84 protein-coding genes, 2 tRNA genes, 1 rRNA gene and 2 other annotated features (1 of these 89 only partly in view) are annotated in these 93,184 nt (G+C 54.2%); of the genes, 74 read left to right on the top strand and 13 right to left on the bottom strand.

Going from position 1 to position 93,184, the window contains the following annotated elements; translation table 11 throughout:
- Nucleotides 1–86: the beginning of an asparagine synthase (glutamine-hydrolyzing) gene (gene asnB / locus KI379_RS31495; protein ID WP_212986009.1), read on the bottom strand. Its footprint begins 1,759 nt before the window's first position; only the first 86 of its 1,845 coding nucleotides appear in the window; its start codon is at nt 84–86; its stop codon lies off the left edge, out of view.
- 267 nt (nt 87–353) lie between these two features.
- Between asnB and KI379_RS31500 the strand changes: the two genes are divergently transcribed.
- On the top strand, nt 354–668 hold the full coding sequence (locus tag KI379_RS31500; protein WP_076174234.1) for a hypothetical protein: 315 nt from the start codon (nt 354–356) through the stop codon (nt 666–668).
- A gap of 36 nt (nt 669–704) precedes the next feature.
- Nucleotides 705–1,052 (top strand): hypothetical protein, encoded by a 348-nt coding sequence (locus KI379_RS31505; RefSeq protein ID WP_212986010.1) that lies wholly within the window; start codon nt 705–707, stop codon nt 1,050–1,052.
- A gap of 280 nt (nt 1,053–1,332) precedes the next feature.
- On the opposite strand, the gene KI379_RS31510 is transcribed toward KI379_RS31505, so the two are convergent.
- Nucleotides 1,333–1,626: a DUF4870 domain-containing protein gene (locus tag KI379_RS31510; RefSeq protein WP_076174239.1), complete on the bottom strand. Its 294-nt coding sequence runs from the start codon at nt 1,624–1,626 to the stop codon at nt 1,333–1,335.
- Nucleotides 1,627–1,766: 140 nt separating this feature from the next.
- Here KI379_RS31510 and KI379_RS31515 point away from each other — a divergent pair.
- Both KI379_RS31515 and KI379_RS31520 read left to right on the top strand, forming a co-directional pair.
- Nucleotides 1,767–1,840, top strand: a tRNA-Arg gene (locus tag KI379_RS31515).
- A gap of 73 nt (nt 1,841–1,913) precedes the next feature.
- Entirely contained in the window at nt 1,914–2,378 is a 465-nt protein-coding gene (locus KI379_RS31520; protein WP_212986011.1) for a hypothetical protein, read from the top strand.
- A gap of 166 nt (nt 2,379–2,544) precedes the next feature.
- Here KI379_RS31520 and KI379_RS31525 read toward each other — a convergent pair whose 3' ends face one another.
- Nucleotides 2,545–3,537: an MraY family glycosyltransferase gene (locus KI379_RS31525; RefSeq protein WP_212986012.1), complete on the bottom strand. Its 993-nt coding sequence runs from the start codon at nt 3,535–3,537 to the stop codon at nt 2,545–2,547.
- Between the two features lie 273 nt (nt 3,538–3,810).
- Here KI379_RS31525 and KI379_RS31530 point away from each other — a divergent pair, with 273 nt between their 5' ends.
- The 4 genes from KI379_RS31530 to pstA all read left to right on the top strand — a co-directional run bounded on the left by KI379_RS31530 (nt 3,811) and on the right by pstA (nt 8,080).
- Nucleotides 3,811–5,262 carry a stalk domain-containing protein gene (locus tag KI379_RS31530; RefSeq protein WP_212986013.1) on the top strand — a complete coding sequence of 484 codons (1,452 nt, stop codon included), beginning with the start codon at nt 3,811–3,813 and terminating at the stop codon, nt 5,260–5,262.
- 32 nt (nt 5,263–5,294) lie between these two features.
- The gene (locus tag KI379_RS31535) at nt 5,295–6,149 is read left to right on the top strand and encodes a phosphate ABC transporter substrate-binding protein (protein ID WP_076174249.1); all 855 of its coding nucleotides are present in this window, start codon (nt 5,295–5,297) and stop codon (nt 6,147–6,149) included.
- A gap of 99 nt (nt 6,150–6,248) precedes the next feature.
- Nucleotides 6,249–7,202 carry a phosphate ABC transporter permease subunit PstC gene (gene pstC / locus KI379_RS31540; protein WP_373309636.1) on the top strand — a complete coding sequence of 318 codons (954 nt, stop codon included), beginning with the start codon at nt 6,249–6,251 and terminating at the stop codon, nt 7,200–7,202.
- A complete protein-coding gene (gene pstA, locus KI379_RS31545) occupies nt 7,199–8,080 on the top strand; it encodes a phosphate ABC transporter permease PstA (protein ID WP_089548403.1) in 882 nt (293 codons plus the stop codon). The genes pstC and pstA overlap by 4 nt, the downstream gene beginning before the upstream one ends.
- A 486-nt stretch (nt 8,081–8,566) precedes the next feature.
- Here pstA and KI379_RS31550 read toward each other — a convergent pair whose 3' ends face one another.
- The 6 genes from KI379_RS31550 to KI379_RS31575 form a co-directional block, all read right to left on the bottom strand.
- Entirely contained in the window at nt 8,567–9,385 is an 819-nt protein-coding gene (locus KI379_RS31550) for a sugar phosphate isomerase/epimerase family protein (protein WP_076174256.1), read from the bottom strand.
- 31 nt (nt 9,386–9,416) lie between these two features.
- Nucleotides 9,417–10,400 carry a Gfo/Idh/MocA family protein gene (locus tag KI379_RS31555; protein ID WP_212986014.1) on the bottom strand — a complete coding sequence of 328 codons (984 nt, stop codon included), beginning with the start codon at nt 10,398–10,400 and terminating at the stop codon, nt 9,417–9,419.
- A complete protein-coding gene (locus KI379_RS31560; protein WP_212986015.1) occupies nt 10,397–11,431 on the bottom strand; it encodes a Gfo/Idh/MocA family protein in 1,035 nt (344 codons plus the stop codon). The genes KI379_RS31555 and KI379_RS31560 overlap by 4 nt, the downstream gene beginning before the upstream one ends.
- A 61-nt stretch (nt 11,432–11,492) precedes the next feature.
- The gene (locus KI379_RS31565; RefSeq protein WP_076174262.1) at nt 11,493–12,326 is read right to left on the bottom strand and encodes a carbohydrate ABC transporter permease; all 834 of its coding nucleotides are present in this window, start codon (nt 12,324–12,326) and stop codon (nt 11,493–11,495) included.
- A gap of 24 nt (nt 12,327–12,350) precedes the next feature.
- Nucleotides 12,351–13,298, bottom strand: a complete 948-nt coding sequence (locus tag KI379_RS31570; RefSeq protein WP_076174475.1) for a carbohydrate ABC transporter permease — start codon at nt 13,296–13,298, stop codon at nt 12,351–12,353.
- A gap of 54 nt (nt 13,299–13,352) precedes the next feature.
- The gene (locus tag KI379_RS31575) at nt 13,353–14,612 is read right to left on the bottom strand and encodes an ABC transporter substrate-binding protein (protein ID WP_076174264.1); all 1,260 of its coding nucleotides are present in this window, start codon (nt 14,610–14,612) and stop codon (nt 13,353–13,355) included.
- 424 nt (nt 14,613–15,036) lie between these two features.
- Between KI379_RS31575 and KI379_RS31580 the strand changes: the two genes are divergently transcribed.
- The 4 genes from KI379_RS31580 (at nt 15,037) to KI379_RS31595 (ending at nt 19,166) form a co-directional block, all read left to right on the top strand.
- Nucleotides 15,037–16,239, top strand: coding sequence for an ROK family transcriptional regulator (locus KI379_RS31580; protein WP_089550341.1), 1,203 nt, complete (start codon nt 15,037–15,039; stop codon nt 16,237–16,239).
- A 163-nt stretch (nt 16,240–16,402) separates the two neighbouring features.
- The gene (locus KI379_RS31585; RefSeq protein WP_084204113.1) at nt 16,403–17,074 is read left to right on the top strand and encodes a phosphatase PAP2 family protein; all 672 of its coding nucleotides are present in this window, start codon (nt 16,403–16,405) and stop codon (nt 17,072–17,074) included.
- 168 nt (nt 17,075–17,242) lie between these two features.
- Nucleotides 17,243–17,956 carry a FadR/GntR family transcriptional regulator gene (locus KI379_RS31590; RefSeq protein WP_076174266.1) on the top strand — a complete coding sequence of 238 codons (714 nt, stop codon included), beginning with the start codon at nt 17,243–17,245 and terminating at the stop codon, nt 17,954–17,956.
- Nucleotides 17,949–19,166 (top strand): CynX/NimT family MFS transporter, encoded by a 1,218-nt coding sequence (locus tag KI379_RS31595; RefSeq protein WP_212986016.1) that lies wholly within the window; start codon nt 17,949–17,951, stop codon nt 19,164–19,166. The genes KI379_RS31590 and KI379_RS31595 overlap by 8 nt, the downstream gene beginning before the upstream one ends.
- A 55-nt stretch (nt 19,167–19,221) precedes the next feature.
- Here the strand turns inward: KI379_RS31595 and KI379_RS31600 are convergent, their stop codons facing one another.
- Nucleotides 19,222–20,304, bottom strand: coding sequence for a glycosyltransferase family 8 protein (locus KI379_RS31600; RefSeq protein ID WP_116234206.1), 1,083 nt, complete (start codon nt 20,302–20,304; stop codon nt 19,222–19,224).
- Between the two features lie 79 nt (nt 20,305–20,383).
- Nucleotides 20,384–21,292, bottom strand: coding sequence for a UTP--glucose-1-phosphate uridylyltransferase GalU (gene galU / locus KI379_RS31605; RefSeq protein ID WP_076174272.1), 909 nt, complete (start codon nt 21,290–21,292; stop codon nt 20,384–20,386).
- A 285-nt stretch (nt 21,293–21,577) separates the two neighbouring features.
- On the opposite strand from galU, the gene KI379_RS31610 reads away from it, so the two are divergent.
- The 7 genes from KI379_RS31610 (at nt 21,578) to KI379_RS31640 (ending at nt 32,135) form a co-directional block, all read left to right on the top strand.
- Nucleotides 21,578–23,332: an ABC transporter ATP-binding protein gene (locus tag KI379_RS31610; protein WP_244879509.1), complete on the top strand. Its 1,755-nt coding sequence runs from the start codon at nt 21,578–21,580 to the stop codon at nt 23,330–23,332.
- Nucleotides 23,325–25,145: an ABC transporter ATP-binding protein gene (locus KI379_RS31615; protein WP_089548393.1), complete on the top strand. Its 1,821-nt coding sequence runs from the start codon at nt 23,325–23,327 to the stop codon at nt 25,143–25,145. The genes KI379_RS31610 and KI379_RS31615 overlap by 8 nt, the downstream gene beginning before the upstream one ends.
- 386 nt (nt 25,146–25,531) lie before the next feature.
- The gene (locus tag KI379_RS31620; RefSeq protein WP_212986018.1) at nt 25,532–27,361 is read left to right on the top strand and encodes a sensor histidine kinase; all 1,830 of its coding nucleotides are present in this window, start codon (nt 25,532–25,534) and stop codon (nt 27,359–27,361) included.
- Nucleotides 27,342–28,916, top strand: coding sequence for a response regulator transcription factor (locus tag KI379_RS31625; RefSeq protein ID WP_212986019.1), 1,575 nt, complete (start codon nt 27,342–27,344; stop codon nt 28,914–28,916). The genes KI379_RS31620 and KI379_RS31625 overlap by 20 nt, the downstream gene beginning before the upstream one ends.
- A 97-nt stretch (nt 28,917–29,013) precedes the next feature.
- The gene (locus tag KI379_RS31630; RefSeq protein ID WP_163881438.1) at nt 29,014–30,339 is read left to right on the top strand and encodes an extracellular solute-binding protein; all 1,326 of its coding nucleotides are present in this window, start codon (nt 29,014–29,016) and stop codon (nt 30,337–30,339) included.
- Between the two features lie 30 nt (nt 30,340–30,369).
- Nucleotides 30,370–31,245, top strand: coding sequence for a carbohydrate ABC transporter permease (locus KI379_RS31635; protein ID WP_089548390.1), 876 nt, complete (start codon nt 30,370–30,372; stop codon nt 31,243–31,245).
- A gap of 17 nt (nt 31,246–31,262) precedes the next feature.
- Nucleotides 31,263–32,135 (top strand): carbohydrate ABC transporter permease, encoded by an 873-nt coding sequence (locus KI379_RS31640; protein ID WP_076174289.1) that lies wholly within the window; start codon nt 31,263–31,265, stop codon nt 32,133–32,135.
- A gap of 95 nt (nt 32,136–32,230) precedes the next feature.
- On the opposite strand, the gene KI379_RS31645 is transcribed toward KI379_RS31640, so the two are convergent.
- Entirely contained in the window at nt 32,231–33,049 is an 819-nt protein-coding gene (locus KI379_RS31645) for a helix-turn-helix domain-containing protein (RefSeq protein WP_076174292.1), read from the bottom strand.
- A 138-nt stretch (nt 33,050–33,187) separates the two neighbouring features.
- Between KI379_RS31645 and KI379_RS31650 the strand changes: the two genes are divergently transcribed.
- Nucleotides 33,188–33,961: a sugar phosphate isomerase/epimerase family protein gene (locus KI379_RS31650; RefSeq protein WP_212986020.1), complete on the top strand. Its 774-nt coding sequence runs from the start codon at nt 33,188–33,190 to the stop codon at nt 33,959–33,961.
- Nucleotides 33,962–34,002: 41 nt separating this feature from the next.
- Nucleotides 34,003–35,022 carry a Gfo/Idh/MocA family protein gene (locus KI379_RS31655; protein ID WP_212986021.1) on the top strand — a complete coding sequence of 340 codons (1,020 nt, stop codon included), beginning with the start codon at nt 34,003–34,005 and terminating at the stop codon, nt 35,020–35,022.
- 600 nt (nt 35,023–35,622) lie between these two features.
- Here KI379_RS31655 and KI379_RS31660 read toward each other — a convergent pair.
- Nucleotides 35,623–35,696, bottom strand: a tRNA-Arg gene (locus KI379_RS31660).
- A gap of 260 nt (nt 35,697–35,956) precedes the next feature.
- On the opposite strand from KI379_RS31660, the gene KI379_RS31665 reads away from it, so the two are divergent.
- The 53 genes from KI379_RS31665 to KI379_RS31925 form a co-directional block, all read left to right on the top strand.
- On the top strand, nt 35,957–36,898 hold the full coding sequence (locus KI379_RS31665) for a hypothetical protein (protein ID WP_208629382.1): 942 nt from the start codon (nt 35,957–35,959) through the stop codon (nt 36,896–36,898).
- Between the two features lie 141 nt (nt 36,899–37,039).
- A complete protein-coding gene (gene tig, locus KI379_RS31670) occupies nt 37,040–38,377 on the top strand; it encodes a trigger factor (RefSeq protein WP_212986022.1) in 1,338 nt (445 codons plus the stop codon).
- Nucleotides 38,378–38,711: 334 nt separating this feature from the next.
- Nucleotides 38,712–39,302 carry an ATP-dependent Clp endopeptidase proteolytic subunit ClpP gene (gene clpP / locus KI379_RS31675; RefSeq protein ID WP_076174335.1) on the top strand — a complete coding sequence of 197 codons (591 nt, stop codon included), beginning with the start codon at nt 38,712–38,714 and terminating at the stop codon, nt 39,300–39,302.
- A 12-nt stretch (nt 39,303–39,314) separates the two neighbouring features.
- The gene (gene clpX, locus KI379_RS31680) at nt 39,315–40,571 is read left to right on the top strand and encodes an ATP-dependent protease ATP-binding subunit ClpX (RefSeq protein ID WP_076174338.1); all 1,257 of its coding nucleotides are present in this window, start codon (nt 39,315–39,317) and stop codon (nt 40,569–40,571) included.
- Between the two features lie 118 nt (nt 40,572–40,689).
- The gene (gene ispG, locus KI379_RS31685) at nt 40,690–41,787 is read left to right on the top strand and encodes a flavodoxin-dependent (E)-4-hydroxy-3-methylbut-2-enyl-diphosphate synthase (protein WP_076174340.1); all 1,098 of its coding nucleotides are present in this window, start codon (nt 40,690–40,692) and stop codon (nt 41,785–41,787) included.
- A 236-nt stretch (nt 41,788–42,023) separates the two neighbouring features.
- Nucleotides 42,024–43,778, top strand: a complete 1,755-nt coding sequence (lonB, locus tag KI379_RS31690) for an ATP-dependent protease LonB (RefSeq protein WP_145029139.1) — start codon at nt 42,024–42,026, stop codon at nt 43,776–43,778.
- Between the two features lie 90 nt (nt 43,779–43,868).
- Nucleotides 43,869–46,205: an endopeptidase La gene (gene lon, locus KI379_RS31695; RefSeq protein ID WP_163881424.1), complete on the top strand. Its 2,337-nt coding sequence runs from the start codon at nt 43,869–43,871 to the stop codon at nt 46,203–46,205.
- A 17-nt stretch (nt 46,206–46,222) separates the two neighbouring features.
- Complete coding sequence (gene yihA / locus KI379_RS31700; protein ID WP_089548383.1) at nt 46,223–46,867, top strand: ribosome biogenesis GTP-binding protein YihA/YsxC; 645 nt, start codon at nt 46,223–46,225, stop codon at nt 46,865–46,867.
- A gap of 334 nt (nt 46,868–47,201) precedes the next feature.
- Nucleotides 47,202–47,789, top strand: coding sequence for a non-ribosomal peptide synthetase module (locus KI379_RS31705; RefSeq protein ID WP_089548382.1), 588 nt, complete (start codon nt 47,202–47,204; stop codon nt 47,787–47,789).
- Between the two features lie 308 nt (nt 47,790–48,097).
- Nucleotides 48,098–48,496: an adenosylmethionine decarboxylase gene (speD, locus tag KI379_RS31710; protein ID WP_076174352.1), complete on the top strand. Its 399-nt coding sequence runs from the start codon at nt 48,098–48,100 to the stop codon at nt 48,494–48,496.
- A gap of 118 nt (nt 48,497–48,614) precedes the next feature.
- Entirely contained in the window at nt 48,615–49,142 is a 528-nt protein-coding gene (locus tag KI379_RS31715; RefSeq protein ID WP_212986023.1) for a hypothetical protein, read from the top strand.
- 191 nt (nt 49,143–49,333) lie between these two features.
- Entirely contained in the window at nt 49,334–50,722 is a 1,389-nt protein-coding gene (hemA, locus tag KI379_RS31720) for a glutamyl-tRNA reductase (protein WP_076174358.1), read from the top strand.
- Nucleotides 50,723–50,841: 119 nt separating this feature from the next.
- Nucleotides 50,842–51,564, top strand: a complete 723-nt coding sequence (gene ccsA, locus KI379_RS31725; protein WP_145141996.1) for a cytochrome c biogenesis protein CcsA — start codon at nt 50,842–50,844, stop codon at nt 51,562–51,564.
- Nucleotides 51,565–51,569: 5 nt separating this feature from the next.
- Complete coding sequence (locus KI379_RS31730; RefSeq protein WP_373309638.1) at nt 51,570–52,220, top strand: precorrin-2 dehydrogenase/sirohydrochlorin ferrochelatase family protein; 651 nt, start codon at nt 51,570–51,572, stop codon at nt 52,218–52,220.
- Nucleotides 52,220–53,176 carry a hydroxymethylbilane synthase gene (hemC, locus tag KI379_RS31735; RefSeq protein ID WP_145142000.1) on the top strand — a complete coding sequence of 319 codons (957 nt, stop codon included), beginning with the start codon at nt 52,220–52,222 and terminating at the stop codon, nt 53,174–53,176. Before KI379_RS31730 ends, hemC begins: the two co-directional genes overlap by 1 nt.
- An 11-nt stretch (nt 53,177–53,187) precedes the next feature.
- Nucleotides 53,188–54,741 (top strand): uroporphyrinogen-III C-methyltransferase, encoded by a 1,554-nt coding sequence (cobA, locus tag KI379_RS31740; protein ID WP_212986024.1) that lies wholly within the window; start codon nt 53,188–53,190, stop codon nt 54,739–54,741.
- 56 nt (nt 54,742–54,797) lie between these two features.
- On the top strand, nt 54,798–55,796 hold the full coding sequence (gene hemB / locus KI379_RS31745; RefSeq protein WP_212986025.1) for a porphobilinogen synthase: 999 nt from the start codon (nt 54,798–54,800) through the stop codon (nt 55,794–55,796).
- Between the two features lie 66 nt (nt 55,797–55,862).
- Nucleotides 55,863–57,164 carry a glutamate-1-semialdehyde 2,1-aminomutase gene (hemL, locus tag KI379_RS31750; protein ID WP_212986026.1) on the top strand — a complete coding sequence of 434 codons (1,302 nt, stop codon included), beginning with the start codon at nt 55,863–55,865 and terminating at the stop codon, nt 57,162–57,164.
- The gene (locus KI379_RS31755; RefSeq protein ID WP_212986027.1) at nt 57,161–58,057 is read left to right on the top strand and encodes an RluA family pseudouridine synthase; all 897 of its coding nucleotides are present in this window, start codon (nt 57,161–57,163) and stop codon (nt 58,055–58,057) included. Before hemL ends, KI379_RS31755 begins: the two co-directional genes overlap by 4 nt.
- Nucleotides 58,058–58,186: 129 nt before the next feature.
- A complete protein-coding gene (locus tag KI379_RS31760) occupies nt 58,187–59,635 on the top strand; it encodes a LysM peptidoglycan-binding domain-containing protein (protein WP_212986028.1) in 1,449 nt (482 codons plus the stop codon).
- Between the two features lie 273 nt (nt 59,636–59,908).
- Nucleotides 59,909–60,165: a binding site (T-box leader), on the top strand.
- Between the two features lie 58 nt (nt 60,166–60,223).
- The gene (locus tag KI379_RS31765) at nt 60,224–62,890 is read left to right on the top strand and encodes a valine--tRNA ligase (protein WP_212986029.1); all 2,667 of its coding nucleotides are present in this window, start codon (nt 60,224–60,226) and stop codon (nt 62,888–62,890) included.
- A gap of 45 nt (nt 62,891–62,935) precedes the next feature.
- Nucleotides 62,936–64,312, top strand: a complete 1,377-nt coding sequence (locus tag KI379_RS31770; RefSeq protein ID WP_212986030.1) for a bifunctional folylpolyglutamate synthase/dihydrofolate synthase — start codon at nt 62,936–62,938, stop codon at nt 64,310–64,312.
- Between the two features lie 4 nt (nt 64,313–64,316).
- The gene (gene murC / locus KI379_RS31775) at nt 64,317–65,681 is read left to right on the top strand and encodes a UDP-N-acetylmuramate--L-alanine ligase (RefSeq protein ID WP_089550337.1); all 1,365 of its coding nucleotides are present in this window, start codon (nt 64,317–64,319) and stop codon (nt 65,679–65,681) included.
- A 185-nt stretch (nt 65,682–65,866) separates the two neighbouring features.
- A complete protein-coding gene (locus KI379_RS31780; protein ID WP_212986031.1) occupies nt 65,867–67,168 on the top strand; it encodes an SPOR domain-containing protein in 1,302 nt (433 codons plus the stop codon).
- Between the two features lie 118 nt (nt 67,169–67,286).
- A complete protein-coding gene (locus KI379_RS31785) occupies nt 67,287–67,529 on the top strand; it encodes a DUF4321 domain-containing protein (RefSeq protein ID WP_076174380.1) in 243 nt (80 codons plus the stop codon).
- 25 nt (nt 67,530–67,554) lie between these two features.
- Nucleotides 67,555–68,157, top strand: a complete 603-nt coding sequence (locus tag KI379_RS31790; RefSeq protein ID WP_105446166.1) for a Maf family protein — start codon at nt 67,555–67,557, stop codon at nt 68,155–68,157.
- Between the two features lie 43 nt (nt 68,158–68,200).
- The gene (gene radC, locus KI379_RS31795) at nt 68,201–68,890 is read left to right on the top strand and encodes a RadC family protein (protein ID WP_076174385.1); all 690 of its coding nucleotides are present in this window, start codon (nt 68,201–68,203) and stop codon (nt 68,888–68,890) included.
- Between the two features lie 39 nt (nt 68,891–68,929).
- Nucleotides 68,930–69,964: a rod shape-determining protein gene (locus tag KI379_RS31800; protein WP_076174388.1), complete on the top strand. Its 1,035-nt coding sequence runs from the start codon at nt 68,930–68,932 to the stop codon at nt 69,962–69,964.
- A 54-nt stretch (nt 69,965–70,018) separates the two neighbouring features.
- A complete protein-coding gene (gene mreC, locus KI379_RS31805; RefSeq protein WP_212986032.1) occupies nt 70,019–70,891 on the top strand; it encodes a rod shape-determining protein MreC in 873 nt (290 codons plus the stop codon).
- Nucleotides 70,888–71,418, top strand: a complete 531-nt coding sequence (gene mreD, locus KI379_RS31810; RefSeq protein ID WP_373309642.1) for a rod shape-determining protein MreD — start codon at nt 70,888–70,890, stop codon at nt 71,416–71,418. Before mreC ends, mreD begins: the two co-directional genes overlap by 4 nt.
- Before the next feature lie 78 nt (nt 71,419–71,496).
- Entirely contained in the window at nt 71,497–72,159 is a 663-nt protein-coding gene (minC, locus tag KI379_RS31815; RefSeq protein ID WP_076174394.1) for a septum site-determining protein MinC, read from the top strand.
- 3 nt (nt 72,160–72,162) lie between these two features.
- On the top strand, nt 72,163–72,957 hold the full coding sequence (gene minD / locus KI379_RS31820) for a septum site-determining protein MinD (protein ID WP_076174396.1): 795 nt from the start codon (nt 72,163–72,165) through the stop codon (nt 72,955–72,957).
- Nucleotides 72,958–73,176: 219 nt separating this feature from the next.
- Nucleotides 73,177–73,692 (top strand): DUF2179 domain-containing protein, encoded by a 516-nt coding sequence (locus tag KI379_RS31825; RefSeq protein ID WP_212986034.1) that lies wholly within the window; start codon nt 73,177–73,179, stop codon nt 73,690–73,692.
- Between the two features lie 544 nt (nt 73,693–74,236).
- Nucleotides 74,237–75,406 (top strand): ABC transporter ATP-binding protein, encoded by a 1,170-nt coding sequence (locus KI379_RS31830; protein WP_212986035.1) that lies wholly within the window; start codon nt 74,237–74,239, stop codon nt 75,404–75,406.
- The gene (locus KI379_RS31835) at nt 75,403–76,062 is read left to right on the top strand and encodes an ABC transporter permease (protein ID WP_116234231.1); all 660 of its coding nucleotides are present in this window, start codon (nt 75,403–75,405) and stop codon (nt 76,060–76,062) included. The genes KI379_RS31830 and KI379_RS31835 overlap by 4 nt, the downstream gene beginning before the upstream one ends.
- 41 nt (nt 76,063–76,103) lie before the next feature.
- Complete coding sequence (locus tag KI379_RS31840; protein WP_089548369.1) at nt 76,104–77,006, top strand: osmoprotectant ABC transporter substrate-binding protein; 903 nt, start codon at nt 76,104–76,106, stop codon at nt 77,004–77,006.
- Nucleotides 77,007–77,018: 12 nt separating this feature from the next.
- Nucleotides 77,019–77,717 carry an ABC transporter permease gene (locus KI379_RS31845; protein WP_212986036.1) on the top strand — a complete coding sequence of 233 codons (699 nt, stop codon included), beginning with the start codon at nt 77,019–77,021 and terminating at the stop codon, nt 77,715–77,717.
- A gap of 214 nt (nt 77,718–77,931) precedes the next feature.
- The gene (locus KI379_RS31850) at nt 77,932–78,795 is read left to right on the top strand and encodes a M23 family metallopeptidase (RefSeq protein WP_244879520.1); all 864 of its coding nucleotides are present in this window, start codon (nt 77,932–77,934) and stop codon (nt 78,793–78,795) included.
- A complete protein-coding gene (locus tag KI379_RS31855; RefSeq protein ID WP_145163062.1) occupies nt 78,788–79,651 on the top strand; it encodes a M50 family metallopeptidase in 864 nt (287 codons plus the stop codon). Before KI379_RS31850 ends, KI379_RS31855 begins: the two co-directional genes overlap by 8 nt.
- A 127-nt stretch (nt 79,652–79,778) precedes the next feature.
- Nucleotides 79,779–81,023, top strand: a complete 1,245-nt coding sequence (locus KI379_RS31860) for an Rne/Rng family ribonuclease (protein ID WP_076174413.1) — start codon at nt 79,779–79,781, stop codon at nt 81,021–81,023.
- Between the two features lie 58 nt (nt 81,024–81,081).
- Nucleotides 81,082–81,168: a sequence feature (ribosomal protein L21 leader region), on the top strand.
- A gap of 13 nt (nt 81,169–81,181) precedes the next feature.
- Nucleotides 81,182–81,493 carry a 50S ribosomal protein L21 gene (rplU, locus tag KI379_RS31865; protein ID WP_076174416.1) on the top strand — a complete coding sequence of 104 codons (312 nt, stop codon included), beginning with the start codon at nt 81,182–81,184 and terminating at the stop codon, nt 81,491–81,493.
- Nucleotides 81,494–81,506: 13 nt separating this feature from the next.
- Complete coding sequence (locus KI379_RS31870) at nt 81,507–81,839, top strand: ribosomal-processing cysteine protease Prp (RefSeq protein ID WP_076174419.1); 333 nt, start codon at nt 81,507–81,509, stop codon at nt 81,837–81,839.
- A 17-nt stretch (nt 81,840–81,856) separates the two neighbouring features.
- Nucleotides 81,857–82,168: a 50S ribosomal protein L27 gene (rpmA, locus tag KI379_RS31875; RefSeq protein WP_076174421.1), complete on the top strand. Its 312-nt coding sequence runs from the start codon at nt 81,857–81,859 to the stop codon at nt 82,166–82,168.
- Between the two features lie 242 nt (nt 82,169–82,410).
- Nucleotides 82,411–83,151 carry a Spo0B domain-containing protein gene (locus KI379_RS31880; protein WP_076174423.1) on the top strand — a complete coding sequence of 247 codons (741 nt, stop codon included), beginning with the start codon at nt 82,411–82,413 and terminating at the stop codon, nt 83,149–83,151.
- Nucleotides 83,152–83,164: 13 nt separating this feature from the next.
- Entirely contained in the window at nt 83,165–84,475 is a 1,311-nt protein-coding gene (gene obgE, locus KI379_RS31885) for a GTPase ObgE (RefSeq protein ID WP_145142027.1), read from the top strand.
- A gap of 207 nt (nt 84,476–84,682) precedes the next feature.
- Entirely contained in the window at nt 84,683–85,120 is a 438-nt protein-coding gene (locus KI379_RS31890) for an ACT domain-containing protein (RefSeq protein WP_076174428.1), read from the top strand.
- Nucleotides 85,121–85,182: 62 nt separating this feature from the next.
- Complete coding sequence (locus tag KI379_RS31895; protein WP_076174430.1) at nt 85,183–86,469, top strand: homoserine dehydrogenase; 1,287 nt, start codon at nt 85,183–85,185, stop codon at nt 86,467–86,469.
- A 48-nt stretch (nt 86,470–86,517) separates the two neighbouring features.
- Entirely contained in the window at nt 86,518–87,588 is a 1,071-nt protein-coding gene (gene thrC / locus KI379_RS31900) for a threonine synthase (protein WP_116234237.1), read from the top strand.
- Entirely contained in the window at nt 87,585–88,544 is a 960-nt protein-coding gene (gene thrB, locus KI379_RS31905) for a homoserine kinase (RefSeq protein ID WP_212986038.1), read from the top strand. The genes thrC and thrB overlap by 4 nt, the downstream gene beginning before the upstream one ends.
- A 4-nt stretch (nt 88,545–88,548) precedes the next feature.
- Entirely contained in the window at nt 88,549–89,445 is an 897-nt protein-coding gene (gene pheA, locus KI379_RS31910) for a prephenate dehydratase (protein ID WP_212986039.1), read from the top strand.
- Between the two features lie 3 nt (nt 89,446–89,448).
- Nucleotides 89,449–90,333: a branched-chain-amino-acid transaminase gene (gene ilvE, locus KI379_RS31915; protein WP_076174439.1), complete on the top strand. Its 885-nt coding sequence runs from the start codon at nt 89,449–89,451 to the stop codon at nt 90,331–90,333.
- A 169-nt stretch (nt 90,334–90,502) separates the two neighbouring features.
- A complete protein-coding gene (locus tag KI379_RS31920) occupies nt 90,503–92,509 on the top strand; it encodes a LysM peptidoglycan-binding domain-containing protein (protein WP_212986040.1) in 2,007 nt (668 codons plus the stop codon).
- Nucleotides 92,510–93,098: 589 nt separating this feature from the next.
- A 16S ribosomal RNA gene (locus KI379_RS31925) occupies nt 93,099–93,184 on the top strand; the annotation flags it as partial.

A 93,184-nucleotide genomic window follows, 5' to 3' on the forward strand; every position in this document is an offset into this window, starting at 1 on the left:
GACATCGTTTCTGTCATTTTGACAAGGATCTGCGAATCCTGGGTTAAGTCGCCGCTCCATTGTATAAAACCGGTTATTCCGCACATGATGGGTCATCCTCTCTTTGTCGTTTGTCCACTCGCTGTCCTTTCTGTTTGCCAAAGTGATACAGTTATATGCCGAATCGGGGCATAAAATGTCTGTCCTTTAACGAAAACTATAGGAAAGGCAGTGTAAGAAAAACGTGTCTGTCGACGTACTTCTACAGCAGGCAGGCCGCATTTAGCGGATGTTTTTCTTGCGATCATGGAATGGTTCAGCTCCGCTGAAAACTTATAAATTTCTATGATCTTTACAAAGGAGAGTAATGTGACATGGATAAGCAGCATTTTTATGTATCGGTACACGGCAGAAGCGTTCTCGCCGAACAAGGCGCCGCTCCTTATGAGCTGGTGATGTACTGCACAGTGGGGCAGGCCAGGGAAGTGCAGCAGATGATGGAGGATATGCAGGAGCATGCCGAAGACTCCTTCCTGGCCTATACGTTTCCATGGCCGGATACGCCGGAGGATGATGTCAATTCGCAGTACACGGAGAGCCTGAACAAGCTGTACCGGAAAATATACGAATACGGCACGGCAGAAACGCGCCAGCATCTGACGGAGAACAAAATGCTGGGTTATACTTGATTTCTGAATTCAAGCTGACCGGGAGAGGGGGAAAGCATGTATTATATTAAGGATGCCAAGGTGCGGCGGATGACGGAACTGGACGGGATCCGCTGCGCCGAAATCGGCGTGCTGCCAGGGGCGGTCGACGATCCCGCGCTTTTGGCTTATGTGGCCGAGCAGACGCCGGGCTGCTACGACCTGATCCGGCTGATCCGCAACGATTCCGACACAGAGCTAGACTGGTACGACAACAGTATGCATCAGGCGTATACCGATGTGACGATGCAGGCGTTCGAAGGCAGCTTTTTTCTGACGGCCGACGAGGAGCGGGATCTGTTCCTGCGCGATCTGATCTCTTTTGGGAACGTAGAGGAGGATCTGCGGAGCAGGTTCGCAAAGTAAACGCAGCCATAATTTAAGAAACATAGCCGGCAGACTCCCGCCCCATACTATGGTTTAGGGGAGGTGAGCTAAATGGCGGACTTCACGAACAAAAAAGGCAAGAGAAGCAAGTACGCCCGACAAAACGCTTTTGCGGGTGGAGTGACGAGCAGAAATTCGAGAAATTTGGCTGTGCCCCATAACCCAAGACGTTTTGGCAACCAGTAACCTCCTTGAATCATGAACAAACCTCCGGGGATATCCCCGGAGGTTTGTTCAGCTGTTCTTAGCTGTTCACGCTTCACGCATATTCGCGAAGCACCTGAATGCCTTTAACGATGTTGTAGACGAACGTGCCGAAGTAAATAACGCAGAACAGCAGGATATATCCCAGGATCGAGCCGGCATGGTGGGCTGCCAAAGTAAAAAACAGCAGCGGTACGGCCGCAATGAATGGCAGCAGATGCGAGAGCAGCGCTCGCTTGGCATGCCTGGCGACGTATTCGTCCCGGACGGCGATCCATACGATCACCGGCAGGATAAACGGGGCGAAAAATATGCTGAAGTAGGAAAGTGAAGATAACAACTGTCGCATGGAAATGCTCCTTTACAACTTATTTTGTTAAGTTATTACCCATAGTATTTCCCGCCAATCGGCCTTCTCATTTTCCTCTTGAAAAATTGGCTAAATGCGGTATAATAAATAACGCATTCGCTTTTTTTATTACATAACAAGTCCCAGTAGCTCAGCTGGATAGAGCAACGGCCTTCTAAGCCGTCGGTCGGGGGTTCGAATCCCTCCTGGGACGTACAAGGAAAGCCCTCACTTGAGGGCTTTTTCTTTAGATATAAGCAAGTGGAGCGAGAAGGGAGAGAGACCGGATGAATCAGGATATTAAAGTATCACAGTGGACCGCAATTCTGATCGAGCAGGCGAAGCGGGCCGGACTGTCTGCGGCCGCCATCGCTGAAGCTGTCCATAAAAAGGACGCTGAGCCGTTTATCCAAGCAGGGCTCGAGGGCGAGCGTTATGCCAACCTGTTCGGCTACTCGGAGGAACACGGGGAGCCGCTGGCCCAGGCGGCAACGGAAGGCTACCGCATGACGTTTAACACGCGGAACGGGCTGAAAAACTGGCTGGTGCAGCGTTTTGGCCTGGACGAGGAAAAGGACTTTGAGGTTGGCGAGGGCGTGATTCACGGGCTGCGGCTCAGCTTGGAGCAGCTGGCTGCATTGCAAAAAGCACTGGCCGTAAATTGGGTAATTGCCGGATCCCGCGACCTTCCGGGCGGCATGGTGGAGCTGGATTTGTCCATTCGTGCCCTTCAATCCGCTTCTCAAGCCTAATTCGATCTAAATAGGGTATGCCGGTTAGCCATAATAAAAGGGGCTGTCCCATGCTGTCGTGTCATGCACGACGGTGGGCAGCCCCTTTGTCATTGAGTTTCAATCGCTCCCATCGAACGATTCCTGCTTACTTCCTTGTTAACCACGCCTAGCCGGAAGGTCCACGCTAACTGATCAACATCAGGATGATCGAGGACAATGACAGGCAGGCACTGATCAAATAGATGAACACGACCGCCTGCTTCGGGCTCAGCCCCCAGGACAGCAGCCGATAATGGAGCTGGCTTCGGTCGGCCTTGTACACCGGCTTGCCGTCACGATACCGTTTGATTACAACGTAAATGTTATCGAAGATCGGCACGCCAAGCGCCAGCACAGGCACGAGAATGGAAATGACGGTCACCTGTTTAAAGGCTCCGTCCAGGGCGATGATACCGAGCATGAACCCGATAAACGTCGCGCCTGCATCCCCCATGTAAATTTTGGCGGGCGGCTTGTTGTATCTCAAATAACCGAGCGTCACCCCGACCAGCAGCACCGCCATGATCGCGGAATGGGACTGGCCTTTGGCAATAGCAACGATAAACAGCGTCAAGGCCGAAATGGCGGCCACGCCTCCGGACAGCCCGTCCAGCCCGTCCATAAAATTAATGACCGTCGTGACGCCGAAGATCCACAGAATCGTCAGAATAAACTGCAGCCACTCCGGAAACACGACCATATGGCCGGCGAACGGAACGGTGATCCCTTCGAATGAGATCCCTGAATAATAGACGATCACCGCAGCGCCTACCTGCACGAGCGTTTTGGGCAGAGCGGCAAAATCCTTGCCTTTCGTCTTGTACCAGTCATCGATCATGCCGATACCGAGGATGAGCAGCGAGCCGGCCACAATGCCAGCCATTTCCTTGTCCCAGTGTCCGGTGAGAACGATGTAGGGAACCATGAAGCCGAGAAAGATGGCGATGCTTGCCAGATGCGGTACGGGTTCCTTATGTATTTTGCGATGGGTGGGCCGGTCGACGAAATCAACCCGGATCGCGAGCTTCCTTAAAGGAGGGATCAAAGCCAAAACGATAACAAGCGACACAATAAATCCAATTACATACACAATGGTCAGGCCTCCAATACTTAGCTTTGCAATTTGCTGTCGTTTCATTCAAAGTCTCTGGTTGGTTTTCGGTTAGGGTTAAATAGATTGAACTAAAGTTTTTATCGAAATTGTCGGTAAAGCGGCTCAATTAGGCGTTTATTTCTTTAGTTCATTTTACATAGATGTAGCATTTGTATTTTTAACTAGAATAATCGCTATTTTTGCAAAATACAACGATAAAATATTTAATATTTCCATAACATTCCAATCAACCGCTTTTTACAATTCTAGTAGAAAATAGGTCTATAGCACTTATGCTAATAGAAGAAGGGTGAGCCGATGTTGAAGAAAAATAAAATGTTTCAGGTACTGATGGCCTCTGCGGTTGTAACTTCCGTACTGGCCGGAGGAACGGCAGAAGCTGCTTCCGCTGCAAAATCATCATCTGCGGGTCAGGCTGCAAAGATGACGTCGTCAAAACTGAAAGCGGCCAAGGTGGAACTCAGCGTGAACGGCGCGAGCGTCTCCGTCAATGCGGTCCAGCTCAGCCAGGCGTACCTGGTAGCCGTGTCAGACATCGTCAAGGCTTTCGGGGCAAGCGCAAGCGCCGCCAAAGGGATCGTCACGATAAAGGATGCGACCGGTTCACGCGTCGTTCAGCTGCAGGCGGGAGCAAAGTCCTATAAGGTGAATGGAGAGGCCGCAGCCTTTACGAACGCTCCTCTGCTTCAAGATGGCAAAACCTATGTAGAGCTTCAATCGCTCGTGGAAGCACTGGGCGGGGAATGGATCGCGGGCAGCGGGCAGACGCAGCAGGTATTGACGGTTCAAAGGCCGGAAGGAAGCTATTCTTCGGTACGCTGGAACGCCCAAGGGCAAATCATTGCCAGCCGTGACGACGCGGAGTCCGCCCAAATCGTTAAACTGGACCCGGCAAGCTATGGCAGCACGGTGATCTCGACGGACGAATATGCTGCGGAATTGGCGGTGTCCCCGAACGGGCAGTGGGGAGCTTATACCGATAACGCCGGCCAGCTCTACCTGATGAACCTTGCCAGCGGGCTGTCGCAAAAACTTGGCTCCGACACTTCCGTCAAGACAGATTTGACCTGGTCGGCGGATAACAGCCGGATTTATTTCATCCAGGGCGACAAGCAGGAAAAAATATCTTACATGAATGTCGGCGACGGCAAGGTGACCGAAGTGCTGGCCGACAAAGTGGAGAACAAATCCGATGTCAGCCTGTCCGCGGACGGCAAACGATTGGTCTATATCGTCAATGTGACCGGCGTGGCCAGCAGCGATAAGGACAGCACGGAAGAATCGCTCAGCATCGACTATTCGGGCGCGGGCCAGCAGCTGTATTCCCTGGACCTCACGAATAAAGAAGCTAAACCGGTTCAGCTAACAACGGGTAAAGACAATAAATTGTATCCTGTCGCACTGGATGGCGGCAAAGCGGCGTATTTGAGCGCCGATCCGGATAGCGTCACTGCCAAGGACGTCATCAAGGTGATCGGCCCAGGCAGCAGTGTCCAGGACCTGTCAAGCATCATCGATGTGACGGTCATCGCTGCCGGGCCATCCGGGACGCTTGCTGCAGCGGGCATCGCTGCCGACGGCAGCACGAAAGTGCTGAAGATCGACAGCGGCAGCCAGGCGGAGCTTTACAGCACGTCCGGAACCGTCAGCGAGCTGGCGGTGTCTGCGGACGGCAGCCGGATCGCCCTGATCGAAGACGGCAGGATTGTAGTCATAACAGGCGGAAAGACCATTCAGCTTACCAAATAATAGCGGTTCTTAACCGAAAAGGAGAATAAACGATGAAACTGTTCAAAAAATTAACGCTGGCTGCCGTCACTTCCCTGGTAGCGGTAACCACCCTGGTCGGCTCCGCTAGCGCCGCCTCCGGCATCTCCGGCAAAATTACGATTAACGGGTCTACTGCCCTGCTTCCGCTCACGCTTCAGGCAGCCAAGGAATTTCAGAAAATCAATCCGAAAGTCAGAATTTCCGCTTCCGGCAAAGGTTCGGTAACCGGGCCGCAGGCTGTGAAGAAGGGCATTGCCGACATCGGGGCGTGCGACTGGGACGCCAGCATGGACGTACCGGGCTTCAAGGCCTTTGAAGGCCAGGTAGCGAACAAGGTGGCCGTCATTCCTTTTGCGACAGTCACCAACAAAAACGTGAAGGTGAACAACCTGACCACCGAACAGCTGAAAGGGATTTTCTCCGGCAAAATCACGAACTGGAAAGAAGTCGGCGGTGACAACGCGGACATCGTCGTCATCACGCGCGCCTTCGGCTCCGGCACCCGCGTCAACTATCAGGCCAAAGCGCTGGCTGGCGGCGACATCGTCAAAAAGGCCAAAAACTACAAGGAAGTCGGCTCCAGCGGCGACATGAAAACCGCCGTAGCCACAACGCCGAACGCCATCGGATACATCGACCTGGTGTACGTAAACAGCGACATCAAGGCGCTGAGCTATAACGGCGTGCAGCCGACGACGGATAACGTCATCAACGGCAGCTACAAAATTTGGGCATACGGATATTACATGACCAAAGGCCAGCCAACCGGCGCTACCAAAGCGTTTATCGAGTATGTTCAAAGCGCGAAATTCCAGCAGGGTTCCCTGAAAAAACTGAAATTCATTCCGATTTCCGCCATGCGTTAAGGCAAGTGGATTGAGTCAATCCAAGCCAAGCCATATTCATGATCGCGGCCAGCCCTCAAATAACGATGGGGCTGGCCGCTTTATAGGAGGAGAGCCAGTTTGAGCACCCCCGTGCAGCAGTACGTGCCCGAGGAACGTCAGGTGCTGACCCCGCCCGCGAAGCGTCGCAGGTTCAGCCGCAGCGCCAGGGTCCGTTTCACCAACCGCCTGTTTACGTATTATTTCTGGTTCAGCATATTGGCGCTGTGCCTGGTGCTGGGCCTGGTGATCTTTTTTATCGGCAAAACCGCGCTTCTGACCTTCCGCGACATCTCTTTTGCGGATTTCTTCCTTTCCTTTAACTGGACTCCGGAGGAGGAGCATTACGGTGCAGCCGCGTTTATCATCAACACCCTGTCCCTGACGGCGCTTACGCTTGCGCTGGCCGTGCCGGTATCCATCGGGCTGGCGGTGCTGATCGCCGAAATCGCGCCCCGCTGGCTGAAAAACGCCATGCGGCCGATTCTGGACCTGCTGGTCGGGGTTCCTTCCATTGTCTACGGTTACCTCGGCCTGACGGTGCTGATTCCGTTTTTGCGCCGGCTGAGCGGGGAGAATCTGGGCGACGGGCTGCTGGCGGCGGCCCTCGTGCTCGCCCTGATGGTGCTGCCGACGATTTGCCGGATCAGCGACGACGCGATTTCCGCCGTGCCGAAAAAATACCGCGAAGCTGCGTATGCCATGGGCTCCACGCGCCTGCAGGTCATGATGCGGGTTGTCCTTCCCGCCGCCGGCAGAGGCATCATTGCGGCGGTGATTATGGGAATGACCCGGGCGATCGGGGAGACGATGGCGGTGGTGATGGTCATCGGCAACACGGCGCAGCTCGCCAAGTCCCTGTTTACGCCGGCTTCAGTGCTGACCAGCAACATCGTGATGCAGATTTCCAACGTGGAGTTTGACTCCACCTGGAATTACGCGCTGCACATGATGGCCTTCCTGCTGCTCATCATCTCGTTTGTCCTGATTTTGTTTATCCGCTATTTGGGACGCAAAGGGAGGGAGCAGGCATGAGCGAATGGACGCGCACCCGCAAAATGCAAAGATCGCTTGTGTACGACCGGCTGGCAACGTACGGGTTCTACGGGCTCGGCATCCTGGTTCTGCTGCTGATCTTCTGGCTGCTGCTGACCATCCTGGGCAAAGGGCTGCCCGGGCTGAGCCTCGAGTTTTTGATGAAGCTGCCCGAGGACATGGACCCCGGCGGCGGCATCGGGCCGGTGCTGTTCAACTCGTTTTATATTTTGATTCTGTCGCTGCTTATTTCTGTTCCGATTGGGGTCGGAGCAGGGATCTACATGGCGGAGTACGCCCCGCCGAATAAATTTACAGAGGTGCTGCGGATTTGCGTCGAGAGCCTCTCCTCCGTCCCGTCGATCGTATTCGGGATGCTGGGCTTGGCCATTTTTGCCGAGTATTTTCAAATTGGCCTGACCATTCTCGGCGGAGCGGTTTCCCTGGCCTTCCTCAACCTGCCGATGCTGGCCCGGGTGACGGAGGAAGCGGTGCGCGCGGTGCAAAATGACGTAAAGAACGCATCCTATGCCCTCGGGATGACCAAATTTCAATGCATCCGGACCGTCGTTATCCCGATGGCCATGCAGGGGATAGTGACGGGCATCTGCCTCGTAGCGGGCCGGGCCTTCGGGGAATCGGCCGTCATCCTCCTGACCGCTGGGCTCAGCACCTCCGGGGAGATGTGGGACTTCAATCTGTTCTCACCGGGTGAGACGCTGGCGGTACACCTCTGGTACGTGCAGTCGGAAGCGATTGTGGAGGATGCCCGCCAGATCGCCGACAAGTCGGCCGCGGTGCTGGTCATCGTCGTCCTCCTGATGAACCTGCTGTTCCGCATTCCGCTGTGGATCAGCAACCGGCGCCTGAAGAAATAGGGCCTTCTAGAGGTTGTTCAAAAAGTCCGCTTTTGATAAGAAAACCAATCGAGGCCAATCAGGGATGAGTGACCGCGATTAAAATGTTGGTTTTCTTGCGATATCGAATTTCATCAGCTCTGCTGATAACGAATAAATTCTATATCTAGCACGAAGTAAATCGGGAAGCTGATTCGGCATCGAATCTTGAATTCAGCCGGGTCTTCCGGTGCTCACGTACCCACTACGTACGCTCTGCTCCTCAGCCCCTAGCTTCATCCAATCTTCTCGGTGCTGAAAACCGACCTTTTTGAACATGCATTTATATGTATTCATACCGAAATAAGCTTTGATCTAGGAAAAAAAGGGCTGTCTTCCGGCAGAATGACTCTGCCGGCGAGACAGCCCTTTAAGGTTGACTGATTGATCAGCTTATTCAGCGAAGCTGAATGCTTGGGATTGCTACAAGCGATTAACTTTCGGCTGAAGGTGGTCAGCATTGTGCCTTCAACGACCCGTAATAATATCCAGCTGTGCGGAAGTATCATATACCATCTGGTAAGGGTCGGAACTGTACGGAGTGAGCTCGGCCGTGACGGTATCCGTGTAGCCGATCTCGTTCAACGCCCGCCGCACTTCGTTCCAGTTGACGCTGCCCGACAGCAGCGGGACGAAGCCGTTCGGTCCGGCTGCCGGATTAAAGTCCTTCACGTGGACTTTGCGGATCCGCTCGCCCAGCGTCCGGATCCAATGCTCAGGATAGCCGAAGAGGAGGACGTTTCCGATGTCAAAATAGGCTCCGGCCCAGGGCGAATCGAGCTCGTCGATATACCGGGCCATCTCCATCGGGGAGAGCAGAAATTTGTTCCAGACGTTCTCGATGCCGATATGAACGCCGTGCTGTTCGGCCAGCGGAATGAGTTCCCGCAGTTCTTCCTGGCTGCGGCTATAACATTCCTCATAGGTGACGGAAGGCGTCACCGCCCCGGGAACGACCAGCACGGTGTCCATCCCGAGCAGGGATGCAAGCTCCAGCTGCCGGGTGACGATCTCCCGTCCGCCGGCGCGGACATCCGGATCCGCCGCGGACAGAGGGGATTTCCACAGCATGCCGGTCGACAGACTGCGCAGCTGAATGCTGTGACGGGAAGCCAGGGCCAGTACGGCCTCCGCCTCCTGGGCGGTGGTGTCCATGGTCAGCCCGGTTCCGCCGGACGGATACAGGTTCAGCTCGACGGCATCGTAACCCGCCTGCTCCGCATGAAGAAATATCGTCTCGAGCGGGGTTCCCTCCGGAAATCCCCATTGATTTATCGACTTCAGCATCGCTTCATACACCCCTTTGTCAGGTTTAGGTTCAGAGCTCTGCAGGCGAAACGGCGGCCAATCGCTCCGCTGAGCGGTATGCAGCCAGGGCCACTTCGAGCGCCTTGAGCCCGTCGACGCCTGTCACGTTCGCCTCGGTCTTGCCTTCCGCGATCGAGGCTACAAAATCCCGGACCAGGCCGTAGTCCATATCGTCGCCCCAGAAATGGTGCCGGTAACCGTGCTCCTCGCTGAATACGTTCAGCTTCTGTCCGAAGGCGTCGATCGTCAGGGTGCCGGCCGTCCCGACGATTTCCAGCGTCACGTCGCCCCAGGTCGGGAAGGAAGGATTCCTGGACCAGCTGCAGTCCAGCGTGGCAAAGACGCCGTTGTCAAATTCGATCGACAGAATTCCGCAGTCATCGATGGGGGCAGCGGACATGAGCTGCCCGATTTCCGCGTACACCTCTTTGACCTCCGCGCCGGTGAACCAGCGCATAATATCGGCGACATGAACGGTGTGGTCAATGACCGCTCCGCCGCCGGACAGGGCGGGGTCGACAAACCATCCGCCCGGATTTTGCCCGCGGTTGGTCCCCTTCATGGCGAGGATCCGGCCGAGCTTGCCTTCATCGATCATTTGCTTGGCCCGGATGACGGACCGATTGTAGCGGACCGGGAAGGCCGTCTGCAGCATGACGCCGGCGGCTTTGCAGGCTTCGATCATGTCCCGGGCGTCCGCGGCATTGGTCGATATGGGCTTTTCGCACAGCACATGAACTCCCGCCTTGGCGGCCGCAAGGACATGCTCCTTATGGTTTGCGTTCTCCGACGTAACGATGATCCCGCTGAGGCCTTGCGACAGAAGCTCCGCATAATCGCCGTAATAGCTGGTGCCAAGGATGCCGGCGAACTTTTGGCCCCGCTGCTCATCGGGATCGTAAATGCCGGCGAGCTCCACTCCTTCCAATTGGATCAGCGCTTTCGCATAACTGTAAGCGTGCATATGAGCAAAACTGGCGATGCCGATTTTCATGAACCGATCACTCCTTTGCTGCTCGGGTCGGCTGAACCGGTCCCCAGATGAACCGGCCGCCCGGTCTCCATCGATTTCAGTGCCGAGAGCGCAATCTGAAGCGCCTTATAGGCGTCTTCCGCGGTTACGATCGGCTCTTCATCCTGCTCGATGCAATTCAGGAAATGGCGAAGCTCCTGGAAATACGGGTTTTCCTCGACCGGGCTTTCCGGAACGGGGACGCCGCCGCCTCCGCCTGCATGACCGCCGCGCTGAAAAGACAGCAGCGGCTGATCCCGGGCGCTGTCATAGCCGATGATCCCCTGCGTGCCGGCCATCTCCAGGTTCATGGAGAAGCCTTCATGCGACCAGGTTCCCTCGACGTGGGCGATGGCGCCGCTTTGAAAGCGGAGGGTCACGAGCGAATAGTCCAGCTGGGCGTGAACTCTCCCATGGAGCCCCTTGGCATACACACGTTCCACTTCGCCGAAGCACCAGCGAAGAAAATCGAAATCGTGGATCATGGCGTCCAGCGTAATGCCGCCGCTGGCGCCGAAATCGCTGTACCAATGCTGCCAGCCGATCGGATACCCTCCACCGCGGCCCGCGCGGATGACGGCCGGCTTGCCGATGACGCCATCATCCAGCAGCTGCTTGGCATGCGCATATTCGTGGAAGAAGCGGAGAACATGCCCGACAAACAGCCGGACGCCATGCGAACGGCAGTGGTCGATCATTTCCCTGGCGTCGGCCAGACTTCGCGCCAGCGGTTTCTCGCAGATGACGTGCTTGCCGTCGTCGGCCGCTTGAAGAACAAACTTCTTGTGGAGCGGCGTCGGCAGGCAAACATCGACGACATCGACGCGGTCAAGCGCTTCCATCGCCTCCGCGTAGGAAGTGAACGAGGAAGTGCCGCATGCCTCGGCAACCCGCGCTCCCTTGCCGGCGTCGGTGTCGACGATACCGGCCAAGTGCGCATTCGGCATATCGGCATAGGCTGCGGCATGGGTGCTCCCCATCGCCCCTGCGCCTATAACGAGTACGTGAATCATAACGGTTTTCAGCTCCTTTTATGATGGACCGGTTACACTTGTAAAAGGTCTATTCGTTTCCTTATCCTTTGATGCCATTCATAGCAATTCCTTCTATAAAATAGCGCTGCAGGAAAATGAACAGGATGATGATCGGCAGCGTAGCCATTACGGCACCCGCCATCAGCAGCGGATAATCGGTCGAATGCTGCCCCTGGAAGGAGGAGATGCCGATCGACAGCACGCGCATATCCTCCGAGCTGGTCATGATGAGCGGCCACAGCAGGTCGTTCCATGCCGCCAGAATCGTAAAAATGGCCAAAGAGACGAGAGCGGATTTGGACAGCGGCAGGTAGATGTTCCAATAAATCCGGAAATAGCTGCAGCCGTCGATTTTGGCCGCCTCCTCCAGATCCTTCGGCAGCGTCATGAAAAATTGCCTCAGCAAAAAGGTGCCGAATGCGCTGAAGATGCCGGGGATAATCAGGACATAGAAGGTATCCAGCCAGTTCAGCTGCCGCATGATGACAAAGCTCGGGATCATGACGACCTGGGATGGCACCATGAGCACGGCCAGCAGGGCGAGAAAAATGACGTTTTTCCCCGGGAATTTCAGGCAGGCGAAGGAGTATGCGGCCAGGGAACACAGCAGCAGCTGTCCGGCTGTCCGGCCTAGCGTCACCAGAATCGTATTGAGGTAGTAAGTGCCGAAATCGATGGTGGTCAGCACCTTGGCGTAATTTTCAAAATGCCATTCCGACGGCAGCAGCGTAGGGGGCACCTTCATGGAGTCCGCAAAGGACTTAAACGATGTGGACAGCATCCAGACAAAAGGGGTCACCATCAGGACGGCTCCCGCGATCAGCAGAATATGAACGGCCAGCCGTCTTCCGCGGTCGGAAGTTCGGGTTATCATGACAGCCTCTCCTCCTCATGAAGGTTATTGATAATGAACCCAGCGTTTTTGGAAATACATCTGAAACGCGGTGATGATCAGGATGACGATAAACAGGATGAACGCCTCCGCCGAAGCGTAGCCCATGTTGAAGTACTTGAAGCCGTCCTCCCAAATGCTGTACACGACGGTGCGCGTGGAATCGAGCAGGGAGGTTTGCTGTCCCATCATGATGAAGACGAGGTCGAATACCTGGAAAGAGTTGATGAAGGACATGACGAGCACGAAAAACAAGCTCGGCGTCAGCAGCGGCAGCGTTATCCGGAAAAAGCGGTAGACCGTGCCGGCGCCGTCCAGCGACGCTGCTTCGTAATAGCTCGACGGAATTCCCTGCAGCCCCGACAGCAGGATGACGGCGTTGTAACCGACGCTGGTCCAGACGCTGACAATGACGATCGACATGAGCGCAAACTTTTCGTCGAACAGCCAGTTCGGCTGGGGCAGATGCATCGCCCCGAGCACGTAATTGATCAGGCCGAACTCGGAGTTATACAGCCATTTCCACACCATGCCGACCGCGATCGGCATGGTGATGACCGGGATGAAATAGAACGTGCGGTACACGACCATCCCTTTGATATGCTGATTGAGCAGCACGGCGAGCAGCGTGGCAAAGACGATGGACAGCGGGACGGTCGCAACGGTATAGAGCAGCGTATTCAGGAGGGAATGCGTAAACTTCTCGTCCTGCATCAGCTGGGTAAAATTGTCGATCCCGTTGAACGCCGGAGCGGACATGCCGTCCCAGTTCGTAAAGGACAGAATCAGGGAAGCGGCGGAAGGCACCATATAAAAGAGGGCCAGACCCAGTGCGACGGGGAGGATAAATACGTACCCCCAGACCGCCTCCTGGATGGCCAGCTTGGAAGTTTTCCGCTTCCGGGCTGCAGGCAGGTTCGGGTCTTTCGACTTGACGGCCAGCGGCGTATTCACCGGCAGCACCATCCTTTCTCTCGAAGTTAAGTGGATACAAGCGTAGACTCTTCTTTAATCCTTCTTCTCTTCCGCGAGAATCTCGTTCATTTTATCGGCTATCGTTTTCAGTGCTTCCTCAAACGACTTTTTCCCGAGGTAGGCGTCCTGAAGCTCCTTGGTCTCCACGTCCTGCCACTCGGCCGTCCGCTCGGACACCGGATACGGCACAGCAAAGTCCAGACTATCTACGAATACCTTCAGGTCAAGGGAAGGGATCGACTTCAGCCAGCCTTCCTCCGTTCCTTTATAAGCGGGAATGCTGAAGCCCGATTCGGCCAGGTACTGCTCGCCTTCTTTGCCGGAAAGCACCTGGATCAGATCCCATGCTTCCTGCTGATGCTTCGTTTTTTCGTTCATCGCCCAGCTCAGGCCGTGAACGATCGTCGCTTTCTGCTTGCCTGCGGGCAGCGGGGCAACCCCTAGCTTGTCTCCCAGCAATTTGTACAGCTCGGGCGCGCTGACGGAAATGGCGGGGAACATGGCGGCTTTGCCGGATCCGAACAGCTGGAGCGGCTTGGTCTCAAGCTGCTGCTGGGCGTTCGGGGAATAGCCCTGGTCCATCAGCTTTTTCTCCCATTGAAAAGCGGACAGCGCTTCGGGCGAATCGAAGCCGGATTTCGTTTTATCTTCGGAGATGATGTAGCCGCCGGCCTGGTGGATCAGATCGTAATATCCGGACTGGCTGTCAATCAAAGCGGTGTAGCCGTACACACCGTTCTGCTTGTCCGTCAGCTTGGCGGCATTCTGCTCGATCGTATCCCAGGTCCAGCTGCCGTCCGGGTAAGACACGCCGGCTTTGTCGAAAAGTTCTTTATTGTAGTAGAGTCCAACCGCATCGAGGAAATAAGGAAGTCCATAAAGATGATCGTTGTAGGTGTACAGATTGACGAGGGCGTCAGTGTAAACGGAGGTATCGAGCTTGCTTTCATCAATAAGCGGCTGCAGATCCTTGATCCAGCCTTTGGAGGCATAAGCGTAGAAGTTGGGGCCGTTCATCCAGAAGACATCGGGCCCACTATTGCCGGCGAGACTTGTTTTCAATTTGGTCCAGTAGTCGGCCCAAGGGGTGTAAGTTACTTTGACTTCCACGTCGGGGTGGTTTTTCTTGTACAGCTCAATCGATTTGTTGACGGTGTCCTTCACGTTCTCATCCCATAGAGCCACGTTGATTACTTTTTTGCCGCCGGCTTCTCCGGAAGAGCCGCCGCAGCCCGTCATTACAGCAGTGAACAGAAACAGGAACACGAGGATGATCGACATTTTTCTAGCCATTCCAATAACCTCCTCTAAATATGGTTCTTGCACTCATTCTTGATCTGCCGCAGTTCCAATGATGTACGAATTCTCCCCCCTTATCTTGCGAAAATCCATCGCCATACTTATTCCAATAATCAAAATAAGTAGATGCCAACTGACCATTCAATGTGAGGTATCAGGAAAAGAATGGCATCTATTTGCGTAAGATTATATATTTGGTGATTCTTATTTTCAATAGTTTGATAAATATTTGCATAAAAACTTTTGGAAGGCAGGAAAACGAAGATTTCAAGTGGAAAGTATCGGTTTCCGCATATTTTGGTTATTGGAATATGTTACATGGAATGGAGCATTGGGAACTATATTTTACTGCAAATATGGAATAAGATGGAATATATTGATGCATTTTGCCGAAGAAAGGGGAAGATGGTTGAAAACGATGAGAAAAGGCGATTGGAAACTGATTCAGGAGCTGAACCGGTCGATCATTTTAAATAAAATCCGTCTGGACGGCCCGATCTCCCGGATCGAGCTGGCCAAAGGAAACCGGATTAGCCCCTCCACCGTGGCTGCGGCGGTTCAGGAGCTGATCCGGGAAGGCTATGTGACTGAAATCGGCAGAGGAGAGTCCAGCGGCGGGCGCAAGCCCATTTTGCTGCGATTTGCGCCGGATAACCATTTTTTGTTTGCCGCATCGATCTCAAACACGGTCATCGAGGTTGCCCAATTAAACCTGGAGGCGAACATCCTGCGCAAAGAATCCGCCCCTGTCGGAACGCGGCAGGGAGAAGGCGTCATCGAGCTGATGCTCGGCATGATCGACCGCTTCGTCACCGAAACCGGCAGCCTGGACGCTTGCATCGGCATAGCCGTCACGACACCGGGCGTGGTTAATGTTGAGCAGGGGGTCGTCTACTATAATTCCAAGCTCCGCCTGAATGACGTTCCGGTCAAGCAACTCGTGGAAAGCCGCTATGGGATTAAAACCTGGGTCGAGAACGATACCAACTCGCTCGTGCTTGCGGAACGGCGGTTCGGGAGCTACAGCTCTTTTGCCAATCTGATCTATATTATGGTCGGCAATGGGATTGGGGCGGGCATCCTTGTCAACGACATGATCCTCCGGGGAAAGCTGGGGGGAGCGGGCGAATTCGGCCATACGAGCGTCAACCGGAGCGGAATCCGCTGCGAATGCGGAAACGTCGGCTGCCTGGAGAACTCGGTAAGCTGGCCTGCCGTGCACTCCCGAATGATGGCGGCGATGGCCTCGGGCCGGCAGACGCTTATCCACGATTTAACAGGCGGCGACTTCAGCCGGATCGAGCCTGCGGTGTATAAAGAGGCACTGTCCAGAGAGGATCGGCTGGCCATGGACATCACCGAGGAGATCGCCGAGCATCTGGGCGCAGGCATCGTCAACCTGGTGAACCTGTTTAATCCGGGAGCGATCGTGTTAGGCGGGAACGTGGCTCAGGACAATCCTATTCTGCTCCATAAGGTTGAGGAGCATATTTCAAGGTATGCCATGCGTATTTTGAAGGACGATTTGGTTGTTGGGCAGTCTTCGCTTGGCGATGACGGCAAATTAATCGGTGCGGCCGCTGTCGTACTGCAGGATCTGTTTCAGTTTTCGTTAACATAGCCGTCATCCTTCGGTGAGGAGACTGTGGGGAAATGAAAAAGAAACTGGAAAAGGCTTCATACATAAATATGGTTGATGGAAACCGGTTCTAGCAGTACAATAAGGCAGCGGTTCTCGAAGGAATCCCTTAACATCTTTTGCAACCGGCAGAGAAAGGTTTGATATGGTGACGAAGGTAAATGCAATGATGCAGAGGCTGCGTCCTCTCGCCCCATTAGTACTGATGCTCGTTTTTCCCGTTCTGGGGTCGATTTACCAGCTGGTGAACCACCCGAATGACCGCGTGTATTCCCTTGTCACGCAAGCGGATCTGGCTATTCCATTTATAAAATATTTTGCGCTCCCTTACGGCGTATGGATCTTCTATATCTATGCCTGCCTGGTCTACCTTTTCTTTAAGGACCGGAATTTGTATTATCGGGGCATTATACTGTACACGGTATGCGCAATGACATGCTACGGCATTTATCTTGTGTTTCAAACGACGGTGCCAAGGCCGGTCGTGACCGGCAGCGATCCGTTCAGTGAGCTTGTCCGATTTATTTATAAACGGGATCAGCCCTACAACTGTTTTCCGAGCATTCACTGCTTCTCGAGTTACATGGTTATGAGACTCTTTCTGACAAGCAAGTCCCGGAGCCGCGTGATCATGATTCTCGTCAGCACGATGTCGATTCTCATCATCGCTTCGACACAGTTCGTGAAACAGCATGTCCTCTGGGACGCTGTTGCGGCGATTGCGATGGTTGAAATCTACCACTTCGTGATCTATGTCCTGCCCGGGGCACACCGCAGCCGGGAGAAAGTACGGCAGCAGAAGGAACTTCAAGCATAAGGCAGCATGCTCTAACAGAGCCCGGCTGCACCAGATCGGCAGCCTTCCGAGTGAAGGCTGCCGTTGCTGCGTTTCAGGGCCGAAGATGGTGCAAAAACGAAAAAAATGTGCAGGAAACCGAAGTTCATGCTACAATGAACCAAACATCCTATGTTTGGAGGTATTCAAATGAACTTGCAGCGTCCAACGCGTTCAACGCTTGTCGAGCAGGTCGCATCCCAGCTGGAGAAGCTGATTGAAGAAGGGCAGTGGCCCGTTGGGGAACGCATTCCTCCGGAACCGGAGCTGGTGGAGAAGCTGGGCGTCAGCCGAAACACGATCCGTGAAGCGATCCGTGCCCTGATTCATGCGGGACTGCTCCGCACACGGCAGGGGGACGGGACATACGTCGTCGCGTCGAGCAGCCTCGGTCCCGTCCTTCAGCGGCGGATGGAGCGCTCCAAGCTGAGCGAGACGCTGGAGGTTCGCGCTGCGCTGGAGCAGGAGGCCGCCCGGCTCGCCGCCCAGCGGAGCACGGCGGATGATATCAAGCAGATCCGGCTTACGCTTGCGGCCTGCAGCGCCGCAGAACAGTCCGGAGATATAGAAGCTTACCTCATCGCCGATTTGGCCTTTCACAAGCAGGTGATCGCCGCTGCGTATAACCGGCTGCTCAGCGAATTGTATGACAGCATTAGCGAATCCGTGACGAGTTCCCTCTCGCTGGGCAGCCTGAGCTGGGATCTGGTGCTTGTGCACGGCCGGCTCAATGAGCGTCTGCTTGAAGCCATCATCCGCCGGGACGCGGCGGAGGCGGGTGAAATTGTCCGGTCTTATATCCAGGCATCCCAAGATGCCTTGCTTGATTTGTCTGAAGGAGGAAATACAGAACATCATGAATAAAACATACGAAATATCTACGCAGCCGGCGGAGAATCCCCAGGTTTCCACAGGGATGAAGGCGCTGCTGCTGGTTCTTGGAATTATCCTGATCGCGACGACGCTGCGGGCGCCGATCACTTCGGTGGGGCCGCTCATTGAAACGATCCGGCTCGATACGGGAATGTCGCATACCCTTGCGGGGCTGCTGACGACGTTCCCGCTGCTAGCCTTTGCCGTCGTCTCCCCGATTGCTCCGAAGCTGGCCCGGAGATGGGGCATGGAGAAGACGCTGTTTAGCGGCGTGGCCGCTGTAACGCTGGGCATTGCCCTGCGGTTCGTTCCTTCGGTCGCCGCTTTATTTGCCGGCACGATTCTGCTCGGCCTCGGCATCGCGGTCAGCAATGTGCTGCTGCCGAGCCTGATTAAGCGGGATTTTCCGCTGCGGGTGGGTGTCATGACGGGAATCTATTCCGTTTCGATGAACATCTTTGCGGCTATCGCCTCCGGCGTCAGCCTCCCGGTGTCGAATCATCTCGCTTCCGGCTGGCGGGGATCCCTGCTCATCTGGGGAATCCTGTCGTTGATCGCCCTCATCGTCTGGCTGCCGCAGCTCCGGTACCGGCATCGGACCGGCGGGGTGCGGATTTCGTCGAAAAGCAGCATCTGGCGCTCGAAACTGGCGTGGCAGGTCACGATTGTTATGGGTTTGCAATCCTTCGTATTTTACTCGGTCGTGTCCTGGCTGCCTGAAATTTTGACCGATCGGGGCATGAGCGGATCGACGGCAGGCTGGATGCTGTCGCTGATGCAGTTTTTCAGCGTGCCGGTCACGTTCTTCGTGCCGATTCTGGCGGGACGCTTTCAGAATCAGCGCGGCCTGGTCGTCGGGACGTTCCTCTGCTTTGTTCTGGGCTTTGTACTGCTGCTTAGCGGATGGAATGCGATTGTTCCGGTCGCGGTCGTATTGGTCGGAATCGGCACCGGTGCGGCCTTCGGCCTCGTAACGATGTTCTTCATGCTCCGCACCCGCCGGACCGAACAGGCTGCGGAATTGTCCGGTATGGCCCAGTCGGTCGGGTACCTGCTGGCCGCTGTCGGACCTCTGCTGATTGGACTTGTCCATGACCTGAGCGGCAGCTGGACGACCGCGACCTCGGTCCTGCTGATCGTGGCGATCGTCTATATGCTGGCCGGATGGGGCGCTGGAAACAACACTTACATTGAAGAATAAAGCACAACCTCCGCCGGAAGGGCGGAGGTTGTTTGCATTTTTCTTGAGACGGCCGTTACAAATAGATGCCGCTGCTGAAGCCCTGAATGTACATGGCATGCTTTCTGCGGGAGCTGCGGCGCATCGTAAGGATGCGGGACTTGCTGCCGCTGCCGGTTGCAGATTTGTGCCGGGAGTACCTGGAGTGTCGGGAGGCTTTTCTCCGCTTCCTCATGACGACCCTTTCACTCTGTTCCCTTTCGCTTCGGTGGCGGGAGGATGGTTTTCTAGGCGAGTGTTTGCGGGTTTTGCGTTTCATAAGCAGATGCCGGGCTTTTCTGTCCGTGCTTCTTTTGATGGGCGCCGGGAGTACCGGCTCCTTGCTCCATGGCGTTAATCTCAGATTATCCTGATAGAGGACATATCCTGGGGAAAGCGGGTCCCAGCACTTCATGTCACCGGCAAAGTGAACGATTTTCTGCTGGAGGTCCATTTCTGCACCCGGGACGTAAAACCAGTTGAACCGTTGGTCCAGCAGCAGGCAGTTTCCCCCGAATACATGGTTCAGGCAGTCCTGATCCGGCATCGAGGTGCCGGGAAAGGCGCGGAAAAAGTTCAGCATTTCTTCAAACCACGTCACGTGCTGCCGAATGGCATTGAGGTCAAATAAAAGGACCCCGGAGTTAAAATAGGTTTCGGGGTTTAAACCCTGGACGGCCACAACTTCTGCGATGCCGTGGATGCCTTGGTCGTGGATAGCCCCAAGGTAGCCCCCGTTCAGGTTGATCTCCCACAGCTCGGTGATGTCCATATTGACCATCACGTCGCAGTCGAGATAGATTACCCGTTCAGCAGGTACCACGGCTGGCAGCAGCAGCCGATAAAGACTGCCCCATGTCCATCGGTCGATGGAGCCGGTTCCCGAGAGAACGTCCATCATCTCGACCGGCAGGGTCACAGGATAGAAGTGGATCGGATGCTTGAAATCCGCCGCCAGCTGGGCGAGCTTGTTCCTGTTTTCTTCCAGGAGCGAATCGTCATGGAGGATGTGAACCTGAAGCTCGGAGGAAGTATTACGGAACACCGAAGCCAACGCGGCGGCAGCGTGCTCGGAATAGCTTCCGTCCTTATCCGTAAAAGCTAAAGCCAATTCAATCATTTGCAGGGACACCTCTCTTTAGAATTGGTTTTCCGTTACATACCTGCATCACGAGAAGGCAGGCGGATGAAGCATGGGCTTACGGCGCAGGGTCACCGGAACCGGAATCCGGTGATTGCGGGTCCTCTTTTAACAGCTCGCTCATTTCTTCCTGCAGGTGCTGCTTCAGCTGCGCTCTTTGCTTCGTCAGTGCCAAAATGGCCTTCACATAACCCAGCGGATCACCGACGTCATGCCAGCGGCCTTTAATCTCGCAGGTATAAATCGCTTCTTTGACAAGTAATTGATTCAATGCGTCCGTCAGCTGGATTTCGCCGCCGACTCCCGGGGATTGGTTTTCCAGGATATCGAAAATGGATGCAGTCAAAATGTAACGGCCTACCATGGCCAGCCTCGAAGGAGAGGCATCGACCGCGGGTTTTTCCACCAACCGGTTCACATACGCAAACGAATCGACCAGCGGTTTGGCGTCGACGATGCCGTAGCTCGATACCTTGTCAGCCGCCACGCTCTGCACGCCTACGATGGACGTCTGCAGCCGGTCATACCCATCCATAAGCTGTTTTAGCGACGGCGGATCAGCGTCAAAAAACGTGTCTCCAAGCAGGACGGCAAAGGGCTCGTTTCCGATAAACTTGCGCCCTACCCCGATGGCGTGCCCCAGACCTTTACGCTCTGATTGGCGGATATAGTGGATATCGACAATGCCGGTAAATTCCCGGATTTTGCGGAGTTCCTCGAACTTGCCTTTTTGCTCCAAATAATATTCGAGCTCCAGCGCCGAGTCGAAGTGATCCTCGATCACCTTTTTGCCTTTGCCGGTCACGATCAAAATTTCCTCAATCCCGGAAGCCGCGGCTTCTTCGATAATAAACTGGATGGTGGGCTTATCGATAATCGGCAGCATCTCTTTGGGCATTGCTTTGGTGGCGGGAAGAAACCGCGTTCCGTAACCGGCTGCCGGAATGATCGCTTTACGAATCTTCAAGCGGTCCTCCTCCTTTGCTGATAGCAATTTCGCATACTGTCATCTTATGCCGGAGAGAGCTGCGGATCGTGGACATTTATCCAGTGCGGCAAAATTAATGGACGGCCGGTTTTTTGCAGGCAGAAGTAAGACTCCAAAAAAAATTTATCCGTTCCAGGACACGGTTTTTTCGCTGCTCTGCCAGGTTGGGAAAAGCCCAATCTTTTTTTTCTGTGGTATATTTTAATGGATGGGTCGGAAGCGGGTAATGATGAAATATCAATTCAGTTGAAACCAAAGGAGGGAATGGAACTCTTGAAAAGCTTCGAACTGCTCACCAATTATTTGAAGAAAAACGCGCTTCTCTACCTGACCGCCGTCATCCTGATCATCCTGTCCAACGTGGATCAGGCGCTGCTGCCTCAGATTCTCGGTAAGGTGACGGATGGACTGAAGGAACGTTCGATCGGTCGCGAGGACATCATCCGCTACAGCCTGATCCTGCTGGGGATCGCCGTGTCCTATGGCGTGCTGTTCGGCTTAGGGCAGTTTACCATTATGCGTCTCGGCCGGCGGTTCGAGTTTTTGACAAGGGGCCAGATCTTTGCCCAGTTTTCCCGCCTCAGTGAGGACTTTTTTTCCAAACAGGGGACCGGCAAGCTGCTCAGCTATGTCATGAACGACGTGACTTCGGTTCGGGAAGCGATTTCATTCGGAGTCACGCAGACGACCAACGCTGTGTTCATGGTCATCTCCTGTGTTGTCATGATGCTGGTTACAGGTATACCGGTAACTCTGATTCTGGTCAGCGTGTGCCCGCTGGTCGCCATTCCGTTTCTGGTCATTTATTTCGGTCCCCGTATCCGGAACCGGTCGATGGATGTGCAGGAAGGGTTGGCCACGATGACGGAATCCGCCGATGAGCAAATCGGGGGCATCCGCGTCACGAAGACGTTCGCCATCGAGGAGACGGCGCAGCGCCGGTTTGACGAGACGGTCGACGGGGTGCGCAGCGCGCAGCTGCATCTGGTGAGGATGTCATCCTTGTTCCAGGCGCTGCTTCCGTTCTTGGGGGCGTTATCCCTGGTCGTCTCGCTGCTGGTCGGCGGATATATGACGATTCAGGGCCGGATGACCCTTGGAAGCTTCGTTGCGCTGACCTTCTACCTCCGGATGCTGACGGGACCGCTCCAGCAGATCGGCAACGTGATTAACATGATGCAGCGCTCGGGAGCATCCCTGGAACGCGTCAACCGGCTGCTGGCCCGGGTGCCGAGCGTGAGGGACAAGGACGACGCTTCGGACCTTGCCCGCATCGGGGATATCGCCGTGGACAACTTGACGTTCTCTTATCCGGGGACGTCAGAACAAGCGCTTAAGGACGTCAGCTTCACCATTCCGGAAGGCCGCACCGTCGGGCTCATCGGCCGCACCGGCAGCGGCAAATCGACGCTGGCAAAGCTGCTTCTGCGCATTTATGAGCCTCCGGCCGGCAGCATTAAGGTGAACGGCCAGGATATTACCCGTGTGACCCTGGAGTCGCTGCGCCGCAAGATCGGCTATGTGCCGCAGGACGGGTTTTTGTTCAGCACGGATATCGCCGACAATATCGCCTTCAGCGACCGCTCCGCCAGCATCGAGCAAATCCGCGAGGCAGCGGCCCAGGCTCTGCTGCTGGAAAGCGTCAACTCCTTTGAAGCGGGATTTGAGACCCGGCTCGGCGAGCGGGGTCTTACGCTGTCCGGCGGTCAAAGGCAGCGCGCGAGTCTGGCGAGAGGGCTGATGAAAAAGCCCGAGCTCCTGATTCTCGACGACAGTATGAGCGCCGTCGACGCGATGACGGAATCGGGCATCCTCGGCAATTTGATCCGGGAGCGAAGCGGCAAATCGACGCTCATTATCGCGCACCGGATCAGCAGCGTCCAGCATGCCGATGAAATCATCGTGCTGGATCAAGGCCGCATTGTCCAGCGGGGCAGCCATGAGGAATTGATGGCCTGTCCGGACGAGCCATATGCATCTTTATACCGGATTCAACAGGAGGGACTGCAGCATGCCTAATTCTTCAGCCGCTGCCCTCAAGGCAACGCAAGCAAAGGATGCAGCGGACAAGAAAAAATCATTTGAAGCCTTCAGGGCGATACTGGCTTACGGCAAACCGCACAAGTGGGCTTTTGCCGGCGTGTTTGTCTGTGCGATCCTCGGCATTTCCGCCGATCTGCTGCAGCCGTATCTGGTCAAGATCGTGATCGACGATCATTTGGCTGTCGGCGGCAGGGACATGGGTTATATCGCTACGATCGCCGGCATTTATCTCGGCATTTCGATCGTCAGCTTCTTATTCACGTATTTGCAGAATAACCTGCTGCAGTACGCGGGTCAAAGCATCGTGGCACGGATACGGAAGGATTTGTTCCAGCATATTTCCAAGCTGTCGATGTCCTATTTCGACCGCGTGCACCGCGGCAGTCTGGTGACCAATGTCTCCAGCGACACGGAGACGATCAGCCAGTTTTTCACGCAGGTGCTGCTCAGCTTGATCCGCGACGGCATGACGCTCGTACTGATCATTGTCTTTATGTTTCAGCTCGATACGACGCTGGCCTGGTATTCGATGATCGTCCTGCCCGTCATCGGCCTCGTGGCCTTCCTGTTCCGCCGCTATCTGCGCCAGGCGTACCAGGTAACCCGGAGCCGCTTGTCGCGGTTAATCGGATTCATTGCGGAGAATTTGTCCGGGATGGGGCTGATTCAGGCGTTCCGCCAGGAAGAGGAGCAGACCCGGCGTTTTAACGAAAATAACCAGAGCTACTGGGAAGCGAACATGAGGGAGGTCCGCGCCAACGTGCTGTTTAACCGGACCTTCGACATTCTGGGCAACGTCGCCCTCGTCACGGTTGTCTGGCTGGGCGGACTGGCGGTATTCCATGAGCATATGGCCGTCGGCGTTCTGTACGCGTTTACGAGCTACATCCGGCAGTTTTTCCAGCCGATCAACCAGATCACGATGCAGTGGAACACGTTCCAGTCGACGACCGTATCGATGGACCGGATCTGGAAAATATTCAGCACCGAGCCGGAAGTGAAGGATCCGGAGCCTGACAAAACGTGCCGTCTGCGCTTGTCCGAAGCCCGCGGCCGGGTCGACTTCAATCACATTTCTTTCGGCTATTCGGAATCCAAGCCGGTCATTCCCCATCTCGACCTCCATTTGAAGCCCGGGGAGATGGTCGGCATCGTCGGCACGACGGGAGCGGGAAAGAGCACGATGATCAGCCTCTTGAACCGGTTCTATGACGTTAATTCCGGCAGCATCAAAATCGACGGGGCGGATATCCGCGATATTCCGCAGCAGCAGCTCCACCGTCTCGTCGGACTGATCCAGCAGGAGCCCTATCTGTTCGCGGGAACCGTCCTCGATAACGTCCGGCTGTTTCAGGAGGACATCTCCCGTGAAAAGGTGATGGATGCCTGCCGGTTCGTCGGCGCGCACGACATGATCATGCGGATGTCCGGCGGATACGACACACTCCTATCGGAGCGGGGCAGCGGCCTGTCAGCCGGGGAGCGGCAGCTGATCTCCTTCGCGCGGATCATGGTCTTTGAGCCGCGGATCCTCATCCTGGATGAGGCGACCGCCAACCTGGATTCGCATACGGAGCAGCTGGTGCAAAGCGCGCTGGCGAACGTGTCTACCGGGCGGACGACACTGGTGATCGCCCACCGGCTGTCCACGGTCATGCACGCCGACCGCATTCTGGTCATGAAAGACGGCCGGGCGATTGAGGAAGGCACCCATGACGAACTGCTGGCCATGCACGGATACTATGAACAGCTGTACAATCATGCAAGACAGGCGGCCGATGAAGAGTAGCCCGGGATGCAGGGGCCGATTGGAGGCCGGCTGAGCCGGATGTATAGAAATAGAAACGGGGAGAGAGCGATGCTCTTTCCCCGTTTTATTTTGCAAACAGGAAAACGAGGCTGCCAGCGTAACAGGATCGGATCATAGCTAGCTGCGGCGCTCCCCTGGGCGCAGGCTCTGACGCGTAAAATACTCCCTCAACCGACGAGTTTTTAGAGGCAAAACGGATTCAACTGCGACTTTTTAACCATTTACTTAAGACCTAGTGATCTTCTAAGATAGTGAATAAACCTAACATGAATCTCTGCAATAAAGCCAATTGGTTTATTGGCAAGCGTTTTCAATGTTATATAATATTACATAACTATTTCATAAACCGACGCAGGAGGGATCATATGCAGCATTGGTTCGGAACATCCTTGAAGCATAAGTTGTCTCTGCTCACCATTCTGGCCGCGCTGGTTCCGCTGCTGTTCCTCGGCATTTTCTCCTACAAAATGGCCGAGAGCCTGACCGAGGAAAAGGCCAAAACCTCCGGGATGAACAATCTCAGGCAGCTGGATGTCTATCTGGAGACGATGGTCAAGGACGTTGAGAACATGTCGCTTTTTCTGATCGGCAACGAAGGCGTGCAGTCCTATTTAAAAAGCTCGGAAAGCAATTACGTGCAGCAGACCGCCGTCATCAACTTTCTGACAAGCCTCGCCTTTTCCAAAGATTATATCGCGAACATCATCGTCGAGCCGCTTGGGGCCAAGGACTCGATCTCCTACAAGTCGCTGGTGCGGTCGGAGTTCCAGGATGTCACGGAGAGGGATCCTGATTATTATGCCGAGCATCCCAAGTGGTGGTCTTCGGTCCACCGGCAGTGGACCTTTGAAGGGGTGAGGAAGATGATCACGCTGGCAAGACTGATCCGCAGCACCGATAAATACAAGCCGATCGGAAACCTGCAGATCAATCTGGATCAGGGGGTCATCGCCAGCCAGGTCCGGCAGGTGGCATTGGAAAAAACGGGCTTCGTGCTGCTGCTGGACGAGAATAACCGGATTCTCGCAGGCCCCCCGGATATGGAAACGAATCTTGCGCTGGACGCTTATTATCCTTCGATCGGCCCTTTTGAGGGACAGAGCGGGGATTTGGTCTACGGTCAGGGGAGCGGCAAGAAGACGATTTTGTATAAAAAGATGTCCAGCGTGGGCTGGAAGCTTGTCGGGATCATACCGGCTGCGGAATACAGCTCGCAAAACCAGTATTTTCTAAGGCTTACGGCTGTCGCTGTCACCGCTGCGATCCTGTTTGTCATCATTCTGGTTCTTTTTCTGATTCAAAAAATAACTAACCCGCTCTCCGCACTCACCAAATTCCTCAGAAACGCCAGGCCGGAAGAACCTCTGCCTGCACTGCCGGTCAAAACGATAGACGAGGTAGGTCAGCTGATCATCAGCTATAACCGGCTTACTTCGCGGATTGTGAAGCTCACCGATGAGGTCAAGCGCAATGAATCTCTAAAGAAGGAAGCCGATATGCATGCGCTGCAGGTGCAGATTAACCCGCATTTTTTGTATAACACCCTCTCCTCGGTGCAATGGCTGGCGCTGATGAATCAGGACGGTGCCAAGATCGCCGAGATGGTCGGCTCGCTGAGCGATTTTCTGCGGTTCAGCTTAAATGCCGGCCAGGAATACTGCACGGTGCTGCAGGAGATCACGCATGTCCGCCATTACATGAATATCCAGTCGATCCGGTATCCCGACAAATTCGATTTTCGGGTCGATGCGGCTGAGAGTTTGCACCATTTAACGATGCTTAAGCTGCTGCTTCAGCCGCTGGTGGAGAATGCGATCCTTCACGGCCTGCTCGGCCGAGAAGGGCGGGGCATGATCCGGATCGCGGTGGAGCGCAGCGGGGGGTTCCTCGATTTCGCCGTTGAGGACGACGGGATCGGAATGCCCGAAGAGAGGCTTCAGTGGCTCCGGAACCGGCTGGCGGAGCATCCGGCGGCCTACGGGCAGGAGCCTGACGCCCGCGGGAGCTACGGGCTGCGCAACGTCAACAAGCGGCTGGCGCTGCATTACGGCAGGGATGCCGGACTTCAGGTGGAGAGTGCGGAAGGAGCGGGCACGCGGATTACATTCAGGATCCCGATCGTGCAGGAGGCAAAGGAGTGGACTCGAGAACAATCAAGCAAAGGGGAGAACGAAGATGAAGGTTATGATCGTTGATGACGAAGTGATTATTCGAGACGGGCTAAGCACGGTGGTCAATTGGGAGGAGAACGGTTTTACGGTGCTGGAGCCGGCCGCTTCCGCCGAAGAAGCGCTGCAGCGGATTCCGGATGAGCAGCCCGAAATTATTTTTACCGATATCCGGATGACGGGGCTCAGCGGTATCGATATGGCCCGGGAGGTGAAAAAGCAGTTCCCGGATACCGAAATCATCATCATTTCCGGATTCGACGAGTTTGCCTATGCCCAGCAGGCGATGCGCGAAGGAGTCAGCGACTATTTGCTGAAGACGAGCAGACCGGGGGAAATCATCCAGTCCGCGGCCAAGGCCAGGGAGCGGCTGGAGGTTCGCCGGCGGAACGAGGAGGGCGGCAGGGTCCAGCAGACGATCGTGAACCGCGGGTTCTTGAGGAGACTGTTGGCTTCGGGATCCGCACCCGATGCCCGAACCGAAGCCGAGTTTTGGGACCGGTTCCCCGACCTTCGGCCCGATGCTGACGGGTTCACGGTGCTCCGGATTTGGCTGCTGTCGGTCCATTCCTCCGGCTCGGGGGAGAGGGGCGGCCGCCCGGACGGCGATGTATACCGCATCCTCGGCAGCCGGCTGGCCGAACGATTGCCATGCGCATGGCTCGAATGGAACGGTGCACTGCTTCTTCTGGTAAAAAGCCGGGGCGAGGACGACTGGAGCCGCATGAGGCCGGTGCTGGGCCATGTGGAGGCTGAGCTGGGCTGCCGGGTCACGGCTGCCGTCGGGCTGCCGTTCACCCAGCTTCAGGATCTGCCCGGCGCCTTAGCTGCCGCAGCGGAGGCCGGCTCCTATGCATGGCTGCTGCGTGCAGAACGGCGCATTCGGTATGAAGAGGTAGCCTCCCGCCGGGGCATCCGGACGGTATGCACGGTGGAGGAAGAATCCGAGCTGTTTGCCCTGCTCCGGGCGGGCGACACGTCCCGCCTGCAGTCCTGGATTACGGATTTGCTTGAACGGATCATACTGGACCCCGAGGCTACACCAGGATCGATGCAGGCTTACCTCCATTCCATTCTTGTCTCGGCCCGTCGGTGGCTGGAGCGGGCCGCCGCTTCGATCGGTTACTCCAGTCCGCTTCCTTCCGGGACTCCATTCGATATCTACGAGCTGGCCAAGTGGCCAGAACGAATCATGGTTCATGAATTGAAACAGATCATGCAGCAGTACAGCGGGATGGTATCGGCGTCCAGTCCGGTAGAACGGGCCATTGCGTACATTCACGACCACTTGGACCAAAGCCTGTCGCTGCAGCAGGTGGCGAAGCACGTCCATATGAACCCGAACTATTTCAGCGAGCTGTTCAAGCGGGAGACCGGCCGCAACTATCTCGAATACGTCACGCAGGCGAAACTTCGCAAGGCGATGAGGCTCCTGCGGGAAACGCCGGCCAAAATCAGCGAGGTCGCCGGCGAGATCGGTTACGAAGACCTGAAGTATTTTAATCGTCTGTTCAAGAAATTCACCGGTCTGACCCCTTCGGAATATCGGGCAAGTGCTGAAGTTTGTCCCTCCCTTGACTGAATTCTATCCCCTGTGGGAGACGTTCATCCTCTTTTATACTTGGGCTAATCATCGCAAGGCTGATTGAACTTCAGATTTATATCAGAGGGGGATGACCATGAAAACTACACGTAAATTAGGCATTGTTCTGCTGCTCATGACGATGCTCCTTGCCGCCTGCGGCAGTGGGGAGAGCGGAAAGCAGGCAGAGGGAAGCGCGGACGGTCAGGAGAAAGTGAAACTGACGATCTGGCACAATTTTGCAGGGGATGATTTGCGGGCCAAATCGGTCCGGAGCTTCATCGAGCAGTTTGCCAAAGACCATCCGGAGGTAGAACTCGACGCCCAGGCCATCCCGCCTGACGGTTACCGCCAGCGACTGAGCACGGTTGCCGCGGCGAATGAAATGCCGGACGTATTTTTCGTCTACGCGGGCAGCCAGTCCTCCGAGCTGTATCAGGCCAAGCTACTTCAGCCGATTACGGAGGTGCTTGACGCGCATTCGGATTGGAAGGACAAGTTCCTGCCAGGCGCTTTTGAACCGTATGAGTTCGAGCAAGGTCAGATCTATTCGGCTCCGCTGGGCATGTCGGCCACCTCAATCCTGTACTATAACAAGGCCTTGTTCGAAAAAAACAACGTGAAAGTCCCGACCACGTGGGATGAGATGATGACGGCCGTCAGCGCATTCAATGCCAAAGGCATCACCCCGATTGCGCTGGGCAACAAAGCTCCGTGGGTAGCGCAGTCCACGATTCTCGGTTCGCTCGCCGACCGGGTAACGGGAACGGAATGGTTCAAGAACGCCGCTGCGCAGAAAGGGGCCAAATTCACTGATCCGGAATTCATCCAGGCGCTAGGTCATTTTAAGGAGCTGGTGGATCACAAGGCGTTCCAGGACGGCGCCAACAGCATCGACAATACGCAGGCTGAGCAGTATTTCATACAGGGGAACGCGGCGATGATGATCAGCGGCGCCTGGACGCTCACGAACCTGGCGGCATCCTCTACGGAAGACCAGATGAAGGATATCGAGGTGACTGTGCTGCCGCCAATCCCCGGAGGGAAAGGGAAGCCAGGCACGATTTCCGGCGGTGCCGGCGGCGGACTTGCGCTCAGCAGCCGGACGGAAGGCAAAGCAAGGGAATTGGCGCTGGAGCTGATTTATGCGGTCAGCGGGCCGGATGCCCAGAAAGCGATCGCCGAGAGCAACTCCATGGTGATGTACGACACCGATATCGACAAGTCTAAGGTAACTTCCCTCTACTATAAAGCCTTCAACCTCGTCAAATCGACCGAAGTCACGCCGGTCTATGATGCTTATTTGTCGGCGGAAGCGGCCGAGGTCATTAATAACGGCCTCCAGGAAATCATGATGGGCGGCTCCGTAGAAGGCGTCGCACAGAAGCTGCAGGACGCGCAGGCCCGGTCGGCCGCGCCTTAATGACGGACATGAGAAAGGGAGGAAGCTGCCATGCCAACAGCGATGCGAAGTAAAGGATTCATAGCGCTAGCTCTTCTTCCGGCGCTTCTGCTGTTTTTGATCTTCGTCATTATTCCGGTGTTCTGGTCGGCGTATTACGGGTTTTTCAGCTGGAAAGGCTTTGGCGACGCCAAATTCATCGGGCTGGACAATTATAAGGAGATGTTCCGGGATCCGATTTTCTGGCGGGCGCTGCGCAACAATCTGATTTTGGTCGTATCGTCGATCGTCGGCCAGGTTCCGGTCGCGCTCGTTTTAGCCATCGTATTGTTCAAGAACTCGTTGTTTTCCCGGTTTGTCCGTTCGGCCGTTTTTATGCCGATGGTGCTGTCGACCGTCGTGGTCGGCCTCATCTGGGGATACATTTATCACCCGCAGTTCGGGGTTGCGAACCATGTGCTGGATCTGCTCGGCCTCCACTCCTGGACCCGGGCCTGGCTGTCTGACCCGAAGGTCAACATGCTGGCCATATCCATTCCGATCAACTGGGCGAACATCGGCCCCTACCTGGTCATTTTTGTCGCGGCGCTGCAAAATATTTCACCCGAAATCCACGACGCGGCCAAAATCGACGGCTCCGCCGGCTGGAACAAGCTGATTCACGTCACTCTCCCCATCATTTGGGGGACGGTGGTCGTCACGATCGTACTTTGCATCTCCGGAAGCCTGAAAGCCTTCGACCATGTCATCGTCATGACGGGCGGGGGGCCGGCGCGGTCAACCGAGCTGCTGGCGACGTACATGTACAACAGCACGTTCAGCGTTTACCGGTACGGTTACGGCTCGGCCGTGTCCACCATGATCATGATCGTCAGCGCGGTGCTCATCGCCTTGAACTATTTGGCGACGCGCCGCAAAAGCAGCTGAGGGGAGGAGAAGCAAGGATGAATGCAACGATTACGGCCGCTTCCCGGAGCGGCACGGGCAAAAGAGCCGTCTTCAAAGGGCTGGCCGGCTTCGGCAAGCTGATCCTGCTGGCGTATGCCGTCGTTACGCTGTATCCGCTGTACTGGCTGTTTACGAGCGCCTTTAAAACAAACCAGGACTTCTTTGCCAATCCGTATGGACTGCCGAAACAGTGGATGGCGCAAAACCTGGTGAGGGCTTGGGATCTGGGGAATATGGGAAGGGCGATGCTGAACTCCGCGGTGGTTACGGTCTCGGCGGTCATCCTGACTGTCCTGCTCAGCGTGCTTGCGGGGTATGTGCTGTCGAGATTTTCGTTCCCGTTAAAAAAAGTCGTCGTCGTGCTGTTTACGATGGGGCTTCTGATTCCGATCCACAGCACGCTGGTTCCCTTGTTTATCATGATGAAAAACATGGGTCTCCTCGACACCTACGGTGCGCTCATTCTGCCTTATACAGCGTTTGAGCTGCCGATCGCCGTTTTTCTGTCCATGGCCTACATGTCCTCGATCCCGAAAGAGATTGAAGAGGCGGCGATGATCGACGGCAGCGGATGGTGGGGAATATTCGGCCGGATGATCCTGCCGCTCTGCACGCCGATCGTGGCGACGATTTCGATTCTGGCGTTTCTGCGGTTTTGGAACGACTTTTCCTTTGCACTCGTCTTTATCAACACGCAGGCACTGAAGACGCTGCCGCTCAGCCTGTCCCTTTTCTCGGACGGTTTCGGCACGGATTACAGCCTGACGATGGGGGCGATGGCCATCGCGGTGCTTCCAACGATCGTCATCTATCTGATCCTTCAGGAGAAAATCATGAAGGGCATGGTGGCCGGCTCCACCAAAGGATAGGGTGGATGTTCAATGATCGAAAACAATCTGCTCGCGTAAAATCAGGCAATCCGTCAACGGTTCATACCGTGCGGGTTGCTTTTTGGTATAACCGTTTATTTGTCCGGCTGCGGCTTGGCGTCAGGTGCGAAGCTCTCCCTGTATTGGGCCGGCGACATCCCGTAGGTGCTGCGGAACACGCGGTGATAGTAAGAGTAGCTGGCAAAACCGCAGGTTTCAGCGATCTCCTCCTGGGTCATGGTGCTGTATTTCATCCGTTCGATGGCGGCGTTCAGCCGGATTTCCAAGGCGTATTGGATCATCGTTTTGCCGTACTGCTCCTTGAAGATTTTGACGGCTCTGGACAGGCTCAGGCCAACATGGGCGGCGGCTTCCTCCAATTTAAAGGTAACGGTGGCATGCTCCTCGACGAAACGCTTCAGCCTCAGCGCGGTATAAGCGGTGCGGTTCGCCGGCTTCGTTTCCGTGATGGCCCGGTCCAGGCAAAGGCACAAGCTTCGCAGCAGGTAACCGGTGAGCTCCACGTTCTCCCCCTCCAGGCCGCGCCTTTTTTCTAGCAGCAGCTGCCTCCACAGACCGAGTAGGCGATCGTCGCTGCCAATCCGGCTGACAACCGGCCGGCTCATCCGGCTCCACCAGGCATCGATCCAGCCGCCTTCGCAAAACAGAAAATAATCCCCGCTCGAGACGCGTCCCCCGCCGGCATCTTCATGCACCATAAGCTCGTATTCGTCTCCCGGTTTCAGCAGCAGCAGGTCCCCGCCTTGGACATGGTAATCGGTACCGTTGCAGAATACGGTGCAGGATCCTTCCGTCTGCAGCCGGAACAAATAGGTCGTCAAGCCCGCGCGGTGGCTGTTGCTGAACTGCTGGAAATGGTAGGAGTAATCGCAAATCAGCAGTCTGGCTTCCATCATGTACTCCCCTTTCTCAAAAAAACAAGCAAATAGTTCATGTTGCAATCATATTGTTTATGTTCATTTTAGCTTACTTGCATGTATGATAGTAGCAGATAGAGCAATCATTTTAATGGGAAACGAGGTGCCCTTTTTATGAAAAAATTGAACATTGGCTTGCAATTGTATACGCTTCGTGATGAAACGGCTAAGGATTTCCGGGGAACGCTTCGCAAAGTGGCTGAGCTTGGGTACGAAGGTGTGGAGTTTGCCGGATACGGTGACATTCCTGCTGAAGAAATGAAAACGCTTCTTCAAGAGCTTGGTCTTCAAGCGATCGGCGCTCATGTGGGCTTGCATCTGCTTCGGGCCGACCTGCAGAAAGAGATCGATTACCTGAAAACGATCGGCGCGACAACGATGATGTGTCCTTACGTTGCACCGGAAGACCGGGAGAACATCGAGCAGTGGAAGGAACTGTTTGCTTTCCTGGAGGAAGTGGGTACTGAGGCGTGCAAACAAGGATTGACCTTCGGATATCACAACCACGATTTTGAATTCGCGGACAAGATTGACGGCGAGTTTGTATTCGACGCTATGTATTCCTCCACTTCGCCTGAAGCTGTTCAAGTGGAAATGGACGTATGCTGGGTACAGTTTGCCGGACAGGATCCGCTCACCTATATCCCGAAATATGCCGGACGCCTGCCGCTCCTTCACCTGAAGGACTTTAGCAGGGATGCCGAAGGCAACATGAAGACGCTTGAGCTTGGTCAAGGGGACGTGAATTTGCCGGGCGTCATTCAGGCCGCTACCGATGCTGGTACGCAGTGGCTGATCGTCGAGCAGGACGTGTGCCAGAATCCTCCCCTGCAAAGTGTGGAGAACAGCATGAACTGGCTGAAACAGAACTACCTGAACCAATTTTAATTTAATGAAGATCAGAGCCGAAGAAAGGGAGATTTGTATCCATGAATAAAATTAGAGTAGCGGTTTTCGGCTGCGGCGCCATCGCCCAGCGCAGACATATTCCTGAATACGCAGCGAACCCGAATGTGGAGCTGGTTGCTTTCGCGGATCCGCTCAAGGAGCGCGCTGAAGAGGTGGCGGCACAATATGGTGCCAAAGCATACACCGACTACAAGGAACTGCTGAAGAACGAGAAGCTTGACGCAGTCAGCGTATGTACACCGAACTACCTTCACGCTTCGATGAGCATCGATGCAGCGAATGCCGGGCTTCACGTCCTGGTGGAAAAGCCGATGGCGACCACGAAGGAAGAAGGGGAGCAGATGATCGAAGCGGCCCGCAAAAACGGCGTCTTCCTGATGGTGGGCCACAATCAGCGCCTCATGCCTCCGCACGTGAAGGCCAAAGAAATTCTGGATTCCGGCAAGCTCGGCAGAGTGCTGACGTTCCGCACGTCTTTCGGCCACGGTGGTCCGGAAAGCTGGAGCGTCGACGGACGCGACAGCTGGTTCTTCCGCAAGGATGAAGCGATCATGGGCGCTATGGGCGACCTTGGCGTACACAAATCCGACTTCATCCGCTATTTGCTGAACGATGAAATCGTGGAAGTCGCCGGCTTTATCGGTACCGTACATAAAGAAGGTACGGACGTGGACGACAATGCGACCTGCATCGTGCGCATGAAGAGCGGAGCTGTGGGCACGCTGATGGCGAGCTGGACGCACTACCGTTCCGGCGACAACGGTACGGTGCTCTGGTGCGAAAACGGCTGCATGAAGATCGGAACCGTTGAAGGCGACGAGGTTATCGTCGAGCTGACCAACGGCACTGTGGAAACGTACAAGGTCGGCGCCATGGCGACGAACGAAAAGCAAGTACCGAGCGGCGTCATCGACGCGTTCGTGGAATCGATCCTGACCAACACGCCGCCGCAAATTTCCGGCGAAGAAGGTCTGCGTTCCCTGAACGTCATCCTGGGCGCGTTTGAATCGCAGGACACAGGCAAAATCGTTAAGCTGTAACAAGCATGGAATAGAGAGGACCTTGGGGTAACCCTGGGGTCCTCTTTTTTGTGTTCAGCTGAGCGAATGGGGGGGAAGGTTATGGAAGAGGAAATTCTCGGTACGTATGCTCCGACGACCCCTGGAGGGGGTTCTTAATTCCCTCCTAGAACTAAAAAAGCTCTCCAATAAGGAGAGCTTATCAATCGTCCCAGCTCGGGATACCGCCCTGACGGGCGGACTGCGAAGCGGATGCTATCGATGTTTATGCTTCAACGAACCCCTTGAGGGGTTCTCAATTCCCTCCTAGAACTAAAAAAGCTCTCCAATAAGGAGAGCTTATCAATCGTCCCAGCTCGGGATACCGCCCTGCGGGCGGACTGCGAAGTGGATGCTACCGGAGCGTATGCTCCGACGAACCCCTAATGAGGTTCTCAATTCCCTCCTAGAACTAAAAAAGCTCTCCAATAAGGAGAGCTTCCAAACGTCCCAGCTCGGGATACCGCCTTAACGGGCGGACTGCGAAGCGGGTGCTATCGATGTTTATGCTCCGACGAACCCCTGCTGGGGTTCTCATCCCTATGGACGCAAAAACACCACTCATAGAGTGGTGTCATTTTACGTCCCAGGAGGGATTCGAACCCCCGACCGACGGCTTAGAAGGCCGTTGCTCTATCCAGCTGAGCTACTGGGACATGAAAAATTCAAGCAAGAAAGATCATAACATATATTTGTGATAACATCAACATGTTTTTCTTTCCTTTCTCAAAGCCCCCCCTCATCTGTCTCCGGGCATAAGAAAAAAGTTGTTTCAATCCCCGTTTATATTATTAATGGTTTCTATACGTTTTTCATAGAACGAATGGATTCCCCGTCCATTCACATGTTTTTTTTCAAGTTGAAAGAGGTATGCTATAATCAACAATTATTTGCACAAGCACGGGGAAAGGAGGGAATACATATTAAAGAACATATTTCCCCAGCGAAGGACAACGTCATTCTTTTTCCAAAGACGCTCGACTTCTATCAGATTCAGCTGACCGTCATGCTGGAAAATGAACGGTACGGGGAAGCGATGGAGCTTTTGCGTTTTCTGCTGCAGTGCCAAGGGCAGGATGAGAGGCATTATGAAGAATGGCAGGCGCTTCTGGAATGGCTGGAAGCCGCTTTTCCACAATATATGAATCACGGCGGCGGGCAGGGCGCAGGCTTGGACTCTGATGAGCATGAGGAGGAGCCCGACGAGGAAGAAATGAAACGGCAGAACGTGCGGGCCAAGCTGGCCGAAGACCAGCATTACGCCGACAAGCTGCTGCACACCGCCATGGAAGAGCCTTTATCGGAGCAGACCATGCTCGCTCTCGAGCAGCTGTCCTATCTGGAAGGCTCGGATATTGACGACAAGCTGGTGGGGTGGCTGATGCAGGCTCGCCTTCATCCGCTGCTGCAGTTCAGGGTGCTTCAAACGCTGCGCAAGCGCGGTATGCAGGGCACGGTGCAGTTTAAGCGCGGACAGGAGCAGGTCAGCGTCGATATGGAGACGGTGCCCTTAACGCCGGAGGAGTTTCCGCCGCAGGTGGCAATGGTAACGGAGCGCGTGGCTGCGCAGACCGAAGTGCAGGAGCCGACGCTGTATTATTTTGCCCAGGAGCTGTGGTCGCAGTTTATTATGGCGATCTATGGAACGGAGGATTACCGGTCGATTCTTGACGAGGACGACACGACGATCGACATCTGGGCGGCTGCCCTGCATCAGATCGTCACTGAGAGCCTGACAGGCAGCCGCAACGAGGAGGAGTCCCGGGCGATGTACGGGATCACGGACACGATGCGCTTCCGTTTTGAGCAGGCTTATCGAAGCTTCAGGCAGTTCGTGTCGGCCGGCATGCAGGAGTAGGTGATCGGAAACGTTTACCTGAAGAGTTGCCAAGGGCTTGCCCTTGAAAAACACGGCAATGTTGTTTATACTATAATGGTTATTCTGTGCGTGCTGATAACTTAAGTACATGTGAATTATTTTTGGAGGGGAAAGCATAAAATGAAAGCAACCTGGGAAAAAATAGAGAAGAACCTTGGCGTTCTTGAAGTTGAAGTGGAAGCAGACCGCGTAGCTGCAGCCCTCGACAAAGCTTTTAATAAAGTAGTAAAAAAGGCTAACGTGCCTGGTTTCCGTAAAGGCAAAGTGCCTCGGCCGATCTTCGAAGCCCGTTATGGCGTCGAAGCTCTGTATCAAGACGCAATCGACATTTTGCTTCCTGAAGTATACACAGAAGCTGTCGACCAAACCGACATCTTCCCTGTAGACCGTCCTGAAGTAGAGATTGACCAATTCGCGAAAGGCGAAGTGTTCAAATTCAAAGCGAAAGTAACGGTTAAGCCTGAAGTGACTTTGGGCGACTACAAAGGCGTGGAAGTTCCGGTACAAAAGGTTGAGGTTTCGGACGAAGAGCTTGACGCTGAACTGAAGCGTCTGCAAGAACGTCATGCCGAACTGTCTGTTATCGACGAAGGCGCTGCCGAGAACGGAGACGTCGCCGTGATCGACTTCGACGGATCTGTTGACGGCGTTCCTTTCGAAGGCGGACAAGCAGAGCGTTATTCTCTGGAACTGGGAAGCGGCACGTTCATTCCTGGATTTGAAGAGCAGGTTGTCGGCATGGCGACTGGCGACTTCAAAGACGTGGAAGTGACTTTCCCTGAGACATATCATGCGGAAGAACTGGCCGGCAAGAAAGCCGTGTTCAAAGTGAAAGTGCATGAAATCAAGCGCAAACAGCTTCCTGAGCTGGACGACGAATTCGCCAAAGACGTAAGTGAATTCGAAACGCTCGCTGAGTACAAGGAAGACCTGAAGAAAGAGCTTCTGGCCCGCAAGGAACAAGAAGCCAAAGGCAATAAGGAAGCAGCTGTCGTAGACAAAGTTGCCGCCAACGCCGAGGTGGAAATTCCACAAGCGATGATTGACAGCGAAATTCAAAACATGATGCGTGATTTTGACAACCGTCTGCGCAATCAAGGCATGAACCTTGAAATGTTCCTCAGCTTCTCTGGCCAAACGACGGCCGATCTGCAAGAGCAAATGAAGGACGATGCCGAGAAACGGGTTCGCAACAACCTTGTTCTGGAGCAAATCGCCAAAGAAGAGAACATTGAAGTAACTGAGGAAGACATCAACAAAGAGCTGGAAGTGATGGCTGAATCTTACAAGCGTACTGCTGACGAGATCCGCAACATCCTTACAGCAAACGGTTCGCTGGGTAGCCTGCGCGAAGAAATTTCCCTTCGCAAAACGGTTGATCTCCTGGTTGAGAACAGCAAAGAAGTGGAAGCAGCCGAAGAAACTGCTGAAACTGCTGAAACTGCTGAAGAAAAATAAGAAGGAAACGGACGCGGTCATCTGCATTTGATCTAAGTGCGGAGGCTGACATAAGGGACCTATAGAGAGATAAGGCACGTATATTCATTTGCGTGCCTTATTTTTAACTAAAAGTATCCATTTATATCTAAATCTTGCATGAAAATGGATGCTTTGTTTCCATACATATTCGATTCAAGAGTCCGTTTCGGGTTATAATTGTTAGAAAACTCATACACTGTATTAAATGGTGTGGAGTGAAAAAATGACATCGTGCTTTGAACATGTTAGAATAGTGCTGTAAACTTGATTGAAGCACGCATCACATCTTTTACATGGAAAAGAGGTTGGACACATGAGTCTGATACCTATGGTTGTAGAACAAACCAATAGAGGCGAGAGATCGTACGATATTTACTCCAGATTGCTCAAGGACCGCATTATCTTCCTGAGCAGTGCGATTGATGATGATGTTGCCAATCTCGTCATAGCTCAATTATTGTTCCTGGCTGCGGAGGATCCGGAGAAAGATATTCATTTGTATATCAATTCACCGGGTGGTTCTGTCACAGCGGGGATGGGTATATATGATACGATGCAGTTTATCAAGCCTGATGTATCCACGATTTGCGTTGGTATGGCGGCGAGCATGGGATCTCTGCTGTTGACGGCCGGAGCACCCGGCAAGCGTTTTGCGCTGACGAACAGCGAGGTCATGATTCACCAGCCGCTCGGCGGTGTTCAGGGCCAGGCGTCCGACATCCAAATCCATGCGAGCTGGATTATTAAAACCAGGGAAAAGCTCAATCAAATTTACGTGGAGCGCACGGGTCAGCCCCTTGAAAAAATTGAGCGCGATACGGATCGTGACTTTTTCATGAGCGCGGAGGAAGCGAAAGCATACGGCATAATTGACCAGGTTCTCACTTCACCGATTAAATCTTAAAGGGGTGTTTACATGTTTAAATTTAACGATGAAAAAGGGCAGCTGAAGTGCTCTTTTTGCGGGAAATCCCAGGAGCAAGTGCGCAAGCTTGTTGCTGGCCCCGGTGTTTATATATGTGACGAATGTATCGAGCTCTGCACGGAGATCGTGGAGGAAGAGCTCGGACATGAGGAAGAGCTGGATCTGAAGGATATTCCGAAACCGAAGGAAATCTGCGATATTTTGGACCAGTATATCATCGGTCAAGAACAAGCGAAGAAATCGCTGTCCGTTGCCGTGTACAACCACTACAAACGGATCAATACCGGCAGCAAAATTGAAGACGTGGAGCTTCAGAAGAGTAACATCCTGCTTTTGGGTCCAACGGGTTCGGGTAAGACACTGCTTGCCCAGACGATGGCCAAAATTTTGAACGTTCCGTTCGCCATCGCCGACGCGACTTCCCTGACGGAAGCCGGATACGTGGGCGAGGACGTTGAGAACATCCTGCTGAAGCTGATTCAAGCAGCTGATTATGATGTAGAAAAAGCGGAACGCGGCATCATCTATATCGACGAAATCGACAAGGTGGCGCGTAAATCCGAGAACCCTTCGATTACCCGTGACGTATCGGGTGAAGGGGTACAGCAGGCGCTGCTGAAAATCCTGGAAGGAACGGTCGCTTCGGTTCCGCCACAAGGAGGGCGCAAGCATCCGCACCAGGAGTTTATCCAAATCGATACGACGAACATCCTGTTTATTTGCGGCGGTGCCTTTGACGGCCTGGAGCAAATGATCAAGCGCCGGATTGGTAAGAAAGTTATCGGCTTTAACGCGGGTACCGACAACCAGAAAGATCTGAAACCGGGTGAATACCTCGGTCTAGTTCTGCCGGAAGACCTGCTAAAATTCGGCCTGATCCCTGAATTCGTGGGACGTCTGCCGATCATTTCGACGCTGGAGCCGCTCGATGAGAAGACGCTAGTGCGTATTCTGTCCGAGCCGAAGAACGCGCTGACGAAGCAGTATCAGAAACTGCTCGAAATGGATAACGTAACGCTGAAATTCGAGCCGGAAGCCCTTGAAGCGATTGCCCGCGAAGCGATCAAACGCAATACGGGTGCCCGCGGACTTCGGGCCATCATTGAAGGCATCATGCTGGACGTAATGTATGAGGTTCCTTCCCGCGAGGATATCAAGGACTGCATCATTACGGAGCAGGTTGTCAAAGAGAAGATGATTCCGGAATTGATCAGCAAAAAAGATAAAAAACAAGAGGAAAGTGCGTAATCTGTTATTGTAAAACAGATGCCATTTTCCCAAATTTAGGTGCCGATTCTCCACTTCCGCCCTGCCGCTTGCTTCGCGGGGACGGGGTGGAGTCTTGGCGTTATGGGAGAGAACAATCATGTTTTTGAGACAAGACACACGGCCGGTCAAGGTCGGTAATTTGACGATTGGCGGTAACAACGAAGTCATTATCCAAAGCATGTGTACGACGAAGACCGCAAACGTGGAAGCCACGGTGGCGGAAATCCTTCGGCTCGAAGAAGCCGGCTGCCAGATTGTCCGGGTTACGGTCAACAATGTGGAAGCGGCGGAAGCCATTAAAGAGATCAAGAAACGCATTCATATTCCGCTCGTTGCGGATATTCATTTTAACTACCAGCTGGCGCTGAAAGCCATCGAGAACGGCATCGATAAAGTCCGGATCAACCCCGGCAATATCGGCAGCCGCGAGAAGGTGGAAGCGGTCGTCCGGGCTTGTAAAGAGCGCGGGATTCCGATCCGGATCGGCGTCAACGCCGGTTCGCTCGAAGCTCATTTGCTGGAGAAATACGGGTATCCGACGCCTGAAGCTATGGTTGAAAGTGCCCTATATCACATAGGCATTTTGGAAGAGCTCGACTTCCACGATATTATCGTGTCTCTGAAAGCCTCCGACGTGCCGATGGCCATCGAAGCTTACCGTAAGGCGGCCGAAGTGATTCCTTATCCGCTGCACCTTGGTATTACCGAATCGGGAACACTGTTCTCCGGTACGATCAAAAGCTCGGCGGGCATCGGCGCCCTGCTTTCGATGGGCATCGGCAGCACCGTGCGTATTTCCCTGAGCGCAGATCCGGTGGAAGAGGTCAAAGTGGCGCGTGAGCTGCTCAAGACCTTCGGCTTGATCTCGAACGCCGCAACGCTCGTGTCCTGTCCGACCTGCGGGCGGCTGGACATCGACTTGTTCTCCATCGCCAACGAAGTGGAAGCCTACATCTCCCAGCTGAAAGTGCCGATTAAAGTGTCCGTGCTTGGCTGCGCGGTCAACGGTCCGGGCGAAGCGCGTGAAGCGGACATCGGCATCGCCGGCGGTCGCGGCGAAGGACTCCTTTTCCGTTACGGAGAGATGATCCGCAAAGTGCCGGAAGCTGAGATGGTGGACGAATTGAAGAAGGAAATCGACAGCATCGTTAAAGTATACGAAGAAACCGGAACGATCCCGGGGCGCAAACACTAATTTTGCCGCAAGAAGCCGCAGTCCTGCTTATGCAGTGCTGCGGCTTCTTTTTTGAATGAGGGCGGACAATTTTCCGAAAAAGATGCAAAAATCCCGGCCCATCCCGTTTACTCATGGGTGAAAAGGCTATACTACCATGTATCAGGCTAACGAACCTATTTCCGGCAAGATGATGTATCAATCTAATACCATGCCGGAGGAGAAGCCACTGAACTGAGAATCGGGAGGGATTTACTATGGATTTAACCATGATTATGATGCTGGTACAATTTTTCTTTGCGATCATCATCGGCGTCTATTTTTGGAATTTGCTCCGCGGGCAGAAGACGAACCGCACCGCGGTGGATCGGGAATCACGCAAAGAGATGGATAAGCTGCGCAAGCTGCGTTCGGTTTCGCTGACCAAGCCGCTGGCCGAAAAAACGAGACCGCAGTCGCTGCAGGATATCGTCGGACAGAAGGACGGGCTTCGTGCGTTGAAGGCCGCGCTGTGCAGCGGGAATCCGCAGCATGTCATTATCTATGGGCCACCGGGGGTCGGGAAAACCGCAGCCGCCCGGGTCGTGATGGAGGAGGCCAAAAAAAATCCGGCCTCGCCATTTAAAGCCGACGCCAAATTTACCGAAATCGATGCGACCACCGCCCGTTTCGACGAGCGAGGGATTGCCGATCCATTAATCGGATCGGTCCATGACCCAATCTATCAGGGGGCGGGCTCCATGGGAGTCGCCGGCATTCCCCAGCCTAAGCCAGGTGCGGTTACGAAAGCGCACGGGGGAATTTTGTTTGTCGACGAGATTGGGGAATTGCATCCGATCCAAATGAATAAATTGTTAAAAGTACTGGAGGACCGTAAGGTCCTGCTCGAAAGTGCATACTATAATTCGGAGGACAGCAACACCCCGGCCTATGTGCACGATATTTTCCAGAACGGCCTTCCGGCCGATTTTCGTCTGGTCGGGGCAACGACACGCTCGCCGCAGGAAATTCCGCCGGCACTGCGTTCGCGCTGTATGGAGATCTTTTTCCGCCCGCTGCTTCCTGAGGAGATCAGCCGCATTGCGGAAGATGCGATTCAAAAGATCGGTCTGAAGCCATGCCCGGAGGCGGTCGAGGTTGTGAAGCAGTATGCCACCAACGGACGCGAGGCGGTCAATATCATTCAGCTGGCAGCAGGTTTGGCTTTGACGGAAAAAAGGGACTCCCTGTCGGCTTCCGACGTCGAATGGGTAGCAAGCAGCAGCCAGCTTCAGCCCCGTCCGGACCGGAAGGTTCCGGAGCGTCCGCAGGTTGGCCTGGTCAACGGCCTTGCCGTGTACGGTCCGAATATGGGAGCACTGCTTGAAATCGAGGTGACTGCCGTTCCTGTCGCCAAAGGACAAGGTATCTACAATATTACCGGGGTCGTCGAAGAGGAAGAGATCGGCGGGGGCAGTTCAAGAACGCTGCGCCGCAAGAGCATGGCGAAGGGTTCCATCGAAAACGTGCTGACCGTTCTGCGCTCCATGGGTCTTTCGCCGGGCGATTACGATCTGCATATCAATTTCCCTGGAGGAACGCCGATTGACGGTCCTTCTGCCGGCGTCGCCATGGCTACCGCCATCGTTTCGGCGATGAAAGGGCTGCCTGTGGACAATCGACTGGCCATGACGGGCGAAATCAGCATTCACGGCAAAGTGAAGCCGATCGGGGGCGTTATCGCCAAAGTCGAGGCGGCCTTCCAGGCAGGAGCGACGACAGTGATCATTCCGAAGGAAAACTGGCAGACTCTGTTCGAGGATTTGAACGGACTGCGCGTCATTCCGGTGGAGTCGATCCAGGAAGCGTTCGGGCATATTTTCGGAAGCGAGCTGGACCGTCAAGTCGACAGCAGCGCTGAGGAGACGATCGAACCCAGCGCGGCCCCGGAGACATTCCCGGCAGCTTCAGCTTCCTTCCTGCATGCCAAGCCTGCGCGTAACAGCCAAATAACGGATGCCGGCTCCTGCTGATCAGGCTACAAAGATTGGTGTTTTATGTGAACATTTGCTAAAATAAAATCGAATGTCATAACCCTGAGAACGGCTGGAGGTGCAAAAGCGATGGGGCCCAGTAAATCAAAAGGCCGCCGGTTTCCTTTACTGCCTTTGCGAGGCCTTCTAGTCTACCCGAGCATGGTTCTGCATCTCGATGTAGGCCGGGAGAAATCGGTCAAAGCGCTGGAAAAAGCAATGGTGGAAGATAATTTGATTCTCCTTTGTTCTCAGTCCGAGGTGAACATAGAAGAACCAACGCAGGAAGATATTTTCCGGGTTGGCACAGTCGCCAACGTCAGACAGATGCTGAAGCTTCCGAACGGCACCATCCGGGTGCTGGTGGAAGGGATGGAGCGCGCCGAGATCATTCAGTACACGGACAATGAAGAGTATTACGAAGTCATTGCCCGCGAGCTGAAGGAGGAAGACAGCGACGATCCTGAAGTGGATGCACTGATGCGTACGGTACTCAGTCAATTCGAGCACTATATTAATTTATCGAAAAAGGTAACGCCCGAGACGCTTGCCGCAGTGTCTGATATCGACGAGCCCGGCAGGCTGGCCGACGTCATTACGAGCCATCTGTCGTTAAAAATCAAGGATAAGCAGGATATTCTGGAGACCGTCGACGTTGGCAAACGGCTCGAGAAACTCCTCGATATTCTGAATAACGAACGCGAAGTGCTGGAGCTCGAGCGCAAAATTAACCAACGCGTCAAGAAGCAGATGGAAAAGACGCAGAAGGAATATTATTTGCGCGAACAGATGAAGGCGATTCAGAAGGAGCTGGGCGAGAAAGAAGGCCGCGCCGGAGAAGTGGAAGAGCTGCGTGAGCAGATGAACAAGCAGGAGCTTCCCGAAAGGGTCAAAGAGAAGGTGGAGAAAGAAATCGACCGTCTCGAGAAAATGCCTGCAAGCTCGGCGGAAGGCGGCGTGATCCGCAATTATCTCGATTGGCTGCTTGGCCTTCCCTGGTCGGCTAAAACCGAGGACGATCTGGATATCCATAAGGCGGAGCAGGTGCTCAACGAGGATCATTACAGCCTCGACAAGCCGAAGGAGCGCGTACTCGAATACCTGGCGGTTCAGAAGCTGGTGAAGAAGATGAAAGGGCCGATTTTGTGCCTGGTCGGACCTCCGGGCGTTGGTAAAACTTCGCTTGCCCGGTCGATTGCCAAATCGCTGAACCGCAAGTTTGTCCGGATATCGCTCGGGGGCGTGCGGGATGAAGCGGAAATTCGCGGTCACCGGCGCACCTATGTGGGAGCGATGCCAGGGCGGATTATCCAGGGAATGAAAAACGCGGGAGCACTGAACCCGGTATTCCTGCTGGATGAGATCGACAAGATGGCTTCGGATTTCCGGGGAGACCCGTCTTCGGCGCTGCTGGAAGTGCTCGATCCGGAGCAGAACAATACGTTCAGCGACCATTTTATCGAGATTCCGTTCGACTTGTCCCAAGTAATGTTTATTACGACGGCGAATGCCATTCATAATATTCCGCGTCCGCTGCTGGACCGGATGGAAGTGCTCAACATCCCGGGTTATACGGAACTGGAGAAGCTTCAAATCGCCATGCGCTATCTGCTGCCGAAGCAGAAACGAGAGCATGGCCTGAACGAAGACCAGCTGGAGATCGGGGAAGAGGCGCTCATGAAAGTGGTCCGCGAGTACACCCGGGAATCCGGCGTACGGAACCTGGAGCAGCAGGTCGCGGCGCTGTGCCGGAAGGCTGCGAAGATCATCGTATCCGAAGAGACCGATAAAATTACCATTGAGCCGGACGATGTCAAGGACTATTTAGGCAGTCCGAACTTCAGATATGGCGTCGCCGATCTGGAGGATCAGATTGGTGCGGTAACCGGCCTGGCCTGGACCGAGGTCGGCGGGGTAACATTAATGGTCGAAGTCACGGTCGTGCCGGGATCCGGCAAGCTGACCCTGACCGGCCAATTGGGGGACGTGATGAAGGAATCGGCGCAGGCCGCTTTCAGCTACACGCGTGCCAAAGCCGATGAGCTTGGCATCGACCCCGATTTTCATGAGAAGAATGATATCCATATTCATATCCCTGAAGGGGCGATTCCGAAAGATGGACCTTCGGCAGGCATTACGATTGCCACGGCCCTCGTGTCGGCCCTGACCAAGAAACATGTCTCCAAAGACATCGCCATGACCGGTGAAATCACCCTGCGCGGCCGGGTGCTGCCGATCGGCGGACTGAAGGAGAAATCGCTGGCAGCGCACCGCGCCGGCTATAAAAAAATACTGCTCCCCAAAGACAACGAGCGGGATCTGCGCGAGATTCCGGACAGTGTCAAAGAAGAAGTGGAGTTTGTTCCGGTGTCCCATATGGACCAGGTGCTGAAGCATGCACTGGTGGAGCAGGCGGGAGTGCACTAGAGAGGGTTTAATTTAACATGAAAGTTACGAATGCAGAATTTATTATCAGCGCCGTCGGCCCTGACCAATATCCTGTGGACGCCTTGCCGGAGATTGCTCTGGCAGGGCGTTCCAATGTCGGCAAGTCCTCGCTCATCAACCGGATGATCAATCGGAAGAACCTGGCGAGAACAAGCTCGACCCCGGGCAAAACCCAGCATATGAACTACTATCGTATTAATGAGGCTTTGTATTTTGTGGACTTCCCAGGGTACGGCTACGCCAAAGTGTCCAAGACGCAGCGGGCGGCCTGGGGCAAGATGATTGAGAAATACATGCTGGAGCGGCAGACGCTGAAGCTGGTTCTCATGGTGGTGGATCTTCGCCACCCGCCGACCAAGGATGACGTCATGATGTATGACTGGCTTCAGCATTATGACATTCCGATCTGCGTCGTGGCTACGAAAGCGGATAAAATACCGAAGAGCCGCTGGCAGAAGCATGTCAAGCAAATGAAGGAGAGCCTCCTTCTCCGCAGCACTGATTTGTTCGTCATGTTTTCTTCGGAGCTGGGTGTGGGTAAAGAAGAGTTATGGGCTGTGATCCAGTCATTTACGGAAAACGGCGACTCTCCGCAGTCCGGGGCGGTTCCGCAGGAAGGGCAGCAGCAGGAGAACCCGTAACGCCTGAACCTAACGAAAATGCGATAAATTCGCTGTATACTATAGGGATTCAGACTTTTCGCGGGAGGAAAGTGAGCATCCCATAAGATTTTTCGGCTACAATCCGGTTTAATCCGTTATTTTATGAAATATGAAGGAAATTCATGGTTTGCTCAGCAAGCCAATGCTCGAGGATGTGCTGTATAATAATACTAAAGGTTGTTTAAAGAGGCCTTGAGCTCCTTTAACGATCTTCACCCGCCATGTCCGGCGGAAATTTTTCTTGCGATTATAGAATCGAAACGTGCTGGAGCACATCGTTCTGTAATCATAAAAAAGAATTGAGGAGATTTTTATGGCTCAGCGGTTAGCCACAGAGTATGTTCAAACGACTTTACAAATGACGGAGCAGCAATTGAACCAATTTTTGCATTCGGCGGAAAGCTGTCATGTGCATTCTTATGTGAAAGTACTGGACGGCGGAGGACAAGAAATTGTGCTTGAAGACGAAAGCGGCGAGGCGGTTCATCTCCCTCTGGAGCGTAAAGGTTCGTTATACATCTGTGAATTGTCTTGCCGCTTGGTGAACCCTCATCTGACAAACGCGGTCCGCAAACTGTTCGTCGCCTGCAAAGGAGACGGAATCGTCAATCGCATTTATCAAGGATTCACGATGATGTATTATTATGAAAAAGGCTCGGTTCGCAAAATTGCGGAAGTTACGACTTCCCAGAGTAAGCTGGTGTATGAATATAAGCATACGGCCGGAGAACTCCAGCGAATGTTCCAGCTCACCGAGGTCGAACAGGAAATATCCCGTTTGTACCAAGATATTAATTTTTGGCTCGATGAACGGAACAAAGCGGTGACCCCTGAACAGATTGCTGTTATTGACCAGAAACTGCGCCTCACCACACATAAATGGTTTGCACTTGAGGCTTGAGATGGCCTCGGAGAAAGAGAACCCTTCGGTAACTGAAGGGTTCTTTTTACGTCTTAAATGCCCGGTAAAACGGGGCGGGTGACGCGGGGATGAGTGGCTGAAAATAATTATTTGCAAAGGATAAAAAAGGGTTGCAATTAGGGCGGATAGATGTTATTTTTAATCTCGTTGAAAAGAATTATATAGGAACCAGGATTCACTCAGGACATTGAATGTTGCGAGAGATTATTCCCTCGGGAAGTGAATGACGTAGGTCCTAGCGGATGAAATTTTCAAACATTTTATTCCTAGGAAGGGGGAACCGAAGGATGGAATATTCAACTTTCGGAAGACACGTTGCTGTTGATACTTGGGGTGTAGATTTTGACATGCTGAATGACGCGGAATTTCTGCAGACTCAAATGGTTGAGGCAGCCGAAGCATGCGGTGCTACAGTCATGTCGGTACAATCCAAGCAGTTTGAACCACAAGGCGCTACAGTACTCGTATTGTTGTCAGAAAGCCACCTCTCGATCCACACGTATCCTGAGAGAGGATTCGCAGCGATCGACTGCTACACTTGCGGTGAGACGGTAGATCCACAGTTGGCCATTGATTACCTGGTATCCGTATTGAAACCTGAGAAAACTTACGCCAAGAAACTGGTGCGCGGTTTGGGTGAATTGACGGTAGAAACCCCTGAACTGAAACAGACCGAGCTGGTGTAACTTCGCGGCACGAATAACGATATCTAAATCATAACCATGGACATCTCCATGGTTATTTGTTTTTTTGGACCCCCATACAATGAGTAGTAAGCTTGTTAACAGGGAGGTTCGCTTAAGCGTGAGAAGGAGAAAACAGAGGGATTTGCTGTTTGTTGGTCTGCTGCTGGTACTGCTTGTCAGCCTTGTCTACCAAGGATACCGGATGATGTGGCCTCATACCGAAGGAGAGAATGCCGAAAGGATGCTGTTCGAGGTGGCCCAGTTTCAAATGCAGGTGCTGGGAACGTCCCTGGCGGATGCGGCTGGCAGTTCGCGCACCGATGAGCTGAACGCCCTCAAGCTGGCGGCTTATTCGGCGTCGTATGCTCACGACCGGCTGGCAAAAACATTTGGGGACGGTGCCGTCGATCCGCTTAAACCGGTCGGTGATCTGGTTAATGTAATCACAGAGTGGCAAATCGGCGGCAACCGTCTCCTCACCGATGCGGAGAAAGACATGCTGCTTCGGTACAGCCAGCTGTATGCAGGTGTCATACCTGTATACGATAAGCTGATGAGCGAGGACGGGCACGTGATCGCCTCGCAAGCGGGCCAGCTGAAGAAAATCGGCAAAGAACTCGCCAAGACGCTGGAAGAAACGCAATAAAGAGGGTATAAAGCCCAGTGCTTTGTGACACAATAAATCACATGTAATTTCATAAACATTTCAAAAATAGTTCAGAGAGAGCAGGACATTTGTGATATAATGAACACGTTGTTAATGAACGTACCGTAAGAAAAAACGTCCTGAACTGGATCTTTTTTTTTTGAAATGAAACATAGGCAGGTGAACACGTAATGCACATCGTCGTTGTCGGATTAAACTATCGTACAGCGCCTGTAGAAGTGAGGGAACGTTTTACATTTGATCAAAGCGAACTTCCAAAGGCACTCAGCCAGCTGATGCTGACGAAAAGTGTAATGGAAGGCGTGATTGTGGCTACGTGCAACCGCACTGAAATATACGTGGTGGTAGACCGTCTTCATATGTGCGGATATTTCATCCGCAGTTTTGTGGAGCAATGGTTTGACATCCCAAGAGAAGAATTTACAAAGCATTTATATATATATGAAGACGAACAGGCCATTTCCCATTTGTTCCGGGTGACCTGCGGCCTGGACTCCATGGTGATCGGGGAGACGCAAATTTTGGGTCAAGTCCGCAGTGCCTTCCTGCAAAGCCAGGAGGAGAAAGCGACGGGCACCTGGTTCAACATGCTGTTCAAGCAGGCTGTAACCCTTGGCAAGAGAGCCCATTCGGAGACTTCCATTGGGGAAAGCGCAGTGTCCGTGAGCTACGCGGCCGTTGAGCTGGGCAAACGGATTTTTGGCATGTTCAACGACAAGAAGGTGCTCATTCTCGGTGCCGGCAAAATGAGCGAGCTGACCGTCAAGCACCTGTACGCGAACGGGGCCGAAGAGGTGATCGTCGCCAACCGGACCCTGGCGCGGGCGGAAGAGCTGGCCAGCAAGTTTCAAGGTACGCCGTGCACGATGGAGCAGGCGATTGCCCGGCTTCACGAAGTGGACATCCTGATCAGCTCGACGGGTGCCAAGGATTACGTCCTTACGCCGGCGCAGGTCAGCGAGAGCATGAAGAAGCGGCAATCCCGGCCGCTGTTTATGATTGATATTGCGGTGCCGCGGGACATTGATCCGGCTATCGCCGAGATTAGCAACGTATTCCTGTATGATATTGACGACCTGGAAGGAATCGTTGAGAGCAACCTGGAAATGCGCCGGGCCGAAGCCGCGAAAATCGAAGTGATGATCGAAGAGGAGAAGACGGCGTTCTATCAATGGCTCAAGACGCTCGGCATCCGGCCGGCGATCCGTGCGCTTCAGGAGAAGTCCACGGCGATTCATGAAGAAACGCTGGAAAGCCTGTTTAACAAGCTGCCTGAACTGAACGACCATCAGCGCAAAGTCATCCGCCGGTTGACCAAGAGCATCGTCAATCAGATGATGCACGATCCGATCAACCGCTTGAAGGAAATGGCCGGCGGCAAGGAAGGCAACGAGGCGCTAGAGTTTTTCACACATATATTTGCTTTGGAAGAGGACATGAATGCGTCCGGTCATGGCAGCAGCGTCATGGAGAAATCCGGCAAGGTCCCGCAAGGGAATAGCAAGAACCCATCGGACATGAAGCTGTCCAAGGTTTCTTTGACTCCTGCAAGCCTGTAAGCCGGTAGGGGGAGTTGACATTGCTCACTGGTTTTTACGATGCCGGCATTTATATCTACGCCCTGAGCCTTCTGTTTTTTATCTCGGATTGCATACGACGCAATCAGGGGGCAAAGCGGATGGGTACAGGGCTTCTTGTTGTAGTTGGCGTTTTGCAGGGAGGCGCGCTTCTGATTAGAGCGTGGCAGGAGAGCATGCTGCCGATCTTTACCCCATTTGATTTTTTGCTCTTATTTTCATTTAGTATCGTCATCGCCGCGCTGATCCTGAATTGGGTGCAGCGGTCGGAGTTTGCCGTCCTGCTGCTCGGCATCATCGGATTCAGCGCGATGGTGCTGAACCGTTTATGGTTTGCGGCCGGGAATAACCCGCTGCGTCATTGGGAGACGGTACACGGCCTGCTCATTCTGCATATCACGCTCGCCAACCTAAGCTTCGCCGTTTACACCATTGCCGCCGTATTTGCCGGCATGTATTTGTTTCTTCATAGAAGGCTGAAAGGGAAAAAATGGAGCGACACCGTCCGCCGGCTTCCGAGTCTTGAGCTGATGGACAAGTATACGTACCTGCTCGCATCGATCGGAACCCCGCTCTTATCCGTTTCGTTCATCGTCGCGGTGCTGTCTCTTATTTCCGAAGGCAAGCTCAGCCTGCTGCTGGACTTGAAAGTAGTGGCTACACTTGCCGGATTGGCGATTTATTATTTTTTTCTGATTCGTAAACGTTCCAAACAGCATTCCGGTCAAGTGATGGCCCAGTGGATTCTGATCGGATATGCGTTTATTATCTTTATTTTCGTACTGAATACGTGGTCCGATTTCCACCGTTGGACAGGAGAGTGAGCCCTTTGTCGGTATATTTGCCCGTAATGCTGGATTGCAAGGGGCGGTGCTGCGCCGTGGTGGGCGGCGGGGCCGTGGCCGAAAGAAAGGTAAACTCCCTGCTTGCGGCTTCGGCCGATGTGACGGTGATCAGTCCGGAAGTGACACAAGGACTGCGGCAGCTTGTAATGGAAGGCCGGATCCGCTGGATTTCCCGCGAGTACGCGGCGGGAGATTTGGCGGGGGCCTTTTTGGTCTATGCGGCAACCTCCTCGCCTGACGTGAACGGTGCCGTGATCGATGAGGCAGAGCGGATGGGTGCGCTGGCAAACGCGGCCGGCGGCAGTAAGCCGGGTTCTTTTATCAGCCCGAGCGTCCTTCGCCGGGGCAGGCTGGTGATCACCGTGTCCACCTCGGGCGCCGGACCGGCGCTGGCTGCGGAGATTTGCGACAGGCTGGAGAAAGAATACGGCCCCGAATACGAGGAATATCTCGAATGGATGTACCGGATGCGCAGCAGCATCAAGAGGCAGGTTACGCGCCCGGAAACCCGGCAAAGATTATTAATGAAAGCGGCAGAGCTTGAAGTGCTGGATGAAATCCGCAAGGGCACGTTTGAGCCGTGGGATACGGAACAAATCAAGCAATGGATAGCGAACAACCAGGAGGAATCATGATGCGGACAATCGTAGTAGGCAGCAGACAAAGCGCATTGGCATTAACGCAGACAGGGCAGGTCATCGACCAGCTGAAGCAGCTGTGCGCGGAACACGGGTTTGATTTTCAATTTGAAGTGAAAAAGATCGTGACAAAAGGCGACCGCATTCTGGATGTGACGTTGTCCAAGGTCGGCGGGAAAGGCTTGTTCGTTAAAGAAATCGAGCAAGCTATGCTGGACGGTGAAATCGATATGGCTGTGCACAGTATGAAGGACATGCCTTCGGTTCTCCCCGAGGGTCTGATGAACGGTGCGGTGCCCCGCCGCGTCGATCCGAGGGACTGTCTCATTTCCCTTCATGGGAAAAGCATTGACGAGCTTCCGCAGGGAGCGAAAGTGGGAACAAGCAGCCTGCGCCGCTCCAGCCAGCTGAAGGCTCACCGGCCGGACCTGGAACTGGAGCCGGTTCGCGGCAATATTGACTCGCGTCTGCGCAAGCTCGAGACGGAAGGCTTTCAGGCGATCATTCTCGCCGCTGCCGGGCTGTACCGCATGGGCTGGGAGGATAAAATCAGCTCCTATATTCCGGTGGAGACCTGCCTGCCGGCTGTTGGCCAAGGAGCGCTCGGCATCGAATGCCGCGAAGATGATGCGGATCTGCGCAGACTGCTTGATTTATATAACGATAAGGAATCGGAGCTGACCGTTGCTGCCGAACGCAAGTTTCTCGCCGTACTGAACGGCGGCTGCCAGGTGCCGATCGGGGCCCACGCCGTACTCGTTCCGTCCGAAACGGAGCATTCCCAAGGGACTCCGCCCGTTATACAATTAACGGGAATGGTAGGATCTCCCGAAGGGGACGTCATTTTAAAAGAAACGCTGACGGGAACGGATCCACAGAAGCTTGGGGAAGACGTTGCCAATAAGCTGATTGCCCAGGGAGCCGAGAGAATTCTGGAACAGACCAGGGAGTAGGGGATGAGAATATGGCGGGAAGAGTATTTTTGGTGGGAGCCGGGCCCGGGCATGCCAAATTAATTACGGTAAAAGGGCTGGAATGCCTGCAAAAGGCGGATGTCGTCGTATACGACCGCTTGGCGGGGCCGCAGCTGCTGCATTCGCTCAAGCCGGGAACGGAAAAAATATACGTCGGCAAGCTCCCGGACCGCCATACGATGAAGCAGGAAGAGATCAACCAGCTGCTGGTGGACCTTGCCCTGCAGGGCAAAACGGTCGTGCGGCTGAAGGGCGGCGATCCGACGATATTCGGACGCGTAGGTGAGGAAGCCGAGCTGCTAAGGCGAAACGGCATTCCTTATGAAATCGTGCCCGGCATTACGGCGGCGATCGGGGTACCGGCGTACGCGGGCATTCCGGTGACCCACAGGGATTTGGCCTCTTCCTTGTCCATCATCACCGGACATGAAAGCCCGGACAAGCTGGACCGGATGATCGAATGGGACAAGGTTACGAACGCGACCGGAACGCTGGTCTTTATGATGGGCGTGGCCAAGATCGGTTATATCGCCGAGCAGCTGATGCGCCATGGACGTAAGCCCGGCACGCCGGTGGCCTTGATCCGGTGGGGGACGCGGGCGGAGCAGGCGGTGCTCGCCGGGACGCTCGCCGACATCGCGGAGAAAGTAGAGCAGGCGGACTTTCAGCCGCCGGCCGTCATCGTTGTCGGCGACGTCGTGCGGCAGCGCGAGCAGCTCAAATGGGCGGAGTCGCTGCCGCTGTTCGGCAAGCGGATCCTCGTCACCCGCTCCCGGGCTCAGGCAAGCGATCTGGTCAACCGGATCGAGGAGCTCGGCGGGGAGCCCTACGAATTTCCGGTGATCGAGACAGTGTATCCCGAAGCGCCCGAGCTTAAGCAGGGCCTCAAGGACGCCTTCGACCGGCTCGGTGAATACGACTGGGTGTTCTTCACAAGCACCAACGGCGTCGACTACTTCTTCCGCCATTTGAAGGAGCAAGGGAAGGACATCCGGCAGCTGCACCGGGCGCGGATGGCGGCGGTCGGCCCGGCCACAGCCGAGGCGCTCGGGCAGCGGGGCATCATCCCCGTGGAGCTGCCGGACCGCTTCCAGCAGGAAGGACTGATCGAGTCGCTGGGCAGCCAGCTGCTCGCCGGCCAGAAGGTCTTCCTCCCGCGCGGGGATCTGGCACGAAACTGGCTGCCTGACAAGCTCGCGGAGATGGGACTCGAGGTCACCAGCGCGGTGATGTACCAGACGATCGCCGGGCGGGAGGACGATCCCGAATTGATCCGGCTGCTGGAAGAGGGCGGGATTCATGCCGTGACGTTCACCAGCTCGTCGACGGTGAACAATCTGCTCTCGATTTTGCAGCGGATGGGAGTGCAGGACCCGGCAGCGCTGCTGCAGGGTGTGGAAGTTGCATGTATTGGAGAAATTACGGCCAAGACAGCCCGTGACGCGGGCCTTGAAGTAGGCATCATTGCCGAAGAAGCGACGTTGGACAGCCTTGTCCGGTCGCTGTGCCTGTGGAACGCGGAAGCTGCGGCCGCATCAGAATAGAAGGGTCTGGGATGACCCTAGACTCGTAAATATCTACCAACAGGAGGTTTACAGCTATGAGTTTTCCAATGGTAAGACACCGGCGCCTCCGCCAGTCCGTGGGCATGCGGAACATGGTGCGCGAAACGGTGCTGAACGTGAATGACCTGATCATGCCGATTTTTGTAACCTATGGAGAAAACATAAAAAACGAGATTTCATCCATGCCGGGAGTCTATCATTTTTCGCTGGACCGGCTGAAAGAAGAAGTGGACGAAATTGCCTCCCTCGGCATTCCTGCCGTGCTGTTGTTCGGCATTCCGGAAACGAAGGACGGCATCGGCTCCTCGGCCTTTGCGGAAGACGGCATCGTGCAGGAAGCCACACGCCTGATCAAGTCCTGGTATCCGGACCTGCTCGTCGTAGCCGACACTTGCCTCTGCGAGTTTACGGATCATGGACACTGCGGCATGGTGCATACCTATGAACGGGATGGCCATGTGTGCGGCGACGTCATGAACGATGAATCGCTGGAGCTGCTGGTCAAAACGGCGGTGTCCCAGGCGAAAGCCGGCGCCGATATTATCGCCCCGTCCAACATGATGGACGGCTTCGTGCAGGCGATCCGCGCAGGGCTTGACGAGAACGGATTTGAGCATATTCCGATCATGTCTTATTCGGTCAAATATGCTTCCGCCTTCTACGGCCCATTCCGCGAGGCAGCCGACTCGGCACCTCAGTTCGGCGACCGCAAAACGTACCAGATGGATCCGGCCAACGCGCGCGAAGCGCTGCGTGAAGCGGAATCCGATGTGCTTGAAGGGGCCGACATGCTGATGGTCAAGCCTTCTTTGTCCTATATGGACATTATGCGCACGCTGAAAGATCAGTTCGACCTTCCGCTCGTCGCCTACAATGTGAGCGGGGAGTACTCCATGGTCAAAGCGGCGGCCATTCAAGGCTGGATCGACGAAAAAGCCGTAGTGCAGGAAATGCTGACGAGCATGAAGCGCGCCGGCGCGGATATCATTATTACTTATTTTGCCAAAGACGTAGCCCGGTGGATCAAGGGATAACCGAAGCATCGGAGCAAAATCCCCGCATTGCGGGGTGATTTAAACCGATAGATTGGAGTGAATGACATGAGCAGTATGTCAGGAAAGCGCAAGGAGGAGGCTTCCCGGACGGCCTTTGAAGAAGCCAAGCAATATATCCCCGGCGGGGTGAACAGCCCGGTCCGCGCCTTTAAATCGGTCGGCCTTACGCCGATTTATGTGGACCATGCCCAAGGATCGCGCGTGTACGATATTGATGGCAACAGTTTTATCGACTACGTCGGCTCCTGGGGACCCCTGATTATGGGACACGCCCATCCGGAAGTGATTGCTGCGGTTCAGGAAACGGCGGCCAAAGGCACGAGCTTCGGCGCGCCTACGCTGATTGAGACGGAGATGGCCAAGCTCGTGTGCGAGCGTGTCCCTTCGATCGACATCGTCCGGATGGTCAATTCCGGTACGGAAGCGACGATGAGCGCGATTCGTCTGGCCCGCGGGTACACGGGACGCAGCAAAATTTTGAAATTCGAAGGCTCCTATCACGGACACGCGGACAGCCTGCTCATCAAAGCCGGCTCCGGGGTGGCGACACTGGGTCTGCCTGACAGCCCGGGCGTGCCGGAAAGCGTGGCCAGCAATACGATCACGGTCGCGTATAACGACCTTGAGTCCGTAAAGCTTGCCTTTGAACGTTTTGGCGAGGAGATCGCCTGCGTCATCGTGGAGCCGGTAGCCGGCAACATGGGCGTCGTACCTCCGCTTCCGGGCTTTCTGGAAGGCTTGCGCGAAATTACTACAAAATATGGCAGCCTGCTCATTTTTGATGAGGTCATGACCGGGTTCCGCGTTCATTTGAACTGTGCCCAAGGCCGGTTCGGCATTACGCCTGACCTGACTTGCCTTGGCAAGGTTATCGGCGGCGGACTGCCTGTCGGCGCATACGGCGGCAAACGCGAAATTATGGAAAAAGTGGCGCCGTCCGGTCCGATTTACCAAGCGGGCACGCTGAGCGGAAATCCGCTGGCCATGGCGGCTGGGTTTACGACGCTGAAGCTCCTGACGCCTGCTGTATATGACCAGCTGGAAGAGCGCGCAGCCCGTCTGGAGGCCGGTTTTGTAAAAAATGCCAAAGAGCTTGGCATTCCGGTGACGATTAACCGCGTCGGTTCCATGGTATGTCCTTTCTTCACGGAAGGGCCTGTCGTGAATTACGATACGGCGAAGACGAGCGACATTCCGCGCTTCACCAAATATTTCGGCAATCTGATTGAGGAAGGCGTGAGCGTGGCTCCTTCCCAATTTGAGGGGATGTTTGTATCGGCTGCCCACAGCATCGAAGACATCGATGCGACGATTGAAGCCAACTACAACGCCCTTAAGCAGCTGTGAGCCTGAACCACTGGCTCCGGCGCGGGGAATGGCTGGAGCTGGCTCCGGGCAAAAAAATCGCATCGGCCGCGGACCGCGAAGCGGCGACCGCGGCGTGGCTGCTGAACGAGGCAGGCATGCCGGAGAAGCTGCTTGGACAGCTTCAGGCATCAAATGGCATCGAGTGGAAAGGGGACCGGCTTCGGCTGGCCCTTTTTGCTGCCCGCAAGGCGGGGATCGAGCCGATCTGGACGGATCTCACCGTGCTGTACGAGGACGACTTCTGCCTGGTCGTTCACAAGCCTGCCGGGATGAAGGTTCACCCGGATGGGCACTCCGACGAAATCACGTTGGATCATGCCGTGGCCGCCCATTATCAGATGCAGGGGGAAGAGATTGCGGTCAGGCATATTCATCGGCTCGACCAGCATACCACCGGGCCCGTGCTGTATGCCAAAAATGACTGGGCGCAGCTTGTGCTGGACAAGGAGATGAGCGGCAAGCGGATTTCGCGGATTTACGCCGCTTTTGTCGAGGGGCGGATCCCTGCGGAGCTGAAGGTCATCGACCTGCCCATCGGTAAGGACCGCCATCACAAGCAGCGCAGACGGGTGTCTTTGGGAGGGCAATCTGCGGTGACCCGGATTCTCCATGCTGAAGCAGGGAATCAAGCCAGCCTCGTCTACTTGGAACTGGAAACCGGAAGGACGCATCAGATCCGCGTTCATCTCAGTCATGTCGGCCACCCGCTGCTGGGCGATGCCCTGTACGGCGGAAGCATGTCCGCCATCGGCAGGCAGGCGCTTCACGGGGAGCGTCTCTCATTCGCCCATCCGCTCACACGCGAGCAGATTGAGGTGAGCGATCCGTGGCCCGAGGATATGGAGCGTCTCAAAGCCCTTGTGAGAGCGTAAACCTAAGTATCATATGAAAACTGGCATGCTCCTCTTTTTAAAGCATATAAATAGAACGAGTAACGATTTTGGCTCGTGCTGTGGGGATGGCCCACGGTTAGAAATATGCCGAAAAGGAGGACGTTATTTGTGTTTGACCAGTCCTACGGTTTACGCTTTGACATTTACGAACGCATCCATTTAAACGAAGACGTGGCGGGTATCGAAGAACTCGAGGAAATCGAGCTGCTTCCGCATATTCAAGTGATCAGCCAGGACGAACAAGCCAGTCTGCGCGGGCATCTGCTCCTGTCGGGGCTGTACAGAAGCGAAGGTGAGGAAGAAGGGACGCAGCGGCTGGAGCATTTCATTCCAGTGGAGATTACGGTTCCCTTGAACCGGGTAACCTCGCTGGATGACATTGCGGTGGAAATCGAGAATTTTGACGTCGACCTGCTGTCCAAACGGAGCCTGAATATTACGGGCGTTCTTTCTCTGCGCGGCATCGAGACTCAGGCCGCGGAATCACCCGCCTGGAAAGCGGACGAATTCACGGTGGTTCATGCACCGGATGAGGACCTTCCGGAGGAAGCGGCGATCTTCGCGCAAGAGCGGGAGGAAGAACCGGCTTCGGCAGAACCGGAACAGCGTGAATTCACGCCGCCGGACGACCCTGCGCCTGTCTGGACCGCACCGGCTCCGTCCTTTACGCCGCCTCAGTCCCAAATTCAGGCAGAGCAGCTGGAACAGGTTCCGATCGAAGCCGCGGAAGCCAGTGACTCGGATGAAGCACGGGAAGCGGCAGCCTGGGAAGCCGCATGGCAAGCGGCTGCTGTTCCTCCGTCCGAGCCGGAGGAAGCGGCTGTGCCTCAGGCGTCGGATTCCCGCGAAACAGCGCCGTCTACCGCATGGGAATCTGCCCGCGAACCTGAGCGGGAAGCGGCAGCGCCTCCGCCGCAGGTGGCCGGATTATCCGCTTTACATACGGACAAGGAATCATCGGAGCGGACAGCGGAGCCCCAGTACCCGAACAAGTGGCATTTTGAGCATGAAGAGGAGTCGGAGCTGCTGCATCCGGAAGCGACGGCGGTTCAGGCGGATGAAGAGCAGGAAGAAGACATCTATTTGAACGCGGCGGGTAAAGACCCGTTCAGCGAGCCTACGTTCCCGTTTGGAGCTTTCCAGGATAAAGTTCAGCAGGAAGAACCGCCTGAAGACCGGGAAATGCGGATTGCGCTCGGAAGCAAGAAGGAACCCGAGTCCGGCGAGAAGGAAGCGATCGGCTTTTCCTCGATCTTGTCCTCAAGCCGTTCGATCAAGGAGCTTGAGTACCAGCAGGCGCAGGAGGAGCAGCAGGCTGCTGATGCCATCGCCAGCGCGGGTGCTGCTGAAGCCGATGATATCAAATGGAAGAACCTGTTCCTCGGCAGTATCTCCGAGCAGACTCCGTTCCGTAAGGTCCGGCTGTGCATCGTTCAGCGGGAGGAGACGCTCGAGACGATCGCTGACCGTTATCAGCTGACGCCGCGGGAGCTTGTGCTGTACAACCGGCTGGCGGACCAGACCGTGCAGGAAGGTCAAATTCTGTATATCCCGTAACGTTTTTGAGGCAATCAGAAGAGCTTGGCGCTTTGCGGCGCCAGGCTCTTTTTTTGTTTCCGGGATGAGGTCTGCCTGAACACGGGAAAATGGTCCTGCACTTTGGGCCAAGGGAAGTTGACTATCGACATGAAGCGCGTTATTATGGAGTATATGTTTTGCAGAAAAACATCAACGAACGTCAAATACAGAAGACATCGAATTTGGCCGAAGTTTTTCTTGCGATATGAAACGCTTCAGCTTCGCTGAAAAATGATCCATTTCACCATCTTCACAAAAACGATGAACGGGAAGAGTAGGCGGTATTGCCCTTCAGAGAGCGGAATTGCAGCGCTGGAAGATTCCGCAGGATGCAGCTGTCCGAAGTCGCCCGGAAGTTGTCGGTTTGAGCACTTGCGCCGAAAGCGCGGGAGGTAGAGCCGGCCGGCTGCAGCCGTTATCTGTACGAAGTGTTGCGAAGGCATGCGTGTTTGTGCTTGCTGTCGCAAAACAAAGGTGGTACCGCGAAAGAACAGCCTTTCGTCCTTTGAGGACGAAAGGTTTTTTGTATTTTTGGCAAAGCTGATCTTGTGATGGAGGATGAACAATATGACAGACCAGGAAAACCAAGCAACAACCGGGATGCCGACGACGTATGACCCGAAATCGGCCGAGAAGAAATGGTACAAATACTGGATCGACGGCCAGTATTTCAAAGCCGGGCAGAAGCCCGAGGCGGAGCCGTATACGATCGTGATTCCGCCGCCAAACGTAACAGGGATGCTCCATATCGGGCACGCCCTCGACTTTACCCTGCAGGATATTCTGATTCGCACGAAGCGGATGCAGGGGTACGACGCCTTGTGGCTTCCGGGCTCGGACCATGCGGGCATCGCGACGCAGACCAAGGTGGAGCAGAAGCTGCGTGAGCAGAATATTAGCCGCCACGACCTGGGGCGCGAGAAGTTCCTGGAGAAAGTGTGGGAATGGAAGGACCAATACGCGGAAACGATTCATGAACAGTGGGCCAAAATGGGCTTTTCGCTGGATTACTCCAGAGAGCGGTTTACGCTTGACGAAGGTCTGTCCAAGGCGGTTCGCGAAGTTTTCGTGAAACTCTATGAAAAAGGGCTGATCTACCGCGGCAAAAAGATCATCAACTGGGATCCGGCCGCCAGAACCGCCTTGTCCGATATTGAGGTTGAATATAAAGAAGTCAACGGCCATCTGTATCATTTGCAGTATCCGCTGAAGGACGGAAGCGGCCACATTACGGTAGCGACCACGCGTCCTGAGACGATGCTTGGCGATACGGCGGTAGCGGTTCATCCGAAAGACGAGCGCTACAAGGATATGATCGGCAAGATGCTCGTGCTTCCGATTGTCGGACGCGAGATTCCGATTATCGCCGACGAGTACGTGGAACGCGAATTCGGCAGCGGCGCCGTGAAAATTACTCCGGCACACGATCCGAACGATTTTGAGGTGGGATTGCGCCACGATCTGCCGCAAATCATCGTGATGGACGAGACCGGCACGATGAATGACCAGGCCGCGAAGTACGAAGGCATGGACCGGGCCGATTGCCGCAAGCAGATCGTTCAGGATTTGAAGGATCTCGGCGTGCTGATCAAAATCGAAGACCATGTGCACCAGGTAGGGCACAGCGAGCGCACAGGAGCCGTAGTCGAGCCTTACCTGTCGACGCAGTGGTTCGTTAAAATGCAGCCGCTCGCGGAAAGAGCCATCGAGGCGCAAAAGGCGGGCAAAGGGGTACGCTTCGTTCCGGATCGTTTCGAGAAAACGTACCTGAACTGGATCGAAAACGTCCGGGATTGGTGTATTTCCCGTCAGCTGTGGTGGGGACACCGGATTCCGGCTTGGCACTGCGAATCCTGCGGCGAGATCCACGTAGCCCATGAGGATGTAACTCAATGCTCCAAATGCGGAAGCACCGAGCTTACGCAGGACAACGACGTTCTGGACACTTGGTTCAGTTCGGCGCTGTGGCCGTTCTCTACCCTCGGCTGGCCGGAGCAGACGGTGGATCTGGAACGTTATTATCCGACAAACGTGCTCGTTACGGGCTATGACATCATCTATTTCTGGGTAGCCCGGATGATCTTTACCGCGCTGGAATTTACGGGCGAAATTCCGTTCAAGGACGTGCTGATGCACGGACTGGTCCGGGATTCCGAAGGACGGAAAATGTCCAAGTCGCTCGGCAACGGCGTTGATCCGCTCGACGTCATCGAACGGTACGGCGCAGATGCGATGCGCTACATGATCTCCACGAGCAGCACGCCGGGGCAGGATCTGCGCTTCCGGTGGGAACGCGTGGAGCAGGCGCGCAACTTTGCCAATAAAATCTGGAATGCCTCCCGTTTCGCTCTGATGAATCTGGAAGGATTCACATATGACGACATTGACATAAGCGGAGAGCTCAGCACGGCGGACCGCTGGATTCTCCACCGCCTGAACGAAACTTCCCGTGACATTACGCGTCTAATAGATGCCTACGAATTTGGTGAAACGGGCCGGCTCCTGTATAACTTCATTTGGGATGACCTCTGTGACTGGTACATTGAGTTTGCCAAACTCTCTTTGTACGGAGACAATGTGAGCGCCAAGAAAACGACGCAGTCGGTGCTTAGCTATGTGCTGGACCGCACGCTGCGGATGATTCATCCGTTTATGCCGTTCATCTCCGAAGAAATTTGGCAGCATCTGCCTCACGAAGGGGAAACGATCACGCTTGCGGCATGGCCAGAGTATGATCCAGCCTTCGAGGATGCCGAAGCTGCAGCCGAGATGTCGCTGCTGATGGATGCCATCCGTGCCGTTCGCAACATCCGCGCAGAGGTTAATGTTCCGATGAGCAAGAAGATCGAGCTGATGCTGAAGGCGGGCGACGAGCAAGTGCTGCAGATCGTGAACCGGAACGAAGTATACGTTCAGCGCTTCTGCAACACCTCGAGCTTTACGGCAGGTCTCGACCTGACGACGCCGGACAAGGCGATGACCGCCGTGATTACCGGTGCCGAGCTGTACCTGCCGCTTGCCGGTCTAATCGACATTGACCAGGAGATTGCGCGGCTGGAGAAAGAGCTGCAGCATCTGAACAGCGAAGTGCAGCGGGTGGAGAAAAAGCTGGCCAATGAAGGCTTCGTGGCGAAAGCGCCGGCAAAAGTCATTGAAGAGGAGAAGGCCAAGATGGCCGACTATTCCGATAAACGCAGCAAAGTCATCGCACGGATCGAAGAGCTGAGAGGCTGATCACGACGCAGCAGAAACTTAACTAAAATTCAGAAGGTGAATGGTATGGGGGATCAATTGGAAGCCGGACGGGAGGCTTCTCTGCGCACATATGAAGAGGCGGCGAATTGGATTAACGGTCTGATTCCGTTTGGGATCAGACCGGGGATGCAGCGGATCGAAACGTTAATGGAGAAGTTCGGGAACCCGCACCGGAGGCTGAAATTCATTCATGTCGCCGGTACGAACGGGAAAGGGTCGACATGCGCTTACTTGACCCGTGTACTTCTGCAAAGCGGTTATTCGGTAGGCACGTATACTTCGCCGTATATCACCAAATTCACGAACCGCTTTCAGTACAACGGGGAAGACATTCCGGAGGAGGTGCTGCTCTCCCTGGCGAACCGCCTGTACCCTGCGGTGCAGGAGATTGCGGCCACGGAGCTCGGATCGCCGACGATGTTCGAAGTGTCCACAGCTCTGGCGATCCTGTATTATGCCGAGGAATGCTACCCTGACGTGGTTGTATGGGAGACCGGGCTCGGGGGAAGGCTGGATGTAACGAACATCGTTCACCCCATCGTCTCCATCATCACCAATGTCGGGATGGACCACACCGATATTCTTGGCGATACGCTTGTGGAAATCGCCACGGAAAAGGCCGGCATTATCAAACCAGGCGTTCCGGTGGTCAGCTGCGTGAACCAGCCGGAAGTCATTGAGGTGCTGAAGCAAAAAGCCGAAGAGTGCCGCGCCACGCTGTATTTGGCGGGAGAGCAGTTCACCTACGAATATATCGGTTTGGACGGTTCGTTGCAGACGTTCCATTTCAAAGGTCCTTTCCGCGAGCTGGGTCTGAGCATCGGGATGAAGGGCGAGCACCAGATTGCCAATGCCGCCGGCGCGATGATGGCGCTGGAAGTGCTGCGGCAGTACATGGCTTTTGTCATGGACGATGAGGATCTGCTGAAGGGGTTCCGGGATACGAAGTGGGCCGGCCGGCTCGAAGAAGTGGGCGATTCTCCGCGGATTGTTCTGGACGGGGCGCATAATCCGGAGGGGCTGGAGAGCCTCAGCAAGAGCCTGCAAAGGCATTATCACTTTAAACAGTTAAATTTGATGATGGGAATGCTGTCAAATAAGCATCATGAGTCCTCTTTGAAGCATATACTTCCAATAGTGGATACGCTTATCCTGACCGAGCCGGATTTCCGGAAAAAAATGGACGCTGATGCTTTGCTGGACATTGTGGAGCGGCTGAAGCATTCTCACGGCAAACCAGGTTTGCAGATCATCGTAGAACCGGATTGGAAACACGCGCTAGACATACTTAAGTCACGGACAGAACCGGGGGATTTGGCAGTGGTGTCCGGCACGCTGTATTTGATTTCTGATGTGCGGGCAGCCCTGCTGGGTCAGACCGATTCTGAAAAAGGTTGGTGAAAATCTGTTGAATTCTGAACATGTTCATTTTATCGGTATTGGTGGCTACGGGATGAGCGCCATCGCACGGGTTATGCTGGAAATGGGATACACGGTCACGGGTTCGGACGTGGCTGCCCAGGAATTAACGGAAAAACTGGCTGCCAAGGGAGCCAAAATTTATATAGGTCATACGGCTGAGCAGGTTCACGGAGCGGATTTGGTCGTCTATTCGACGGCGCTTCCCAAGGACAATGTGGAACGAAGAGAGGCGGAGCATCTGAACATTCCGATCCTTCACCGCTCGCAAATGCTGGCCAGATTGCTGAATGAGCGCAAGGGCATCGCCGTTGCTGGGGCACACGGCAAGACAACTACGTCGTCCATGATTGCACTTGCCATGGAGGAATGCGGCGCAGATCCGACGTTTATTATCGGCGGGGAAATTATGAACGTTGGCACGAACGCCAAGGCCGGCAAAGGGGACTACGTGGTGGCTGAGGCGGATGAGAGCGACGGCTCCTTTTTGCAGTACCATCCGTGGCTCGGCATCGTGACGAACATTGAGGCGGATCATCTTGAAAACTACGACGGCGATTTTGAGAAGCTGAAGAGCGCTTATGTGCAGTTTTTGAGCCAGATTAAGGAAGACGGCACGGCCGTCGTCTGCGCTGATGACGCGAATATCCGTGCGATCCTTCCTTCGATCCGCTGCAATGTGGCCACCTACGGGATCGATTCCGATGCGGAATATACCGCCGAGGATCTGGTCCTGGGCGACCGTCACGCATCCTTCACGATGAAGCATAACGGACAGACGCTGGGAACCGTCGAGCTTTCGGTTCCGGGACGCCACAACGTCTATAACGCCATGGCCACGGTGATCGCCTGCCTGAAGGCCGGGATTCCGTTCGAATCCATCGCTGCGGGCGTTTCGAAGTTCCACGGCGCCAAACGCCGTTTCCAGGTGCTCGGCGAGAAGAACGATATTCTGATCATCGACGATTACGCGCATCACCCGACGGAGATCGAAGCTACCATCAGCGCCGCCAAGGCTACGGGCAAAAAGATTATCGCCGTGTTCCAGCCGCAGCGCTATACACGGACCTTCTTCCTGCTCGATGCATTCAGCCGGGCTTTCGGCGGAGCCGATGAAGTGATCATTACCGACATTTATTCGCCAGCCGGAGAGAAGCAGATCGAGGGCGTGAGCTCTTCCAAGCTGGTTGATTTGATCGTCAAAAACAGCAATGCGGGCGCCCGTTATTTGCCGACGAAGGAAGATGTCCTGAACGATCTGAAGCCGCGGCTCCAGCCAGGGGTGCTTGTCCTGACTATGGGGGCAGGCGACATTTGGAAAGTCGGGGCGGAAATCGCCAAGACAATGTAAGGAATGCCTCTGCCGGATGGGCACGGGCTGCATAGGATCATGACCGAAGAAACCGTAATTCCCTGATTCTGAAAGGGGATTACGGTTTTTTTGCTCTTGTCATTTTCGTGAGGGCAATCAAACATAACTTCTGGAAATCTATCATATATACATAGTAGATACGGACAAGGGTGAGGTGTTTGGGTGTGAACAAGGCGAGAATGACGTTCCGGTTTGATGAAGAACAAGGGCGCCAGCTTGAAGATAAGAAGGACCGCGGACAGCTGACGGTTGCGGGATCGGCTGCACAGAATCCTGCATGGGCGGATGATCGTAATTCCGGAAGCAACCGCCGCGATGTTGAAACAAAGCGTACCCCGATATCGGCTGTCCCTGCGTCGATGCAGGGATGGAGTGACCCGTTCAACAGGGAGGACAGCTGGGAGCGTCTGGAGGAGAGGATGGGTTACGGAATCCAGGAGCGGGCAGACGATACTCCTGAGCATGATTCCGTTGCGGACGGGCCAGATCATCGCTATCCGGACAGCTCAGAAGACTGGGACCTGGATCGTGCCAATAATAGGTACACGGTCAGGGAGGGCTATGATGCCTACGATCACATCGAGAACAGACCCGATGAAGCAGGGCCTGGGCCAATCATCGAGGAGTATTCCTACCGGCCTCACCGGCCGGGATCGATATGGAAAGTTGTCGGAACCGTAACTGGAGCCATCGTCACCGGGGCGTTGTTCGGTTTGGTGGTCCTCTCCTTTTTCAAGGACGGATCTGCGGGGATGGACCCGGGCGGCAACACAGGAAACCCGAGTGCTGTAAGCACCTCTGCGCAGTCCGGCGAGGATCAAGCTTCTGTGCCGGCGGTCGCCGTCGAGGTGGGTCCTCAAACCTACTACATGCTGCAGTATGGCGTCTTCAGCACTGCCGACCGGGTTCAGCAGGCGAAGGATGAGCTGGAGCAGTACGGCATTGCCGCAGGGAACGACCCGGATGAGGAAAACCGGGTGTATGCGGGCCTGTCCACAGACCGCGAACAGGCCAAGCTGCTCAGCAATCAGCTGAAGGCGGAAGGGGTTGATCTGTATGTGCGGGAGGTGGATCTCCCGGCCGCAACCTCCCTGCATTTTAACGGGGACGCTGAGGCCGTTAACCAATACTTTCAGGTGAGCGCGGACTTGGTTGCGCTGCTGAGCCAAACGTCGGCGAGCCTCCTGGGCAAGGATCTTCCGGGGAAAATCGGTCCCGAGGATATGAGCCGTTTGACCGATCTGCACCGGCAGTGGACGGAGGCGGCCAAGCCGTTCCAGGCCGGCCTGGGCGCGGATCAGCAGGAGATGGGCAGGCAGCTGGAGCAGGCGATGAACAGCTCGCTTTCGTCCGTCGAGGAATACAACAAAAATACGGCGAAGGGGCATTTATGGGAAATCCAGTCCAGGATGATGGAATTCATCATGCTGCAGAAGCAGCTTGTCGCTTCCCTGGAAAAAGCATAAAACACAAAGATCCGGCGTGGAAATGGAAATACTTCCCCATGCCGGATTTGTGTTTGTATTGACGTCCAAATAACCGTATAATAATGTGGGTGTCAAATTATGGCGAGGGAAGAGAAGAATGAAGAAGAATGTTGGAATATTACTGCTGTTTCTGCTGCTTGGCTGGCTGGCCGGAGCATGGATAGCCAAAGCGCTGGAGCCTGTACAAGCTCTTTCTTTTCTGACCGCATCCACGATGATCAAATGGTCACCGCAAGCTAATTTGGACATTATCAGTTACGACATTACCATTCAAATGAAACTAAGCCTGCTGAGTTTGATCGGCATCATTGTCTCCGTGTGGCTGTATCGCAGGCTTTAACTACCGGACAAAGGAGATCCTTTCATTGAAATCAAACCATTCACGCCGCATTATTCTGGCATCAACTTCACCGAGAAGGCAGGAGCTGATCGCTTCTCTACATATTCCGTTTGAGATCCGTCCCAGTCACGCTGAAGAACATACACCCGAAGATTGGACACCGCAGCAGGTCGTGGAAGGACTGGCCTTACGCAAAGCGGAAGCCGTTCATGCCTCGCTTCATGATGATAAGGAGGATGCCGTGATCGTCGGCAGTGATACGGTTGTTGTGCTGGACAATCAGGTGCTGGGCAAGCCGGTCGACAAGCAGGATGCGGTTCGCATGCTGACATCGCTGCAAGGCCGGACCCACGAGGTATATACGGGAGTCGCCGTCATCGATGTTATGAACGGCAAGACGATGGTGCGCCATCGTGTGACGTCGGTGACGATGAAGCCGCTCACCGGGCGCCAGGTAGAGGCTTACGCCATGAGCGGAGAGCCTGATGACAAAGCGGGCGCCTATGCGATCCAGGGACTCGGGTCAACGATCGTCGAACGGATCGAAGGATGCTATTTTAACGTGGTCGGACTGCCGCTGTCCCTGCTTTCGGACATGCTGGGCGAGTTCGGAATCGACGTTTTGTAAAACTTGCGGATGTTATTTGAATGAAGGGAAAGAAGGGGAACTTATGGAGTCGCAAACTTATCTGCTGCGCGACATCCCCCATGAAGAACGCCCGAGAGAACGCATGCTTGAATATGGGGCGAGTGCTTTAAGCCATGCCGAACTGCTTGCTATTTTGCTTCGGACGGGAACCCGCCAGGAGTCAGCCGTACATTTGGCTCAGCGGATACTGAAGCAAGTCGGCAGTTTGCGAAATCTGGTCGACCTGAGCGTCGAGGAGCTGATGTCCATCCGGGGCATCGGCAGCGCGAAGGCGCTGCAGCTCAAAGCCGGAATCGAGCTCGGACAGCGTTTGTCGAGAGCTCGTAAAGAGGAGCCCGTTACGATACGGAGCCCGAAGGATGCCGCGAACGTGCTCTCAGAGCAGCTGCGGTATTTGCAAAAAGAACATTTTGTCTGTTTGTTTTTGAATACTAAAAATCACATTATTGCTCAAGAGACGCTTTCGATCGGCAGTCTGAACGCCTCCATCGTGCATCCCCGCGAGGTGTTTCGCGCAGCCATTAAATGCAGCAGCGCATCCGTCGTTTGTGCACACAATCATCCCAGTGGAGATCCCACCCCCAGTCCAGAAGATATTTCCCTGACCGCCCGGTTGAAGGAGGCAGGGGACATTGTGGGCATAGAGGTGTTGGATCATTTGATTATCGGTGATGGAGGATACGTCAGTTTGAAGGAGCAAGGCTTGATGTAATATAATAGTTGAGATTGACGAAGAAAGGGAGATTACAGCATGTTAGGGAGCTTCACGAAAGATTTGGGTATTGACTTGGGGACGGCGAATACGCTCGTTTATGTCCGTGGAAAAGGAATTGTCGTAAGAGAGCCCTCGGTAGTCGCTTTGCGCACCGATACGAAGAGCATTGAAGCCGTTGGTGAATCCGCCAAGAAAATGATCGGCCGCACGCCGGGGAACATCCGCGCCATCCGTCCGATGAAGGACGGGGTTATCGCTGATTTTGACACGACGGCCACTATGATTAAATATTTCATCCGTCAGGCGCAAAAGCAGCGCTCTATGTTCCAGCGCCATCCGAACGTGATGGTTTGTGTACCTTCGGGCATCACTGCGGTAGAGCAGCGGGCGGTTGAAGATGCCACCAAGCAGGCGGGTGCGCGTGAGGCTTACACCATCGAAGAGCCGTTTGCGGCAGCCATCGGTGCAGACCTTCCGGTATGGGAGCCGACAGGCAGCATGGTCGTTGACATCGGCGGGGGTACAACTGAAGTTGCGGTTATTTCCCTTGGCGGTATCGTTACGAGCCGTTCGGTCAGAGTGGCTGGCGACGAAATGGACGAATCTATCATCCAATATATTAAACGGCAATACAATTTAATGATCGGGGAACGGACTTCGGAGCAGCTGAAAATGGAAGTGGGCTCTGCGCTGCCGCTGGAGCAGGTGGAGACGAGCGAAATCCGCGGGCGTGACCTCGTAACCGGCCTGCCGAAGACGATTACCATCACATCCGACGAGATCAGTGAAGCTCTGTCTGACACGGTCAATGCGATCGTTGAAGCGGTGAAGGTAACGCTGGAGAAATGTCCGCCGGAGCTTGCCGCCGACATTATGGACCGCGGTATCGTCCTGACCGGAGGCGGAGCCCTGCTGCGCAACTTGGACAAGCTGCTGGCACAAGAAACCGGTATGCCGGTCATCGTGGCGGACAATCCGCTGGATTGCGTCGCCATCGGTACTGGCAAAGCGCTCGAGAACATTCATCTATTCAAATCCCGCAGCAGTTCGGCCGTGCGTTCCAAACGTTAAGCACTTATAGGCGGGTCACCCCTGATCATGGGAGAGAAATCAGTAAGTTAGAGGGTGTTACAACTGTTTAAACTGCTCGGCAATAAGCGATTGTTTGTTATACTGATTGCTCTGGTTATGTTTATTGCGCTCATGGGATTTACGTTGGGGCCCCGGGCCTCGTTATCCTGGCCCGAGAAGTTTCTGAGGGATACGGTCGGATTTGCCCAAAATATCTTTTATAAGCCCGCTGGTTACATAGCGGGCTTGTTTAAAGATATTGCCAATATGCGGGACATCTACAAAGAAAACGAGGAGCTCAAGATTGCTCTTGCCCATTATACGCGCGATAAAGTCCAATATAATCTTATGGAAGAGCGAAATAAGGAACTGGAAGAAAAGCTGCATTTTACGAATGCCCAGAAAGAGCAGAATAATTATACTTATCATATTACCCAGGTCGTTAGCGTCAACTCAGACACGGTGAGCCGCACCCTTGTCATTGATCTGGGCGAGCGGGACGGCATCAAGGTCGGCCAGTCCGTCATTTCGAGCGAAGGCCTTGTCGGGGTCATTAGCCATGTCAGCAACTTCACGTCGACCGTCAAGCTGATTACGACGATGGATGCGAAGGACCCGAATTCTAACGGCATTTCGGCGACGGCGCTGAGCAATCATAAGGTTTTCGGAATTATCGAAAGTTATGACGAGGTCAGCAAGACCCTGCAGATGACCCAGATCAAAGAGAACGATCCGATCAAGGTAGGGGATACCATCGTTTCCTCAGGAGATCCGAGCAAGTATCCGCAAGGCCTCATTATCGGCAAAGTCACCAAGGTACAGGTCAGCCCGTTCGGGAAGACGAAGACGGCTACTATTGAGCCTGCGGCGGAGTTTCAGGATTGGAAGATGCTATTTGTCGTATCTCAACCGGAGGTACCGCAATAATGGTCCGCAAGCAAGTGCTGATCCTGCTGCTGTTCGTCCTTTTTCTTCTCGAAGGCACGATTGTTCCCTGGCTGCTGCCGGGCTCCTGGCAGAATGTCATTTCGCCGAATCTGGTCTTTATCGTCCTGTTATTTGTTTCGGTATACCATCACCGCCACACCGCGCTCGTTCTCGGGATTATTTTCGGCATGCTGCATGACGTCGTCTTTTACGGGGATATGATTGGCACGTATTCCTTTGTTATGGGGGTTACGGCTTATATTATGGGCTTTATTTTTCGGATGCCGCGCGCCCAAATGCCGGTCATGATGACGGTCATCATTTTGGGAAGCCTGCTGTTTGACAGCCTGCTGTACGGGATCTACCGGGTGTTCTCGCTCACGGCCGTTCCGTATAACTGGAACCTGCTGCACCATATTCTGCCCGATCTGGTCGTTCATTTCGTTTTCGGGTTAATCATTTATGTTCCGCTGCGCAAGCAGCTCGAGAAGCTTGGTAAACGCGCAAAAGTGGAAAAGGCGGCGTAAACCGCCCTTACAATTTGCATAATCAGGCAGGAACTTATGCATCCGGGAACGAAATGTATAGAGATGGGAGGGACAGGCATGGCAGTCAAATCGAATCATGTGACGATTAAGGGCATCAAAGATGGCCTGGTTTTCCTGCTCGATGACGAATGTGAATTTGAGGAACTGCTGGGTGAGCTGAGGTATAAGCTGGAGCATACTCATCAAAATATTTTGACCGGACCGATTATTCATGTGGACGTAAAGCTTGGGTCAAGGCGTATATCGGAAGACCAGAAACAATCCATGCTGGACATCTTGAAGCAAAAGGGAAATTTGCTGATCCGTTCCGTAGAGATGCCTGAGGGGGAAAACGAACCCGGGAAAGAGCCGGCTTATGCGGTCATGAGCGGAATGGTCCGATCGGGCCAGGTGCTGCATCATCACGGGGACCTGCTGTTCCTGGGTGACGTAAACCCGGGCGGAAGCATTCTGTGCACGGGTGATATTTATATATTGGGGGCTCTGCGTGGAATGGCCCATGCAGGCGTAGAGGGAAATGAGGAAGCGATCATTGCAGCCTCCTATTTTGCCCCCACCCAGCTCCGGATTGCCGAAAGAATCAGCCGGCCTCCGGACGAATGGAACATTCGGGAGACAAGCATGGAGTTTGCGTTTTTGCGCGACGGAGCCATGCAAATCGATAAAATTAGCAATATTGTCCGGATACGGCGGGATTTTAACGTGTTTAAAGGGGTGTAACACATGGGAGAAGCTATCGTCGTTACTTCCGGTAAAGGCGGTGTGGGCAAAACGACCACATCGGCGAACATCGGAACCGCACTTGCGCTGCTTGGCAAAAAAGTGTGCCTGGTCGATACCGACATCGGCCTGCGCAATTTGGACGTCGTGATGGGCCTGGAGAACCGGATCATTTACGATTTATGCGATGTGGCGGAAGGGCGCTGCCGATTGAACCAGGCGCTGGTGAAAGATAAGCGCTTTGACGAGCTGTATATGCTTCCGGCCGCCCAGACCAAGGACAAAAACGCGGTGTCGCCGGAACAGGTCAAGGATATCATTCTTGAGCTGAAGAAAGAGTACGAATATGTCATTATCGACTGTCCTGCCGGCATCGAGCAGGGGTTTAAGAACGCGATTGCCGGAGCGGACAAGGCGATCGTCGTTACCACGCCGGAGAACGCCGCGGTTCGCGACGCCGACCGTATTATCGGGCTGCTGGAGAGCTCTGCCGTGGAGTCGCCCAAGCTCGTCGTGAACCGGATTCGGCCGAATATGGTCAAATCCGGAGACATGCTCGACATCGAGGATGTGCTCCAGGTGCTCAACATCGATCTGATCGGGATCGTGCCGGATGACGAGTACGTCATCAAGGCAGCCAACAGCGGGGAACCTACGGTGATGAACCCGGAATCGCGGGCCGCGATCGCGTACCGCAACATTGCGCGGCGCATCCTGGGCGATACGGTGCCGCTGATGCAGCTGGACCAGAAGAAAAGCATGTTCACCCGTTTCAAAAAGCTGTTCGGAATGGGATGACCGGATTCTTTTATACGATGATTATTCTATAGAGAAGGGATGGAGCTAAGCGGCTTCATTCCTTTTTTTTTGCGTTTGAGCTCCGCATCATTTCCTCCAAATTCCCTTGATGTATAGGCCATTTCCTTTCATTCATCCATCCCGGGCGTGAATAGAGGCTTGGCGAATTGGGTTAAGTTACTACAAAGACAACCTGAGAATAGACAAGGGGTGCTTACTATGCTCGGAATACTGATTTTTATTTTCGTCATCCAAATCGTGTACGTCTCTTTCTTTACGCTGCGCATGATCCTGACGTTGAAAGGCCAAAAGTATTTGGCCGCGGTGCTCAGTATGTTTGAAATTACGATTTATGTGCTCGGACTCAGCATCGTGCTGAAGTATGTCAATCAGCCGCTGTCCCTGATCGTGTATGCCGTGGGCTACGGCCTTGGCGTTCTGGTGGGCTCGTGGATCGAAAACCGGATTGCGCTCGGCTATATTACGATGAAGGTCATCGTCAATGATCCCGGGAGCGATATGGCCAACACGCTGCGCAACATGGGGTATGGCGTCACCTCCTGGATCGGCAGCGGCCGCGACGGTCATCGTCTGGTCTTCGAAGTGCTGGCCAAACGCAAAAACCAGAAGAAGCTCTACAACTCCATCCTGGAGCTTGACCCGAAGGCATTCATTGTCGTCACCGAGCCTGTCATGCTGCATGGAGGGTTCTGGACCCGAGGAACGAAAAAATAGTGCTGGCGGACGTTTCATGCGGGATCGGGAGACGATGCTGCAGAGGCTGCATTTTCTTTTTATAAAAAAAAAAGCCCCCTGCCTGTTTCATTTTGCAGCAGAATGGGTAATAAACTAAAACCTGCTGTGAGCCAGCCAGGCAGGAGGTCCCAAATTTGTTGCTTGGAACCGGATCCACAGTCGCATTTCGCCAATCTTCCGTCCAGGTCCAAAAGAGTTAGGCTTGTCTTTTTGCAGTTTGGCATGTCTGTTGAACGCGAGAATCTAAGGATGCACGGATGCTTAGCTTCATCCATTCGTTGCATATGGCAACGTTCACGCAGTATATGGATGATTCCTTTAACTCCCCGTTAGGAAAACCGCTTTTCCACTACATAACAGGCCGTGAGCCTATCTATGAAACAAGCTCGGATACTTGAAGATTGAAGCCATGTTTGATGGTCCCGCTCCCATTTGCGGACGGACCATGTCTTTGCGCCGGATGGCGGATGATATGCGAAATGCTCCACATACTATGAATACAGCTGGCTAAAGGAGCGATTGAATGATTGTACTGGAACATGTAAACAAAGTGTATGATGACGGGTTTCATGCCCTCAAAGACATCAACCTGGAGTTTAAGAAGGGTGAAATTACAGTCTTGATCGGCCCCAGCGGCTGCGGCAAATCGACGACCATGAAGCTGATCAATGCCCTGAACACCCCTTCCTCCGGAAAAGTACTGATCGACGGAAAAGACATCTCCGGGCTTAACCCGGTGGAACTGCGCCGGAATATCGGATATGTCATTCAGAGTGTAGGCTTGTTCCCTCATATGAATATCGCCAAAAACGTGGCGGTCGTCCCTCATTTGAAAAAGTGGGATAAAGAGAAAACCGACCGGAAAGTGAACGAACTGCTCGACCTGGTTGGTCTCGACCATACCATATACCGGAACCGTTATCCTTCCGAGCTCAGCGGCGGGCAGCAGCAGCGGGTCGGGGTTATCCGGGCGCTGGCGGCCGACCAGGATATCATCCTGATGGACGAGCCGTTCTCGGCGCTCGACCCGATCAGCAGGGAGCAGCTGCAGGATGAGCTTATCCGGCTGCAGCAGGAGCTGAACAAGACGATCATTTTCGTGACGCATGATATGGACGAAGCGATCAAAATCGCAGACACGATCGTGCTGATGAAGGATGGGCAAATCGTGCAAACCGGGAAACCCGAGGCGATTCTGCGCCATCCGGCGAATGATTTCGTCCGCAACTTTATCGGCCAGAAACGGCTGCAGAGCGAGAGCGAGCTATCCTATGAAATTCCGCTCGTCGACGACGTCATGATTACAAATCCCGTAACGGCCTTCCCGAACCGCGGACTGGCGGAAGCGATCAAAATGATGGAGTCCAAGCGCGTAGACTCCCTGTTTATCGTGGACCGGAACAAGCAGCTGCAGGGCGCAGTTTCGATTTACCGGGTGCTGGACATGTACGGGGAAGAGGGTAAAACGGTTGCCGACGTTATGGTCCCTGTCCGCTTCTCGGTATCTTCGGGGAGTACGCTGCCTCAAGCCATTGAGCTCATGGACAGCCACCAGCTGAGCAATGTCCCCGTGGTTGACGGGAATAACCGGTTCCTGGGGTTAGTGACCCGGGGCAGTGTCGTCAAGCATCTGGCCGAGGTATATCCGAACCTGGCCCCTCCGCAGCCTGCCGGAGAGGGGGAGCCGGTGTGAATGAATTTTGGAGCTTTATCACCGAAAGGTACCCGGATATCCTGCTGGCCCTCCGGCAGCACCTGACCATCTCCTTTTCCGCGGTGATCCTCGGGACGATCGTGGCGGTCCCTATCGGCATTTTGCTGGTATATAACCGAGTCGGCTGGATCAACAGCGCCGTATTTTTTATCGCCAACCTGTTCCAGACGATCCCGAGCCTGGCGCTGCTGGCCATTCTGATTCCGCTGCTTGGCATCGGCGTGAAGCCGGCGATTTTGGCGCTGCTGCTGTATTCCCTCATGCCGATTCTGCGGAACACGTACGACGGATTCCAGTCGGTGGATAAAGGCGTGCTGAATTCCGCCAAAGGCATGGGATACAGTGCAGCCCAGACGATTCTGAAAATCCAGCTTCCCCTATCGCTTCCTTATATCATGTCTGGCATACGGATCACGACGGTGTATATCATCAGCTGGGCGACGCTCGCTTCCCTGATCGGGGCCGGCGGGCTCGGGCAGCTGATCGTTTCGGGGCTTGGCGTCAACAAGCCGGAAATGATCTTTATCGGCGGCATCGGCGCAGTTGTGCTGGCTCTGGTGGCCGACGGCCTGCTGGGGCTGCTGGAAGGCTGGCTGACCCGGCGCTACCGTCAAACCCGGAGTGCTGCCGTATGACAAGGCTGACGAAGCCCTTTAGACTGATCCGAGGAGGCGTGATGAAACTGAAAACGTTCAAATTGTCGTTATTTTTGTGCTGTGCCATCCTTCTGACAGGCATCACTTCGGCCTGCGGGATCCAGCAGGATGTGGTTATCGGAACCCAAACCTACACGGAAACGAAAATTTTGGCCGAAATGTACAAGGCCTTGATTGAAGATAAAACCAATGTCAGCGTCGACATCATTCCCGACCTGGCTTCAAGCTCGATCGTCATCAATTCGATGAAAAGAAACGACATCCAAATGTCCACGCTCTATACGGGCGAAATTTTCAACAACCATTTTCCGATCAGCCAAACCAAGGACCGGGCGAAGGTGCTTGAAGAAGCCAAAGCCGGCTTTGACAAGTACTTTCATTTTACCTGGCTGGATCCATTAGGCTTTGAGAATACGTATGCCTTTACGGTCCGTAAGGATCTCGCCGATTCGAAGGGCTACCAGAAGATTTCGGATGTCAAAAAAGATATGGCGTCCATGAAGCTCGGCGTGGATACGACGTGGCTGGAACGGGAAGCGGACGGTTACCCGGCCTTTTCAAAGGCTTATGGCATCAATTTCGGGCAGGTATTCCCGATGGAGATCAGTCTCGTGTACAGCGCGGTGGCGAACCGTCAGGTCGATATCGTGCTTGCTTATTCCACGGATTCCCGCTTGAAAGCCTATCAGCTGCAGACGCTGAAGGACGACAAGCAGTTCTTCCCCCCGTACGACGCGAGTCCGGTGATCCGGACGGACATCCTCCAAAAGCATCCTGAAATCAAAGACGCCATTGCTCCGTTGATCGGGCATATCGATGCCGACACGATGATTTCGCTGAACTACCAGGTGGATATCGAGAAGAAAAGCGAGCGGGAAGTCGCGATTGCCTATTTGAAGGAGAAAGGTTTGATCAAGAGCTAGAGGAGGGTTAGCATGGACGAGAAAAAGCTAACGTTTATGGATTTCGTATTTTATGTCTCGCGGAACAGCGGGCTTTTATGGGAGTATTTCATCCAGCATATTTTGATGGTGGTGATCGGACTGGGGCTTGCGATCGTCATCGGGGTACCGCTCGGTATTTTGTGCTCCAGAAGCCGCTGGGCGGCGAAGGTCATTCTGTTCATCACCAACATTCTGCAGGTTATCCCCAGTCTGGCGATGCTCGTCATCCTGATGCTGTGGCTCGGCCTGGGCATGAAGACGGTGATGGTCGGTTTGTTCCTGTATTCGCTCAACCCGATCGTTCGCAATACGTACGTCGGGCTCAAGCAGGTGGACCCGAGCTATATGGAATCCGGCAGAGGCATCGGCATGAGTCCTTTTCAGCTGCTCTATAAAGTCCGATTCCCTTTGGCGCTGACCTACCTGATGTCAGGGATCCGCATCGCTGCGGTCATTGCGATCGGTGTCGTGACGATTGCGCCATTGGTCGGCGGCAGTGGTCTGGGACGGGAAATTTATGCGGGACTGAACAGCAACAACTCGCTGCGGATTTTTGCCGGGGCCATCCCTGCGGCGCTGCTGGCGATTGTGGCGGACATCGTGCTGGGCTACCTGCAGAAGAAGCTGGACCTGAGCAAAAGGAAGTCGTCGGGTGCCGCCCCGGTCCCGCCTAAAATTCAGAAGGTGTGAGGTATGGAAGCAAAAGCAGCTTCGGGAATGTCCCGGGGCTGCTTTTTTTGTGTTCCGTGACGGTGTGAATAGGCATTGGAACAGCAAGGATCCTGAAACGCCAATAGCCAATGCTATGGAATCACATGGTGGAACAGGCTTGTTCTAAAAATGGGACTTTCCCACATAAACTGGTATAAAACAAGCCTCGAAAAGGGGATGAGCACAAGTGGACATGAAATCTTCCATCAAACAGCGGAGAGAAGAACGCATCCGCGATCTGCTGACCAGAGACGATTTGTCAAAAACGATGCCAATTCAGCCGCCCTCGCAGCCTTCACCATTGCCTGTACAGGACGAGCCAAGGCTGTGGAGCCGGGGCAAACTGCCCGAAAGCTACGTGCCCGAGCCCGATCCGGAGAAGCAGTGGAAAAAGGAACGTTATCAGGCCGGCGGCCCCTTCCATAGAAAGCACCACTTTGTTTCCGGCTTCATGTGGCGCCTGTTTTTCAGCGCCATCGTGTTTGCGGGAGTGTGGGGCGTGTTCCACTTTCCGATCAACCAGCCGTGGAGCGGCAAAGTGCAGAGCTTTGTCGTTCAATCGCTGAACCGGGAAATGGATTTTCAGGCTGCGGAAGCCTGGTATGAAACATACTTCGGGAAAGCTCCCTCTTTTATCCCTATTTTCAAACAGGATCCGGTGTCCCCATTGAAAGTCGATGCGTCCAAATCGATGGTGCCGCCGATCGAAGGGAAAATCGTACAGGCCTTCGCCGTCAACCTGAAAGGAGTGGAAATTGCTCCGGATGAGGTTTCAAGCACGGCGCTTCAGGTGAAAAGTGTAGAAACGGGACGTGTTATGGAAGTGTCGGATTCGCCGGAAACCGGAGTCACGGTGACCATCCAGCACTCCGGCGGCTTGGTAGCGACATACAGCCATTTGCAGGAGACGCAGCTGCAGAAGAACGATTGGGTCGAGGCCGGAGACCCGGTCGGGTCGCTCGGACAGGGGAGTGACGGTGAAACGCCGACCTTGTTTTTTGCGGTCAAAGAAGGGGGCCATTATGTGGATCCGGCCGATGTGATCCCGATTGATTAACGTTCGCGGAATGACCCTGTCGCTGCACCCGTTTTTCGTGATCCTGATGCTGTTTTCGGTCGTTACCGGGCATTTCCTCGAGCTAATTACGCTGTTCGTCATCGTATTCATTCATGAGTTGGGACATGCCGGGGCTGCGCTGATGTACGGCGTTCGCATCCGTTCGATTCAGTTCCTCCCGTTCGGCGGGGTGGTGGAAATCGAAGATCAGGGCCGGCTGTCCGCGTGGAAAGAAATCGTCATCGCGGCAGCGGGACCTTTGCAAAACGGAATGATGATCCTGTTCGCGCTGCTCCTCCGTCTGGCCGGCTGGGGGGATGGCGCCTTTCTGTCTTATGTAATTTATGGCAACGCGATGATTGCATTGTTTAATTTGCTGCCGATTTTACCCCTTGATGGAGGCAAAATATTACAGTCGGCTGCCAGCTTGTTTTTCCCTTATCACCGTACGCTTCTGTGGTCCTCGAGGATCAGCGTTGGGGCGAGCGTGATCGTCATTATATGCGCGCTGGCACCGCTTTTTCAAGGGAAGGGCAGCGTTCAGCTAAACCTGCTGTTAATCGGTATTTTTCTGCTGTACTCGAACTGGGTCGACTACCGGAACCTGCCTTACCGATTTACAAGATTTCTCATGCACCGTGAATCGATGTACACCCGCTCCAGAGCGGACGGGGAACTCGCGCAGCCCATCGTTGCCGATCCGGCGAAACATTTGGACAGTATCCTGCGTCTATTAAAAAGAGAGAAATACCATCTTATTTATGTGATGAACGAGCGCGGAAAAATCATTGCCGTGCTTCCCGAGCAGCGCATTATTTCTGCTTATTTTGCGACAGATCGTACTTCGTGGATATAAATACGCAAGGAACAACGAACGTGAAAAAGGTGTGAATGCGGGCTGCTCCTAACTCAGGGATGGAGCTAATTTAAAGGAGATTTCATGGTACAATGAAAAAGATATGTCTTCTGGCAGGGGTGAAGCCATGAAACAAATGATCGTTCACATCGAACCGAAGCTGACCCAGATGGCGCTCTTGGAGGAAGGCAAGCTGGTGGAATTCGCTGCCGAGCGGAGCCAGGGGCACAGTCTGGTCGGGAGCTTTTACAAAGGGCGTGTCGTCAACGTATTGCCCGGCATGCAGGCCGCGTTTGTGGATATCGGCCAGAAAAAAAACGCCTTTTTATACGTGGACGACGTGCTGCATCCGCATTTGGAGAAGCAGCCGAAGGACAAGCCGAATATCGAATCGCTGCTGCGCGTCGGGCAGGAGATCGTCGTCCAGGTGATGAAAGAGCCGCTTGGCGGCAAAGGCCCGAGGGTGACGACGCACTATTCTCTTCCGGGCAGATGGATCGTGTATATGCCGCATGCGGATTATGTGGCCGTCTCCAAGAAGGTATACCGGGAGCATGACCGGAACCGGCTGAAGGTGCTGGGCGATTCCCTCCGGAGGAGCGGAGAGGGCGTCATCATGCGGACCGTCTCCGAGGATGAGCATCCGGATGCCATCGAAGGGGATTTGAACGCGCTGCGTGAGCGGTGGCTAAGCATTCAGGAGAAGGCCGACGCCTGCGCGGCACCGTGCCTGCTGCACCGGGATCTGAGCATCGTGCAGCGGTTTATCCGCGACGTGTTCGATCCGGAGCAGGACGAGCTCTGGATCGACAGCAGGCCGGAAGCGAGAGAAGCCGAGCTGTTTCTGGAGGAGATTGCCCATGGCGGACACCGGCCCGTTCGAATGCATCAGGGCCACGAGCACATTTTTAGGGCCCATGGCGTTCAAGAGCAGCTGGAGCGGGATTTTGCGCGCAGGGTGACGCTGGAGAGCGGAGGCACGATCGTGCTGGACCAGACCGAGGCGCTGACGGTGGTCGACGTCAATACGGCGAAATATACCGGCGGCGGCAATTTGGAAGAGACGGTCACGAAGACCAATCTGCAGGCGGCTGAAGAAATCGCCCGGCTGATCCGTCTCCGCGACATAGGCGGCATCATTATCGTCGATTTTATCGATATGGAAGAAGAGAAGAACCGGCAGGAGGTTGTCAACCGGCTGGAGGCGGGTATGAGCCGGGACCGGACCAAGAGCCATGTCGTCGGCTGGAGCAAGCTTGGCTTGCTGGAGCTTACGCGGAAGAAAGTAAGAGAGGACACGGCTGTCATGTTTTCCAAATCATGCGAAGTATGCGGCGGAACGGGGAAAATAAACCTTCTGAGCGCGCATTGACTTATGATGGACGGATATGTTAATATCTATGAGTATGTGTCCAGTATTTATTGCTTGTCACATGCTGTAACCGCTCCGGTCGGGTTTACAAGTGCCGCTGCTTAAGACGGCGGGCCACCTGGATTAGGCGAGTCTGAGACATGAGGAGGTGCAAGCAAATGTACGCAATTATCGAGACAGGCGGTAAACAATACAAAGTTCAAGAGGGCGACGTATTGTTCATCGAGAAGCTGAACGCAGCCGATGGCGAAAGTGTAACTTTCGACCGTGTATTGGCCGTATCCGGTGACAACGGTCTGGTGGCAGGAACTCCAGTCGTAGCCGGCGCATCCGTAACCGCTAAAGTTGAGAAGCATGGTAAGGGCCAGAAGGTTGTTGTATACAAATACAAACCTAAGAAGAACTACCACAAGAAGCAAGGTCATCGTCAGCCATACACAAAAGTTACGATCGAGAAGATCCAAGCGTAAGAAGGTGCGCTAATTGATTAACGTACGGATATTACGCCGGGAAGACGGCAAGATTCGTGGCTTTGAAGTGAAGGGGCATGCGAACTACGCGAAGGCCGGAGAAGACATCGTATGCGCCGGAGTATCGGCGGTCACGGTGGGAACGGTCAATTCGGTGGAAGCATTAACCGGAACGGTCATGGACAGCAGAATGAACAACGGTTTTCTGAGCGCGGACGTTCCTTCGATGGAGGAATCAGGCGTGCACGAACAGGTTCAGTTGCTGCTGGAATCGATGGTGGTTATGCTGAATTCCATAGCAGAATCATACGGGAAGTATATTCAAATACAAGAAGTACATTACTAACAGAAGGAGGAGACAACATGTTAAAGCTGAATCTTCAATTGTTCGCTTCGAAAAAAGGTGTTGGTTCCACAAAGAACGGACGCGACAGCCAAGCGAAACGTCTCGGCGTTAAGCGTGCTGACGGCCAAACCGTTACTGGCGGAAGCATCTTGGTTCGCCAACGCGGAACGAAAATTCATCCTGGTACGAACGTGGGCATCGGCAAAGACGACACTCTGTTTGCTAAAGTGGACGGCGTTGTGAAATTCGAACGTTGGGGCCGCGACCGCAAGAAAGTGAGCGTTTATCCTGTGGATGTCGCTCCTGTAGCGGCAGCAGTAGAAGCTTAATTGTCTGCGAACGCAGAATGAACAAGAAGCCTCCGGCAATGCTTGCCGGGGGCTCTTTTTGAATTAAAACATATTCTTGGGAGCCCCCTGCAAATCAGCTGAATATGCGTTGGAGCAAAAGCCCCACTTGGTGGGGTTATTTTGTAGGCTGTGTATTATTGATATGAACATAACTGGACAATTATGGTATACTGGGCAATGATGTTAACTATCTCATGTGTGGGACGGGGACGGGGAGTGCTATGAGATTTGGGAAGAGCATAATGGCCGCTGCGGTCATTTCAATCGTGATTCCGTTAGTATTTATATACCGTGGCGGCTCGTGGATTTGGTACATGATCCTTCCGCTGTGGATATTAGCGGTGCTTTTTCTCGGATATGCGCAGATACGCCGGAGTACTTCGCGTCATCATGATGCCGTAGTCCGCAGTCTGGAGCAGACGGCCATCCGGACGCTCAACCATCACCGCCATGACTGGATGAATGATTTGCAAATTTTGTATGGTTATATCAAGCTCGGAAAAAGTGATAAAGCGGTTCAATGTGTGGAAAGAATAAAGGAACAGATGGCTGTCGAAAGCAAAATAGCCAAGCTGGGCATTCCTTCGCTTATTTTCTACCTTCAGTCTTTTCGCAGCACCAGCAGCAATTTGGAGCTGGACGTTCACGTGGATGACCAGATGACGCTGATCAACAACCTCAGCCAGGAAGAAGGGGCCAATCTGGCCTTGGCCGTCATCCAAACGATCCGGGCATATCAATACAGCAGCAAGTCTTCGCGGGGCGAGTCCCGCAAACTGTTCCTGAGCCTTTATGAGGAAGGCTCGGAGCTGATCGTAAGGTTTGAGGAAGAAGGTTCCCTTGGGGACCCGGAACTGCTTCGGCAGCAAATATATAATGTGGTACAAGGCAAGAAAATGAAAGCAGAGCAGATCGATCCGACTCAGGCTTCATTTGAATTGCGCGTGCCGTGTGGAGCATGAGGAAGGTGAAGTCATGTTTGTAGATAAAGCGAAAGTCTATGTCAAAGGCGGCGACGGTGGTGACGGCCTGGTGGCTTTCCGCCGGGAGAAATACGTGCCGGAAGGCGGGCCTGCCGGCGGTGACGGCGGCAGGGGCGGAGATGTCATCTTCCGTGTGGACGAAGGTCTGCGCACGCTGATGGATTTCAGATACCAGCGCCATTTCAAAGCCCAACGCGGCGAGAAGGGCCGCAATAAGAGCCAGCATGGCGCAGGGGCGGAGGACATGATCGTCCGCATTCCGCCGGGTACCGTGCTGATTGACGATGATACGGGCGAAGTCATTGCCGACTTGACGCGTCATGGACAGCAGGTGGTCGTTGCCAAAGGCGGCCGCGGCGGTAGAGGCAACATCCGTTTTGCCACCCCGAACAACCCGGCTCCCGAGCTCGCCGAGCACGGGGAGGAAGGCCAGGAACGGTATGTGGTGATGGAGCTGAAAGTGATGGCCGACGTCGGTCTGGTCGGCTTCCCGAGCGTAGGGAAGTCCACGCTCTTGTCGGTCGTTTCCGGTGCGAGACCGAAAATCGGGGCGTACCACTTTACGACGATTACGCCGAACCTCGGCGTCGTGGAGGTCGCGGAAGGACGGAGCTTCGTCATGGCCGATCTGCCGGGATTGATCGAGGGTGCTCATGAAGGGGTTGGCCTCGGGCATGAGTTTCTCCGCCACGTGGAACGGACCCGCGTCATTATCCATGTGGTGGATATGGCGGGATCCGAGGGACGGGATCCATACGAGGACTGGGTCAAAATTAACGACGAGCTGAAGCTGTACAACGCCAACCTGGCCGAACGTCCGCAAATCGTAGCAGCGAACAAAATGGATATGCCGGAAGCGCAAGACAACCTGGCTGAATTCCGTGAAAAGGTCGCCAAGGACAGACCTGACCTGGAGATCATGCCGATCTCCTCGCTGACCCGGCAGGGTGTTCAAGAGCTGCTCTATCGTGCTGCGGATCTGCTGGACCAGATTCCTGTGGAAGCCGCGCTGGAAGAAGTACCCGAAATCACCGAAAGAAAAGTGTACAAGCTGGATAAGACCGAGGACAACTCGTTCACCATTACGAGAGACAACGAGGCTTATGTGGTCCACAGTGTCAAAATTGAGCGCCTGCTCAAACGCATGCAGATGAACTCGCATGAAGCGATTCTGAAGCTTGCGCGGACGATGCGCCATATGGGGATCGACGATGAGCTTCGCAAACGCGGTGCCGTTGAGGGCACCATTGTGAGAATCGGCGATTTTGAATTCGAGTTTGTAGAAGGCAGCAGCTACTATTAAACATACAAGAACCGGACACCGTATAATTTCGTATACGGCGTCCGGTTTTTTGTTGCAGCCCCTTTTGTTTCTGACATTTTACGTTACATGGCGGGCAATTTTTTGTATGATGGAGATTAAAAAGGCGTCGGACTATTGACCGTCAGGCAAGGGTTCCTATATAATGTCCACTATATGAATACATCAGTCTTTGAGGAGAGGACGTTCGTGAAAGAACGCTATTATTTGGTCCGGGAAGACATTTTGCCGGAAGCCGTTGTCAAGACGATGCAGGTGAAACAGCTGCTAGCGGCCGGGGACGCGAAGACGGTTCATGAAGCCGTGGAACAAGTCGGGCTGAGCCGCAGCGCTTTTTATAAATACAAAGACGGAATCCACCTGATCAACCAGCTGGAGCGCGAGCGGATCGTGACGATTTCCATCGATATGGAGCACCGGGCGGGCATGCTGTCGAAAGTGCTGAGCACGGTGGCCGGTTATGGCGGAAACGTGCTGACGATCCACCAGAGCATTCCTTTGCAGGGGATGGCGAACGTGGTGATATCCGTCGAAGTGACGCGGCTTGGCGACGAGCTTGGGGACATGCTGGAAGGCATGCGCGACGTAGCGGGAGTCAAGCGGGCGAATTTGATCGGACAGGGGTAAGTCCGTGCCTGGTGTCATAGAAGACAAAGAATGTTATTTGGAGATTCACGGGAGGTATGAGAATGAAGCCGGTTAAAGTTGGATTGTTGGGTCTGGGCACGGTCGGTACGGGGGTCGTCAGGATCGTGGAAGGCCATCAGGAGGATTTGAGCAGCCAGGTGGGCTCTCCGGTCGTCATCGAAAGGATCGCGGTGAAGAACTCCGGAAAAACGCGCAGCGTGGCCGTTGATCAAGGCAAATTGACGGAAGATCCGTGGGATGTGATCCGTGACCCGGAAATCGACGTCATCGTCGAAGTGATGGGCGGGATTGATGAGACGAAGTCCTACATTTTGGAGGCGCTGGAGCGCGGCAAGCATATCGTCACGGCCAACAAGGACCTGATGGCGCTGCACGGAGCGGAGATTTTGGCCAAGGCTCAGGAGAAACAGTGCGACGTTTTTTATGAGGCGAGTGTGGCGGGAGGCATTCCGATTATCCGGACGCTGATCGAAGGATTTTCTTCGGACCGCATCTTGAAAATCATGGGGATCGTGAACGGTACCACCAACTATATTTTGAGCAAAATGAGCCAAGAAGGCGCGTCCTATGAGGATGTGCTGGAAGAAGCGCAAAAACTGGGCTATGCCGAAGCCGACCCGACCTCCGATGTCGAAGGCTTGGACGCCGCCCGCAAGATGGCGATTCTGGGCACGCTCGGCTTCCGCTCCAACATCGAGCTGAAGGACGTCAGCGTGCGCGGCATCTCGCAGGTGACCAAGGAAGACATTACGTATGCCAAACGCCTTGGCTACGAAATGAAGCTGCTTGGCATTGCTGACCGGCAGGACGATCATTTCAGCATCAGCGTTCAGCCGACAATGGTGCGCAAAGGGCACCCGATCGCCGCTGTGAACGGCGTCTTCAATGCCGTATACGTGTACGGTGAAGCGGTCGGCGAGACGATGTTCTACGGCGCCGGCGCCGGCGAAATGCCGACGGCTACCTCCGTTGTGGCCGACCTGATGGCGGTCATCAAAAACCTTAGACTGGGCGTCAACGGCCTGAAAGCGATCGTTCCTTACAAGCCGAAGAAGCTGAAGACCGATGAACAGATCAGTTACAAAAACTTTATCCTGCTTCATGTTGACGACAAAGCCGGTGTTCTCGCCAAAATTACGCAGGTGTTCGCCGAATTCGGAGTCAGCCTGGAATCGGTCGTACAGCAGCCGAACGAGCACAATCCCGAAGCGGAGATCATCATCGTGACACATCAAGCCAACAAAGCGAGCATGGATAAGGTGCTTCAGCATTTTGAAGGGCTGGACGTCATCCGCAGAATCAAGAGCGTATACCGGGTTGAGGGGTAACCCTGCCCATTCAAATAACTACCTCGAATACAGAAAAGGAGTTTTACGATGCCATACCAAGGTTTACTGCAAACGTACAAGGAATATTTACCCGTGAACGACAATACGCCTCTCCTGACGCTGAAGGAAGGCAACACCCCGCTGATCCGCGCCGAAAATTTGTCAGAGGAGCTTGGACTCGATCTTTATTTTAAATATGAAGGGCTGAATCCGACCGGTTCGTTCAAAGACCGCGGCATGGTCATGGCTGTTGCCAAGGCTATGGAGGAAGGCAGCCGTACGATCATGTGTGCCTCCACGGGCAACACCTCGGCTGCAGCGGCGGCCTACGCGGCGCGCGGCGGCTTGAACTGCATCGTTCTCATCCCGAACAACAACATTGCCCTCGGCAAGCTGGCACAGGCCATGATTTACGGTGCCAAGGTCATTGCCATTGAAGGCAACTTTGACCGTGCCCTGGAGATCGTACGCGACATTACGGCCAAGCATCCGATCACGCTTGTAAACTCCGTCAACCCTTTCCGCATTGAAGGGCAAAAGACGGCCGCATTCGAAGTGGTGGACCAGCTGGGCAAAGCGCCGGACGTACTGGCCATTCCTGTAGGCAACGCAGGCAATATCTCCGCGTACTGGAAAGGCTTCAAGGAATACCACGCAGCCGGCAAAGCCTCCTCGCTGCCGCGCATGGTCGGCTTCGAAGCCGAAGGCGCGATGGCTATCGTGAAGGGCGAGCCGATTCTCGAGCCGGAAACGGTCGCAACCGCCATCCGGATCGGCAATCCGGCCAGCTGGAAGACCGCTGTCGCTGCTGCTGAAGAATCCAACGGTCAGATCAATTACGTCACTGACGATGAGATTCTGAGCGCATATCGCACCATTGCCGCACGTGAGGGCGTTTTTGCCGAGCCGGCTTCCGCCGCATCGGTAGCAGGGGTGTACAAGCTGAAGCGCGAAGGATTTTTCAAAGGTGGGGAGACGGTTGTCTGCGTCCTGACCGGGAACGGACTGAAGGACCCGAACGTGGCGCTGAAAACGGTCAACGCTGAGCCTATCGTCGTTCCGGATACGGAGGAAGCCGTTATGGAGGCGATCGCGAAGCTGGAAGAGGAGCGGGTATGATTCAGCCTGACGGGGTACGGGTGAAAATTCCTGCCAGTACCGCGAATCTCGGGCCAGGCTTTGACACGCTGGGCATGGCCTTGTCGCTGTACGCTTGGATCGAGATGAAGGAAGCGGAGCAGACCGTATTTCATTTGTACGGAGACGAAATGCAGGGAATTCCCCGGGATAAAAGCAATCTTTTGTATCAAGTCGCGCAGCAGGTGTTTGAGCGGGCGGGAGTTCAAGTCCCCGAACTCGAAATATCCATGTATTCCGACATCCCGTTGACCCGTGGGCTGGGAAGCAGCGCCACGGCGATTGTCGGGGCATTGGCTGCGGCCAACGCACTCATCGGGTCACCGCTGAGCAAAGCGGAGTTGTTTGATATGGCCACAGGGATTGAGGACCATCCCGATAATGTCGGGGCTTCTCTGTATGGCGGCATCATTACGGCGATTTGGGACGGTGCTCACGCCGAATGCATCCGCTTCGATCCGCCTGAGGATCTGGAAGTACTGGTCGTCGTCCCGGATTTTGAGCTGCAGACTTCGGAAGCCAGGAAAGTTTTGCCGGATCATATCAGCCGTAAGGATGCAGTGTATAATGTAAGTCGGGCCTCCTTTTTGGTCGGAGCGCTGGCCAGCGGCAGGTTGGACCTCATCGGCAAAGCGATGTCGGACCGTCTGCATCAGCCGTACCGGGCTCCCCTCATTCCGGGCATGACCCGGATTTTGGAGGAAGCGGGGAATCACGGCGCGCTTGGTGTGGCGCTGAGCGGTGCGGGTCCCACGCTGCTCGCTTTGGTGGACCGCCAACAATCCAGAAAGAACGAACTGGAAGCCTTCCTCCTGAATACGATGAGGGCTGAGGGCATCAACGCATCCGCCAAATGGCTGCTTCCCGACGTGGAAGGAGTCGTTGAGATTTCCGGGATGCCGTCCCGTTCATTTATGGATATGGTAAAGGGGAAGTAAGCGCATGAAACGAATTGCATTATTGCCGGAAGGGTCGGTGTCCCACGAGGCCGTCGCGTATTTGCTCGGGGATGAGCCGGTGGAGCTGGTCTATCATAAGCTGATTTCCGACGTATTTTTGTCGACGGCCCAGGGAAAAACCGATTACAGCGTCATTCCGATTGAGAACACGATTGAGGGCTCGGTAAGCCTGCATATGGACTGGTTGGTGAATGAAGTCGACATTCCAATGCGGGTGGAATGGGTCTATCCGTCGATCCAGAATTTGATCGGTGACCGCCAGGAGTTTATATCCGAGGCAGGGGAGATCGATTACAGCCGGATTGAGAAAATTTTGTCTCATCCTGTAGCCACGGCCCAGTGCCAGCAGTTTATCCGCCAGCATGCTCCGCAGGCCGAGCTGATCAACGCAGGCAGCACAACCGAAGCCGTAGGCATCGTCAAAGCCAATCCGGGCAAAGGCTGGGCCGCCATCGGCACAACACTCGGAGCGGCTACTCACGGGCTCGACGTGCTGGCCAAACGCATTACCGATCATGACAACAATTTTACCCGGTTCGTACTGATCGGCCATGAGGAACTTTCGCCGCTCAACCGGCCGGTTGAACAGCAAAAAACGAGCGTGCTGGTGACGCTGCCCGAGGATTTTGCGGGAGCGCTGCATCAGGTGCTTGCAGCCTTTGCTTGGAGGCGTTTGAATTTGTCGCGGATTGAATCCAGACCAACCAAGAAGAAGCTGGGAAGCTATTACTTTTATATCGATGTGCTCGAATCCGTGGACTCGGTGCTGCTGACGGCGGCCTTCGGCGAGATCGAAGCGCTGGGCTGCCAGGTACGCGTGCTGGGATCTTACCCGAGCTTTACTTATCAGGATCAGGAACAAAATTCGGAGGTGCGGTAACAGATGTCAGAACAGTGGATTTACTTAGATGGAGAATTTGTAACGAAAGAAAACGCGAAAGTTTCGGTGTTTGATCACGGCTTCCTGTATGGGGACGGCATTTTTGAAGGAATCCGAATCTATGAGGGCAACATTTTCAAATGCAAAGAGCACTTGGACCGCCTGTATGATTCCGCCAAATCGATCGATTTGGTCATCCCGCTGTCCTTCGAGGAAATGCGCGACGCCATGGCGGAAACGATTCGCCGGAATGATATGCGCAACGGGTATATCCGTTTGATCGTATCGCGTGGTGTGGGGAACCTGGGCCTGGATCCGAGACGCTGCCCGAAGCCAACCGTTCTTATTATTGTGGAGCAGCTGGCGATTTATTCGGAGGAAGCCTATTTGAACGGACTGAGAGCGGTCTCGGTATCGCAGCGCCGCAACCTGCCTGATGCACTGAATCCGAAGATTAAGTCCCTGAACTACCTGAACAACATTTTGGTCAAAATCCAGTCGAATTTCGCGGAAGCAGACGAGGCAATCATGCTGAACGCGCAGGGATATGTGACTGAAGGCTCGGGCGACAACATTTTCCTCGTTAAAAACGGTGTCGTCTACACTCCTCCTTGCTACCTTGGAGCGCTGGAAGGCATTACGCGCATGGCGATTATCGAGCTCTGTGAGAAGCTGGGCTACAAGCTGAAGGAAGAACCGTTCAGCATGCACGACGTGTACATTGCCGATGAAGTATTCTTTACCGGAACCGCTGCCGAAGTTATTGCCGCCCGTGAAATCGACGGACGCGTTATCGGACAGGGACAGGCTGGACCGGTCACTTTGAAGCTTCTTGAAGAATTCCGGAAAATCGTTACACAGGACGGCTACAAAGTTTGGGAATCCTGATTCCGACAGCCTTTTTATGACCTGTTTTTCTCTACAATCCTTTCACGATCTTCTTCGTGGAAGGATTTTTTTGTCTAAAGGGATGTCATCCGCCTATCCCCTGCATAAGATGTAGTAACGAATGGAGGCGAACCCCACGCCTACAAGAAGTTTAGGAGGTATTTGCCGCGTGAAAATACACATGGTCAAAAGTGGCGACACATTATATGAGCTTTCGAAAAAATACGGCGTTTCTTTGCAAAAAATTATCGACGCCAACCCGCAAATCTCCGATCCAAACCAGCTGACGGTCGGACAGAAAGTCAAAATTCCTGCGGAACCGATACAGGTTCCAAACAACGATCAAATCATCCATAAGCATGTCGTCAAGCAGGGAGACAGCCTTTGGAAATTGTCCAAAGCCTGGGGTGTGACGCTCAAGGATATGATCGACGCCAACCCGCAGCTCAAAAATCCGAACGCGCTCCTTGTGGGGGAAGTGGTCAACATTCCTAAAGTCGGTGGCGTCACAGCCGAGAGTGTAGACGGGAATGCGAATGCCAAAACGATCCCCGGCAACAAAACATATACCGGTCCCAAAGAAGAATTGACGGCACCGATTGAGGAGAATGTGGAGCCGGAAGAGGCGGAAAAACCGAATAAAGAAGAGCTCACCGCGCCTATGGAAGAAAATAAGGAAGAGAACAATGCCCAGGTGCTGCCGCAGCAGCTTCCCGAGCTGCCGAACATACCGTCTCCACCCCCGCTCCCCAACCTGTCGATGAACCAGGAAATGCCGGAAATGACCTCGCCGAATTACACCTTTCCAAACGTGATGCCCATAGCGGAAAACCAGCCTAACGTCATGCCTGCTGCCGAAAACCAGCCCAATGTGATGCCTATCATGGAGAACCAACCTAATATCATGCCTGCGGTGGAAAATCAACCGAACGTGATGCCGGCAGCCGAGAAGAAGCCGACCTACAGCAAAGAGACCATTTACAGCGAAGTTACGCATAACCTCTTTATTCAGTACCCGGGTCCCGTGCACGAAGTGGCTTCCTATCACGACATGCCGAATGCCGAGAACGCAAACCTGCAGCACGCCATGCAAGAAAACAAGCAGAAAACACCTTATTATCCGGGAATCGTTCAGGGTACCGAGTATGAACCGGGTCCCAACGCTTATCCGACAGGTGTGTCCCCTGCCTATGCGCCGCATTGGGAAAATCACGAGCATCCGGTCGCTTATGAGCCCATCCATGTGGGGCCGGCCCATTACCAGCCAAATGAGGCGTTTCCGCACAGTGTAGAGCCGGCGTTTTATCATCCGGTACACGCTGGAATTGCGCCGTATAGTCCATGTGGGTGCCAAGGAGTGGTATCCCCGTATTCGGGAGTAGATCCATTCTACGCTCAGCCTTATAGTGAGCCGATAGCAGCATATCCAAACGCGAATGCCATGTTTCCGAATACTCAAGTAAGTCCGGCAGCAGCCTATCCGAACCAAATGCCAATGGTATCCCCGGCCGAAGCTTATCCGAACCAAATGCCAATGGTATCCCCGGCAGAAGCTTATCCGAATCAAATGCCGATGGTATCCCCGGCAGCGGCCTATCCAAATCAAATGCCGATGGTATCTCCGGCCGAAGCTTATCCGAACCAAATACCAATGGTATCCCCGGCAGCGGCCTATCCAAACCAAATGCCGATGGTATCTCCGGCGGAAGCTTATCCGAATTACGCACCGATGACTCATTATCCAGAAGTGGATCCGGCATACGCCTATCCGCATCATGCTTATCCCACTCCATATGATTGGTGCTACCCGTCACCTTATGGAATGGGGTTTCCCTCGACGCTGGGAGCCTATGAGCATGCAGGGCCCAACGCCCCTTTTGTAGGGGCCGCCGAGAACGCGGCGTACTGGGACCGTAACCCGGCGCCTGCCTACCCAGCCCCGATTGGGGAAGAGACACAAGCGACAGCTACCATCAATGAGGCGGCGGTCCATGAGACATCCGAGGTAGAGGATTCTGAGCCTGCGGCTGATGAGACTACATCCAAGACGGTAAAAACGCTCAGCGACCCGAAGGATAAAGCGAAGGTTAATAAATCGAAAGCTCCCGCCGCCAAAAAGGAAAGAAAAAGCACAGCTGCTGACAGACCGCGTAAAAACCCATGGATTAATGGATGATAGCAGGTCAATATGAGCAGAAGCAGGCATTTCGAGGTGATCGCCGGAATGCCTGCTTCTAATTGAATTCAAGGTTCGTATCATTTGTAACCATTCTTCAGCAAGAGCATTTCCGATGGCAGTTTGAACTCTATGAATGCTGTATTAATTTTATAAAAGAACTAGTATGAATATATGAAAAAGATGCTTGAAATATGCTAGAATTTATTTTGTTGTGGGTAAAAGTATAGTATGAAGATTCGATGGAATATTTTGTGTGTTGCGGCAGTAGTGAGAACTGTGATAAATTATAAGTCCGGCCGAGTTAACGAGTTAGCAGGTCGGGGAAAATGAGATTTGATAGAAAAAACTTCTTCAAAAAAAGTCTTGTAAATCTATCGAGTCTGTGATATATTATAAGAGTTGCTGCTGAAACACTGAGCGGTAACGAAACGAAGTTTGATCTTTGAAAACTGAACAACGAGTGAGTATAAACGCGATGGTCTTATGACCGGAGCGATTGAGATTAAATCAATCTCGTCATATTCAAAATGAGCTACAAACTTTCTTTGGAAAGCTACTCCCTTCGGGTGAGCAGATTCTTCCAACTTTCTTGGAGAGTTTGATCCTGGCTCAGGACGAACGCTGGCGGCGTGCCTAATACATGCAAGTCGAGCGGACTTGATGGAGAGCTTG

Source organism: Paenibacillus cineris (assembly GCF_018333335.1).
Classification (GTDB): domain Bacteria; phylum Bacillota; class Bacilli; order Paenibacillales; family Paenibacillaceae; genus Paenibacillus_AQ; species Paenibacillus_AQ favisporus.

Coding starts and splice junctions, on each gene's coding strand:
- KI379_RS31500 (WP_076174234.1), top strand. CDS start 354: ATGGATAAGCAGCATTTTTATGTATCGGTACACGGCAGAAGCGTTCTC.
- KI379_RS31505 (WP_212986010.1), top strand. CDS start 705: ATGTATTATATTAAGGATGCCAAGGTGCGGCGGATGACGGAACTGGAC.
- KI379_RS31510 (WP_076174239.1), bottom strand. CDS start 1,626: ATGCGACAGTTGTTATCTTCACTTTCCTACTTCAGCATATTTTTCGCC.
- KI379_RS31520 (WP_212986011.1), top strand. CDS start 1,914: ATGAATCAGGATATTAAAGTATCACAGTGGACCGCAATTCTGATCGAG.
- KI379_RS31525 (WP_212986012.1), bottom strand. CDS start 3,537: ATGAAACGACAGCAAATTGCAAAGCTAAGTATTGGAGGCCTGACCATT.
- KI379_RS31530 (WP_212986013.1), top strand. CDS start 3,811: ATGTTGAAGAAAAATAAAATGTTTCAGGTACTGATGGCCTCTGCGGTT.
- KI379_RS31535 (WP_076174249.1), top strand. CDS start 5,295: ATGAAACTGTTCAAAAAATTAACGCTGGCTGCCGTCACTTCCCTGGTA.
- pstA (WP_089548403.1), top strand. CDS start 7,199: ATGAGCGAATGGACGCGCACCCGCAAAATGCAAAGATCGCTTGTGTAC.
- KI379_RS31550 (WP_076174256.1), bottom strand. CDS start 9,385: ATGCTGAAGTCGATAAATCAATGGGGATTTCCGGAGGGAACCCCGCTC.
- KI379_RS31555 (WP_212986014.1), bottom strand. CDS start 10,400: ATGAAAATCGGCATCGCCAGTTTTGCTCATATGCACGCTTACAGTTAT.
- KI379_RS31560 (WP_212986015.1), bottom strand. CDS start 11,431: ATGATTCACGTACTCGTTATAGGCGCAGGGGCGATGGGGAGCACCCAT.
- KI379_RS31565 (WP_076174262.1), bottom strand. CDS start 12,326: ATGATAACCCGAACTTCCGACCGCGGAAGACGGCTGGCCGTTCATATT.
- KI379_RS31575 (WP_076174264.1), bottom strand. CDS start 14,612: ATGGCTAGAAAAATGTCGATCATCCTCGTGTTCCTGTTTCTGTTCACT.
- KI379_RS31580 (WP_089550341.1), top strand. CDS start 15,037: ATGAGAAAAGGCGATTGGAAACTGATTCAGGAGCTGAACCGGTCGATC.
- KI379_RS31585 (WP_084204113.1), top strand. CDS start 16,403: ATGGTGACGAAGGTAAATGCAATGATGCAGAGGCTGCGTCCTCTCGCC.
- KI379_RS31590 (WP_076174266.1), top strand. CDS start 17,243: ATGAACTTGCAGCGTCCAACGCGTTCAACGCTTGTCGAGCAGGTCGCA.
- KI379_RS31595 (WP_212986016.1), top strand. CDS start 17,949: ATGAATAAAACATACGAAATATCTACGCAGCCGGCGGAGAATCCCCAG.
- KI379_RS31600 (WP_116234206.1), bottom strand. CDS start 20,304: ATGATTGAATTGGCTTTAGCTTTTACGGATAAGGACGGAAGCTATTCC.
- KI379_RS31610 (WP_244879509.1), top strand. CDS start 21,578: ATGGAACTCTTGAAAAGCTTCGAACTGCTCACCAATTATTTGAAGAAA.
- KI379_RS31615 (WP_089548393.1), top strand. CDS start 23,325: ATGCCTAATTCTTCAGCCGCTGCCCTCAAGGCAACGCAAGCAAAGGAT.
- KI379_RS31620 (WP_212986018.1), top strand. CDS start 25,532: ATGCAGCATTGGTTCGGAACATCCTTGAAGCATAAGTTGTCTCTGCTC.
- KI379_RS31625 (WP_212986019.1), top strand. CDS start 27,342: ATGAAGGTTATGATCGTTGATGACGAAGTGATTATTCGAGACGGGCTA.
- KI379_RS31630 (WP_163881438.1), top strand. CDS start 29,014: ATGAAAACTACACGTAAATTAGGCATTGTTCTGCTGCTCATGACGATG.
- KI379_RS31635 (WP_089548390.1), top strand. CDS start 30,370: ATGCCAACAGCGATGCGAAGTAAAGGATTCATAGCGCTAGCTCTTCTT.
- KI379_RS31640 (WP_076174289.1), top strand. CDS start 31,263: ATGAATGCAACGATTACGGCCGCTTCCCGGAGCGGCACGGGCAAAAGA.
- KI379_RS31645 (WP_076174292.1), bottom strand. CDS start 33,049: ATGGAAGCCAGACTGCTGATTTGCGATTACTCCTACCATTTCCAGCAG.
- KI379_RS31650 (WP_212986020.1), top strand. CDS start 33,188: ATGAAAAAATTGAACATTGGCTTGCAATTGTATACGCTTCGTGATGAA.
- KI379_RS31655 (WP_212986021.1), top strand. CDS start 34,003: ATGAATAAAATTAGAGTAGCGGTTTTCGGCTGCGGCGCCATCGCCCAG.
- tig (WP_212986022.1), top strand. CDS start 37,040: ATGAAAGCAACCTGGGAAAAAATAGAGAAGAACCTTGGCGTTCTTGAA.
- clpP (WP_076174335.1), top strand. CDS start 38,712: ATGAGTCTGATACCTATGGTTGTAGAACAAACCAATAGAGGCGAGAGA.
- clpX (WP_076174338.1), top strand. CDS start 39,315: ATGTTTAAATTTAACGATGAAAAAGGGCAGCTGAAGTGCTCTTTTTGC.
- ispG (WP_076174340.1), top strand. CDS start 40,690: ATGTTTTTGAGACAAGACACACGGCCGGTCAAGGTCGGTAATTTGACG.
- lonB (WP_145029139.1), top strand. CDS start 42,024: ATGGATTTAACCATGATTATGATGCTGGTACAATTTTTCTTTGCGATC.
- lon (WP_163881424.1), top strand. CDS start 43,869: ATGGGGCCCAGTAAATCAAAAGGCCGCCGGTTTCCTTTACTGCCTTTG.
- yihA (WP_089548383.1), top strand. CDS start 46,223: ATGAAAGTTACGAATGCAGAATTTATTATCAGCGCCGTCGGCCCTGAC.
- KI379_RS31705 (WP_089548382.1), top strand. CDS start 47,202: ATGGCTCAGCGGTTAGCCACAGAGTATGTTCAAACGACTTTACAAATG.
- speD (WP_076174352.1), top strand. CDS start 48,098: ATGGAATATTCAACTTTCGGAAGACACGTTGCTGTTGATACTTGGGGT.
- hemA (WP_076174358.1), top strand. CDS start 49,334: ATGCACATCGTCGTTGTCGGATTAAACTATCGTACAGCGCCTGTAGAA.
- ccsA (WP_145141996.1), top strand. CDS start 50,842: ATGGGTACAGGGCTTCTTGTTGTAGTTGGCGTTTTGCAGGGAGGCGCG.
- hemC (WP_145142000.1), top strand. CDS start 52,220: ATGCGGACAATCGTAGTAGGCAGCAGACAAAGCGCATTGGCATTAACG.
- cobA (WP_212986024.1), top strand. CDS start 53,188: ATGGCGGGAAGAGTATTTTTGGTGGGAGCCGGGCCCGGGCATGCCAAA.
- hemB (WP_212986025.1), top strand. CDS start 54,798: ATGAGTTTTCCAATGGTAAGACACCGGCGCCTCCGCCAGTCCGTGGGC.
- hemL (WP_212986026.1), top strand. CDS start 55,863: ATGAGCAGTATGTCAGGAAAGCGCAAGGAGGAGGCTTCCCGGACGGCC.
- KI379_RS31765 (WP_212986029.1), top strand. CDS start 60,224: ATGACAGACCAGGAAAACCAAGCAACAACCGGGATGCCGACGACGTAT.
- KI379_RS31770 (WP_212986030.1), top strand. CDS start 62,936: ATGGGGGATCAATTGGAAGCCGGACGGGAGGCTTCTCTGCGCACATAT.
- KI379_RS31785 (WP_076174380.1), top strand. CDS start 67,287: ATGAAGAAGAATGTTGGAATATTACTGCTGTTTCTGCTGCTTGGCTGG.
- radC (WP_076174385.1), top strand. CDS start 68,201: ATGGAGTCGCAAACTTATCTGCTGCGCGACATCCCCCATGAAGAACGC.
- KI379_RS31800 (WP_076174388.1), top strand. CDS start 68,930: ATGTTAGGGAGCTTCACGAAAGATTTGGGTATTGACTTGGGGACGGCG.
- minC (WP_076174394.1), top strand. CDS start 71,497: ATGGCAGTCAAATCGAATCATGTGACGATTAAGGGCATCAAAGATGGC.
- minD (WP_076174396.1), top strand. CDS start 72,163: ATGGGAGAAGCTATCGTCGTTACTTCCGGTAAAGGCGGTGTGGGCAAA.
- KI379_RS31825 (WP_212986034.1), top strand. CDS start 73,177: ATGCTCGGAATACTGATTTTTATTTTCGTCATCCAAATCGTGTACGTC.
- KI379_RS31830 (WP_212986035.1), top strand. CDS start 74,237: ATGATTGTACTGGAACATGTAAACAAAGTGTATGATGACGGGTTTCAT.
- KI379_RS31840 (WP_089548369.1), top strand. CDS start 76,104: ATGAAACTGAAAACGTTCAAATTGTCGTTATTTTTGTGCTGTGCCATC.
- KI379_RS31845 (WP_212986036.1), top strand. CDS start 77,019: ATGGACGAGAAAAAGCTAACGTTTATGGATTTCGTATTTTATGTCTCG.
- KI379_RS31850 (WP_244879520.1), top strand. CDS start 77,932: ATGAAATCTTCCATCAAACAGCGGAGAGAAGAACGCATCCGCGATCTG.
- KI379_RS31860 (WP_076174413.1), top strand. CDS start 79,779: ATGAAACAAATGATCGTTCACATCGAACCGAAGCTGACCCAGATGGCG.
- rplU (WP_076174416.1), top strand. CDS start 81,182: ATGTACGCAATTATCGAGACAGGCGGTAAACAATACAAAGTTCAAGAG.
- rpmA (WP_076174421.1), top strand. CDS start 81,857: ATGTTAAAGCTGAATCTTCAATTGTTCGCTTCGAAAAAAGGTGTTGGT.
- KI379_RS31880 (WP_076174423.1), top strand. CDS start 82,411: ATGAGATTTGGGAAGAGCATAATGGCCGCTGCGGTCATTTCAATCGTG.
- obgE (WP_145142027.1), top strand. CDS start 83,165: ATGTTTGTAGATAAAGCGAAAGTCTATGTCAAAGGCGGCGACGGTGGT.
- KI379_RS31895 (WP_076174430.1), top strand. CDS start 85,183: ATGAAGCCGGTTAAAGTTGGATTGTTGGGTCTGGGCACGGTCGGTACG.
- thrC (WP_116234237.1), top strand. CDS start 86,518: ATGCCATACCAAGGTTTACTGCAAACGTACAAGGAATATTTACCCGTG.
- thrB (WP_212986038.1), top strand. CDS start 87,585: ATGATTCAGCCTGACGGGGTACGGGTGAAAATTCCTGCCAGTACCGCG.
- pheA (WP_212986039.1), top strand. CDS start 88,549: ATGAAACGAATTGCATTATTGCCGGAAGGGTCGGTGTCCCACGAGGCC.
- ilvE (WP_076174439.1), top strand. CDS start 89,449: ATGTCAGAACAGTGGATTTACTTAGATGGAGAATTTGTAACGAAAGAA.